The organism is Nocardia bovistercoris, assembly GCF_015674855.1.
Taxonomy (GTDB): domain Bacteria; phylum Actinomycetota; class Actinomycetes; order Mycobacteriales; family Mycobacteriaceae; genus Nocardia; species Nocardia bovistercoris.
Window position 1 is genome coordinate 402,924 of sequence record NZ_JADMLG010000002.1, and the last position, 115,343, is coordinate 518,266.

Here is a 115,343-nt window from a genome sequence, read left to right on the forward strand (position 1 = left end):
TGGATGGCGGCGAGATCTATGAAACCGTGTTCGGGGAGCATGCGCGGCGGCGCCAGCGGGACGAGGACGTGGACCAGCAGGGCGGCACCGGTCGCGGCGACCATGACATTGCGCGTCCACCGGTAGTGGTGCGGGCGGAAGGTCCACAGCCACAGCAGGACCGCGACGGCGACGGTGAAATGTGCGGTGGCGTAATAGAAGTTGGCCGAGACGGCGAGCCATTGGTGGTCGACGAACAGTGACTGCACCGCGGTTTCGGAGCGCAGTCCGAGACCGTGTTCGAGGTCGAGGACTCCTTCGGCGTTGTCGAAGGCGCGCCCGGTCTCGTCGGCGGTGAGCAGGCGACCCGCGCGGTAGCAGAAATAGAGCACGGTGATGAGGGCGAGTTGTCGCACCGCTTCGCCGCCTCGACCGTGCAGCGCCTCCCGCAATACCGCGAGGAACCCACCCGTCGGATATCGCGAACTCGCCTCGGTCCCGCCGAACCCCACCGCCACCATGCCGCGGTCTCCTTCACCATCTAGCCACCACCCCCGGGTTAACCGGAGCGACAATCTCCGTTTAACCTAGCAATACCCGGCGGACGCCTTCAGCAGTGTGTGACCTAGGAGACAGAAGATCCGGCATCCACGCGCGGCGCGGCTCCCGCATGCCTCGATCTCCCTGACAAGGCAGAGCGGCAACAGATTTCCCCGCCGATGCGCCTGCTCCGAGACGCGCGAAGGCCCGGTGGGCATGCACCGCCCACCGGGCCTTCCGCGCCGAACCTACAAATCCGCGATGGCCGCGAGCGGCGGTGTCCTTGCCGCTCGCACACCGGGCCACACCGCGGCCAGCACGCCGACCACCGCCGAGGCGATCAACACCGACACCAGCTGCGTCCACGGGATGGTGATCTGATCGATGCCGAAATCGCGCAGGGTGCGCAGGAATCCGATGCCGAGTCCGATGCCGAGCAGCACGCCGACTATGGCGCCGAAGATCGCGATCAGCATCGATTCCAGGTAGATGGTGCGTCGCACCTGGTGTCGCAGGGTGCCGACCGCGCGCAGCATCCCTATCTCGCGGCGCCGTTCCACCACCGACAGCGCGAGGGTGTTGATGATGCCGAGGATGGCGATCACCACCGCGAGCGCGAGCAGCCCGTACAGGATGGCGAGCAGGGTGTTGATCTGCTGACCTTGCGCGCCTTTGAACTCCTCGCGGTCCTGTACCTGGACCACGGCGAACTGATCGGTCGCCTTCTCCAGGTCGGTGCGCATGGCGGTGAGATCGGATCCTGGCCTCGCCTTCACCAGCACGTAGAAGTTGTTCTGGAAGGCCACCGGCGTGACCTCCTGGAACACCTGCGGCGACAGCACCATGGCCCCGAGCAGCGGCGACTTCTTGAAGATGCCCGCGACCGTCACCGGAACCTTCTGGTTCTTGTCCAGCGTGGTGAGCTCGACCCGCTGCCCGGCCTTCCAGCCGCGGTCGGCGGCTTCGCCGTCCGCGACCAGGATGTCGTGTTCACCGAGAGTGCCTGTGCCGCTGACGATCTCGTAGTTCAGCACACCGTCCATCGTTCGATCCGGGGAGATCCCCGCCAACTGATCGTCGCCGACCCGCACCGCCGCGCCGCGGAATCCGACCGCCTCGGCGACCGAGGGCACACTTTGGCGGACCGCGTCCGGCACGCCGAGCGGAAGTCCGATGAGCTGGGACTGCTGCGGACCCGACAGCACGTAGTCGGCGTTGACCCCCTTGTCGACGAGCACACCGATACTGGTCTTGGCCGACGCGCCGAGTATGCCGATCGCCGAGACCAGCATGAGACCGAGCGTCAGCGCGAAGGCCGTGGCGGCGGTGCGGCGCGGATTGCGCACCGCGTTGTTGCGCGCCATCCGCCCGATCGCGCCGAACGGGCGGACCAGCACACCGAGCGTGCCGACCACCGGACGCGACAGCGCGGGCGAGGCCAACAGCACGGCGAAAATGAGCGCGAGCGCGCCGACGCCGACCGTCGCGGCGGCATTGCCGCCGGTGGACCGGGCGCCGAGCACCACGAGTACCGCACCGGCCACGCCGAGCACCACGCCGACCACCGTGCGCGTCCGCAGCGACTCGCCCGTGGAGGCGAACTCTTCCCGCATGGCCTCGACCGGCGGGATCTTCGCCGCCCGGCGCGCCGGCGCGTAGGCGCTGACCACCGTGACCAGCAGGCCGACGGCCAGCCCGACCAGGATCGTGCGCGGCAGCACCGTCATCGAACCGGTCGGCAGACCCAGATCGAAGGCGTTCAGCAGCGAGGACAGACCGAAGGCGAGTCCGACGCCTGCCACGAGTCCGATGACGCTGCCGATGAACCCGATGACCAGCGCCTCGGCGACCACGGTGTTGCCGACCTGGCGTCTGCTCGCGCCGACCGCGCGCAGCAGGGCGAGTTCGCGCAGCCGCTGGGCCACGATCATCGAGAAGGTGTTGTAGATGATGAAGGTGCCGACGATCAGGGCGATGGCGCCGAACGCGAGCAGGAAGTAGTTGATGAAATTCAGGGCTTCGGAGACCTGGGATTTCAGATCGGCGCGCACCTGCTCGCCGTTCTGCACCTTGAAGCCCTTCAGGTCGGCGGCGATCCGGTCGCGCAGTTCGTCGGCGGAGAAGCCGGGCGCGGCCGCGATGTCCACGTAGGCCACGTGATAGCCGTCGGTGAACAACTGCCTGGCCTGGGCATCCTCGAAGAGCAGACCGACGAAACCGCCGGTGTCGGAAGGCACCTTGTAGATGCCGGTGACCGTCACCTCGATGGTCGGATTCTGCTGGGTGCTGCGCGAGGGGATGAGGACCTTGGTCCGGTCGCCCACCTTCAGGCCCGCGCGTTCGGCGCCGCCCGCGTTGATGGCGACCTGCCCGGATTGTGCGGGCGGCGCGCCCTCGACGAACTCCTTCGGCTCGGCGATGGCCCGCTCCGGCGGCAGATAGGAGTCGCCCCAGCTCGGCGCGCCGCCGGTCTGCACCGGTTTGCCTTCCTGATTCAGCAGCACCAGCGGACCGTTGACGCCAGGCGCGACGGCGCGCACACCCTCGGTCCTGCTGATCTGGTCGACGGCGGCGAGTGGGACGCCGAAGGATTGCTGACCCTCGGGACTCACCCGGACGTCGACGCCCTTGGCCTCGTTCTCGAAGATCCCGTCGAAGGTGCGCTGCAAGGTGTCGGTGAAGACGAAGGACCCGGCGATGAAGGCGGTGCCGAGCACCACCGACAGCAGGGTGAGCGCCAAGCGGACCTTGTGCGCGGCGAGGTTGCGCAAGGCGACCTTGCGCATCGGACTGCCCGCCATCACACCTGCTCCAGCGACTTCATGCGGTCGAGCACCGAATCGGCGGTGGGATCGCGCAGTTCGGAGACGATACGGCCGTCGGCGAGGAAGACCACCCGGTCGGCGAAGGAGGCCGCGTGCGGTTCGTGGGTGACGATCACGACGGTCTGCCTGAACTCGTTCACCGCGGCGCGCAGGATCGACAGCACTTCCTCGGAGGCGCGCGAATCCAGGTTGCCGGTCGGCTCGTCGCCGAAGATGATCTCCGGTTTGCCCGCGAGCGCCCGCGCACAGGCCACACGCTGCTGCTGGCCGCCGGACAGTTCGCTGGGACGATGCCCGAGCCGGTCGGTCAGGCCGAGGCGGGTGATCACCGTGTCGAGCCATTCCTTGTCGGCTTTGCGGCCCGCGATATCCAGGGGCAGGGTGATGTTCTCCAGGGCGGTCAGCGTCGGGACCAGGTTGAACGCCTGGAATACGAAGCCGATCCGGTCCCGCCGCAACCGCGTCATCTGTTTGTCGCTGAGATTCGTCAGATCGGTGTCACCGATGCGGACGGCGCCGGAGGTGGCGCTGTCCAGTCCGGCCAGGCAGTGCATGAGGGTCGACTTGCCCGAGCCGGACGGACCCATGATCGCGGTGAACTCCCCCGCCGCGAACTCCGCCGAGACCTTGTCGAGCGCGGTGACCTTCGTATCTCCCGATCCGTAAATCTTGCTCACGTCGATGGCGCGGGCGGCGACATCGGTCGGAACCACCGGTTCGGCGAGGTCTGTACCCACTACGTGCGAAGTCATGCCTTCCAGTCTTACGGGCCGCGCGGCGCGACGCCATCGGGGATCCCCCCGAGTCCGCTGGTCGTACCGGCCGGTCGGGCTGTATCGAGCGCTTGTTCGGGCAAATCGCTCGCGATCGACCATCCGGTAGGTTGGGCTCCGGATCACGGGGATCCGGAATTGGCAGGTAGAGACGAGTGAGCATTCGCAATATTCCGCTGCGCACCCTGTCCGGCGACACGGCCACCCTGGCCGACCTGGTCGGCGACAAGGTGGTACTGCTGGTCAACGTGGCCTCGAAATGCGGTCTGACACCTCAGTATTCGGGCCTGGTCGAATTGCAGCAGACCTACGGGCCCAAGGGGTTCAGTGTGGTCGGCGTGCCGTGTAACCAGTTCATGGGTCAGGAACCCGGCACCGCCGAGGAGATCCAGGAATTCTGCGCCACCAACTACGGCGTCGACTTCCCGCTGCTGGAGAAGACCGACGTCAACGGCGACAACCGGCACCCGCTGTACCGGGAACTGGTCGAAACCCCCGACGCCGAGGGCGCGGCGGGCGACATCCAGTGGAATTTCGAGAAATTCCTGATCGACCGTTCCGGTGCAGTCGCCGGACGGTTCCGTCCGCGTACCGAACCCGGTGCGCCCGAACTGCGCTCCGCTGTCGAGGGACTGCTATAGACCGAGACCGCGCACGACTCGGCCCGACCGGAACACCGTTCCGATCGGGCCGAATTCGTTGCACCTCGGCGTTCTACCTCAGTTGAGCGGAGCCGAACGCCACCAGCGCAGCACCTCGTCGATGGTGCCGACGATGCCGTCGGTGTACATGAGGAACTGGCTGCGATCGTTGTCGCCGGTGAAGACGGTGACCATCTTCGGGCCGCTGTTCTCGAACTTGTAGTTCGTGTAGGACTTGCCGCCATTGCTGTCGGTCGACTTCACCGCGTTGCTCGGCAGCTTGCTCAGCGCCGACTGCACATCGGCGGGCGTGCGATAGACGTAGAAGGTGTAGAACGGGTCGTCGTTGCCGCCGCCGCCGAAGCAGTCCCACTGGTAGACCCAGTTGCTGAAATCGGGCGTGCCCGAAGTCGGGGTCGACGGTGAACTCGAGCTGTAGGCGCCGCAGGTCGCGCCGTTGTAGCCGGTGTCGCCGGACTTGTTGGCCGGCACCATGCGCGGGAATTCCTTGCTGATGGCGTCCGCGTCCGGCGTCACGGTGCCGGAATTACTCGGCGTCGCGCCCGAGGACGGCCTGCTCGTGCCCGCCGCCGTCGTGGTCGGAGTGTCGGAATTGTCGCTCGCGACCGCCCCGATGATGCCGATGACGACCACGATCAACACCACCGCCGCCACCGCGATCCCGATGATCAGGCCCGTATTGGACTTGCGCGGCGGCTGCGGCGCACCCCGGTACTGGCCGCCCGCCGCATTCGGCGGACCGGGAGGCTGCTGGCCGAAACCGTGGGTCTGTTGATTGCCGTAGGTCTGCTGATTCCCGTAAGTCGGCTGATTCCCGTAGGTGCCCTGGTTTCCGTACGTGCCCTGATTACCGTAGGTCTGCCCACCGTAGGGCGCGGTCGGATTCGGCTGCTGATACGCCGTCGGCCCGGTGGACTGCGGGGCCATCGGACTCGGACCCGACTGGTGCGGCGCCATCGGATTGGGCGCCGCGGTATTGGCCATCGTGGCGCCCGTCAACGGCTGCGGGCCGCTCGCCATCGGATACGGCGCGCCGGTCAGCGGATTCTGCTGACCCGTCACCGGCACCGGCGGACCCGTCACCGGCCTGCCGACCAGCGGCATCGCGGGCGCGCTCGGACTGGCGAGCGCCTGCGCCGCCGCGGCCGCGAACTCCGAACACGAACCGAAACGATCCTCGGGACGCTTCGCCATCGCCTTGGCCAGCACCCCGTCCAGCGCGTAGGACAGGCCGGGACGCACACTGCTCAACGCGGGCGGCGGCGACTGCAGATGGCCCTGGATCACCTGCGCCGGATTCGTGGCCGCGAACGGGCCGGTGCCGGTGAACAGCCAGAACAGCGAACAGGCCAGCGAATACTGGTCCGAACGGTGGTCGAGCGACGCGCCCGTGAGCTGTTCGGGCGAGGCGTAGGCCAGCGTGGCGGTGAAGGTGCCGGTCTGGGTGAGATGGCCGGTGTCGTCGCGCAGCCGGGCGATGCCGAAATCGGTGAGGTAGACGCGCTCACCGCGACCGCCGCCGGAACGGGCCAGCAGGATATTGGCCGGCTTCACATCGCGATGCAACACACCCATGCCGTGCGCGTAGTCGAGCGCGTCGGCGGTCTCCTTGACGATCTGGACCGCGCGCTCGGGCGGCAGCGTCTCCGGATCCACCGACGCGGCGTCGATACCGTCGATGAACTGCATCGAAATCCACAGCTGCTCGTCGTCGAGACCGCGGTCGTAGACGGTGACGATATTCGGGTGATCGAGCCGGGCGACCAGATCCGCCTCCCGTTCGAACCGCGCCCGCACCTCCTTGTCGAAGAACATCTCCCGGTTCAACAGCTTGAGCGCGGTCATCCGCGGCAGGCGCGGATGTTTCGCCAGGTACACCGAACCCATGCCACCGCGGCCCAACTGCCGATCGATGACATAGCCGGCGAACACGTCACCGTTGGCCAGCATGGTCTGCTCCACTTCCCGCCGTCACCGGGACCCACCGGCGATCAGGCGTACAGCATAAGAACGCGTTCGAGCAACGCCCGACCACGGAAAACATCGAAACCATAGCAGTAGTCGCATGCTCCGTTCGTGCGGTCACGCGACGTCGAGACCCGACACGCTACGGCGGCGGACGCGGATCGTCGTCGGCCCGCCCACCCGGCGCCGCACCACCCGGCGGCGGAACCCGACGAACCCTGCGATCCGGCAGCGCGATCGCCACCGGTCGCCGCCCCGCCTTGGCCCGCGGCCCCGATTCGGCCGCGTTCGAATCCCGGCGCGTCGCTTCGACATCGGAATCCGCGCGGGCCGCATCGGACTCCGCCGACCCGCCGCGCACCGTCTCCTCGGCCTCCGCCGCCTCCCGGCTCACCTCCGACCGCTTCCCTTCGGCCCGCCGCGGAATCCGCGCGGAATCCGGACGCGCGGGCACCGTCGGCCCCGCCACCGACGCGATTTCGGTCTCACCGTCCGCACCCGCGTCCGCCGCCGTCCCCTCGCGCGCGGCCGGGGTATCGGAATGTGAGCCCGCCTGCGCCCGACGCGAAGCCGCACCGCCGTGCGCGCCGCCACCTGCCCGCGCCGCGTCACCGCGCCCGCCCGCATTCGTCGCGCCGCTACCGCCGTGCGAAGCCGGACGCCGATCGTCGGTCCCGCCACGAATGGTCGGCGCGGCCGCGTCACCCGATTCGGCCTCGTTCCCACTCCGATCCGCGGCACCCGCGTGCTGCGAGCCGGGCGCCCGAACATCGGAACTCGGCCCGACGACACCGCGCGAACCTGTCCCGAACGCCGACGGTGACACCGCGCCGCGAGTGCGGGGCGCGGCGTCACCCTTGTCGGCTTCGGACGCACGTCGACCAGCCGCACCTACGTCGCGGGAACCAGACGCTCGCGCATCGGAACGCGGCACGTCGCCGTCGTGCGAATCCGTGCCGAAGGCCGACGACGGCACCGCACCGCGCGAGCCGGGTGCGCGCGGACCGCGAGTATGGGGCGCGGCACCGTGCGAATCCGCCTCGGGCGCATGCGCGGCAGCCCCACCGACGGCGCCGCGCGAATCCGCCCCTGATGCGTGCGCGTCGGGAGCGACGGGAGTCGCTGGACCGTGTGTGGGAGGTGAACTCGGACCGTACCCATGGGGGCCGCGGGCTTTCGGACCGACGACACCGGGCGCGTCGGGAGCGACGACGGGATGCGACGTTCCGCTCACCGCGCGCGGTGCGGCTTGCGGGTGTCGCGGCGTGGAACCGTAGGGCACCGGTGCTCCTCTATGTCCCGGCGAAGCACTGTGCGCCTGCGGACCGTTCCGTCCAGGCGAACCGCCCTGCCCCGACGGACCGTTCGGTCCCGATGGGCCACTCCGCCCCGGCGAACCGCCCTGTGCATGCTGACCACTCTGCCGAGGCGAGCCGCCCCCGGGCGAATCATTCTGCCCAGGCAAGCCGCCCTGCCCGGGTGCGCCGCCCTGCCCGGGCATGCCGTCCTGCCCAGGTGCGCCACCATGTCCGGGCAGGTCACCTGCTCCAGGTGGACCTGCATGGCCGGGCACGGGCGGAGGAACGGTGCCGTGCCGGGTTCTGCTCGGGTAGCGGGGCTGCGGAGGTGGGGGCGGCACGACGCCGTGTGCGGCTCCGCTGGCGTACGGGTTGTTCGAGGCCGGTGGACCGGGCTGGGGTGGGCGGGCGTTGGTCGGCGGGACCTGACCGGGGTACGGGGTCGCGGGGCGTTGGCCGCGCGGGGGTGCGGATTGTCTGCGAGGTTGTTCGGGGTAGCCGGGCGGCACCGCGCCGGTGGGCGGCATATTCGGCGCGGGCGGCTGCACCGGGCCGCGCGGCATGGAGGTGCGCGGGTTCGCCGGGGCGACCGGTGGGCGGTGATTCGGGTAGCCGGTGTGCGGTACGCCCTGCGGGTATCCGGGGCCGTACGGGTACGGACCCTGCGGGCGCGGGGCCTGGACCTGCGGGCGTGGCGCGGTGGGCGGACGCTGCGGTCCGGTGGGGGTCAGTGCGCGGCGGGCGGCGAGCGCGAATTCGGTGCAACTGTCGAACCGGTCCTCGGGACGCTTCGACAACGCCTTCGCCATCACCGCGTCGAAGGCGGGTGGGATGCCCGCGCGCAGCGGACGCAGCGGAGGCACCTGCCCGTACAGGTGTCCGTTCATGACCGAGGCCGGACTGGCGCCGTTGAACGGCGGCGCCCCCGTGAGCATCCAGAACAGCGTGCAGGCCAGGGAGTACTGATCACAGCGGTGGTCGAGTGAACTGCCGCTCAACTGTTCCGGTGAGGCGTAGGCCAGAGTCGCGGTGATGGTGCCCGCCGACCCGAGCGTGGTGTCGGCATCCCGCATTCCCGCGATGCCGAAATCGGTGAGCAGCACCCGTTCCGGCTGGCCGATGGGAGCCTTCGCCAACAGGATGTTCGCGGGCTTCACGTCCCGATGCAGCACCCCGTTGGCGTGCGCGAAATCCAGGGCGGCGCCCGTCTCGCCGATGATCTGCACGGCCCGCCACGGGGCGAGCACATTCACATCCACGCTGGCCGCGTCCGAACCCGCGATGAACTGCATCGAGATCCACAGCTGTTCGTCCTCGGCGCCGCGGTCGTACACCGTGACGATGTTCGGGTGGTCGAGTTGCGCGACGAGGTCGGCCTCCCGCTCGAACCGGGCTCTGATCTCCGTATCCCCGTACAGATCACGCTCGAGCAGCTTCAAGGCGGTCAATCTGGGCAGACGCGGATGTTGAGCCAGATACACGGTGCCCATGCCGCCTTGACCGAGGACGCGCTTGATCAGGTATCCGGCGAACGTCTCGCCAGTCTGCAACACGGTGGAGTTCACCCCCCTCGAGGGTCGAGCGCGTGGATCCTACCGATGTATCTCGCGAACCCACGTGTACGCAACATTTCATTATCCATCCGATGGTCGGACCGACACTACGCAACCGGTCCTTACGCCTCGCTTGCGACGTGTCAGCGGCCGGCTACGCTGATTCGCATGCGCATAGGAGCTCACGTTCGGCTCGACAGTGATCCGATCGGTTTCGGCGAGAAGCTCGGCGCCGACCTGGTCCAATTGTTCGTGGTCGACCCCCAGTCCTGGGACAAGCCCGCCCCGCACCCGCGGACCGACGAGATCCTCGCCAGTCCCATCGACGTAGTGGTTCATTCCTCCTACCAAATCAACGTCGCGAGTCTGAACAACCGGCTCCGAATGCCCTCCCGTAACGCGGTGGCCCAGCAGGCGAAGGCGGCGGCCGACCTCGGCGCCTTCGGCTTGGTGGTGCACGGGGGACATGTCCGGTCCGATGCCGAGATCGAGGACGGCATTGTGAACTGGCGCAAATTGTTCGAGCGCCAGCGGGACAAGGGGGGTTTCGCGGTGCCGATTCTGATCGAGAACACGGCGGGCGGCAATCACGCCATGGCGAGGCGTTTCGACATGATCGCCCGTTTGTGGGATGCGGTGGGCGAGTTCGGCGCGGGGTTCTGTCTCGACACCTGTCACGCCTGGGCGGGCGGCGAGGATCTGGTCGGGGTCGTGGAGCGGGTGCAGGCCATCACGGGGCGGATCGATCTGGTGCACTTGAATTCCTCGCGCGACGAATTCGACTCCGGTGCGGACCGGCACGCCAATTTCGCGGACGGGACGATCGATCCGCAACTGCTGGCCGAGGTGTGCCGCACCGCAGGCGCGCCGGTGATATTGGAGACGCCCGCCGACGGGCTCGCCGAGGATCTGGCGTATCTGCGCGAGCATGTCGGCTGAGCGAAAGCGCGACGCGTTTGCGATCAGCGGGACGTAAACCCTGGTCACGGTACCGGTTCCGGTGGTCTGCTCGAGCGTGACAGCCCGTTCCAGCAGCGAAGGTGATCCCCATGACGGTCGACCACGCCCCCGCAACCACCGTGACCAAACTCGGCTCCCGTATCGGGGCGAGGATCGATGACGTCCGCCTCGGCGGTGATCTGGATCCCGCGACGGTCGCGACGATTCGCGCGGCGCTGCTCGAACACAAGGTGATCTTCTTCCGCGGTCAGGATCATCTGACCGAGGACGGGCAGGACGAGTTCGCTCGGCTGCTCGGGACGCCGACGACCCCGCATCCGACGGTCACCTCGCACGGTGTGAAGTCGCTGGCGATCGATTCGGAGAACGGGCGCGCGAACAGCTGGCATACCGATGTCACGTTCGTGGACCGGATTCCGAAGGCGTCGATCCTGCGCGCGGAGCGGCTACCGGCGTACGGCGGTTCCACGACGTGGGCTTCGACGGTGGCGGCCTACGAGTCGCTGCCGGAGCCCCTGAAGGTGCTCGCGGAGAATCTGCGGGCGGTGCACACCAATGTGTACGACTATGTGGCGGCGCACGAGAGCGGCCAGGACGAGGCGGGTGCGTCGGCTTATCGGGCGGAGTTCCGTTCCACCGTGTACGAGACCGAGCATCCGGTGGTGCGGGTGCATCCCGAGACCGGTGAGCGCGCGCTGCTGGTCGGGCATTTCGTGAAGCATTTCGTTGGTGTGTCGAGCTCCGAGTCGCAGGCCTTGTTCCGCTTGTTCCAGGATCGGGTGACTCGACTGGAGAACACCACGCGCTGGAACTGGGCGCCGGGCGATGTGGCCGTCTGGGACAACCGCGCCACCCAGCATTACGCGATCGACGACTACGACGGTCAGGCCCGTCGGCTGACCCGCATCACGCTGGCGGGCGATATCCCGGTGGGTGTCGACGGCAGGCCGAGCACGGTGCTGAAGGGCGACGCGGCGCACTTCTCGATCGTCGAGGACGTGCGCGCCGCGGCTTGACCTGGCGGGCGCCGCGGTCCATACGGGCCGCGGAGCCGACGGGCATCGCGGCATACCGTACGGACGAGGCGCGCGCCGCCGCCGGGAACCGGATAGTCCACACTGGACCGCATGAGTATTCGCCCGTTGGACGGAGTTCGCGTCCTCGAGCTCGGCAATTACATCGCGGCGCCGACCGCCGGACGCATTCTCGGGGATTTCGGCGCCGAAGTGATCAAGGTGGAGCGGCCGAAGGCGGGCGACGAGCTCCGCAACTGGCGTCTCTACGGCGGTGACACATCGATGCTGTTCCGCACGGTGAACCGGAACAAGAAGTCGATCACCCTCGATCTGCGTTCCGAGCAGGGCCGCGACATCGTGCTCGACCTGGTGCGGCACTGCGATGTGCTGTTGGAGAATTTCCGGCCGGGCATGTTGGAGAAGTGGGGTCTCGGCCCCGATGCGTTGAACGCGGTCAACCCGAAGCTGGTCATCACCAGGATCTCGGCCTACGGCCAGACGGGCCCGCTGGCGCGGCGTCCCGGCTTCGCGGCGGTCGCGGAGGCGGTCGGCGGGTTGCGTGAGCTGGTCGGCGACCCGGATCGTCCGCCGGTGCGGGTCGGGGTGTCGATCGGCGATTCCATCGCGGGCATCTACGCGGCGTTCGGCACGGTGATGGCGTTGTTCCAGCGCGAGCGCGCCGCGGGCGAGCCGGTAGCGCTGGCGGAGCGGGTCATGGATGTGGCGTTGAGCGAGTCGATCCTCTCGGTGATGGAGTCGCTGGTTCCCGACTATCTCGCCTACGGCATCACCCGTGAGCGGGTCGGCGGGCGGATGGAGGGCATCGCGCCGAGCAACGCCTATCCGTGCGCGGACGGGTCGAGTGTCATCATCGGCGGCAACGGCGACGCCATCTTCCAGCGCTACATGACCGTCATCGAGCGGCCCGACCTGGCGGCCGATCCCGATCTGCGGGACAACGCGGGTCGTTGGCGTCATCGCGAACGGCTGGACGCGGCGATCGCGGAGTGGACGAAGGTCCGCACCAGGGCCGAGGCGCTGGCGGTTCTGGAGGACGCGGGCATTCCGTGCGGCCCGATCTACACCGCGGCCGATATCGTCGCCGACGAGCAGTACCGGGCGCGGGACATGATCCAGCCCTTCTCCGTCGACGTGGGCGAACCGGAACCCAAGGTGGTCGGCTTTCCCGGCATCGTGCCGGTGATCGGCGCGGCTTCGCTGCCGATCCGCTCCGTCGGACCCGATCTCGGCGAACACACCCGCGAGGTGCTGTCGGAACTGCTCGGCATGTCCGAGACCGCGATCGACGCGGTGGGCACCGCGTGACCCGGCGGCCGGAACTGCGCCGACCGCAGGGGCGGGGCGGCTGGGATCCGCGTTCCCCGTCGCCGCGTCGACCGACCGTGCACCCGAATCCGGCGGGCACCAATCGCAAGGCGTGGGCGGGCGTGATGTGCGTGCCCAAGCAGGCGCGGGAGGAGAAATGACGGTGCTGCGCGATGTCACCCTGCGCGACGGCCTGCAATTGACAGGCAAGACGCTGCCGGTGGAACGCAAGGTCGAGGTGGTCCGCACGCTGCTCGCGCTCGGCGTTCCCGAGCTGGAGATCGGTTCGATGGCGCGCCCGGATCTGGTGCCGCCGATGGCGAACACCCTGGAACTGATCGAGGCGCTGACGCCGGAGGAGTTGCGACGCTGCTGGGTGTGGGTGGCCACGCCGCGGCACGTGGAGAAGGCCGCGGCGGCGGGTGTGCGCAATTTCCAGTACTGCCTTTCGGTGTCGGACGCGCACAACCGGGCCAATATCGGTCGCGACGCCGAGACCAGCGTGGCGGCCATGCCGGACGCGATCCGGCTGGCCGAACAGGCGGGCGGCGCGATTCAGCTGTGTCTGGCGACCAGCTTCACCTGTCCGTTCGACGGACCGGTCGACCCGGGCCGGGTGTTGGCGATCGCGGCGGACCCGCGCACCGACGGCGCGGCCGACATCGTGCTCGCCGACACGCTCGGTCAGGCCCATCCCGCGCAGGTCGGCGCGCTGATCTCGGCCGTGGCGGCGAACACGCCGCGGCGGCGCATCGTGTTCCACGGCCACGACACCTGGGGTATGGGGGTCGCGAACACGCTGGCCGCGATCGCGGCGGGCGCGTCGGTGGTCGACGGTTCGCTCGGCGGGCTCGGCGGCTGCCCGTTCGCGCCGGGCGCGAGCGGCAACACCTCCAGCGAGGACATCCTGTTCGCCACCAGGCCCGCGTGGTTCACCCCGGCGGTGCTGGCCGAGATGGTCGGGCTCACCGAGGGGTTGCTCGCCGAACTCGGCGAACCCAATCGGTCACGCGCCGCCGAGGGCGCGCGTTCGGAGGCCGAGGCGTTCGAATGGGTGGCGCGGCGCGCGGTCGCCGATCAGTCGAAGACGTAGTGCGGGAATTCGCCGACGGGTCGGAAGCCGATGTCGCGGTAGATCTTGTTGGAGGTCGGATTCGCTTTGTCCGCGAACAGGCAGACCGCGAGTCCTCGGGTGCGCAGGGTGTGGGAGACGTGGGCGCTGACCGCCGAGGCGTAGCCGTTGCCGCGCTCGGCGGGCGGGGTGTAGACGGGTCCGACGCGGGCCACGCCGTAGGCCGGAATCTGGTGTGCGGCAAGGCTGACCGGCTCGCCGTCGCGTTCCCACAGCCACCAGCGGCCCGCGGCGATGCGGCGGCGCATGGCCACCGCGTCCCATCCGATATCGGGAATGCCTGCTTCGACCCGCATGGCGCGCGTCCAGTCCACGCACACGTCGCGATCGGATTCCGTTGCGCGACGGGGCGTTCCCGCGACGTCGGGTGATTCGAGGGCGTCGAGCCGATACAGCACGTTGACGAAGGACACCCGGTGCGGGACTCCGACCACCGCGCTCCAGCGCGCCGCGAACCGGGACGCGATCCCGTCGGCGCCTTCGACGCCGCCCGCGCCGGGCACTACTTCGGCCAGCGCCCGCACCGCGGGATCGAAACCGTCGGTGGGCAATTCGCTCACGTAGATCTCGCGGCCGCCGACGCGGGTGACCACACCGCGCAGCGTGTCACCGTCGTATGCGGTGAGGAAGTACGCGTCCGGTGAATTATCCAGGCCGCCGGTGCGATTGGCGATGATCGTGGCGAGCACGGTGTACCGCAGCGGATCTCGACGCAGGAAGGCCTTGGCACGTCGTTCGAAGTCGGCGACATCGCCGGTGATCGTGATCCGCATACGACCAGAGTATGCGTGGGCGCGACGCGCGGACAGCCATTTTTCCCGGGTGAACCGCCTGTCAGGCGAACTGTTCGCCGGGTGGACCGCCTCGCCGAATGCGCTGCGCGGGAGGCGGTTCCGGTTCAGTCCTGGTCCGCTTGCTCCGGTTCGTCCGCCGCCGTCTCTGCGTCGACCGCCGCGGCCTCGGTGTCGGTCCGCAGCTTGAGCAGGACGAGTCCCGCCGTACAGGCCAGGATCAGTCCGACGACGGTGACTTCCACGTGCAGTCCGGCGATGCCGAGGACCGCCGCGACGATGCCGCCGACGAAGAAGAACCATGCCGCGACCTTCGACAGGATCGAGGACAGAGTGCGCCTCGGTGGTGTCGACTCGCCACTCGCGGCCGGTATTCCGGCCTGCCCCTCGGCCTGCGCCTCGGCTGCCGAGGCATCCGAGCGCGGCGGGGATGTCGAGTAAGCTCCCATCATCTACTCCTCGATGACGCCGATCAGAGTCTCGCCGTCACGCGACCGGGGCAGCGCGTCTCTTTCACGGCATCTCTACATCGTGGTACTGGCGTCTCGTGCGTAACTCCGACCACACACGCTACGACCCCGACTTTGCATTCTGCGCGACACGTGCCCGCGACACGCCGATGTGACCAATTCGATATCTGAATCATCCCTGTTTAGGACGGTTGGGGCGCGCCTTTCCGGACGTGCGCACCACCCGCCCGCCTGGCTAGCTCACCGGACCTGCACTAGGGTGAGGCGACTTGAAATCCACAGGGAATACACAGGGAGTGTCCCCGGCATGATGAGTAAGAAGGCCAAGATCGCGGGGCCCGCGATAGCGGTTGGCGCCGTATCCGCCGGTCTCGTGCTCATCGGCGCCTGCGGAATCGGCCACCACGACATCTACGTGCCGCCGCCCCCGCTCGAAGCCGGTCCGGCCGCGGTCGTGGAAAACGTGCGCGACGGCACCGGCGTCACCACGCCCAAGGTCGTGATCCCGCCCTCCCCGAGCTGGCAGATCGCCCCCGCGGGCCCGCCGCGCCGACCGGCCAACTACACCCCGCCCTCCTCGACCTCCCCCGAATCGGAGACCGAGCCCTCGGAGACCTCGACGCGGCCGACGCGCACCACCAACCCGCGTCCCGGCGAACGCGACCCGCGCACCGGCGAGGAACCGACCACGAGCACCCGCACCCTGTCCATCGAGCCGACCACCGTCGCGGCCGAGGAACCCCCGCCCCCGCACACCGCCGAGGCCGATCGCGCCCCGCGCGAGGGCGAAGCGCTGTCGTCCGAAGCGGCCGAACAGCTGCCGGAGATCGTCGAGCCGCCGCAGCCGGTGGTCACCGCCGAACTCGCGCAGACGACAGAGGCGCACGCGGCGCCCGAAGGGACCGATGCCGGTGGCACCGCCTTCGAATCCGGCACACCAGCCCTGCCCGGCACGACGACCCAACCGGACGCGGCAACCTCGACGGCCGAATTGGGCGCCCCAGCCCGGCCGACTACGGCGGCCCAGCTCGACGCCCATGCCACGGACGTTCCGCGCCCGAGCAGCCTCGCCGTGACCCCGACCAGTGGAGTCGAGTCGCCGGTCAACGGCACTTCGAGGGCAACCCGCCCCGGCGCGACGGAGCCCGCTGCGCGCTAGCGGTATCGAGTGTGGAGGTGTCCCTGCGCGATGGCGGTCCCGCGTGGCACCGGAGTCTCCGAGCACGCACCGGCCTGCCTGGCACAGAAGATCGCGGACATGCGCCGCACCGTGACACCGACCACCGGGCTCGCGCCATTCAACGGTCCCCGGCCGAGTCACGCGGCAGCCGAACGAGCACGACGGACCCGTCCCCGAAATTACGCTCCGGCAATCGTTCGCGATCACCTCGCCGACGTGACTCGACCGCATCCACTCCACGCCGCCTCGGCGACACCATGATCCGACGCCGCCGAGTCCGCACCGCGCATCCCGTGCGGGTGATCCCTCCGATCGATGTGCGAGGGACCACCTGCGCGGTCGGTCGAATTACAGTTCGGGCAGTTCGTAGTCTCCGACCTGGGCGGCGAGTACCGCGAGGTGGTCGAGTCCGCCGCCGAGGGTGCGTTCGATGGCGGTGAGTCGCGCCACGTAGTGCCCGACCGGGTATTCGGCGGTCACGCCGATGCCGCCGTGCATCTGGATGGCCTCCTGACCGACGTGGCGGGCGGCGCGGCCGACCTGGAGTCGGGCGCGCGAGGTCACCACCGGGTCGACCGAGCCGTCGGCCAACGCGGCAGTCGCGTACAGGCTGGAGCTGCGGGCGAGTTCGAGGGAGACGTACATGTTCGCCGCGCGTTGGGTCAGCGTCTGGAACTTCGACAACGTCACACCGAACTGCTTGCGCGCCTTCAGATAGTCGGTGGTGAGCCGCAGTGCCTCTTCCATCGCGCCGATCTGCTCCGCGCACAGCAGCGCGTGCGCGCTCGCCAGCGCCGCCGCCACCGCGCCCGATGCGTCGGAATCGGCGCCGAGGAGTTCGGCGGGGGCGTTGTCGAGGTCGATCTGCGCGGCGCGCGAACCGTCCACGGTGCGGTAGGAGCGCCTGCCGACCCCGGTTCCGTTCGGCGACACCAGGAACAGTCCGATACCGCCGCCCGGCAGCGTGGCGCTGACGATCAGGTCGTCGGCGGCGTCACCGTGCGCGACCGGGTTCTTGGTGCCGGTGAGGGTGTAGGAGCCCGCGGTCGCGGTGGCGGCGGTGGCGAGTTCGGTGGCGGGCCAGCGCACCCCGGGTTCGGCGTGCGCGAAGGCGAGCAGCTTCGCTCCCCCGACCACGTCGGGCAGGATGCGGCCGCGCTGCTCCTCGGAGCCTGCGAGCGCGACCAGCGCGCCGGGGACATACACCGCGTCCACGATCGGTTCCGGCGCGAGCCGACGCCCGACCTCCTCGAGCACGACCATGGCTTCGACCGGTCCGGCGCCGACGCCGCCGTCGGATTCGGCGAAGGGCAGTCCGAGGATGCCGAGATCGGCGAGTTGCTTCCAGACGTCGCGGCTCCAGCCGAGTTCGGTGTCGGTCACCCGGAGTCTGGTCTCCGGGTCGTAGGTGCGGGCGAGCAGGTCGCGGACGGTGTCGCGCAGCATGACCTGTTCATCGGTGAGTTCGAAATCCATGGTGGCGCCTCACAATCCGAGGATCGTGGAGGCGATGATGGTGCGCTGCACCTCGCTGGAGCCTCCGTAGATGGTGGTCTTGCGGTAGTTCAGGTAGGTCGGGCCGCTGCGCTGCGCCCAGCCGGGCGAGGCGATGCCTTCCGCGTCGACCGGGATGGCGTCCTGGCCCGCGATGTCGAGCAGCAGTTCGGTGGCGGCCTGCTGCAGTTCCGAGCCGCGCAGTTTCAGCACCGATGAGGCCGGATTCGGTTCGCCTTCCACGGAATTGGACACCACGCGCAGCTGGGTCAGCTCGAGGGCGAGCAGTTCGTTCTCCAGTTCGGCGACGCGCGCCGCGAACAGCGGGTCCTCGAGCAGGGTGCCGGATCCGGAGCGGATGGTGCGCGCGTACTCCTTGGCGACGCCGATCCTGACCTTGGTGCGGCCGACGCCGGTGATGCCGGTGCGCTCGTTGCCGAGCAGGAATTTCGCGTAGGTCCAGCCCGCGTTCTCCACACCGACCAGCTGATCGGCGGGGACCCGGACGTTCTCGAAGAAGACCTCGTTGACCTCGTAGCCGCCGTCGATCAGTTTGATCGGACGGATGGTGACGCCGGGGCTCTTCACGTCGAACAGCAGGAAGGAGATGCCCGCCTGCTTCTTGGGCGCGTTCGGATCGGTGCGGACCAGGCAGAAGATCCAGTCCGCGTACTGCGCCAGCGTGGTCCAGATCTTCTGGCCGTTGACGATGTAGGAGTCACCGTCGCGGACCGCGGTGGTGCGCAGCGAGGCGAGGTCGGAGCCCGCGTCGGGTTCGGAGAAGCCCTGGCACCACCAGATGTCCAGCGACGCCGTTGGCGGCAGGAACCGCTTCTTGAGCTCTTCGGAGCCGAAGTGGGCGATGACCGGGCCGACCATCTGCGCGTTGAAGGTCAGCGGCTCGGGCACCGAGGCCAGCTGCATCTCGTCCTGCCAGATGTGGCGCTGCATGGGCGTCCAGTCCTTGCCGCCCCACTCGACGGGCCAGTTCGGGACGGCGATGCCGCGCTCGTTCAGGGTCTTGTGTGCCGTGACGATCTGGTCGCGGGTCAGCTCGTGACCGTATTTGACGCGCTCACGGATTTCGGCGGGGATCTCGGACCGGTAGAAATGGCGCAATTCGTCACGAAAGGCGATCTCATCCGGGGACAGGGATATTTTCATACACAACTCCCATGGTGTCTCGTACGTCCGAGTCGAACCTTACTCCTCGGTAATCTCCCACTGTCGGCGGGATCACACACGAGAACGCGGGAATCTCAGCAAACTTGCAGCGATCGCCGGGCGACTGCCTCGGCGCACACCACGGCGAACTGGTACCTTGCTGCCGTGGGGCCGCGAAACCCACGCTCGCAGTCATAGGGAGTCATCTGGTGAACGGCAGGACCTTCGCACGCGCCGCCGCGGCGATCACCGCATTCGGACTCGGCGCGGTCCTCACATTCGGCGCCGCCACCGCCGAACCCACGGACATCGTCGAAGCCGCCCTTGTCGAGCTCACCGCCAAGGCGGGCGAAGACACCGCCGCGCAGGCGGGCGTCGGCGCGCTGCGGGAGTACACCGGACTCGTCGACATCGCCGAATTGCGCCACATCGCAGCCAATTTCGTGCCCTTCGCCTACGCGGCGCCGACCTTCGGCTGCGGCAGCAACGGTCCGATCACCACCATCATCGCCGCGGGCACCACCGAGGGCGCCAACCGCAACCAGGGCGTCAACCCCGTACCCGGCAGCCTGCGTTTCAGCGCGACACCCGCGCACACCGGCGCGCCGCTGAATTCCGGACTCGTCGTGGCCTGGGTCAACATCAACAACGGCCGCAGCGGGCTCGACACCCTCGACGACCGCACCGAAGTCGGGCTGCCCACCCTGTCGAGGACCGTCGACCCCGGCACCGGCACCGTGCTCGCGGTCATGTGGGGCGTCATCAACTACCCCTTCGCCAACTGCGTGATGACGCCGACCGTCGGCACCTTCGTGGTTCCCGAACTCCCCGCCGCGCCACCCGCGCCCGCGCCGCCGCCCCCCGCGGCCCAGGACGTTCCCGCACCCACGATTCCCGGCTTCCCCCCGCCGCCCGCCGCAGGCTGAGAATTCGCCCCGGCGCGGATGTCGGTGGCGCGGGATAGGCTGCCGGAGTTCACGACCGGAGGTCATCACCGTGCTCGACGCCGACGATGTGCGCCGCATCGCGCTGTCCTTTCCCGAGACCGGGGAGAAGGAACGCTGGAACCATCCCACCTTCGACGTGGCGGGCAAGATGTTCGTCACCGTCCCCGACGATCAGAGTTCGTTCGCCGTACGCTGCCCGCGCTTCGAACGCGAGGAACTGATCGCCGCCGAGCCGGACAAGTTCTGGGTGCCGTCGCACGAGTCGTCCTCGGCGTGGGTGCGGGTGCGACTCGGGGCGCTCGAGGACGCGGGCGAATTGCGCGACATCCTGTTCGATTCATGGAGCCAGGCCGCGCCGAGCAGACTCACCGAGGAATCCTGAGAACCGGGCGCCTCAGGACCGGCAACGACTTCAAACGGCGGACGACCCGGCCCGGCGGATCGCCCCATTCAGCGGCAGGCTCGACCAGTGGATGGCCACGGCCAGTGAACCGCCGGAGTCAGTAGTCGGCCCGGCCAGCGGACGGCCACGACCAGCGGACCGCCCGAGTCAGTAGTCGGCCAGAGTCAGCGGTCGGACAGAGTCAGCGGTTGGACAGTGGGTCACGCCAGGTGTCCGCGCGTGCGCTGCCGAAGTTCGCGTCGGTCACGTAATGCCACTCGTAGCAATCCAATTCGTGGGTGATCCGGTGCGCGACGCCGAAATCCTCGGGGCGTGACAGCACGGCCTCGCGCAGTGCGCCGTCAACGGCGGCCCGCAATTCGAGTACGAAGCGGCGGCGGCCCGAAGGCGACAGCGCCCACAGCAGTTCCACCGCGGCGCGCACGCCGCGCAGCACCATCGCCGCCGTGCCCTGATCGGCCCCGTTCATGACCCCACCTCCGCGAAATTCGGCGACGACCCGGGCACACCCCCGTGTCGTTGCAACATGCAACTAGAACGTAGGCGGTTCAGTTGCGTTTTGCAACGGCTATTCTGGACGCGATGAGACACGACGATCTGCTGGCGAGTAACTGCGCCATCGAACGTTCCGGCGCGATCCTCGGCGAACGCTGGGTGATCGCCATCCTGCGCGCCGCCTACCTGCGGGCCCGCACCTTCGAGGACTACCAGCGCCGCACCGGCATCGCCCGCAACATCCTCACCGACCGCCTCAACCGCCTGGTCGACTTCGGCATCATGGAACGCCGCGAATACGCCTCCGGCCCGACCCGCACCCTGCACGAATACCGCCTCACCCCCGCGGGCATCGACCTGTACCCCGTGATAGCGGCCATCCTCGCCTGGGGCGAAAAACACACCGGCCTCGTCAACGGCGCCCCCACCCACCTCCTACACCGCACCTGCGGCAACATCACCCACGCCAAGGTCGTCTGCGAGTGCTGCGGCGAGGACCTCGAACCCCACGACGTCGAGGTCAGACCCGGTCCGGGAGCCGACAACCCCGCCCCACCCTGGACCCCGATCCGCACCGTCCCCGACTGAAGTCCGCCACCGGACAAAAAGGCGAGCCCGCGGTCGGTCCGAATTCTCTCCCCATCGAGCGGATCGCGTGAAGGATCGGGCTCGCGCGGCTCCGACGTTCAGGAATTGCCGCTCTCGGCGCACGCCGAACAGAGCTGTGGCCGAACACGTGCCGATGGCATCCGCATCGTCGCGAAGCAGTGGCTTCGATGAACGCTGTCGGCCTCAGGCCCGAAGTGGCTTCAGCTTGCCAGGATTACGCGGAGTACGGGGCCGCGTTCGGTGCCGACGAGGAGGTCCGATGGGTGGCCGGGGGTGGCTGCGACCGAGGTCAGGGGTTCGGTGGTGAGGATGGTGCAGGTGGTGTGGATGGTCGGGTCTATTCGGGTGAGGGTTCCGGAGAGGGTTGCGACGTAGAGGGTTCCCGAGTCGTCGATGATCAGGTCGTCGGTGAAATCAGGGACGCCGGGGATGCGGGAGGGGATGTCGGCGAGGATGGTGCGCTGGTCCGGGGCGGCGGTCGGGAAGCTCAGCACCCGGCCCAGCGGTGCGGCGTTGGTGGTGAGGTAGACGGTGTGGTCGCGGATCGCGATTCCGTTGGCGCCGGGGATCGCGGCGCGGGCGGACCAGTCGCGGTCTATGACGCCGTCGCGGGTGGTTCGGAGCACGCCGGTGTTGGTGGCGATGTAGAGGGTGCCGTCGGTGTCGAAGGCGGCGCCGTTGGGCATGGTTGTCAGGCCGGAGACCACCACCTCTGGGTGCGGCTGGGCGGCGGCGGGGTCGAAGCGGAGGATGCCGCCGGGGCGTAGCGCGCTGGTGGGGGCGTCGCCGTAGACCACATACAGCAGGCCGTCGGGTCCGAGGCGGACGGCGCCGGGGAATTCGACCGGCACGGCGCCGGTGGACGCGCCGGTGCGGTCGTAGCGGCGTACCTCGTTGCGGTACAGCCGGGAAACCCACAGGTCGCCCGCGGCGTCGAAGCCGACGTTCTCCGACCAGTCCACGATCGGGATGTCGGCGGGCAGCGCGGTCTCGACACGAGCGGGGACGCAACCGGCCACCGCGTCGGCACGCGCGGCGGGCTCGGCGTTCGCGGCGGGCAACGCACCGCACACGCAGGCGGCGAGCACGGCGAGCACCGAGGTGACGCGCGTCGTGAGCGTCAATCCGACGCGCTTCGTGAGCACCGGCCCGACACGCGCCGCCATCCCGACGCGAACGGCGGGCACACCGACGCGCCCCGACGGGTGACGTGGTCGACGGATACCCATGTCCGGCTCCTTTGCGGTGGCGGTTCGGCGCTGGTCACACCTCCCGAGGTCCGGGCAGTGTAGCCGGTTCCGTACGGAATGGGTGAAGTCCCATGACAAGCCCGATCTTTGGCACTATCGTTCAATGCTCTTCTTCGACGGCGCGCGCGGCCGGATGCATTATCGGCGGTGGCCGGTCGACAACCCGATCGCGGTGGCGGTGCTGCTGCCGGGCATGGGCCAGCACAGCGGCCATTACCACCGGCTCGCCAGAACCCTGCGCGGCATCGATACCGAGATGTGGGCGCTCGACACGGCGGGCCACGGGCTCAGCGAGGGCGATCCCGAACATCCCGGTTCGCTGGCCGAGCTGGTCGCCGACGCGACCATGCTGGTCGAGTCGGTGCGCACGGAACTGCCGCACCGCCCGCTGGTGCTGATGGGGCATTCGCTGGGGGCGGTGACCGCGCTCGCCATGCTCGGTGCGGCGGCGCCGGACCCGGCGAGCGCCGCCGATATGGCCAAGGTGGAGGCCGACTGGCCGGTGACGCCGAGCGTGCCCGCCGACGCGCTCACCGGACTCGTGCTGTCGGGTGTGCCGAAACGTGCTCTGGGCGGCGGGGTTCCCGGCGCGCTCGGCACGCCGCTGCCTCGGGACCTGCCGGTGCTCGCGGTGCACGGCGCCGAGGACAGAAGGGCGCCGATCGATGCCGTGAAGGTATGGACTGCACGCCACGAAACGGTAGATTTGCGTGAGTACGCCGATGCCGGACACGATCTGCTGCACGAGCCGGTGCACGCACGGGTCGCCGGGGACATCGCGGACTGGTTGCGTGGCGTCGTCGTGGGGTTGGCACGACAGCGCTGAGACACGGCTGAGGCACGAAATCGGCGGGAACGCCGCGAGTCCGGCCACGACGAGGAAGGGGGACCGCGGTGCGATCGGATGTGACGGCGCTGAACCGGGCGGTCGACGATGGGCAGCTGTGGATCGACGGCGTGCTCGTCGCCGACGGCGCCCACGAGCGCTGCGCCCGCCGCTACGAGCGGCTCGCCGAGGAGATCGACGCCCAGGTCGAGGCTTTGGGCGCGGCGGGTTCGGTTCCCGGTTTCGGCGGATTCGCCTCGGGCGCGGCGCTACGCGGCGGATTCGAGGCCAAGGCCGAGGACGCGGTGTCGCGGCTGCGCGCCTACGCCGATTCGGCGCGCGCCCTCGCGCAGACCTTCCGTTCGGCGGCTGCCGCGTACTCCCGCGCCGACAGCGAGCTCGCCGACGCGGTGAGCCGACTCGAGGGGGCCGACCGTGCGTGAGATCCCCAAGGCGGCCCAACGCGCGCCGCACACCCGCACCGATCCCGACTACGCTCCCGAAGTCGAGGTCTTCGACAATCTGACCCATCGCGAAATCCACAATGGCGTCCAGCAATTGGATCCCGCGGCGATCACGGCGGGCCAGCAGGTGTGGCAGGGTTCGGCCACCGGCGTCGCCGACGCGGTCGCCCAGGCGCACACCGAGATCCGTTCCCTCATCGCCGACGGCTGGCGCGGCGGCGCGGCCGAGCACGCGGCGGGCGCGGTGCGCGCCTTCGAACAGGACGGTCAGCGCCTCGCCGATGTGATGGCCACGGTGGCGCAACGTCTCGGCCAGGCGGGCGATGCCGCGGAGACGCTGCGCGCCGCGGTGGGCGCGCCGTCCGAGGATCGGCCGGATCTCGGTGCGGCACTGCTGGATCCGAGTCAGGCCACGGCGAATACCGACACCCAGAAGGCCGCCGAGAACGCCCGTCAGGACGCGGTGGCCGCGATGGACAGCATCTACACCAACGCCTTCGTCGGATCGGGTGCGGGTGTGCCCGCCTTCCCCGACATCGATCAGGGCGCGGCGGCAGCGTCCCCCACCGTCGCGGCCACGCTCACCGCACCGACGAGCACTCTTTCGGCGCCGGTCACGCACGTCGCGGAAGTAGTCTCCCCGCAGCATATTTCGACTACCGCGCCGACTGCCACGACACCCGTTCGCGAGGAATCCGCCGCGCGCCCCGAGTCGACATCGACCCGAACCGCACCGGCCGCCGCGTTCTCGACGACGCACGTCGGCACGCCGATCACCACCGAGACCACCGCACCCGCCGCCGCGCCGACCGTGCCGACCGCCGCCCAGCCCGCACCTGCGGCGCCCGCACCGACCGTGGATCGCCCGGTGACCGGCACGCTCGCCGCGAGCGCACCGGTCACCGCCGCGTCGATGGCGGCGCCGACCGTGCCGGGCGGCGGCTCCCAACACCACTCGAGCAACGACGACGACCGCAAACGCGAGGACCGACGCCGCGACACCACCGGCGACGCGGTCAGCGGTGCGGGCGCGGGCGCGTTCGGCGGACTCATGGGCGGCGCGCTCGCCGCCGCCGACACCGCACGCCCCGGTTCCGGTATCGGCGCGCCGCCCGCCACTCGTCCGACCCGCGCCGACGAGGACGACGACGACGACCTGGACTGGTTCGACGACGACGATCTGACCTTCCTCGAACCGGCCGACGAACCGGGTGAACTGATCGGCGCCATGGATCCGACGACGCCGCCGGTGGTCGGAGAGTGGACCGACCTGGAGTGAACTGGACGCTGACCCCGGACCAGTTCGCCATGGCCTGGGAGCGCGTCGACGGCGATCGCATCCCGTATCCGCTCGCCGTCCGCGCCTCGGCTCGCGACACCGCGCAGCGCGCCGCCCGGCTGCCCGAGCTGATCGCGTGGTGCGATCGGGTGCTCGACGCCGACCTGGAGGCGGCGCTGCGGGTGCTGGCCCGGCCCACGGTGCGACTCGAGGTCTACGGCGAGTGCGCGGACACACCGGAGAGCTTCCCGACGCCCGACGAAATCCATTCCACCGCACAAGTTCTCGGCGCCGAACCGACCTACGGGACGATCGGCGCGACCGCTCAGGCGAACCCCGCGGCGAACACCCCGGCGCCGCCCGGGCTCGACGCACGCGCACGCGACGGGCGCACGCCGAGCAGGCAGCAGCGGTTCGCGGCGATCGCCTACGACCACGAGCGCGACGCGGTCCGCGCCGAGCGACCGACCACCGACGCGAGTCCGGTCCGCGTGCTCGGCGCGGCCGCCGGCCATATCGCGGTGGTCGCCGCGCAGCAGCCCGGTTCGGCCGCGGATCGTGGCGGTGACGTCCGACTCCTCATAGGCGGGCCGAAAAGCCTTGCAGCACGCGTGATCTCGGCACTTCCCGGTAACAGCCCCGGCGGCTTGCCGAGGTTGAGCGCACCCCTGCCTCGGGTGCGCGAGGACAGCAGGGACCTGGTGACCATGCCGGTGGCGGGTCCCGCCGCACCGGCGCGCATCCGCCGTCTCTTCGGTAGGCCGCGCGCGGGCATCGGCCAGATCGTGGTGTCAACGCGCCGCCCGGACGCCGACCTGAAACCGTTCGGAGTGCTGTGCTGGATCGATGTCGCGGGCGACGGACGCTACGCCGTCCGCACCGGCGCGGATGTCGATGTCACCCCGGTGGACGCCGAGGGTTTCACCGCCCAACTGCGTCCGATGCTCAACGCGGCGGGCCGCTGCGGAGTCGACGCCGCGCGGTGGTGAGGCAGGTCACCGCAGCAGCGCGGTGACCTCCTCGTCCTCGAGCTGGTGGAAATCGCCGTAGGCCGCGCCGACCCCGCCGAGGGTTTCCGGCACCCACGGGCACACCACCTCCTCGGCCGCGCCCGCTACCCGCCGCACTGCCTCGGCCGAGGACACCGGAACGGCGACCACGATCCGCGCAGGCCCGCCGAGCCGGGCCACCCGGCACGCGACCGCCACCGTCGCACCGGTCGCCATCCCGTCGTCCACCAGCACCACGACGCGCCCTTCGAGGGGAACCGGCGCGCTCGCACCACGCCACAGCACACGCCTGCGCTCGAGTTCGACGCGTTCGTCCGCCTCGATCTCCGCGAGCCGCTCCGCCGATATCTCGCAGTGCGACACCACATCCGGGTTCAACACCCGCGCGCCGCGCTCCCCGATCGCGCCCATCGCCAACTCCGGCTGCCACGGCACGCCGAGTTTGCGGACCAGCAGAATGTCCAGATCGCCGCCGATCACCTCACGCACCGCGGCGGCCACCGGAACTCCGCCGCGCGGGAGCCCGAGCACCAGCGGCGGCGGCTCGCGCAGGTGCTCCAACCGCGCCCCCAGCACGCGACCGGCGGCGATTCGATCGGGATAGCCCATCGATTCGAACGCTACTCCGCCGCGCGCTCCACGATCGCGAATCGGCGCAATGCCAGGCTGGGGTTGGCGGCGCGCACCCGCGACAGCAGCGCCGGGTCGATCGGCGCGCTGATCACACCGGTGGCGTCGCCGAGTTCGGCCAGTACCCGGCCCGCCGGGTCGACGATCATCGACGCGCCCGCGCCGCGCGGGGCGGCCTGGTCGGCGGCGGCGACGTAGACGGTGTTCTCGATCGCGCGGGCGCGCACCAGCATCGTCCACTGGTCGACCTTGTCGGGGCCGGGTATCCACTGCGCGGGCAGCAGCAGCACCTGCGCGCCCGCGGCGGCGGCGCGCCGGAAGCCCTCGGGGAATCTGAGGTCGAAGCAGGTCTGCATGCCGAAGGTCACGCCGTCGACGGTGAACAGGGCGGGCGCTTCGATCTCACCCGCCGCGACCACGTCGGATTCCTTGTGTCCGAAGGCGTCGTAGAGGTGCACCTTGCGGTAGCGGGCGACCGGATTCCCGGCCGGGTCGTAGGCGAGCAGGGTGTTGCGGATGCGGCCCGAACCGTCACCCGCCGCTTCGACCATGCCCGCCACCACGTGGATACCGACATCGGCGGCGATGCGGGCCAGGCCGGTCGCGAACGGGCCGTCCAGCGGTTCGGCGACGGCGACGACCCGCTCGTCGAGTCTGGTCACCGCGTACATCGAATACTCTGGCGCCACCGCGACACGGGCTCCGGCGCGCGCCGCCGCGCCGACGTGCTCGCGCAGCGCCGCCAGATTCTCGGCGGGTTCGACACCCGGCGCGAACTGGATCACCGCGACGCGCACGGTATTCGGTTCCGCGGGCCGGGATGGGACCTCAGGTGGCATGAAACCCACCGTAGAGGCTCGGTGGGCGTCCGGACAGCGGACCGTTCGGTCGCACGCCTCTCGCGACGCGCACCCGTACCGGTCGCACGTGTGACGCGGGCGGTCGAAGTGGCGTGCATCTCACCGCGTGGCCCGGTGGTCGGCACGCCTACTACAAGCGGTAAAATCCTGGTCAATGAGTACCAATGAGGTCGACAGCGTTCCTGCCGACGGCGTAACCGACGACGGAGACAGACACGCCGACGGCCCGACCTTCGCCGATCTCGGAATCGATGACCGCATCCTCGCGGCCATCGCCGATGTCGGCTACGAGTCGCCGTCGCCGATCCAGGCCGCGACGATTCCGCCGCTGCTCTCCGGCGCCGACGTGGTCGGCCTCGCGCAGACCGGAACCGGCAAGACGGCGGCGTTCGCCATTCCGATCCTCATGGGTCTCGAGGTCACCGGGAAGTCGCCGCGCGCGCTGGTGCTCGCCCCGACCAGGGAGCTGGCCATCCAGGTGGCCGAGGCGTTCGGCCGCTACGCCGCGCACATTCCCGGCCTGCACGTCCTTCCGATCTACGGCGGGCAGAGCTACGGCGTCCAGCTGTCCGGGCTGCGCCGCGGCGCGCACGTGGTGGTCGGCACGCCCGGCCGCGTGATCGACCACCTGGAGAAGGGCACCCTCGACCTGTCGCAGCTGCAGTATCTGGTCCTCGACGAGGCCGACGAGATGCTGAAGATGGGCTTCCAGGAGGACGTCGAACGCATCCTCGCCGACACGCCGGGCGAGAAGCAGGTTGCGCTGTTCTCGGCCACCATGCCGCCCGCGATCCGCAAGATCTCCAAGCAGTACCTGCACGATCCGGTGGAGATCACGGTCAAGACCAAGACCACCACCAACACCAACATCAACCAGCGCTGGGTGCAGGTCTCCCACCAGCGCAAACTCGACGCGCTCACGCGCATACTCGAAGTCGAGTCCTTCGAGGCCATGATCATCTTCGTGCGCACCAAACAGGGCACAGAGGAACTGGCCGAGAAATTGCGCGCGCGGGGCTTCTCGGCGGCCGCGATCAACGGCGACATCGCGCAGAACCAGCGCGAACGCACCATCGGGCAGTTGAAGTCCGGCACGCTCGACATCCTGGTCGCCACCGACGTCGCCGCGCGCGGACTCGACGTCGACCGCATCTCGCACGTGGTCAACTACGACATCCCGCACGACACCGAGTCCTACGTGCACCGCATCGGGCGCACCGGCCGCGCGGGCCGCAGCGGTGAGGCGTTGCTGTTCGTCGCGCCGCGCGAACGGCATCTGCTGAAGGCGATCGAGCGTGCCACCCGGCATCCGCTGGCCGAGATGCAGTTGCCGAGTGTGGAAGACGTCAACGCCCAGCGCGTGGCGAAATTCGGCGACACCATCACCGAGAATCTGTCGAATCCGAATCTGTCGCTGTTCCGCAAGCTCATCGAGGACTACGAGCGCGAACACAACATCGCGCTGGTCGACATCGCCGCGGCGCTCGCGGTGGGTTCGCACGACGGCGACAACTTCTTCATGGAGCCCGAACCCCCGCCCGTCGAGCGCCCGCAGCGCGAACGGCCGCAGCGGGAGCGGCCGCCGCGCGACGACGAACGCGGCCCCTCCTTCAGCCGCGATACCGGCGCGGAACTCGCGACGTATCGGATCAGCGTCGGGAAACGGCATCGCGTGATGCCGGGCGCCATCGTCGGCGCCATCGCCAACGAGGGCGGGCTGCGACGCAGTGATTTCGGTCATATCAGCATCCGGCCGGACCACAGCCTGGTCGAACTGCCCGCCGACCTGTCCGACGAGACCTTGGAGGCGTTGCGGCGCACCAGGATCAGCGGTGTACTGATCCAGTTGCAGTTGGATCAGGGCCCGCCGCAGCATCGCTCGTTCAGCCGGGGGCCCCGCCCGGACCGCGGGTTCGCCAAACGCGGCGAACGGCGCAAGCCGCGCTCCTGACCGGGCGGGTTCATCGAGGTCAGCTGGGCTAGCTAAGGTGTTGCCGTCCGCGCTCTGATGTCCCCGCAAGACGCAGGAGGGGCCGCGTTTGTTCGTGTTCGGTGATCAGGTCGTCCGCACCGCCGCTGACCTCGTGCGCGCGGCGCGGTGTGAATTCGCACTGCTGCGCGCCCTCGACACCGAACTCGGACTCCTCGCACCCGATCCCCCGGGCGGGAAAGAGTTGTCCGCGGGCTCGGCGGCGCTGTCACCGAACGATACGGCGCTGTCCCCGGACTCGGCGGCGCCGTCGTCGAGTGAATCACGCACGGGCGGCGACGTGTTCGGGACCCGGACCGCGAGGGTGGCCTACGAAGCCGGGCCGACTACGAGCCCGGCCGAAATAGAAAATACGCGGGCGCGGCTGCGTGCTCCGGCGGGTGATCGCATCGTCTCCGTGCGATCCGTTGCCGCGGAGATGGATTCCGCGAGCCGGATCGCCGGACTCGAAGCGGCCCACGCGGAGACCGTCGCGGCGCTACGGTCGGGCGCGCCGGTCATCGAAGGCGCCACTTTCTTCGACGGATCGTTCACCTGCGCCTGCGATTTCCTGATCCGCGACGACGAGGGTCGCTACACCGCCCACGGTTTCGTGGGCGAACGGCGAGACGCGGTCGCGACGGCGCTGGAACTCGCGGCTTGCGCGGCGGCCGTCGAACGGTGCGGGGCGCCGATCGCCGATACCGTGCGAGTTCATCGGGGCGACAAGGTCTCCGATCGACCGCTGACCGCACTGATGTCGGTATACCTCGCGCGCACGCGACGCCTGGACCGCATCATCGAGGACAAACTCGGTGAACTGCTGCCGGTGCAGTGGGGCGATCCGCGTTTCCTCGCCTGCGCCCACTGCCCGACCTGCACCGCCGCCCTCACGGCCGCACGCGATCCGCTGCTGGTTGCCGGGCTCGACGATCCGGCGCGCACCCGGCTGCGCGAAGCGGGCATCACCACCATCGACCGACTGGCCCGCACCGAATCCGCGGTGCCCGGACTCGCCCCGCGCACCGTCATCGCGTTGCGGCGGCAGGCCGAGATCCAGTTGCGCGCCGAAGAATCCGCCACCCCCGTGCACACCGTGCTCGACCCCGGCGCACTCGGCGCACTCCCCCACCCCCACCAGGGTGACCTCGCCCTCACTCTGCGCCGAGCGCCCGACGGACACCAGCGCCTCACGATCGCCGCACCCGGGATATCCCTCGGCACAGTCGTTCTCGCGAACGAATCCCCCACCTCCCGCCGCGCCTTCACCGACCTGCTCGACCGACTCGTCGCACACCGCCGCGCCCACCCCGACGCGCACGTCTACTACTACGGCTCCGCCGTCCGCGACGACCTGCTGACCTGGACCGGCCGCCACGGCGCGGGCGAGGAGATCATCGACGAATCCCTGTGCGATGGCGTGCTCGTCGACCTGTACCCGATCCTGCGCGGCGCACTCGTCCTCGGCGTCCGCTCCTACGAACTGCCCGCCCTGCGGGAAATACTGATCTCCGCGAACACTTCTCGCTCGGCGCCCCCCGAGGCCGAAGTCCGACCACAGCCCGACGCGCACGCCTCCGACCACACCTCATCCACCGAAAAGCACAGCTACCGCGAACAATACAGCGATTCGACGCGCGCCGTCGAAGGCCGACGTGACCCCGACGACGTGCACCACAGTTACCCCGAGCACGACACCGACAACGCGGGCCATAGTGAAACCGATCGCCGCGAAGGCCGGCACACCGAGAACGCGCAGCACACCGGAAGTCACTCGTACCCGGCGCAACACCTCATGAGCGCACGGCCCGGCGCGAGTGATTGCGCGGCGGTGCTGCGTCTACGCGATTGGCTGTTGGATCGCGCAGACGAGCACGGTGTGGTTCCGGCGGGCGGTCTCGCGCCGTTTCCGAGCGAGCATTTCGGCGGGGCGCCGGTCTCGCGGCCCTCTTCCGTCGAAGCAGCGCTTGCCGAATTCGCCGGTGCGGCAAGCGATGTAGCTACCCCATACGGCGCGACAAGCGAGGTCCTCCGGCCGGGCGGTGGGATCGTCGGCGCGCACCCGGCGGCGTTGATGGCCGCTGCGCTGGGGTATCACCGGCGGGAGCGGAAACCGTTGTGGTGGGCGCATGCCGATCGACTCACGTATCCGGTGGACGAGTGGGTCGAGGCGCCGGGAGTGTTGGTGGCGGAGTGGGGCAGTGTCGACACCAAGTGGCATCACAGCCCGAATCGGCCGACCATGCGCCGGTATCTCACCCTGACCGGGCGCATCGGCGGCGGACGCGCAGGCGGCGCGACTCTGGCGCCGGGCACGACGGTGTATACCTTCTACGAGCAATCCGCCGATTCGGTGGGGCGACGCGCGACCGCGACGGCCACCGTGCTCGGGTGCGCGGTCGACGCGGATTTCGCCGACACGGTGCGGCTCGAGGAGTTGCTACCCGAGGGCCGCGAACCTTTCGACGAACTGCCGACGGCCATCGCGCCGGGACTGCCGCGATCCGATGCCGACGCCGAGAGCGCCGTCGAATTCGCCGCCCAGCAACTGCTTGTCGCGCTCCCGGGCATCCCGGACGCGGCGATCTTCGACATCCTGGCCCGTCGCCCGCCCCGGCTGCGCGACGGTCGATCGCTGCCGAGGGTGTTCGGCGATCACGCGGCGGCGATCACCTCGGCCGTGGAAGCGCTCGATGATTCCTATGTGGCGGTGCAGGGTCCGCCCGGCACCGGGAAGACCGCGACGGCCGCCCGCGTGATCGAACGTCTTGTCGCGCGGGACAAATGGCGGATCGGTGTGGTCGCGTTGTCGCATCCGACCATCGAGAACATTCTCGACGCGATCGTCGAGATCGGGGTGCTGCCGGAACTGGTGGCGAAGAAGGATGTCGGCGCGGTGGCGCCGGAGTGGGCCGTCATCGACGCCGACCGCTATCCCAGATTCCTCGACAATGCCGTCAACGGCTGTGTGATCGGCGGCGCCCCGGCCGATTTCGCGAACGAGGAGCTTATCCCGCGCGGCTCGCTCGACCTGCTCGTGATCGCCGACGCGGGCTATTTCCCGCTCGCGGAGTTGATCGCGGTCGCGGCCTGTGCGCGTAATCTACTGCTGTTCGGCGATCCGGCGACCACGGCGCTACGCGCCACCCATCCCGAACCGGTCGGCGCGTCGGCACTGGACATGCTGATCGGCGGCGACGGCACTTTGTCCACGGAGCGCGGCTACTTCCTCGACCGCACCTGGCGGACGCATCCGAGTATCTGCGAGCCGTTGTCGCGGCTGCGCTACGGAAATCGGTTGCACGCCAACGAGACCGTGACCCTGGCCCGCCGACTCGACCAGGTCGCGCCCGGCATCGAAACGGTACTGGTCGACCATCACGGCAACACCACCGAATCCGAGGCGGAGGCGCGCGAGGTGGTGCGACGGATCCGCACCCTGCTCGGGGCGACGTGGACGGTAGGCACCCACAGCCGCCGCCTGCACCCGCACGACATCTTCGTGGTCGCACCCTACGGTGCGCAGGTCGCGCGGATTCGTACCCTGTTGGCGCGGGCCAAGATCGAGGACGTTCTGGTCGGCACGCCGGACAGGTTCCGCGGGCGCGAAGCGGCGGTGGTCCTGGTCTCGACGGCGACCTCGACCCCCGCCGAAGCGCCCTACGGCATGTCGGCGCTGCTGGCGGGCGATCTACTCCGCGCGGCGGTATGCCGCGCCCTGTGGAAAACGGTCATCATCCGATCCACGCTGCTCACCGAATACCTACCCGCGACCGAAGCGGGCGTGGCCGAGTTGGCGGCCTTCCTCGACCTGACAACCTGATCGACTCGAGGCGTCGGCCGAGGCAACGCCCTCGTCCCGAGAGGTGGACACGGCGACGCGGATGACTGCGCTCGTATACCGGCACCGCGCCGGGCGGGCGTGGGTGGCATGGCGGCCATCGACCTCCCCGAGGTCTACGGCACGTGGGATCGAACCGAGGCGCACACTCACCGCGACAGGCGGGCGCGGCGACACAACTTCACCTGGTCGATACCGCGCGGGGCTCAGCCGAAGCAGACGCCTTCGCCGCGGTAGGTGGGCACGGTGACGCGCGTGCCGTCGGCTTCGACGAGGTGCATGCGGTCGAAGCGCTCGCACAGTTCGCCCGCCTTGGCGTGCCGGAACCACACCCGGTCGCCGATGCGAAGTTCGGCGGCGGCCGACAGCGGGGTCTGCACCTCACCGGCGCCTTCGGTGCCGATCAGCCGTAATCCGCTCGGCCACACAGGTTTCGGCACTCGCGAGGCGCCCGCGGGCCCGGAGGCGATGTAGCCGCCGGAGAAGACGGTGGCGATGGCGGAGGTCGGTTTGCGCAGGACGGAGGTGGCGAAGAACAGCGACGGGTTGGGCTCGAACGCGCGGTAGCCGTCGAAGAGGGTCGGCACGTAGAGTCCGGATCCCGCGGTGACCTCGGTCACCTCGGGCGCCGCGACGCTGACCTCGATGGAACCGGAGCCGCCGCTGTTGACGATCCGCAGCGGGCCGACCGCCGAGCGCACCGCGTCGAGCACAAGGATGCGGCGCTTGCCGATTTCGGCGGCGGACAACTTCTTGACCAGCCGGACCGCCGGATTGGTGTCGGGCAGTCCGGCGATCTGCGCTTCGTAGGTCATCACGCCGACGACGTCGAATCCGCGGTCGCGCGCGGTGCTGGCCAGCGCTTCGGCTCGGTCGGGGGTGCGGATCGGGGACCGGCGGACGCCGAGGTGCAGCGGGCCGATCCGCAGGGAGGCGTCCACGTCGAGGCAGACCTGCGGTCGCGCGCGTTCGCCGACGACGGCGCGGATCAGGGCGAGCTGGTCGGCGTCATCGATCATGAGAGTGATGGATTGCGACAGCGTCTCGTCGACGGCGAGTTCGGCGAGTGCGGACCGGTCGACGGTCGGGTAGCCGATCAGGATGTCGCGGGCGCCGCGGCGGGCCAGCCAGATGGCTTCGGGCAACGAATACGCCATGATCCCGGCGAAGCCGCCGTGCGCGGTGAGATCGGCGCCGAGCACTTCCTCGAGTACCGCGCGGCAGCGCACCGATTTACTGGCGACTCGCACCGGGGTTCCCGCGGCTCGGCGAACCAGGTCGGCGGCGTTGGCCCGCAGGGTCGGCAGGTCGAGCGCGGCCAGCGGCGGGTCGAGGTCGGCGGTGGCCGCGTGCAGTCCCGGAATCGGCGAGGTCACCGGACCCACTCAACCACCAAGTTGGTCAGACGTCCAGAACGTCGCGCGTCCAGAACCCGGTCAGTTCGCGTCGGCCGCGCGCGTCGCCAGACCGCTGACCAGGTCGTCCAGCACCACGAGCAGGGTTTCGTCGTCACAGTCGGCGAGCCAGCGCAGCACGGTGCCCTGCAGCACCGACACGGTGTAGACGGCGATCGCCTCGACCGGCTCGAGCCACTGGGTGTTCGACCGCGCGGCGCACAAGTCGAGGAAGGTCGCGATATCGGCGTCCATCTCGCGGAAGGTGACGGACGCGGCACAGTCCGGGACGCAGCCGGGTGCGCCATCCCAGCGTTCGCGTAACGACCGAACGGTATTTTCGTACGCGCGGACCTGCTTGGTCGGCGCGGCCTTCACCTCCGGCCAGTACGCGCTGACCCCGGCGTGCAACAGCACGCGCAAGGCCCGCACTCCGGCGAAATCGAGCGAAGCCGCCGCCTTCTCGACTGCTTCGCAGATCGTCGGATGCAACCGCGCCTCTGCAATCTCTCCACGTGCGCTCAACGACGACTCCCTCAACGAAAAAACTCGCGCCCGAACCGCAACGCGACTCGCTGAACATTGCGACCACTCCGGGGACCTCTTCATCGAGACCACCGGGCTGCCCGGTCCAACGTTCATCAATGGTAGAGCGTTATCAAGGTTTGAGAACGGCTTCATTGGGTAAATACCGACTTGAAGATTGTTTTGTTACCCAAACGGGACGCCTTCGCAACCCTCCGTGAACCCCGCCTCGAACCCCGTTCTGGGCGCGGTCTCCGCGATTCACACCGGAAGCACGCCCTCGAACCACTGTACGGGTAAATTCGGAACCCTCCGGTTCCGCTGTGGCGCATCCCACATTCGACCCTCGCAATACGGTCACGCGATCGTCCACCCGATGCCGGCGGAACGATACCGCGAGTTATCCACAACCGGATAGCCTGGTCCGGTGACTGTGCCGCCACCCGTAGATCAGTACTTCATCCCCGGAACCTTCAACTTCCGCGATACGGCCGGTCTGCGCACGGCCGACGGCGCGAAAGTCGCGTCCGGAATCCTCCTTCGTTCCGCCCAGCTCAGCGGACTCTCCGCCGACGGGCACGCCGTCCTGCGCGAACTCGGCGTCCGCGAGGTCTACGACCTGCGCGGACCCAGGGAAATCGAGCACATCGGACACGACAACCTGCCCGACGGCGTGCGCCTGAACGTCACGCCGTTCGACTCGCGGATGGGCGAGGCGCCCCCGCACGACGCGCAGACCTCCTTCGCCATGGCGCACATGCTCGAGGTCTACCGCTACTTCCCCGCACTGCCCGAGGCGCACGCGGCGATCACCTCGATCGCCCGCTCCATCGTCGACGGCGACGGCGCGGTGCTCGTGCACTGCGCAGCGGGCAAGGACCGCACCGGTTGGGCCGTCGCGACCCTGCTGCGCGCCGTCGACGTGACCGAGGACGAGATCCTGACCGACTTCATGCGCAGCAACGACGCGGTGCCCGCACTGCGCGCGATGATGACGGGCAAGCTGCCGGAGGGCGTCGACCTGTCCGAGGACCTGCTCGGCGTGCGGGAGGAGTACCTGCGCGTCGCGATCGCCGCGGCGCAGCAACAGCACGGCGATTTCGAGGCATACCTCGCCGCCGTCGGCATCGACGCGCAATTGCGCGCGCGACTGCGCGATCGCCTGTTGGAGTAACGGAATCCGCTGCCGGGTACGACTATTCGTCGGCGAGGCAGTGTCCGTGCCTGCGCACCAGCCCGTCGGCGTCGATGGTGACCTGATCGCCGGTGTGGAACCAGCTGCCGGTGAAGCGGTCCTCGGTGGCCTTCGGGTCGTTCCAGTACCGCCGGGTGACATTCGGGCCACGGCACAGCAATTCACCCGAACCCGCATGCGCGCTCGGCCCGAACAGTGCCAATTCGGTTCCGCCGAACGGGAATCCGAGCACCGCCGCGTCGGTGGTCGCGCCGTCGTCGACGGCGAGTCCGATACCGCTGGTCTCGGTGGCGCCCCAGACCGACCACTGCCGTGCCGCCGGGAACGCCTCGCGCAGACTCGGGCACGCGCGCGTCACCGCCGCGGGTGCGGCGGCGCGTTCGGCGTGATGTCCCGCGCTGCTCACCCGCGAGACCGCGCCGCTGTGGCGCGAGGTGAGTTCGGGCAGCAGTCCGGCGAAGATCCTCGGCGTAGCGGACACCATGTCGACCCGCTCGGCGGCGATCCCCGCCGCGAGCGCGCGGGTGTCGGGCGCGAGTACGACGGTGCCGCCGACCGCGAAAGTCGGCAGCAGTTGGTCGACGCAGCCGCTGGCGTGCGCCAACGGCAACAGCACCAGATTGCGCAGGCCGTCCTCGGGCAGGTCGAGTGCGCCGACCATGGAACGAATGGCCGACAGCAGGTTCTCGTTGGTGAGTTCGACGCCCTTGGGGCCGGTCCCCGACGCGGACCCGCTGGTGTAGCAGAGCAGGGCCAGATCGCCGAGCGCGGCGCCGTCGTCGATGTAGGCGGCGCCGTCGGGTAGCTCACCCGCGCCGTCGAGCACGAAATCGGCGCTGCTGTCGGCGATCACGCGCGCGGAGACGGCCTCTGGCATGCCGTCGTGCACGAGCACCGGCACCGCGCCGCTGAGCAGCGCCCCGAGGAACGCCTGCACCCAGCGGGCGCCGACCGGCATGTGCACGGCGACCCGGTCGCCGTAGCCGATGCCGTGTTCCTGTAGCCCGCCCGCGATGCGCGAGGCCGAATGCCACAGCTGCCGGTAGGTGAGGCGAGGCCCGCCGATCTCCACCACCGCCTCGCGCGCGGCGAACGTGTGCACGCGCAGGTCGAGCAGTTCGGTGAGGGCGGGCGTCAGATTGCCGTAGCGCAGGACGCCGTCGGCGCCTCGGGCCAGCGGGTTGTCGCACGCGGGCGGACCGGTCAGTGGGTATTCGACCAATAACTGCTGCGACATTCGTCCTCCGCGGGTGCCTCGAGCCAGCAGGCACCTGCGACTATATGATGCGGATCACAACTTCGCCGGCATAGTGGCGATACGTGTCCGTAAGGCGCGGGCCTCAGCGCCCGGAGTAGGTGGCCTTGCCCGGTCCGACCTCCAGGAAGCTGCGCACCGCGCCGCGCAGGTCTTCGGTGTCGAACAGCAGGCCCGACACCTGCGGCGTCACCGAATCGGCATGCGCCACACCGCCGGAACGCCACGCCGCGACGATCTGCTTGGTTGCGGCGTGCGCGCGGGTCGGGCCGTCGGCCAGCCTCCGCACCAGCGCCAGCGCCTCGGTGTCGACATCATCGTGCACGGCGTTGACCACACCCCAGTCCGCCATGGTCGCGGCGTCGTAGAGATCGGCGGTCATCACGAATTCCCTGGCCCGGCCCGAGCCGGCGCGCTCGGCCAGTCGCTGCGGGCCGCCCATCGACGGTGTGAGACCGACCACCGTCTCCACCAGGCCGAACTTCGCCTTCGGGGCGGCCAGGATGATGTCGCAGGCCAGCGCGATCTCGAACGCGGCGGTCAGGGTCAGCGCGTGCGCGGCGAAGACCACCGGACACGGTAGCGCCTCCAACGGATGGATGATCTGCGCGAACAACGTGCGCCACAGCTCGGCGCCCTGCTCCACCGAAAGGCCGTCGAAGACGTGCACGTCGACCCCGCCGGAGACCACCTTGCCCTCGGCGCGCAACAGCACCGCGCGCGGCGGCCGGGCGGCCAGTTCCGCGACATCGGCGACGATCGAATCGAACATCGCCTGATCGAACAGATTCAGCGGCGGATTGGCGAAGGTGAGGATCGCCACCTCCGCACCGCCGTCGGTGACTTCACGTTCCAACCGGGTGACCTTCGTTTCACTCATCCGGTCAGCCTAGATCCCCGGTCTGCGAGACTGGCACCGTGACCAAGGCGGCATCGGAAGCCGGTTCCTACGTCGAACCCGGCGAATTCAAGCGCGACACCAACTACATCACCACGCGCATCACGGCCGACGGCCGCGACGGATACCCGGTGCGGGCGGGCCGGTACCGGCTCGTCGCGGCGCGCGCGTGTCCGTGGGCCAACCGCACCCTCATCGTGCGCAGGCTGCTCGGCCTCGAGGACGCGCTCTCGCTCGGGCTGTGCGGGCCGACCCACGACAAACTCAGCTGGACCTTCGACCTCGACCCGGACGGACTCGACCCGGTGCTGCGCATTCCCCGGCTGCGCGACGCCTACCTGGCACGCTTCCCCGACTATCCGCGCGGCATCACCGTGCCCGCCATCGTCGACGTGCCGACCGGTCAGGTAGTCACCAACGACTACGCGCGCATCACCCTCGACTTCTCCACCGAATGGACCGCGTTCCACCGTGAAGGCGCGCCGCAGCTGTATCCCGAACCGCTGCGCGCGGAGATCGACGAGGTCGCGCTCGCGATCTTCCGCGACGTGAACAACGGCGTATACCGCTGCGGTTTCGCGGGCGCGCAGGACGCCTACGACGCGGCATACGACCGGCTCTTCGCCCGCCTCGACTGGCTGACCGAGCGGCTCACCACGCAGCGCTACCTCGTCGGCGACACCATCACCGAGGCCGACGTGCGGCTGTTCACCACCCTGGTCCGCTTCGACCCGGTCTACCACGGACATTTCAAGTGCAACCGCTCCAAACTCAGCGAGATGCCGGTGCTGTGGGCCTACGCGCGCGACCTGTTCCAGACCCCCGGTTTCGGCGACACCATCGACTTCGGCCAGATCAAGACCCATTACTACGCGGTGCACACCGACATCAACCCGACCAAGATCGTGCCCAAAGGCCCCGATCTGGCCGATTGGCTCACCCCGCACGGCCGCGAGGAACTCGGCGGCCGCCCCTTCGGCGACGGCACGCCGCCACCGCCGCCGCGCCCCGCCGAACAGGTTCCGCCGCTAGTCGAGGCGTAGCGCGGGTATACCCCCATCGCACGGGAACCGATCGCACGGCGCGGTCGTTGCCGTGTTGCGCCGGGCACCGCCCGGTGCCATAGAGTTCTGCTGGCGCCGGCCGAAGACCAGCGACGGCTGAGATCAAGGGGTGAGTTGCCGATGAAGAACGGCACATTGGAGAAGACCGTGGTCGCCTTGCTCGAGAACGGCTCGAAGCTACAGGCGCCCGCGGTGGCCAAATACATCGACATGATCCGTCGCTCACACCCCGACGAAACCCCCGCTCAAACCATCGCCCGGCTGGAACGGATCTACCTGCTCGCGGTCACCGGCAGCGGCACCGCGGCGGGCGCCACCGCCGCCATGCCCGGCGTCGGCACCATCGCCTCGGTGGCCACCATCACCGCCGAGACCGCGTTCTTCCTCGAGGCGTCGGCGCTCTACACCCTCGCCATCGCCGCCGTGCACGGCATCGCCCCCGAAGCCAAGGAACAGCGCCGCGCCCTCGTGATCGCCGTCGTCCTCGGCGACGCGGGCATGGATATCGTGGAGCGCTCGGTCGGACATTCGGCCAAGAACTGGGGCACGCTGCTCGCCACCCGCGTCCCCGGCCTCGCCGGGATGAACGACTCGCTGATGAAACGGTTCCTGGTGCGGTTCGTCACCAAGCGCGTCGCGCTCATGGCGGGCAAGGTGATCCCCATGGGCATCGGCGCGGTCATCGGCGGCGTCGGCAACCGCGCGCTCGGGCAGACCACCATCGCCAACGCGCACAAGGCATTCGGCCCACCGCCACCGACCTGGCCCGCGCCGCGGCATCTGGTCATCGAGGCCGATCCGCTCACCGCCATCGACCGCCCCGATCCGAAACAGCTCGACGCCGGGCGATTCGATCCGAAGCGGCGCGGCACGGGACCGCGATGAGCGCTGCGCGCCCGGCGATCGCCGTGCACGGGCTCGGCAAACGCTACGAGCTCGACACGGTGGTGGACAAGGTCGGATTCGAGGTCGCGGCGGGCACGTGCACGGCGCTGGTCGGTCCCGCGGGCGCGGGCAAATCGACCATCCTGCGGATACTGCTCGGGCTGGTGCGGCCGACCACGGGCACCGCGTCGGTGGGCGCGCCCGGCGCGGTGGCGCGGATCGGCGGCGGCGCGCCGGTCGGCGGCATGCTCACCCCGCGCGGGCTGCATCCGGCCCGATCGGCCCGCGACCACCTGACGATCTACGCGGCCGCGGCGCGCGTCCCCGAAACCCGTGTCGAGGAACTGCTCGACACGGTGGGCATGACCGAACACGCCGACCAGCGCGCCGAGGAGTTGAGCGCGGGCCAGCAGACCCGGATCGGCCTGGCCACCGCGCTGTTGGCCGATCCGCCACTGCTGATCCTCGACGAGCCGACCGACGGTCTCGAAGCCCCCGAACGCACGCGGCTGCACGATTTCCTGCGCGGCCACGTGCGGCGCGGCGGCACCGTTCTGGTGGCGAGCCGGTCGCTGGCCGCCGTGGTGCCCGCCGCAGACGATCTCGTCGTGCTCAGCGAAGGCGCGGTGGTCTACACGGGCACGCCCGCCAAACTCCGGCGCGGACATCCCGACCGGATCGTGGTGTCGGCCTCGGTGCCGGTCGCGCTGGCCACCATGCTGGCCGCGCGCGGCTACACCGACACGGTGATCCGCCCCGACGGGCGGCTCGCCATCGCGGAGGCCACCGAGACACAGATCCAGGACGCGGCGCGCGCCGCGGGCGTCCGACTCGACGCGATGACACCCGACCCGATCCACCCCGACCGCGTCCTCGCCGCCCTCACCACCCCGAGAACGGCGACCCCGCGAGGTCCCGCCTACCTGCCGCCCGCCTATCCGCAACACCCTGTCGCGCCGCTGCGGCAGCCGATGCCCTACGGGATCCAACGGTGACCACACTCCTGCCCCAGGACCTGCTCCCGGCCGTCAACTCCGAGGTGCGCAAGGCCACATCGCTGCGGTCGAATTCGCGCCTGGTGGTCGCGTTGGCGGCCGTGTCGCTGATCGCGACCAGTGTCACCGCGCTGATCTCGGGTCCGGTCGACCCGAAGGCCGACCCGGCGACCGGCGCGGCTTCGGTCGGGTTGTACCTGGCGATCGCGGTCACCGTCGTCGCGGCCGCGGTGTTCGGCGCGATCGCCGTCGGCAGTGAATTCCGGTACGAGTCGATACCGCTCACCGCGCTGTTCACCGCCGACCGCGACCGGCTCGTAGCCGCGAAATACCTGGTCACCGGGGTACTCGCGGTGGCGGGCGGCGTCGTGGTCGAACTCGTCGGCCTGGTGTGCCTGCTCGTGTTCGGGCGGGGCAAGGTCGATATCGGGCTGCGGTTGTTCGCGGTACTCGGCGGCGGACTGCTCGCGGTGCTGTGCTGGTCGCTGATCGGGGCGGGGCTGGCGCTGCTGGTCCGGCAGTCGAGCGGCACCGTGACCATGCTGATCGGCTGGCTTGTGGTCGTCGAACCGCTGATCTGGGTGGTCACCGACGCCATCGGCATCGGCGGCATCGCGGCGCTGCTCCCCGAATCGGCCACGGTCGCCACCGTCGCCGTCGACTCGTTCCCCGACAGCGGCATCCTCGCCCCGACCCCCGCGGCGATCGTGGTGCTGCTGCTGTGGACAGCGGGCATCGGCGCCGCGGGCTGGTTCACCTTCCGCACCCGCGAACTCTGACCACTGAGCTGCGGGAATAACGACATGTCACCCCCGCGTCGTAACGTCGGTGATTATGAGCGGGGGCGAGTGTAGAGAGTCCGGGCCGGATTCGGCGCGGACACCGGGGTGGATTCGCAGGCTGTGGGCCGCGTCGACGCGCTATCGAGCGACGATGGCCGCCATCGCCGCGGCGGTCGCGCTCGGCGCGTGCGTGGAGATCGCCGCGCCGCTGCTGACCAAACGCGCGGTCGACGCGGCCGGGGTCGGCGACACGGCGGTGATCGGCGTGGTCGCCGCGCTGCTCGCGGTGGTCGCGGTAGGCCGGTTCGTCGCGTCGCTGGGGCGGCGGGTGCTCGCCGGGCGCCTGTCGCTCGACGTGCAGCACACCATGCGCGTCGACCTGCTCACCTCGCTGCAACGGCTGGACGGCGCCGGTCAGGACACCATGCGCACCGGACAGGTGGTGTCGCGTTCCATCACCGACCTGCAACTGGTGCAAGCGCTGGTCTCCATGGTCCCGTGGTCGGCGCTGGCGGCCCTGCAATTCGTGCTGGCCGTCGGCGTGATGGTCTGGCTGTCACCGCCGCTCGCCGCGATCGCGCTGCTCGTGGTGCCCGCCATCGCGGTGGTGGTCTACCGCATGCGTCCGCGCCTGTACGCGGCGACTTGGTCCGCGCAGCAGCGCGCCGCCGACCTGGCCCAGCACGTCGAGGAGACGGTCACCGGAGTCAGGGTGGTGAAAGGGTTCGGGCAGGAGGCCAGGATGGTCGACATCCTGGAACGGCACAGCCGCGACCTCTACGCCGAACGCATGCGCGCCGCGGGAGTCGACGCGCGTTTCGCCCCCGTGGTCACCGCGATCCCGCAGGCGGGCATGGTCGCGGTGATCGTGGTCGGCGGACTGCTGGCCGTCAACGGAACCATCGGCCTCGGCACCTTCCTCGCCTTCGCCGCCTATGTCGCCACCATGACGGCCTCGGCGCGCACCCTCTCCGCGGTGATCATCATGAGCCAGCTGACCCGCGCCGCCGCCGAACGCGTCTACCAGGTCATCGACGCCGCCCCCGGCATCACCGACCCGCAGGCCCCCGCACCGCTGCCCGACGGCCCGCTCGGCATCGACATCCGCGACCTCACCTTCGGCTTCGCCCCTGACCAGCCCGTCCTCCGCGACCTCGACCTCACCGTGCGCCCCGGCGAAACCGTCGCGATCATCGGCCCCGCGGGCTCCGGCAAGTCCACTCTCGCCCTGCTGCTGCCCCGCTTCTACGCCCCCGACAAGGGCAGCGTCCACCTCTTCGCCGAGTCAGCGAGCGGTGCGGCCCCGGCTGTGTCGGCGCAGGTCGGCGCATTTTCCGAGGGCGACGGCGCCGCGGCACACCACCGATCGACGGTCGCCGCGACACCACTCGGTTCCGGCGCCTCGACCATCGCGGCGAGCACGGATTCGGTCGATATCGCCGAAGTGGCCTCGGACGACCTGCGGGCGGCGGTCGGGGTGGTCTTCGATGATCCGTTCCTGTTCTCCGACACCATCGCGGCCAATATCGCGCTCGGCCGTCCCGGCGCCACCGACGCCGAGATCCGCGCGGCGGCCGAACTCGCGGCGGCCGACGAATTCATCGCCGAACTGCCGGACGGCTACGACACCGTGGTCGGCGAACGCGGGCTCACCCTGTCCGGCGGGCAGCGCCAGCGCGTCGCGTTGGCGCGCACGCTGTTGGCGCGGCCGCGCATCCTCGTGCTCGACGACGCGACCTCGGCGGTGGACGCTGTCACCGAGGCCAGGATCTTCGAGCGCCTACCCGATCGCGGCCGCCGCACCACGCTCATCCTGGCGCACCGCGAATCCACCCTCGCGCAGGCCGACCGGGTGATCCGGCTGCCCGCGCCGCCCGGACCCGTCCTCCGCGCGATCACGACCGACTCCGTCGCGACGAACACCGCGCGCCCCGGCGACTGGACCGCGATCACCGGCGCGCTGGCCGAAACCCCGGAACTGCGCAGGGCTATCGAGAAACTGCCCGCCGCCACCGAACAACCCGACGGCGATCCGGCGGAAATGCGCCGCCCCGATCCCGGCTTCCGGCTCGCCTCGCTGCTGCGTCCGGTCCGGCTGCTGGTCCTGACCGTGGTCGCGCTGCTCGCCGCCGACGCGGTGCTCGGCATCGCGTTCCCGCCGCTGGTCCGTTTCGCCATCGACAGCGGCGTCGGCGACCACGACGCGAGCGTGCTCGGGTTGGCCGCCGTGATCGGCGTCGTGCTGGTGCTGTCGGGGCTGCTGGTCGGCGCGGCCACCATCGTGCTCACCGCGCGCACCGGGGAACGGGTGCTGCTCGGCCTGCGGGTGCGCAGTTACGCACACCTGCAGCGGCTCGGACTCGACTACTACGAGCGCGAACTGTCCGGCAAGATCATGACCAGGATGACCACCGACGTCGACGCGCTGTCGACCTTCCTGCAAACCGGCGTCGCCGCCACCTTGATCGGCGTGCTCACCCTGGCGGGGATCGCGGTGGCGCTGCTGGTCGTCGACCTCTCGCTGGCGGTGATCGTGCTTGCCACGCTGCCGCCGCTGGTGATCGCCACGGTGGTGTTCCGGCGCTACTCCGATATCGCGTACACGGTGTCGCGGGAACGCGTCTCCCTGGTGAACGCGCATTTCACCGAGAACGTGACCGGATTGCGCGCCGTGCAGGCCAACCGCAACGAGCCGGTCGCGGCCCGCCGCTTCGCCGAATACTCGGTGCGCTACCGGCATTCGCGAATGCGCGCGCAGTGGGCCATCGCGCTGTTCTTCGCCTTCGTGATCTCGTGGGCTGATCTGGCGCTGGCGGTGGTGGTGTTCGTCGGCGCGCGCGAGGTCGCCGCCGGGGCGACGACCGCGGGCACGCTGATCGCCTTCGTGCTCTACCTGCAGTTGTTGTTCAGCCCGATCCTCCAGTTGTCGCAGGTCTTCGACGGGTACCAGCAGGCGCGGGTCGGCCTGCGCCGCATCGCGGAACTGCTGCGCACTCCGTCCTCGATCGCCGACGACCCAGTCGACGCGGTCACCGCCGAGACCGCGCCGCGCGGCGAGGTGAAAGCCGAGAACGTCGGCTTCCGATACTCGGGCGCCCGCGATCCGGCCCTCACCGACGTGAGTTTCGACATACCCGCCGGATCCACCCTCGCACTGGTCGGCCCGACCGGTGCGGGCAAGTCGACCATCGTCAAACTCCTCGCCCGCCTCTACGACATCCCGCGCACCGAAGCGGCGGGCGACGACCGCGGTTCGGCGGGCGGCGACAGCGCCACAGACAGCGGCAGCGGGGTCGGTGATGGCGAGACAGGCAGCAGCGCGACAGCCAGCGCCACCGCGAGCGGCGGCAGCGCGAGCGGCGGCAGCGCGAGCGGCAGCGCGCCGAGTGGTAACGGCACGGCGGGCGGTGGCGGCGCTATCCGGCTCGCCGGTGTCGACATCCGCGATATCCCGTTGGTGGAGTACCGATCGCGGCTCGGCATCGTGCCGCAGGAAGCTCACCTGTTCACCGGTGACGTGGCGAGCAACATCGCATTCGGGCAACCATTCGCGAGCCCGGAACGCATAGCGGCGGCGGCCGAGGCGGTGGGCGCCGCCTCGATGATCGCCTCGTTACCGATGGGTATGGGCCAGCCGGTCGGTGAGCGCGGGCGCGGGCTCTCGGCCGGGCAGCGTCAGCTGATCGCCTTGGCGCGGGCCGAACTCGTCGATCCCGAACTGCTGTTGCTCGATGAGGCGACCGCAACACTCGACCAGGAGACCGAGGCATCGGTGCTGGTAGCGAGCCGATCGCTGGCGCGCGGCCGGACCACCGTCCTCGTCGCGCACCGGCTCGGCACAGCGGCGCGCGCCGATCGGATCGCGGTGGTCGACCACGGCCGCATCGTGGAATTCGGCGCCCACGACGAGTTGCTCGCGGCGGGCGGAACCTACGCGCGACTGTGGCTTGCCGCGGGCCCGGCCGCGCTGTGAGGCGCGCGGGTTCGGCACCGGGATGTGGTGCGGGCGACAGCGCGCGCCGTGAAAGGAATATTCTCGACTTCGTACGAGTCTGGACAGATGAGTTCAGGTGTGTGTGGCGGTGAAGACACCGCCGATTTGCTGCTGGGCCTATCCTCGATTAGGGCGCATCGGCGCGCATCCGCTGATCCCCGTGCCGGGCACGTCACAAACGTCGCAGCGCGAAGAACGAAATGAGGCGAACACCTGCTGTGAGCAGCACAACTTCCCAGTTCGGACAGAACCAGTGGCTGGTCGACGAGATGTATCAGAAGTACAAGCAGGATCCATCTTCGGTCGACGCGAGCTGGCACGAGTTCCTGGCCGACTACACACCTGAGGCGACCGGCGACAACGGTCGGCCCACGCAGGCCGCCACCGCCGTCGAGTCCGCCACCGCGCCGACTACGAACTCCAACTCCACACCGGCTGTCAAGCCCGCGCAGCCGAACAACTCGGCTCAGACCGCGAAGCCCGCGCCCACCGCCGCCAAGCCCGCGACACCCAAGCCGGCAACGCCCGAGCCCGTGACCCCCAAGCCCGCGGCCGCCCAGACTTCCGCGCCGAGCAAACCCGCCGCACCGGCGAAGGCCACCGCCCGCACCCCGCAGACCACCCCGGCGCCCACCTCGAATGCGGCGCCCACCTCCGGCGGCCCCAAGCCCGCCGACACCTCCGACGAGTCGAAGGTGCTACGCGGCGCGGCCGCGGCGGTCGCGAAGAACATGTCGGCCTCGCTGGCCATCCCGACCGCGACGAGCGTGCGCGCCATCCCGGCGAAGCTGATGATCGACAACCGCCTGGTCATCAACAACCATCTGGCCCGCACCCGCGGCGGCAAGATCTCCTTCACCCACCTGCTCGGCTACGCGATCGTGTCGGCGGTGAAGAAGTTCCCGAACATGAACCGGCACTTCGCCGAGGTCGACGGCAAGCCCAACGCGGTCACCCCCGCGCACACCAACCTCGGCCTCGCGATCGACCTGCCTGGCAAGGATGGCAACCGCTCGCTGGTCGTCGCCGCCATCAAGGGCACCGAGGACATGACCTTCGGTCAGTTCCACACCGCCTACGAGGACATCGTGCGGCGCGCACGCGACGGCAAGCTCACCGCCGAGGACTTCACCGGCGTCACCATCTCGCTCACCAATCCGGGCACCATCGGCACCGTGCATTCGGTGCCGCGCCTGATGAACGGCCAGGGCGCGATCATCGGCGCGGGCGCCATGGAGTACCCGGCCGAGTTCCAGGGCATGGCCGACGAGCGCATCGCCGACCTCGGCGTCGGCAAGTTGATGACGCTCACCTCCACCTACGACCACCGCATCATCCAGGGCGCGGAATCCGGCGACTTCCTGCGCACCATCCACAACCTGCTGATCTCCGACGAGTTCTTCGACGAGATCTTCCACGGTCTCGGCGTGCCGTACGAGCCGATCCGCTGGCGCAAGGACGTTCGCGAGCGCGGCGTCGACAAGAGCGCCCGCGTGCTCGAGATGATCGCGGCCTACCGCAACCGCGGTCACCTGATGGCCGACACCGATCCGCTGCGGCTGGTCAAGGACAAGTTCCGCAGCCATCCCGATCTCGATGTCACCCAGCACGGGCTGACCCTGTGGGATCTGGACCGCGAGTTCAATGTCGGTGGTTTCCACGGCCAGGAGCGCATGAAGCTGCGCGATGTGCTGTCGATCCTGCGCGACGCCTACTGCCGCCACGTCGGTGTGGAGTACACCCACATCCTGGAGACCGAGCAGTTGGAGTGGATGCAGGAACGGACCGAGCAGAAGCACGCGAAACCGACTGTCGCGCAGCAGAAGTACATCCTGAACAAGCTCAATGCCGCCGAGGCGTTCGAGACCTTCCTGCAGACCAAGTACGTCGGGCAGAAGCGTTTCTCGTTGGAGGGCGCCGAGGCCGTCATCCCGATGATGGACGCCGTCATCGACCAGTGCGCCGAATACGCCCTCGACGAGGTCGTCATCGGCATGCCGCACCGCGGCCGGTTGAACGTGCTGGCCAATATCGTCGGCAAGCCCTACTCGAAGATCTTCACCGAGTTCGAGGGCAATATGAATCCGGCGGCCACCCACGGCTCCGGCGACGTGAAGTACCACCTGGGCGCGCAGGGCACCTACCTGCAGATGTTCGGCGACAACGAGATCGAGGTCTCGCTGACGGCCAACCCGTCGCACCTGGAGGCGGTCGACCCGGTGCTCGAGGGGCTGGTACGCGCCAAGCAGGACCTGCTCGACAAGGGCGACGGCCCCGAGGGCTTCTCGGTGATGCCCTTGATGCTGCACGGCGACGCCGCGTTCGCGGGTCAGGGCGTGGTCGCCGAGACGCTGAACCTGTCGGGTCTGCGCGGCTACCGGGTCGGCGGCACCATCCACATCGTGGTCAACAACCAGATCGGTTTCACCACGGCCCCGGAGAACAGCCGTTCCACCGAGTACTCCACCGATATCGCGAAGTTCATCGGCGCGCCGATCTTCCACGTGAACGGCGACGATCCCGAGGCCTGCGACTGGGTGGCGCGTCTGGCGGTGGACTTCCGCCAGAAGTTCCGCAAGGACGTCGTGATCGACATGATCTGCTACCGGCGTCGCGGTCACAACGAGGGCGACGACCCCTCGATGACCCAGCCGTACATGTACGACGTCATCGACACCAAGCGTTCGGTCCGCAAGGCCTACACCGAGAGCCTGATCGGCCGCGGCGACATCTCGCTCAAAGAGGCCGAGGACGCGCTGCGCGACTACCAGGGCCAGTTGGAACGGGTCTTCAACGAGGTCCGCGAGCTGGAGAAGTACACCCCTGAGCCGTCGGAATCGGTCGAGGACGACCAGCAGGTCCCGACCACCGTGCAGACGGCCGTCGACAAGGCGCTGCTGCAGCGCATCGGCGACGCCTTCCTCAACGTGCCCGACGGTTTCAACGTGCACCCGCGCGTCAAGCCGGTGCTGGAGAAGCGCCGTGAAATGGCCTACGAGGGCAAGGTCGACTGGGCCTTCGCCGAGTTGCTCGCCTTCGGCACCCTGATCGACGAGGGCACCGCGGTGCGCCTGACCGGCCAGGACTCCCGGCGCGGCACCTTCACCCAGCGGCACTCGGTCATCATCGACCGCAAGACCGCCGAGGAGTACACGCCGCTGCACAATATCGGCAGCGCCAACCCCGGCTGGTTCGCCGTGCACGACTCGGCGCTGAGCGAATACGCCGCCGTCGGCTTCGAATACGGCTATTCGCTGGGCAATCCGGCCGCGCTGGTGCTGTGGGAGGCGCAGTTCGGCGACTTCGTCAACGGCGCGCAGTCCATCATCGACGAGTTCATCTCCTCCGGTGAGGCCAAGTGGGGGCAGCTCTCCGACGTGGTGCTGCTGCTGCCGCACGGTCACGAGGGCCAGGGGCCCGACCACACCTCGGGTCGTATCGAACGCTTCCTGCAGCTGTGCGCGGAGGGTTCGATGACGGTCGCGGTGCCGTCCACCCCGGCGAACTACTTCCACCTGCTGCGCCGCCACGCGCTCGACGGCATCCGCCGCCCGCTGATCGTCTTCACGCCGAAGTCGATGCTGCGCAACAAGGCCGTGGTGTCGGATCTGAAGGACTTCACCGAGTCCAAGTTCCGCTCGGTCTTCGACGAGCCCGCCTACGAGCAGGGTGTCGGCGACCGCACCAAGGTCAAGCGCATCCTGATGACCAGCGGCAAGCTGTACTACGAGCTGGCCGCGGAGAAGGCGAAGCAGAAGCGCGAGGATGTCGCCATCGTGCGTGTCGAGCAGCTGTACCCGCTGCCGATCCGCCGTCTCAACGAGGCGCTGGCGGGCTACCCGAACGCCGCGGAGATCTTCTGGGTCCAGGAGGAACCGGCCAACCAGGGCGCGTGGCCCTTCTTCGGCTTGAACCTGCCGGAGTACCTGCCCGCGGAACTCGGTCCGCTGCGCCGAATCTCGCGACGCGCCATGTCGGCCCCGTCCTCGGGCTCGTCGAAGGTGCACGCGGTGGAGCAGGCCGAGATCATCGAGGAAGCGTTCCGGCCCACGACCTGATCGCGACACCGACGCCGAAGCGAGCCCGCATCCACCGATGCGGGCTCGTCCCGTTTCAAGGCACACTTTGTTCTAGGAGAGGGGTTTTCGACAGTGCGGAAGACGGTGCGTTCGCTGACCGACGCGGTGGCCGACGTGGTCGCCGAGGCCATGAGCACGGCCCTGCCGCCACAGGTCCGCGACCGCGATCCGCTGATCCGACGTTCCGACCACGCGGATTACCAGGCGAATGTCGCGCTGTCGGTGGCCAAGACGATCGGGCGGCCCGCGCGTGAGATCGGCGCGCTCATCGCCGATCGGCTGGCGGCGGCGAACGAGCCGGTGATCGCGTCGAGTTCGGTGTCGGGTCCCGGTTTCGTGAACATCACGGTGCCCGACGAGGTGATCTGGCGCCATATCGCGGGCAGGCTCGGCGACGATCGGCTCGGCATCGGGATGCCGCTGGCGAGCGCGCGCATCGTGGTCGACTATTCCTCGCCGAATATCGCCAAGCAGATGCACGTCGGCCACCTGCGCACGACGGTCATCGGTGACGCGCTCGCGCGGGTGCTGTCCTTCCTCGGCGCGGACGTGATCCGCCAGAATCACCTCGGCGACTGGGGAACCCAGTTCGGGATGCTCATCCAGTACATCGATGAACACCCGCGGCAGCGTTGGCATCACGGCGAATTCGCCGACGATCCCGACGCCACGATCGGCGCGCTGGACGCGGTGTACCGGCGGGCGCGCGCCGCCTTCGACGCCGACTCCGCGTTCGCCGATCGGGCGCGGGCGCGGGTGGTGGCGCTGCAAGCGGGCGACCCGGACACGCTGCGGGTCTGGTCGGACCTGGTCGCGGAGTCGCAGCGCGCGTTCCAGAGCCTCTACGACCGGCTCGGCGTACTCCTCGACCCCGCCGACTGCGCGGGCGAGTCCACCTACAACGATCAGCTCGAGGCGGTGGTGGCCGAACTCACCGACGCCGGGATCCTGGTGCGCAGCGAGGGCGCGCTGTGCGTATTCGACCCGGATGTCACCGGACCCGACGGCGCCCCGACGCCGCTGATAGTGCGCAAAGCCGACGGCGGATACGGTTACGCCGCAACCGATCTCGCGACCATCAGGCACCGGATACGTAACCTGCGCGCCACCGCGATCCTCTACGTGGTCGACGCGCGCCAGGCCAGGCATTTCGAGATGGTGTTCGCCACCGCGCGCCGGGCGGGCTGGCTGGACGACACGGTCGAGGCCGTCCACATTCCGTTCGGCACCGTCCTCGGACCCGACGGCACACCGTTCAAGACCCGCTCGGGCGCCACGGTGCCGCTCACGGACCTGCTCGACTCCGCTGTCGAGCGGGCGCGCTCGGTGGTCGCCGACAAGGATTCCGAACTCGACGCCGCCACACTCGAAGCGGTGGCCGAGGCGGCGGGCATCGGTGCCGTGAAATACGCCGACCTGTCCGGCGCGCGGGTCAAGGATTACGTCTTCGACGTCGACCGCATGGTCGCGCTGAAAGGCGACACCGGGGTCTACCTGCAGTACGCGCACGCCCGCATCCGCTCGATCCTGCGCAATGCCGCACCCGCCGACCTGCGCACCCCGGTCGATCCCACCGTGCCCCTGTACCGCACCGAACGCGCGCTGGTGCTGCTGCTCGACGATTTCGCGCACGTACTCGGCGAGACCGCCCGCACCTACGAACCGCACCGGCTGGCCGGATACCTGTTCACCCTGGCCCGCACCTACACCGAGTTCTACGAGAACTGCCCCGTGCTCAAGGCGCCCGATCCGGCGTTGCGCGCCAACCGCCTCGCGCTGTGCAGGTTGACCGGCGACACCCTCGCGCGCGGACTGAACCTCCTCGGCATCGCCGCGCCCGAACGTCTCTGATCCGGCGGGTGATCGATTCCGTTCGAGCGGGCCGCATCTCGGGACGGTCGCCTAGTGTGGTCGGTGAAGCGCGGCGACTGCGCCGCGCGGGCCCAGTTCGAGGAGATGGTTTCGGTGGCCGAGGATCGCACGGCGGGAAAGGATCCGGCGCTGGTGGCATTCGGCCTCGGCTGGGATCCGGTGAAACGGAAACTGTTCGGCGACAAACGCGATATCGACCTGAACGCCGCCGCGCTGCTGTTCGACCGGACCGCACTCGTCGACGTCGTCTTCCACGAGCAGTTGCTGTCCAAGGACGGTTCGGTGCGGCTGCTCGGCGACAATCTCACCGGCGAGGGCGACGGCGACGACGAAATCATCAGCGTCGACCTGACCCGCGTGGCGCCCGGCGTCACCACCATCCTGTTCCTGGTCACCTCCTATTCCGGCCAGTCCTTCGACCGGATCGGCAATGCGTTCTGCCGCGTGGTCGACAGCACCACCGGCAGCGAACTCTCCCGCAAAACCCTCGCCCACGACGGCAGCACCGGTTTCATCGCCGGGAAACTCACCAGGGCGCAACAGAACTGGGCGTACGAGGTGATCGGGACACCCATCGAGGCGCAACACCCGGTCGAGGCGATCGGCGCGCTCGCCCCCTACCTCTGAACCGGGCGGCAACACCACGGCATACCGCATCGGACAACCTGCGCCGAAGCGGGCCGTCGCCGCGCGCGGAGGTGCGATCATCGGCGCTCGGGTGTCATCGGTCACGGCGTACCGGCGGCGATCACCGTGTCTTTCCGAGGATCGGATTCGGCAGAAGGGATTTCGCGTGCGGGTACTGGTCACCGGAGCGAACGGATATCTCGGCAGCGCGGTCTGTTCGGCTCTGCTCGCGGCCGATCACGACGTGATCGGCCTGGTCCGCCGCGGCCGGAACAACATTCCCGCGCACCTCCCGCTGCGCGTCGCCGACATCCTCGACCGCGTCGCCCTCACCGAAGCCCTCACCGACATCGACGCCGTCTGCCACCTGGCGGGCCTGACCCGCGCCCGCGATTCCCACGCCGAGCCACTGCGCTACTTCGAAGCGAACACCGTTGGCACCTTGAACCTGTTGCGTGCGATGGCCTCGGCCGAGGTCCGCCGTCTCGTCTTCGCCTCAACCGGCTCCATCTACGGCACCCCCGATCACGGCCCCGTCACCGAGGAAACCCCCGACGCGCCGCCGCACCCCTACGCCGCGAGTAAACACGCGGCCGAAGCCGCCATCACCGCCCAAGCCGCGACCGGCGAACTGTCCGCCACGATCCTCCGCCTGTTCAACATCGTCGGCGGCGCCCCGACCGACGACACCGGAATCCTCCCCCGTCTGCTCGCCGTGGCCGCGGGCGAGCTTCCCCGGCTCCCCATCAACGGCGACGGCTCCACCGTCCGCGACTACCTCCACATCCGCGACGCCGCCGACGCATTCCCCGCAGCCCTCCGGGTCGACCCCGGAATCTATCTCCGCTACAACATCTCTCGCGGAATCGGCGTGAGCATCAACGACCTCGTCGCGGCCACCTCCCGAGTCACCGGCCTGCCGATCCCGGTCGAACACCGCGACGCCGCCGCGGAATCCCAGCGCCTCATCGGAGACAGCGCCCGCGCCGCCCGCGAACTCGGTTGGACCGCAAGCAGCTCCTCCGGCATCGATGCGATTCTGCGCGAAGCGTGGACCGCGCGATTTCCAGAACGGCGCATGGATTCCACCGATTGACATCACCTGAACCACTTGGAGTGGTTAAGGTTTCAGTACTTCTATGTCATGGACCGGGGCGCGTTACGTCGAGCACCGGGATTCAGCGGCGGGGAATGGGTTCGAACGCGGAATCGGCGGCGCCACGGCCGGAATCCGAGGAACCCCGCCATCGCGGTTCCTGTTTGCCGACCCACAGTTCGCTCCCGAAAGGACTCGACGTGTCCCCGACCGGTTCATCCCTCCCCCGCCGCATGCTCGGCCGCCAACTCCGCGCGCTCCGCGAGAACTGCGGCATCACCATGGATTTCGCGCGCGAAACCATCGGAGTCGGGAAACAGACCCTGTGGCGGATGGAAACCGGCCAACCGATCCGCATGAATCCGGCATTCGTCGAGAAACTGTGCACGATATACGGGGCCTCCGAACAGACGACATCCCACATGCTCGGGCTGGCCGCCGAAACCGGCAACACCGGGTGGTGGCACGCTCTCGACGCCCGCACCGCGGACCAGTGCACCCTCTACCTCGGGCTCGAATCGACCGCGACACGAGTCGTCTCCTTCCAAACGACGCTACTACCAGGTCTTTTCCAGACCGACGAATACCGGCGCGCACTCATCTGGGCCGATCAGCCCCGCATGCCCGGCGCCGAAGTCGAACGACACATCGAACTCTTCGATCAGCAACGAGCACTACTGGACGCGCGCCGCACCCTCACCGTCGACGCCACAATCGACGAGTCCGCACTACGCCGCCCCGTCGGCGGCCCCGCCGTCATGGCACGCCAACTCACCCACCTCGCGAAATGCGCCGAACGAGAGAACATCTCGATACGCATAATCCCCCTGACGGCCGCAGCCCACACCGGACTCCGAGTAGGCGCCTTCATCCTCCTCGAGTTCCCACCCCGACCGACCCCCCACCTGACCGATCCTCCCGTGGTCTTCGTCCGCGGTTTCACCGGCAACCTCTACCTCGAGAAGGCCGACGAGGTACACCGATACCGGCGTGCGTACACCGACATCGAACGGTCCGCCCTCGACAAGGCCCGCAGCCGAACACTCATCCGGCGCATCGCCGCGGAATACGCACCGTAACCGCGGCTTCGGCCGGTGACCGACGGTCTGCGACCATCCGAAGCGGACCAGCGATCGCGTCTCCCGCCGGCAGGATGACCGACGTGCGCAATCCTGCCCGTGAGCATCGGCTCCGGGCGGGAGGCCACCATCCTCCACCACCGACCGCGTCCGATGTCTGGATGAACGGAACAGCCGACCAGCTGATCGTCTCCGCACATCCGGATTTCGTGGCGGCCGTCGAGCGGAATCGTACGGGGGAATCGCTGAACACCGAGTGCAGTGGGCACATTCGATCGAATCACCGGATCGGACCCGTATAGCCTCTCCGAGTGTGATCGACACCGACGAATTCGGCGAACTCGTGCTCACGATCCGCTCGGACACCGATTCCCCACAACCAACGGATGTTCGGATCGAACTGCGCGCACCGAGGATGTTCGACACATACGCCATCGACTTCGAGGTTCGGGCGGTCCATCCGTTCGCCCACGTCGAACTCGGGGTGCGCACCCTGGGAGGTGATGGACTCGCCGATTTCCTTGACGCTCTCGCCGAAGACTTCCACGGCTGGCACGGAGCGCGCACCTGGCACTCCATCGACCGCGAATTCATGCTCTCGGCCGAACATCACGGCTATGTCCACCTCCGATGGGGCCTGGCGCGACGGTACCTGCACGGCTCTCTGCTAGCTCGGGAATGGCTGTTCGAGACAACGACTCTGCACGCCGCGGGCGAGTCGATCCGAACCCTCGCCACCGACATGCGCACCTTTCTATCCGCTGCCTCCTGAGCTACGCCTGACCGCCTCGCGCAACGCACAGGTCCAGCCGGACGGGAAGTGCGCCCGGTCAGTCGTTCACGCTGTACGACACCGGCACCGGCGGCAGGAACGGGTTGCACCCGCGTACTGCCCACCGGTAGCGTTCGTAGGATCGACCAGGGGGTGGAGATGCCGGTCCGCTCCGCGTAGCCGACACCGGTGTTCGAGAGGAAGCGATGACATCGTCTTCGTGGCGTCCGGTTCTGCTCGTGATCGGCGCGGTGCTCGTGCTCGCCGGATGCGATACGTCGTCCGACACCGTCGCAACCTCGACGCCCGCCAAACCCAGCGTGGCCCCCGATGTGCCCAGCGGATTCGACCCCTGTACTGACATCCCACAAAGTGTGCTGGCCTCGGAGAAGTTGCTCGACAAGACGAAAGACGACTCCAATGCGTCGGGTGGAATCAAGTGGCGTGGATGCCTGTGGGCAAAGACCGACGGCTACGCGGTCAGCATCAGAACGACGAACATCACGATCGAAATGGTGAAGGCCAAACACTTCCCCGAAACCAACGAGTACATCATCGGGGGGCGTCAAGCCGTCACGTCACGCCAATCCGAACGCCAATCTGAGCTGGCGTGCAACTTGGATGTGAAAATGCAGGGCGGTAGCCTCGAATTCCTATTGACCAACTCGCCGAGCAATCGGCTGACCGGCAGCCGAGACTCATGTGATCTCGTCCGTGAACTCGCCGAGAAGGTTGTGCCGTCGATACCGGCAAACGCTTGACATCCGAGGGGCGGCTACCAGGGAGGGAGACCAGAAGTGGGCGATGATCAATCAGCACCGCGACGTCCTATGGCGAATATGCTCGATGCCGCGAACAACGGCCAACTCTCGATCAAGCTTACGCCCGAGGATTTCGTCTACCTCGACCGCGACTGCGAGTTCTTCAAACGCGCTATCAGAAGGATCCAGCAGATCGCGACAGAGGTCTCGCAGCAAGACCACTGGGGGCTCGGAGAAGCGAACGACGACATGGTCTCCGGACGCGCGCTGGTCGGCCGCTTCAAGGTCAAGGCCAGAGACGCACCAGACGGTAACGACGTCTTCGCGATCATGGAGCAGCACTACAGCATCATCGAAGACATCCAGGCAGTCCATCGCATGGTCCGCGACCGAATGATGCAAGCCGACAGCGCGTTCGCCGCGGAGTTCACGCGATTGAACACTGATCTTCCCGAACGCCCGCCGGTCGATATTCAGCGGTGCGGCCCCATCTTTCCTTCACAAGGGACGACGCGATGACAGGGTACGAGAAGCCGACGATTCAGGGGAACGGTGAGCATCCGCAGAGCTGGGAGCACCCGAAGATCAATGACGCGTTCTTGCCGCTCGATACCGCTGATGCTGTGAACCAGTCGGAGAAGTACTTCGACATGTCCACCATCTGGGAACAAGGTGTGGAGACGTTCGTTCGGTCGATACAGAATTCGATAGCGCAGGCTTGGTCGGGTTCGGCGGCGGAAGCTTCGAAGGCCGCTATTCAGAAGTATGTCGACAACGATGCGCGGCCGCTGACGTCGGGGCTCGAGGAATTGTCCTTTCGTGTTCGTGATGCCGCGCTGGCCATTGTGAATACCAAGAGCGCGCTGCCGGACCCGGTCGTCGTGACGTGGACTTCTTGGGCGTGGCCACCGCACCGGTGGGATATGCAGCGGGATCAGTCGGCGAAGACCGAGGAGGCTCGGACGGCGATGACACAGCATTATGTGAAGCCGTTCGGGGATCTGGATTCCAAGATTCCGGTGCTGCATGTGCCGGTGGGACCGACACAGTCGGTGGATATCCCGGTTCCGAAGGTCGAGAATCCCGGCGCGTCGGCCGGTGGCGGCGGGGCGGCGGGCGGTTCTTCCGGATCGTCCGGGTCGAATGCGCCGAGCGGGAGTGCAGCCCAGGGGGCGCAGAGTCCGGAGCAGGCGGAAACGGCGCCGAGCGCATCGGGCGAGTCGAATACGCAGGCGGCGGCGTCGAATTCGAACACCTCGAGCACGTCCACTCCTTCGTCCGCTTCGGATCCGACGAAAACCGTCCCGAGTTCCGCGGGCACATCCACCTCACCCAGCGGGGCAGGTGTTCCGGGCTCGGGCGGTTCCGGCGGGTCGGGTTCGCGTACGCCCGGTTCGGGCAGATCGGGATCGGGATCGGGTGGTTCGGGCGCGGGCGGTTCGGGTTCCGGAGGCGCACCGGGTGCTGGGCGAAGTGTGCAGGGATTGATCGGCACGGGCGGCGGCACCGGGGCATCGACCTCTACAGCGGCGGGCACGAGTTCGGGTGCACGCGGCACGGGCATGGCGGGAGCGCCGGGAGCTGCGGGGCGCGGCGGCGGGAAGGACGAGGATTCGACGCACGGCGTGCCGGATTATCTGATCACGCAAGAGAACACCGACGAGCTGCTGGGCGAGATCCCGCCGACGATCGCGGGCGGGGTCATCGGGGGCGAGCCGGACTAGTGGCCGAATGGTTGTGGGAGCCCGATGATTTCGCGGCGCTGTGGTACGGCCATGCGCACGACCGGTTCCCGAGTCCGTTGCGCTACACCAGCCGTTTCACCACTCGCGACGAGGCGCGCGCACATCGTACGGCGGTGCGGGCGCGGTATTCGGCCGCGGAGTTGGACGAGATCCGGCTCGCTACGCACACTTTGGGCACCTCGCGGGTCCGCGTCGAGATTCTCGGCGGCACGTGCAGGCACAAGCGCAGTACAGGGCGAGACGACTTGCGCGAGTACCGGATCATCGGCGCGCGCACCGATTATCACGCGGTGACGCTCATGCAGTCCGGCACCGAGCACGAGCACGGCCCGATCCGGCTCCGCCTCCTGCGCCCCGAGCAGCTGCCGACCAGGGTGGCGGCGGAGATCCCGTCGTGCGCACCGGGGAAGGCGGCCCCCGAGACCTTCCATCCCGACGATCTGGATCCGCCCCGCGACCGCTACCTGCGGGACAACGCCCGCAACACCCCGCGCGAGCGGTACCGCCGTCTGGTGGCACGTCCCGCCGACGGCGGCGGCACCGCGGTCCTGCTCACCGGCCTCCCGCACGCGCAGTCCGCCCCGAGCGAGGTGATGCAGTGGCACGACATCACCGACGACGGCCGCTACACCGAACTGCGCGGCACCCACATCACCGTGCGCCCCACGACCTTCGCCGACCTCGGCGCACACTTCACGAACTGGTTCGACAAGGCATGGCAACGCCTGCACCCGGGCGACGAATGGTGAATGCGGGCCAAAGCTGACCACCGCGTCACCCACCGCCACGGGCGAACACCCGTCCACGGCCGACCAGGACTTTCCGGCCACCCCGACCCTTCGGCGGCTCTCCGAACGACCACCGGCCAACGGTGACCATCGCCCACAGCTGCCACCGCCCTCCCCTCGAGGCCCAACGGCCACGGGCGACCGCCCGCGGCCGGCACCACCTCGGCGGGTATCGCCTCTCAGCCGATCCCCGCTTCGATACCGCTCAACGCGTCGGCGAGAGCGGGGTCGAAGGTTCGGGCGAGGGCGACCAGGGAGTCGACCAGCAGGTCGACGAGTTCGTCCCGGGATATGGGTTCCTCGCGCAACCAGGTGAGGGTGCTTTCCTCCACGAAGGCGATCCACCCGCGCATGCCGAGGAGCAGGCGGGGGCGGCGTTCGGCGGCGAGGGTGGCGGGGGCTTCGGCGAGGATGATGCCGATGATCGCTTCGCGGGTGCCGTCCACCAGGGGGACGAGGTCGGGGCTGATGCTTGTCGGTCCGCGCAACAGGGCCAGGTATGAGGTGCGGTTCTCGCAGACGTAGTCGACGTAGCGGCCGATGGAGTCGCGCAGCATGTCGAGCAGGCCGAGGGTGCGGTCGGGGATGACGCGTTCGAGCAGTTCGGCGTTGGCGTGGCCGATGACGGCGTGCTGGAAGTCCTGTTTGGTCGGGAAGTAGTGGAAAAGCAGGCCGCGCGAGATGCCCGCTTGTTCGGCGATCTCGGTGATGGAGATGTCTTCGATGGAGCGCTCGCCGAGCATTTCGACGCCGAGGGTGATCAGTTGCAGGCGACGTTCGTCCGGACTGAGCCGCACGCGTTTGGTCTCTCCCGTTCCTCTGGCCACCGGGCCATACTACTGAACGTTACTCAATAGCTGTTGACCGCCGCTCAATAAGGCTGTTGACTGACACTCAATAGGCCCGTACGCTCGGTTACATGAGTCGCAAGGTTACAGACAAAGCTGTCGCAGACCGAACCCCCCGGCACGTCCCGACGATCATCGTCGGCAGCGGGTTCGCCGGGCTCGGTCTGGCCATCCGCCTCCAGCAGCAGGGCCGCGACGACTACCTGGTGCTCGAACGCGGCGGCGATGTCGGCGGCACCTGGCGCGACAACACCTACCCGGGCGCGGCCTGCGACGTGCCTTCGCACCTGTACTCGTACTCGTTCGCGCTCAACCCGAACTGGTCGCGTTCGTTCTCCCGCCAAGGCGAGATCCAGAGCTACATCCGCGGCGTCGCCGAACGCTACGGCGTCCTCGACAAGCACCTGTTCGACTGCGATGTCACCTCGGCCAGCTGGGACGAGGAGACCGCGCGGTGGGAGATCACCTCGAGCGAGGGCGATTTCACCGCCGACACGCTGGTCTCCGCGGTCGGCGGACTGTGCGAGCCCGCCCTGCCGGATATCAAGGGCATCAACGACTTCGAGGGCGAGATCTTCCACTCGGCGCGCTGGAACCACGACGCCGACCTGAGCGGCAAGCGCGTCGCGGTGATCGGCACCGGAGCCTCGGCCATCCAGATCGTGCCCGCCATCGCGCCGAAGGTCGCCCACCTCGACGTGTACCAGCGCACCGCGCCGTGGCTGCTGCCGCGCATGGACCGCCCGTACACGCTGCCCGAACGCCTCGCCTTCCGTCACATCCCCGGCTTCCAGCGCGCCGCGCGCGCCGCCATCTACGCCGCCCGCGAAACCCAGGTGGTCGGCCTCGCCAAGGCGCCCGCGCTCATGCGCGGCTTCGAACTGCTCGCGAAAGCCAAGCTGCGCTATCAGATTCGCGATGCCGAGCTGCGCGAGAAGGTCACCCCGAACTTCCGCATCGGCTGCAAGCGGATGCTGATCTCCAACGACTACTATCCGGCGCTGAGCCGCCCGAACGTCGATGTGATCACCGACGGTATCGCCGAGATCCGCCCGAATTCGATCGTCACCAAGGACGGCGCCGAACGCGAGATCGACGTACTGATCGTCGCCACCGGATTCCACGTCACCGATTCACCGACCTACGAAACCATCACCGGCCGCGACGGCCGCACGCTGAGCGAGGTCTTCGACGAGGACGGCCAGCAGGGCTACAAGGGTTCGGCGGTGGCCAATTTCCCCAATATGTTCTTCCTGGTCGGCCCGAATGTCGGATTGGGGCACACCTCGATGGTGTTCATGATCGAATCACAGATCAACTACATCGCCGACGCCCTGTCCACGATTCGGGAACTCGGTCTGCGTACCGTTGAGGTGCGCAAGGATGCACAGAATGCCTACAACAAGGAGCTGAAGGCGAAACTGGCCAGAAGTGTGTGGAATACCGGCGGCTGCGCGAGCTGGTACGTGGACAAGCACGGCGACATCACCACGCTCTGGCCCGATTTCACCTTCGAATTCCGTAGGTTGACAAAGAAATTCGATGTCGCGGCCTACGACACGACCACGGCGCGAAGCGAGCGGAAAGTGATGGCGGCACGGTGAGTGACAACTCCTACTTCGAGGGCAAGGTCTGTGTGATCACGGGCGCGGGCTCCGGTATCGGTCGGGCGCTGGCGGAGAACCTCGCCCGGCGCGGCGCGAAACTGGCGCTGTCCGACATCGACACCGACGGGCTCGCGGAGACGGTGCGCCGTTGCGAACAGCTGGGTGCGCAGGTGAAGTCGGACCGGCTGAACGTGGCCGAGCGCGAGGCCGTGCTGCTCTACGCCGACGCCGTGAAGGCGCATTTCGGCGTGGTGCACCAGATCTACAACAACGCGGGCATCGCCTACCACGGTGACGTGGTGAAGTCCGAGTTCAAGGACATCGAACGCATCATGGATGTCGACTTCTGGGGAGTCGTCAACGGCACCAAGGCGTTCCTACCCCTACTCATGGAATCCGGCGCGGGTCACGTGGTCAATGTGTCGAGCCTGTTCGGCCTGATCGCGGTGCCGGGCCAGAGCGCCTACAACGCGGCGAAGTTCGCGGTGCGCGGATTCACCGAGGCGCTGCGTCAGGAGATGCTGGTCGGCAAGCATCCGGTCGAGGTCACCTGCGTGCATCCGGGCGGCATCAAGACGGCCGTGGCGCGCAACGCCACCTACGCCGACGATGTCGACGGCGCCAAGACCGCGAAGATGTTCGACAAGAAACTGGCCATCCACACCCCCGAGATGGCCGCGCAGACCATAACCGAGGGCGTGCGCAAGAAGCACGGCCGGGTGCTGATCGGTTGGGAGGCAAAGCTTCTCGACGCGTTCGTGCGCATCACCGCCTCCGGGTACCAGCGCCTGGCGACAGTGGCGAACCGGCGGATCTTCTCCTAGACCATGCGCGATATCGATCTTCCGCTCCCCGTCGTGCGAGCGGCGCTCGCACCCGTCTTCCGCACCGTTCTCAACCATCGGCTGTCCTGGCGGGCGCAGCGCCTGCTCTTGGATGTGACCTCGCGCGTCCAGTTGGCGCCCGGCGGCACCATCGTGCACCGGTTGCGGCTCGCGGGCCGTCCGGCCGAGCGCGTCACCGCCGCGGTCGAGGGTCGGCCGGTGTGGTCGCCGTCCACCACCGGCGCGGCGGGTGCGGTGCTGTATCTGCACGGCGGCGGGTTCACGGTCGGCTCGCCGCGCTCGCACCGGTCGCTGACGGCGCGACTGGCCCGCGACGTCGGTTGCGCGGTGTACGTGCTCGACTACCGGCTCGCGCCCGAACATCCGTTCCCGGCCGCGCTCGACGACGCCGAGAGCGCGTTCCTCGCCCTGACCGGCGAATTCGGCTACCGCCCCGAACGCATCGCGATCGCGGGCGACTCGGCGGGCGGCGGGCTGGCGCTCGCCGCCGCTCAGCGCCTGGTCGCCGAGCACGGCCACACGCCCGCCGCGCTCGGTCTCATCGCGCCGTGGGTCGATCCGAACATCCCGGCGACCCGCCCGCGCGATCTGGTCATCAGCGGGCCGTGGTCACGCTCCTGCGCGGCCGCCTACCTCGGCGGCGGTGACGGCGACGATCCCGGCTACGCACCCCTGCGCGGCGCACTGCACGGGCTGCCGCCGACCTACGTGCAGGCCGATGCGGACGAACTGCTGCACGAGCAGGGTGTCGAGCTGGTCGCGGCGCTGCGCGCGGCGGGCGTGCACGTGCGGTTCAGCGAGACGAAGGGCCTGTGGCATGTGGCCCAGTTGCAGGCGTCGTTGGTCGGTCCCGCCGCCGCAGCCCTGCGCGAGATGGCCGACTTCCTGCGCGAGGCGGTGCAGCCGGTATCCATCCGAGATCTAGGATGAGAGATAGGCCACATCCACCGGCACACTGTACCCCGGACCAGCGATTCGGACATTTTTCCGGTGGTCACACAACGACGCGGCGCGACGTGTCGTAAATTACTGGCGAGTACACCACGTGGAAGGGCAGTGATGCGCGAGTTCGAAGTTCCGGCTTCCTACACCATCCCGGAAGACGCGAACAATTCCGACAACGTCTTCCGGCACGCTGAACAGACGCCGAATACGGTGCTGTTCAACCTGGCGGAAGGCAGCGGCTGGAAAGACGTGACGGCAGCCGAGTTCGCGAAGACCGTCACCGGAGTGGCGAAAGGTCTGATCGCCGCGGGCATCGAACTCGGCGACCGGGTGGCCATCATGGCGCCCACCCGCTACGAATGGGTCGTCCTCGACTTCGCCATCTGGGCGGCGGGCGGCTGCACCGTCGCCATCTACGACAGCTCCGCCGCCGAACAGGCCAAATGGATCCTGCAGGACTCGGCGACCAAACTGCTCGTCCTCGACAACGACAAGCACCGCGCCACCATCGACGAGATCGAGCAGGGCGCGCTGCCGGATCTGGCCGAAATCCTGCAGATCGACAAGGGCGCGGTCGAGACACTGATCGAGCGCGGCGCCGCCCTCGACGACAGCGTGGTGCACGAGCGGCGCAAGCAGGTCGTCGCCTCCTCGCCCGCCACCCTCATCTACACCTCGGGCACCACCGGCCGCCCCAAGGGCGTCATGCTCTCGCACGCCAACCTGTACGCGGAGTCGAAGTCCGACCGTATCGCCCTCGGCGCCTACGTCGACGAAGGCAAGAAGACGCTGATGTTCCTGCCGCTGGCGCACGTGTTCGCGCGCGCGGTGACACTCGCCGCCTTCGACGCCAAGGTCATCCTCGCGTTCAGCTCGGACTGGACCACCCTGGTCGACCAGTTCGGCGGATACAAACCGCACTTCATCCTCGCGGTGCCGCGCGTGTTCGAGAAGGTGTTCAACGGCGCAAAGCAGAAAGCGCACGACGGCGGCAAGGGCAAGATCTTCGACGCCGCCGCGGCCACCGCCATCGAATGGAGCGAGGCGAAGGACAAGGGCGGACCGGGGCTGGTCCTCAACCTCAAGCACGCCCTGTTCGACAAGCTCGTCTACAGCAAGCTGCGCGCGGCGCTCGGCGGACAGTGCGAGGCCGCGGTGTCCGGCGGCGGGCCGCTCGGCGCGCGCCTCGGCCACTTCTTCCGCGGCGTCGGCGTCACCATCTACGAAGGCTACGGACTCACCGAATCCACCGCGGCCGTCACCGTGAACACCCCCGACCACCTTCGGGTCGGTTCGGTCGGGCGGCCCATCGAGGGGCACGCGGCCAAGATCGCCGACGACGGCGAACTGCTGCTGCGCGGCCCGGTGATCTTCGGCGGCTACTGGGGCAATGCCGAAGCCACCGACGACGCGTTCGCCGACGGCTGGTTCAAGACCGGCGACCTCGGCGCCATCGACGCCGACGGCTTCGTCACCATCACCGGGCGCAAGAAGGAGATCATCGTCACCGCGGGCGGCAAGAACGTCTCCCCCGCGCTGCTCGAGGACTCGCTGCGGGCGCATCCGCTGATCAGCCAGGTCATGGTGGTCGGTGACGGGCAGCCGTTCATCGGCGCGCTCATCACCCTCGATCCCGAAGCGCTGCCGGGCTGGAAGGAACGCAACGGCGTGGCCGAGGACACCCCGATCGAGCAGCTCATCGAGAACAAGGACCTGGTCGCCGAGATCGACGCCGCGATCGCGGAGACCAACAAGAAGGTCTCGCACGCCGAGGCCATCAAGAAAATCCGCATCCTGCCCGTCGACTGGACCCAGGAGACCGGCGAGCTGACCCCGAAGATGTCGCTCAAGCGCGCGATCGTCATGAAGCAGTACGCCACCGAGGTGGAGAAGATCTACAGCTAGTCACCTCGTCCGGAAGGCGCCGCGGGATACGCGGCGCCTTTCGCGTGCCGTGGGACCGTCAGAAATTCGTCACCGCTGCGACGGCATTCGCGGCAGTACCCTCGATGCATGTCTGAACTGCGGTTCCGGGTCGGCGCGGGCATCGTCTCGGCGGGTCTCGCGCTCGGCGCGGCCGAGGTGGTGGCTGTCATCGTCGGCGCCGACACCGCCCCGATCCAGGTGCTCGGGTCGACCGTTGTCGACCACACCCCCGATGACGTGCGCGAATGGGCCATCCAGACCTTCGGCACCGCCGACAAGACGGTGCTGTATCTGTGCATGGGCGTGGTCGCGGTGGTCTTCGCCGGATTCGTCGGCGCGCTCGAACGCACGACGCGCGCCGCGGGCTCGGCCCTGCTCGCGGCCTTCGGAATCCTCACCGCGATTCTGGCCGCACAGCGGAACGGGGTCGCGGGCGCGCTGCCGACGGTGCTCGGGGTCGGCGTCGGCATCTACGCGCTGCGGGTGCTGACCGGGCGCATCGATGAGCTCGCCGCGCGTCGCCGTCGAGACGAGCGCGAGACCGCGCCCGCTTCGACAGGTTCCGCACCCGACGCCGAGGAGCCGGTGGCCGGAGTGGAGACAGCGGCGTCGAAACCGGACACGGAACCGCCTGCCTCGACAACGCCCTCGACCGGCGCAGAACAGCCGGATTCGAACTCGCGACTACCGATTTCGACATCGCGCCCAGTGCACTCGACCGCATCGGCGTCGGTTCCCCGGCCGCACTCGGCCGCGCGAGGAGCCGGATCCGCCGACATCGTGCACGCACCTGACGAAGGCGGCACGCGGAGTCCGGTCGCGACATCCGGTCGGGGATCCGATGTCGATGACAGCCCGACCCGCACCGCGACCCCCGACCCCGATCGCCGAAAAGTGCTGCGCGGGCTGGCGATCACCGGCGGGCTCGCGGTGCTCACCGGTGCGGGCGGGCGGTGGATCGGGTCGCGGCGGGCCGACGTGTCCGCGGAGCGGGCCGCGGTGCAACTGCCGGTGCCGAGCGGGCCGCCGATTTCGCTGCCGCCGGAGGCCGATCTGCGGGTTCCGGGGCTGACGCCGTATCTCACGCCGTCGGCGGATTTCTATCGGATCGATACCGCGCTGATCGTTCCGCAGGTCTCCATCGAGGACTGGTCGCTGCGCATCCACGGCATGGTCGATCGCGAAATCGTCTTGCGCTGGGACGATCTCGCGAATCGGGAAGCGGTGGAGCGGCTGGTGACCCTGGCGTGCGTGTCCAATCCCATCGGCGGCGAACTCATCGGCAACGCGCTGTGGCGCGGCTACCGCATCGACCAGCTGCTGGCCGAGGCGGGTCCGCGCCCGGACGCGGATATGGTGCTGTCAACCAGCAAGGACGGCTGGACCGCCGGGACGCCGCTGGCCGTGCTCACCGACGGGCGTGACGCGCTGCTCGCCATCGGCATGAACGGCGAACCGCTGCCGGTGTCGCACGGATATCCGGCCCGGCTCGTGGTGCCCGGCCTCTACGGATACGTGTCGGCGACCAAATGGGTGACCGAACTCGAGGTGACCAGGTTCGATCGCGCCACCGCCTACTGGACGCGGCGCGGCTGGTCGGCCTACGGGCCGATCAAGACCGGGACCAGGATCGACACGCCGAACGGTCGCGGCCGCGTCGAGCGCGGCAAGGTCGCGGTGGCCGGGGTGGCGTGGGCGCAGCACCGCGGGATCAGCGCGGTGGAGGTGCAGATCGACAACGGGCCGTGGGAGCGCGCGCGACTGTCGGCCGACCAGTCCGTCGACACCTGGCGGCAGTGGGTCTACGACTGGAACGCCACCTCCGGGCAGCACACCGTCCGTGCCCGCGCCGTCGACGGTTCGGGCGCGGTGCAGACCGCCGATTACAGCGGTGTGCTGCCCGACGGCGCGACCGGGTATCCGGTGATCTCGGTGCGGGTCACCTGACGCGAACGCACCCCGCGGAAGTACCGCGAGGTGCGTTCTGGATGGTGCGGATCAGCGAGCGACGCTCCCCGATGGCGCAGATCGAGCCGCAGCAGTTCCGAAAGGGCGGGTCACGCCGCGTCGGTATCGACGGTGCGGGTCACGCCGGGGCAGTTCCGAAGGCCGGGTCACGCCGCGACGGCACCGACGGCGCGGGTCGAGCCGCAGCAGATCCGAAAGGGCGGGTCACGCCGCGACGGTACCGACGGCGCGGGTCGAGCCGCAGCAGTTCCGAAGGCCGAGTCACGCCGCGACGGTGTCGGCTTCGGCCTTGTCGCTCGCCGCTCGGCCGCCCGAGGCCGAGTGTCGGACGAACAGCGCCGACGCGATCACGCCGATCACCAGGATCGAGGCGGGCAGCACGGTGGCTTCGGCGAGTGCGGAGCTGAACGCGTCCTTGACGAAGTCCGGGATCGCCCCCTGTCCCGCACCGCCTTCGGCGATCTTGCCGCCGCCGAGCCCGTTCGCGCTCATCCGCGAGGCGACCAGCGCGCTGATGGCCGCGCTGCCGAGCACCGAACCGATCTGGCGGGTGGTGTTGTAGATGCCGGCACCCGCGCCCGCCAGCTGCACCGGCAGGTTGTGGGTGGCGGTGGCCGCCAGCGGCGCCCAGATGCAGGCGTTGGCGAAACCGCCGATGGCGGCCGCGATCAGGAACCACACGATCGAGGAATCCGGGCTCATCACCCCGGCGAAACAGAAGACCACCGCGGCGAAGAGGGTGAACCCGACGGTCGGCACCAGGCGGGGATGCAGCCGGTCGGCGAACCTGCCGACGAACGGCGCGAAGATTCCGGTGACGATCGCCATCGGCGCGAGGACCAGCGCGGACTTGGTCGGCGACATCTCACGCACGGCTTGCAGATAGAAGTAGATGGGCACCATCAGCGAAGTGATGGCCGCACCCATCGCGGCGATGGCGATATTCGACAGCGAGAAGTTGCGGTCGGCGAACAGTCCGAGCGGCAGCAGCGGTTCCCCGGTGTTGCGGCGCTGATTCCAGACGAACAGGCCGAGCACAACCACACCGGCCGCGATCATCAGCCAGATACCCGCCGACCAGTCGTAGCTGTTGCCCTCCTGGATCCCGAAAACCACCAGGAAAAGGCCGATTCCGCTGAGCACGATGCCGGGGATGTCGAATTTGTGCTCGTGAGTCGGCAGGCTGGGCACCAGCCACATCGCGAGCGCGAAGGCGATGATGCCGACCGGGATGTTGACGAAGAAGATCCACTCCCAGCCGAGCCCGTCGACGAGGACGCCGCCGAGGATCGGGCCGACCAGCGTCGCCAGGCCGGCGACACCGCCCCACAGGCCCATGGCCGCACCGCGCTTGTCCGGCGGGAAGGTGCGGGTGATGACCGCCATGGTCTGCGGGGTCATCAGCGCCGCGCCGAGACCCTGCACCGCGCGGGCCGCGATGAGTGTCTCGACGTTGCCGGACAGGCCGCACCACAGCGAGGCCGCGGTGAAGACGGCCAAGCCGACGAGGTAGATGTTCTTGGGGCCGAAGCGATCACCGAGCCTGCCGGTGACAAGCAGCGGCACCGCGTAGGTCAGCAGGTAGGCGCTGGTGACCCAGATGACCTTGGAGATATCGGACTGCAGATCTTCCATGATCGCCGGATTCGCGACGGCGACGATGGTCATATCCAACAGGATCATGAAGAATCCGACGACGAGCGCGACCAGCGCGAGCCACGGATTACGTTGGGTAGGCATGGATTTCGTTCCTAACTCGGAATGTCGTAGTTCTCGGCGGCGCGGTTCACAGCGGTGCCGCCCGGCGCCGGACGGGCGGAGGAACAGCCGAATCCGACTCGGCCCAAGGGTGTTCCGGTCCCGATACCCGCAGGCCGGTGAGCGGGTCGAACTCCTCCCAGTCGAGCGCACCGCTCTCCAGGTCGATCACGAATTGTTCGAGCCAGGCCACCTGGGATCCGAGGGTGGCACGCAGATACGGCACGACGACCCAGTAGCGGCGCGGCACCATGTGCGCGGCGGCCCACTCCGCCATGCGGTCGAGGTCCTCGATGTCTACGCGCAGGAATCGCAGCCGCTCCCGGAGCAGTGCCACGACATCCTCGCGCGGCAGGTTGTGGGCCTCGGCCAGCGCCAACGGGAAGATCGGATATTCGGCGTGCGGGAAACGCAACACTTCCGCGAGCCTGGCCCGCAGCGTCTCGTGTCCGCGCTCGGTGAGGCGGTAGGTGGTGCGCTCGGGACGATTACCCTCCCGATCCACCCCTTCCGCGAATACCAGTTCCTGATCGGCCAGTCGCGCGACGGTGTGATACAGCGACCCCGCACTGACCTTGACCAGCAGATCATCCCCCCGACTGAGCAGTAGTTGATACATCTCGTATGGATGCATGGGCCGCTCCTCGAGCAGCGCGAGCACCGCCACCGCCAAAGCCGTCACCTGCGGACGCTGCCCCATGCTCTCCACCTCCACGCTCACGCACGAACCCGCGCGATCGCCGGACCGAGCCACACCCGCCCCGACCTATTCCACCAGAAATACTCCACACGGAATATACGACTCGGGGCAATGCGCGAACAAGAGTGGACCCCGACGAGTCCACTGTGATGCCCACCACTCCCGATCGATATCCGCGCGGCCGCGGCGAGCCGTTTCAGGCGATCGGGCCACGACGCTCCATCCTCGACCCGGCCGAAATCCAGCACGGAAGTCATTGAAGCGACTACGAATTCACGGCGGCTACGAATTCGATCATCGTCACCGCACGGACAGCCGTGCAGGCCGCACCAGGTCAGAGAGCGTGGGCGTCGAGCCAGAGGCGGGCGGCTTCGGCGGGGGTTGCGCCGGAACGGACTCGCAGGATCATGTCCACGAGGTCGTCGGTGGTGAGTTCGCCTGCGACGTAGTTCAGTTTCTTTACGCGCTGGTCGTCGAGGAGGCCCCTGCGGAACAGGGGGACGACGTTTTGGGCGGGGACGGCGTAGTCGTCGTCGGCGAGGACGGTTAGACCGGCGTCCGCGCCGGGGGCGAGAGTCGGGGGGCCGGACAAGATGCCGACCTGGAATTCACCTGCCAGCAGGCTGTTTCGCAGAATCGCGGGGTCAGGTGTCGGCCTGCCGCCCGCGAAACCGCAACCTGCGATCTTCGCCGCGGCGCCGGGGAGGACGTCGGGGACGGGGGCCTCGGTGGCTTGCCAGGTCGAGCAATGCGGGGTCAGGTCCGTGACGGTGTGCACGCGCTCGCGGGTCGAGGTGTCGGCCGCGAGAAGTACGCGGGGACGCATGTCGGTCCACTCGGCGGGGTCGGCTACGAGTAGGCCCGGAGGTAGGGCGCGGCTCAAAGATTCGGTGACCTGGGCGGGGGTGCGTGCGGTGCTCGTCGCGTCGAGGTGGGTGAGCAGTTCGCCGCCGTGTTCGCCGACCAGTGCGATTCGCCCCTGGTCCAGTGCGGTCAGGTAGTCGGCGCGCTGCCCGAGCCCGGTGAGTACCGTGACCCGCAGGCCGGTGCGGGCCAGCGCGCCCGCGTAGACCTCGGCGAGCACAGTGGATTCGATCGAATCGCCCGCGCCGACCACGAACGCCGGATCGGCGTCATCGGAACCGCAGGATACGGCGGCGATGGCGGCCGTGACCACCAGAAACCGGGCGAGGGCCCGCTTCGACGCGGCCACGAACATGCGGGCGACACCAACTCTCGCGAGTCGAGGGAGCCGAGGGATCGGCTCGGTAGCGGGCAGTATGGACCACCAGAATGTACCGGTGGCCGACGCGCCCCTGTCGCTCGCATCACCCGGAAGGATTTTCGTGCACACCACATTCGGCTCCGATACTTTGCGGCGCTCGGCACTGCGTTTCGCGCTGCGTGTGGCGCGCATCCTTGTCACGAGCAGCGTGCTCGCCGCTGCGATGGTTCTGTCGCGGTGATTTCGGTGCGCATCTTGCGGCAATCCCCATGTGTCACCTTCATATGGTTCCGGCTTGTCGATGCCGGAGGCCGCTGAGAGACGCTTCGGAGTCTTTGGAGATCAGTCGTGATCGCAGTTACGCGACGGGGGTTTCGAGGTTGAGCTTGTGTCGAGCGATCGCGGGGAGTGAAACGGCTCGGGCCGCGCACTTGTGAGTGCGCGGCCCGAGGACGGGGTTCGGGTCAGGCGACACCTTCGGCGCGGGCGGCGGCGGCGACGGCTTCGGCGACCGCGGGGGCGACGCGGGGGTCGAGCGGGCTCGGGACGATCTTGTCGGGGCCCAGTTCGTCGGCGACGACGCCGAGGATGGCGTTCGCGGCGGCGATCTTCATGCCTTCGGTGATGCGGCGGGCGCCCGCGTCGAGGGCGCCCTTGAAGATGCCGGGGAAGGCGAGGACGTTGTTGATCTGGTTCGGGAAGTCGCTGCGGCCGGTGGCGACGATCGAGGCGTATTTGCGGGCCACGTCGGGGTGGATCTCCGGATCGGGATTCGACATGGCGAACACGATCGACTCGGGGGCCATGGACGCGATCAGCTCTTCGGCGATGACACCGGCGGACAGGCCGAGGAACACGTCGGCGCCCGCGAGCGCCTCGGCGGCGCCGCCCTGCAGGCCGCGCGGGTTGGTGCGCTGGGCCAGTTCGGCCTTCACCTCGTTGAGGTCGGCGCGCTCGCGGGCGACGATGCCGCGCGAATCGAGCACGGTGACATCGGCCACACCCGCGGCGAGCAGGATGTTGGTGCACGCGACGCCCGCCGCGCCCGCACCGGACACCACGACCTTCAGGCCGTCGATGCCGCGGCCCTGAACGCGGGCCGCGCCGTTGAGGGCGGCGAGCACGACGATGGCGGTGCCGTGCTGGTCGTCGTGCATGACCGGGCAGTCCAGCGCCTCGACGACGCGCTTCTCGATCTCGAAGCAGCGCGGGGCCGAGATGTCCTCGAGGTTGACCGCGCCGAAGCTCGGGCGCAACCGGATCAGGGTTTCGACGATCTCGTCGACGTCCTTGGTGTCGAGCACGATCGGAATGGAGTTCAGCCCGGCGAACTTCTTGAACAGCGCCGACTTGCCCTCCATGACCGGCAGCGAGGCGCGCGGTCCGATGTCGCCGAGGCCGAGCACCGCGGTGCCGTCGCTGACCACGACGACGAGCCGATCGGTCCAGGTGTACTGCTTGGCCATCGACTCGTCCTCGGCGATGGCCCGGCTGACCTGCGCGACACCGGGGGTGTAGGCGATGGACAGATCACGCTGGGTGTCCAGCGGCGCCGACAGTTCGACCGACAGTTTGCCGCCGAGGTGACCCGCGAAGATCTCCTCCGACGAGATCGAGGCGAGGGAAGCTGGATCCGCGGTGGCATTCGGTGCGTCAGTCACAGGTGACACGATTTCACTCCTGCTCGGGTCGGGATAAACCGGGGGACGGTTACCGCCGGGTATTGCGATAGTGCTCGATTCGGGCCGCTCGCCGGGTGCGCCGAGGAGTCCGAATCGTCTTCCGATCGGGGTCGGGTATCCGACGATCCGCATCGAAAATCGTGGCGCGGCGCTGATCCGCGAAGCGGAGAAGCCGGAGGGTGGTCCGGACGGAAGCTACGGGGCGACCTTCGGGGCGCGACGGTGCGTCGCGCGGCGGAGATCGGTATTCCCGAACCCGGCGGTGGCGGAGGTTGGGAATTCGCAATATTCTGCCGGCCACTGTGAAACTTGCCAACCCGCTGTGTCGAAATCGGTTGGCGTGTCATATTCGGAGGATAGGACCTCGGAATTACCCCGAGGTAAGCGGAAACTCGCACATCGGCGAACAGCTGGTGTGAGGCAGCGCAGCGAACTTCTTCCCGGATCGTGAGATCTGCGAATATTCCGTGGTCAGCGCCGGTATCAGACAACTACGGTATATCGGTCGCAATGCGACGGGGTCCGCGGACTCCCGCACGCCGATCTTTCTATCAATACCCCCTGACCGTGCCGATGCCCCAGGCTCAACCAGCGGCTCGAGCCCTCTCGGCGACACGGTCTCGATCAGCGCCACAGCCCCGATCGGGAAAGCACTCCCGATCCGCGCCGCAACCCCCGATCGGCAGCTCGGTCCCGAGAGTCAGCAACCGGTATCCGCCAACTAGACCCATCGATCACAATGCGACGGGGTCCGCGCGGATCTTTCTATCAATACCCCTGACCGTACCGATGCCTCTGGCTCAACCAGCGGCTCGAGCCCTCTCGGCGGCACGGTCTCGATCGGTGCCACTGCCTCGGATCGGCAAGGCGCTCCCGATCCGCGCCGCAACCCCCGATCGGCAGCTCGGTCCTGAGGGTCAGCAACCGGTATCCGGTAACTAGACCCATCGATCACAATGCGACCGGGTCAGCGGACTCCCGCGCGGATCTTCCCGTCAATGCCCCTGACTCCACCAACGGCCCGAGCTCCATCGGCACCACAGCCTCGATCGGCACTGCAGCCTCGATCGTCGGCACGGTCTCGATCGGCGCCGCAGCCTCGATCGGCAGCGTGGCACCAACCTGCGGCGTGGCCCCAACCTGCGCAGTTCCCTCGATCGGCAGGGCACCTCCGATCGGCGCCACAACCTCGATCGACAGCACGGCCCCACCCTGCGGCACGGCCCCAACCTGCGGCACAACCTCGGTCGACAGCGCGGCCCCAACCTGCGGCACGGCCCCAACCTGCGCAGTTCCCTCGATCGGCAGGGCACCTCCGATCGGCGCCCCAACCTCGATCGGCAACGTGGCCCCAACCTGCGGCACGGCCCCAACCTGCGGCACAGCCCCGATCTGCGGCACGACCCCGATCTGCGGCGCCCCCTCGATCGGCAGGGCACCTCCGATCGGCGCCCCAACCTCGATCGGCAACGTGGCCCCAACCTGCGGCACGGCCCCAACCTGCGGCGCCCCCTCGATCGGCACGGCACCCCCGATCGACGCCACAACCTCGATCGGCAACGTCGCCCCAACCTGCAACGTGGTCCCGATCTGCGGCGCGGTCTCGGCGGCTTCGCCTGCCACCGAGGGCGGACGGATGAGCGCCGATTCCTGTCCGGCCGGTACGCGGCCCGCCTCGGGAACGCTCACGTCTGCGGGGACGCGCGGCGGCAGCGCGAGTATCGATTCCTGTCCGGCGAGTCGACGACCCGCCGACGATAGTTCGGGTTCGTCGCCTTCGGTCTCGGCCTCGGTCCGCACCCAGACCTGGTCGAGCCCGCCCGAGCGCACGCGCACCCGCCAGTCGGCCTGTGCGCCGGGATGGTCGGTGCGCCGGTGCATCCCCCTGGTCTCGGTGCGGGCCAGCGCGCTGTATTTGGTCCAGCGCGCCACCGCAAGCAGCGCCGCGGCCTGCCTGGCGCGCAACCGGTCCGCGCCGCGCCCGCCCAGTTCGAAGAGGGCGCCAGGCCACATGGCGTCCAGTTCGGCGATGCTGTCGCGCAGGCTGCCCGCGCTGCGCCAGTAGCTGCGGCGCAACGGGAGCGTGTGTTCCTGGACGAGTCCGATGACGGCCCTCGGATCGATGCGCGCCCGATCGTGCAGTCCCGCACCGGGCACCGCGCTCACGCGCCGCGTTCCGCTGGTGCGCGCGAATCGTGCCGCCCCCGCGCCCGCCCATACACCGGACGCGAGCGCCCACGCGCCCCCTTGACCGCCGAATCCGCTCACCGCACCGGTGATCGCCTCGCGGGTGGTCACATCGCCCGCGCCGAACAGTCCGGGCACGGTGGTCGCGCAGTCCTCGGTGGCGACCCGCAGTCCGCCGGTGCCGCGCACGGTGCCTTCGAGCACCGGCCGCACCGGAATTCGCCCCGCGGGGTCGACCGCGCCCTGTCGCGACAGCCAACTCCGCATGGTGTCGGGCAGATCCTCGAGCGCGGCGAATACCCGCCTGCCCGCCGCGATGGCGGTGAATGCCTCGGCCCGATTTCCGAGCAGTTCGGCCCCTGATTCGTCGTACAAGGCGGTGAAATGCCTGCCGAGTCCGGGGGCGTAACTCGAATGCGTCACAGACGCGTGTGTATTCAGTACCGGTGCGAGTCCGTAGGCGCTGGAGAATTCCATTCCGGACAATTCCGCGCCCGCTTCGACGGCGAACAGCAGCCCGTCACCGGTATCGACATCGGTGCCCGCGCCGCCGGAAAGGAACGCGCAGCCGCCGGTCGCGACGATCACCGCGCCCGCGCGCACCGTCCACGGCCGGAACCGGTCGCGCTGGCGCAGGCCGGTGGCTCCCGCGACGACCCCGTCGGAGTCGGTGAGCAGTTGCAGCGCGGGATGGTGATCGAGGACCCGCACCCCGGCCTCGTAGAGCCGTCTTCGCATTCCGCGCAGGTAGCGCGTGCCATCGAGGTCGATGCGCAGGGACGCGGGCCGGGCGCGCAGGCGGTATCCCCAGCGGGCGAGTTCCTCGACGCGGCGGTAGGTTTCCTCGAGCATCCGGTGGATGCGGTCGGGGTCGCCGAGATCGCCGCCGTGCGCGTAGGCGCGTCGGACCGCTTCGTCGCGCAGGGGTCCGTCGGGGATGTTCCACAGTGATGTCATGCCGAAGGCGGTCGGCCCCGAGGCGCCGCATCGAGCTTTGTCGACGAGGATCACGCGCGCGCCGAGCTGGGCCGCCGAGACAGCGGACCAGGTTCCGGCAGGGCCTCCACCGATAACCAGAACATCCGTCTCATGATCGCTCACAAAGAGAAATATTCGACCACAATTCACCCGCTCGCAACTAATACGCGGTTTCAACCCCACCACTGTGTCCAGAGCAATAGTCCAGCACACACGAAAACAACCAGAGACCCGGAAAATGCGGCGAAACCGCGATGCCTATCCGCGAAAATCTGGGCCGCGATCACCGCCACCGCAGCCGCCAGATGCAGGGCGACCGATTCCCCGCCCGGTCCGGGAAATCCACGTCGACCCGCGACCACGGCCATGACGACGACCACGAGGGTGAGCACGACGACCCCGGCGGCCGCCACACCGCTCACCCACCGGACCACTCTCACCGGTTGATCACCGGTACTCCCGTGGCTTTGCCGACGATCTGCTCGAATTGCTCCGGCTCGGTGGTGAACTCACCGAGCCGGATGGTCTTGTTGGTCCCGTGATAGTCCGACGAACCGGTGGTGATCAGACCGAGTTCGGCGGCGAGTCCGGACAGCACGTCCCGGTCGGCGTCGGAATGATCGGGATGGGCGATCTCCAGTCCGCCGAGGCCGATCTCGGCCAGATCCCTGACCTCCCGCAGCGCGAGCACGCGACCACGCTTGCGGGCGCGCGCGTGCGCGAGCACACTCACCCCGCCCGCGGTCGCGATCATCTCGACCGCGTTCCGCAGCGGCGTGTCGGCCTTCTCCACGTAATACGGACCGTGCGGCGCGAGCAGTTCTTCGAAGGCCGCGCCCACGCTCGGCACCACCCCCGCCGCCACCAGCGCCCTCGCCAGATGCGGGCGTCCCGCCGACGGACCCGCCGAAGCCAGGACCGCGTCCGGGTCGACCGGAAGGCCGTCCGCGCGCATCCGCTCGGCCATGCCTCGCACCCGCTCGATCCGCTCGGCCCGCAGCCGCTCGCGTTCGCGCCCGAACACCTCGTCGCCGGGATCGAACAGATAGGCCAGCAGATGGACCGGGACCGGCAGCCCGTCCTCCCCGAGCCCGACGCACGACATCTCCATCCCGCGCACCAGCGTCAGCCCATCGGGCAGCGCCTCGACCGCCGCGTCCCAGCCCGCGGTGTTGTCGTGATCGGTGATCGCGACGACGTCCAGCCCGGTGGCCGCGGCCTTGCTCACGAGTTCGGCGGGGGTGTCGGTGCCGTCGGAGGCGGTCGAGTGGGTGTGGAGATCGATGCGCACGTGTCCAGTCTTACCGTGCGTGGCGCGGCGGCGCGTCCTCGCGGTCCGCCCGCGACCCCGCGAGTCCAGACCGCGCGGTACCGATACCGGTGGGCGCGAACGCCCGCGGCCGTAGCATCGGCATGTGCCTTCCATCCGGCCGATGCCGTCGTTCCGTGCCTCGCGCTCGGCGCGCGAACTGCCACGCGTCCCCGTGCCCACCGCGCGCGCCATCGTCGATTGCGGCGTCTACGTGCAGGGACGACGCCTGCCCGGCCGGTTCACCCACCGCGACGCGTGCGCCGAGGTGCGCAATCGCGGCGAGGGTTTCGTGTGGGTCGGCCTGCACGATCCCGACGACCGCCAGATGGGCGATATCGCCGAGACATTCGGCCTGCACGCGCTCGTCGTCGAGGACGCGGTCAAGGCCAGGCAGCGCCCCAAACTCGAACGCTACGACGACACCCTGGTGCTGGTGATGCGCACCGTCTCCTATGTCGAGCACGAACTGCACAGCGTCAGCGAGATCGTGGAGTCCGGCGAGATCATGGTGTTCTGCGCACCGGATTTCGTGGTCACCGTGCGCCACGGCGAACATTCCGGACTGGCGTCGGTGCGCAAACAGCTCGAAGCCGATCCGGCGATGCTCATGTACGGGCCCGGCGCGGTGCTGCACGCCGTCGCCGACTACGTGGTCGACACCTACATCGAGGTCGCCGCTTCGGTGGAACTCGACATCGACGCGATGGAGGAAGAGGTCTTCACGCCGCGCAGCCAGGTCGCCGTGGAATCGATCTACCAGCTCAAACGCGAGGTGGTCGAATTGCGCCGTGCGGTGACCCCGCTCGCGATACCGCTGCAACTGCTCGGGCACAAACCGGATCTGCCGCTGCCCAAGGAGATCCGGCGCTACCTGCGCGATGTCGCCGACCACCACACCGGCGTGGCCGAACGCATCGCCGACTTCGACGGCTCACTGAGCGCGCTCATCAGCGCCGCGCTGGCCAAGATCGGCGTGCAGCAGAACACCGACATGCGCAAGATCTCGGCGTATGTCGCCATCGCGGCCGTGCCGACCATGGGCGCGGGCATCTACGGCATGAACTTCGAGCACATGCCGGAACTGCGCTGGACCTACGGCTATCCGCTGGTGCTCTCGGTGATCGCGGTGGCCTGCGTCGCCTTGTTCGTGACGTTCCGACGCAACCACTGGCTCTGAACGGCCGCCCTACAGCGTCGCCGCGCCGCGCTCCGGGTCACGGATATCGATTCCGGCCTCGGCCCACGCCTCGCGCAACGCCGCCGCGCCGCGCACCCGCACCCAAGCCGCCTCGGTGGCGGTCACCGGCGTCACCGTGAGGTAGCGCACCGGGTCGGCGGGCTCGGGCAGCACGACCTCGGGGATATCGCTGTCGCCGAGCAGCACCGCCGTGAACGGGGCGCCCGAGAACAGCGGTTCGCCGAGATCGAGCAGCGCGTCGGAACGCAGCACGACACCTTCCACGGACGGTGTCGCGGCCAACACGCCGAGTCCGCGCACCAGACCCGCCGTGACCGCGACGCCGTGGCGCAGGGTGAGCACGAGCTCGGCGCGCGGCCCGCGCACCGGATCCGCCAGCGCGTCGGCCGGATCGCCCATGGGGTGGCGCGATCCGCCGAGGGTCACGTAGTGCACCAACTCGCCGTCGAGGATGCGCAGGATCTCGATGGGCTCGACGCCGAGGAAGGTCACCGAGGCCGTGTCGACCCCGGCGGCGTCGACCCCGAAATGGCCGAGGACGCCCGCGCGGACCCGGTCGAGGACGCCCACGGTCAGATCGCCAGCCTGGCGAGCAGGTCGCGCGCCTGTTCCGCCGATTTCGGATCGCAGAGCACGTCGTAGCGCCCGGCGACCAACTGCATGGTCGAGGCGAAATCGCGCTGCCCCTTGGTGGCCGCGTACGGGATCGTGGTGGTGATGACACCGAAGATGATGCCGCCGACCAGGCCGACCAGCAGCGGTCCGAAGGCGCCGCCGGTGGTGAACAGGCTCAGCAGCAAGCCGAGGAAAAGGCCGAGCCACGCGCCGCTGACCACGCCGCCGCCGATGACCTTGCCCCAGGTCAGCCGGTAGAGCACCCGCTCGACCTGCATCAGGTCGACGCCGACGATCGTCACGTCCTGCACCGGGAACTGGTTGTCGGCCAGGTAGTCGACGGCCTTCTGCGCCTCCGCGTAGGTCGGGTAGGAGCCCACCGGCCAGCCCGACGGCGGGGTTGGCAGACCCTGCCGGGCGCGATTCGAGCCTCCCAATGGATTCGTCATGGTCCCATTCTGCTATTCGGACTCGTTTCGCGGCGGGGTGAACCGCGTGGTGCGCGTCATCCCGGCCGCCCTGCCCTTGTCGGCGACGACCTGAGCCATCTTCGCACTCGCCTCGTCGATCATCTCCTCGCCCAACATCACCGCGCCGCGCGCGCCGCCCGCGACCGAGGTGTGGTAGGCGTAGGCGTCCAGGATCTCCTCGGCGCGATCGTATTCGGCTTGCCGCGGGCTGAAGATCTCGTTGGCGAGGTCGACCTGACTCGGATGCAGCACCCATTTGCCGTCGAAACCGAGCGCGGCGGTGCGGCAGGCGGCCCTGCGGAAGCCTTCCGGATCGCGCACCTGCAGGTAGGGGCCGTCGATGGCCTGTAGGCCGTTGGCGCGCGCGGCGAGCAGGATCGTCATGAGGATGTGATGGTAGGCGTCGCCGAAGTCGTAGCCCTCCGGCTGTTCACCGACCACGAGGGTGCGCATGTTGATGCTGGCCATGAAGTCGGCGGGCCCGAACACCAGGGTCTGCACGCGGGGGCTCGCGGTGGCGATCTCATCGATATTGCGCAGGCCGACGGCGTTCTCGATCTGCGGTTCGATGCCGATGCGGCCGAGTTCCAGTCCGCAGGTCTTCTCCAGTTGGGTCAGCAGCAGATCCAGGGCGCGTACCTGTCCGGCGTCGGTGACCTTCGGCAGCAGGATCGCGTCCAACGCCGCGCCCGCGCCCTCGACCACCGCGATGACATCGGCGTAGGTCCACTCCGTCGACCAGTCATTGACGCGCACCACCCGGAGTTGCGTTCCCCACCCCGAATCGTTGAGCGCGGCGACGATATTCGCGCGCGCTTGCACCTTGGCGGCGGGCGCGACGGCGTCCTCGAGATCGAGAAAGACCTCGTCGACGGGCAGAGTCTTGGCTTTCGCGATCATTTTCACGCTGCTGCCTGGGCAGGCGAGCACGGATCGGCGCGGCTTCATGAACACTCCTGTCGTCCGTGGCGCGGCGTGGACGCCCGCCGACGAACCTCTAGCCTGGCAGCATGGCAGCTACCAGGGTGTACGTCGCCAGGCTGGCAGGCCTGACGGTGCTGGGTCCGGACGGGGAGTCTATCGGCCGGATCCGCGACGTGGTCGTGGCCGTCCGATACGACCGCCAGCAGCCGCGGGTGCACGGACTGGTCGTCGAATTGCCGAGCCGCAGGCGGATATTCGTGCCGATGCTGCGGGTCACCGCGATCGAGCCGGGGGTGGTCACGTTGAATACCGGTACCGTGAGTCTGCGCCGTTTCGCGCAACGTCCAGGGGAGCTGCTCGCCCTCGCGCAGATCGTGGACTCCAATGTCATGGTCGATGATCCCGACCTGCCCGATCTGGACGATATCGAGGTCTATGTGGTCGATCTCGGCATCGAACTCACCCGGACGCGGGACTGGCGGATCTCGCGGGTCGCGGTGCGCGGGCACCGGCGCATCGGGCGAAGGCGCACCGTGCACGTGGTTGACTGGTCGCGGGTGTCGGGTCTCACACCGTACGAGAGCGGCGGGCCGAATCAGGACGTCACCACACTGCTCGAACAGTTCGAGGGCCTGCGGGCCGCCGATGTCGCGCACCTGCTGCGCGAGCTGCCGGAGAAACGCAGGCTGGAAGTGGTCGAGGCGCTCGACGACGAACGCCTGGCCGACGTGGTGCAGGAATTGCCGGAGAACGACCAGATCGATCTGCTCGGCCATCTCGAGGTCGGCCGCGCCGCCGACGTGCTGGAGGCGATGGACCCCGACGACGCCGCCGACCTGCTCGGCGAGCTGTCGACGGGGGAACGCGAATCGCTGCTGGCGCTGATGGATCCGCAGGAATCCGAACCGGTGCGCAGGCTGCTCGAATACTCCTACGACACCGCGGGCGGCCTGATGACGCCGAAACCGGTGATCCTCACGCCGTCGACCACGGTCGCCGAAGCGCTGGCGCGGGTCCGCAATCCCGACCTGACGCCCGCACTGTCGTCCATGGTCTTCGTGGTCCGCCCGCCAACGGCGACTCCGACCGGAAGATATCTCGGCTGCGTACATCTCCAGCAACTGCTGCGCGAACCTCCGGCGCATCTGGTGGGCGGCATACTCGACAGCGATCTCTCGCCATTGCGCGCCGAAGTTCCGCTGGCGGCGGTGACGCGCTATTTCGCGACATACAACCTGGTCTGCGGACCGGTGGTGGACGAGCAGGACCATCTGCTCGGCGCCGTGACCGTCGACGACGTGCTCGATCACCTGCTGCCCGAGGACTGGCGCGAACACGAACAGGCGCACGAGGGAGTGCCGGGACATGAGTGAGAAGAGTCAGGCGCGGCAGCGGCTGGAGACGCCGGTCGGGTCGCGGTTCCGGATCGACTGGGACGCCGAGGCGTTGGCGCGCAGCAGCGAGAAGGTGGCGCGCTTCCTCGGCACCGGACGTTATCTCGCGATCCAGAGCGTCGTGGTCATCGTGTGGATCGTGCTCAACATCTTCGTGGTGGCGCTGCGCTGGGACCCGTACCCGTTCATCCTGCTCAACCTCGCGTTCTCCACCCAGGCCGCCTATGCCGCGCCGCTGATCCTGCTGGCGCAGAACCGGCAGGACAACCGGGATCGGGTGGCACTGGAGGAGGATCGAACCCGTGCGGCGCAGACCAAGGCCGACACCGAATTCCTGGCCCGCGAACTCGCGGCGCTGCGACTCGCCGTCGGTGAGGTGGCGACCCGTGACTATCTGCGTCGCGAACTGGACGAGATGCGCGACGCCGTGGACCGGATCGAGGCCGCGGTGTCACCCGAGCGTGTTCACGACGTGAACAAGTCGGGTGTGAACAAGCCGGGAAAGCCCCGTCGCAAGAAATCCTCCGGCCACAAGCCCGCTACGGACTCGATATCGTTACCCGTTGTCGATGATTGACGTGAAATGCTCAACAACCACTTGACCGATCGGTAACCTGGATCTCGTTGTCCCGAGCGTGTCCGGTTCGTGATCTTCCCGGGCAGGCGCGCTCTCTCGACGTAGAGATTGGTGTGGTCGCATGCGAATATCCGCTCCGATAACCGTATCGGCCCTGGTCGTCGCGGGACTTGTCGCCACGGGGTCGACTACGAATACCACAGACGAAACGAAAGCGCCACAGGCACCCGAGGCGTTGCTCGCCGCGTCGAGTCAGTCCGGGGGCTCCAGCAACATCGCGGACAACACGGCGGAAACGCAGCTGTCTCGGACAGTCGGCCTGCTCGCGGTCACCCCCGACGCGCCGCGCAAACTCACCGCACTGACCCCGCCCGCCGACGGCGCGGCCCCGTTCGCGGGCGCGGTACCCCTTCGTGACATCGCGTTACCCGCCACGGGCGGCGCCCTCGGCATTCCCGAGATCGTGCTCGCCGCCTACCGCAACGCCGAACTCGCGATGGCCTCGCAGGCGCCCAACTGCGGCCTGACCTGGAATCTGCTCGCGGGCATCGGCCGCATCGAGTCCGCGCACGCGAGCAACGGCCGCACCGACGCCGCGGGCACCTCGGTGACCCCGATCTTCGGCCCCGCCCTCGACGGCACCCTGCCCGGCAACGAAGTCATCAAGGCGACCGACGGCGGTTACGTGCGCGCGCTCGGGCCGATGCAGTTCCTGCCGAGCACCTGGAGCCACTACGCCGCCGACGGCAACGGCGACGGAGTCGCCGACCCGCACAACGTCTTCGACGCCACCGTGGCCGCGGGCAAATACCTGTGCTCGGGCGGGCTGAACCTACGTGACCCAGCCCAAGAGCTACGCGCGGTACTGCGCTACAACAACTCGATGTCCTACGCCGCCAACGTGCTGAGCTGGTCCGCGGCCTACCGCACCGGCGGCACCCCGGCCCAGGTCAGCATCTCCCCCGATCTCATCCCGCCGGGCCAGGCCCCGATCCAAGCCGGACCCGACATGCTTGCCGTCAACACGGTCACCCCGACCACGCCGGGCGCCGCCGGTCAGCTGCCGCCCAACACCTCGACCACCGTCGCGCCCGCGACACCCACCACGCCCGCGCAGGTCATGATCAACATCCCCGGCCTGCCCCCGATTCCGTGCGGCATCTTCTGCCCGCCGCCGCCCCCGCCCGCGAATCCCTGTGCGGTGCAGACGGTTCCCGCGCCGATGCCGCGCCCCGGCGATCCCGCCCTTCCGCCCGCGGCGGCCACCCAGAACTTCGGCGCCGACAATCCGAAGCCCGAGGCGGCGAATCAGCCCGCGCCGGTCTGCGCGCCGCCCGCGGTCACCGAACAGCAGGTGCCCGCGCCGCGGTCGGTCGAGGCGCCGCCGCAGCAGCAGGCCGAACAGCCCGAGGTGGCCACCACACAGCCGCCCGAGCCGCCCGCGGCCGAGCCCGCACCGCCCGTCGCGCCGCCCGCGATCACCCTGCCGTTCAATATCGTGATCCCGCTGCCGCCCGCACCGGTGGGCTGAGCCTGCTCGGTCCGTGTCGCGAAGTTCAAACGTGACAACAGATCACGAAGGAGTAACAAAAAGATCTCGGATGCGGTAGCCTCTCCTCAAGTTCGATTTGGTTGTCAGCGGAGGAGGGCACCACACCGTGGGGCGTCACCGTAAACCTTCGTCCGGAAGTCTCGGGCGGAGTTCAGTTCTCGCGCTTTCAGGTCTTCTCCCCGCCGGACTGGTCGCCGTCGCGGGCGCCTCCGATCTCGACCCCGGAGATTTGACCGACGCGATCCAACAGACCCCCGCCGACGGGGAGACCGCGCTCGGCGCCAGGCTCGCCGCCGCGCTGGACGAAACAGCGGGCCACGTCATGGCCAAGCAGAATGTCGCCCCGCCGCCGGTCGTCAAAACCGTTGCGCTGGCCGAGAACCGGGAACGGGCCGACCTGCCCGCGGGCGCGCTCGGCATTCCCGGCGTCGCCGTCGCGGCCTATCAGAAGGCCGAGCACATCCTCGAGGCCGAGAACCCGGAGTGCAATATGCCGTGGTCGATGCTCGCGGGCATCGGCCGGGTCGAATCCACCCACGCCTTCGGCGGCAAGGCCGATGTCGACGGCAATCCGCTCAGCCCGGTCTACGGCCCGGTGCTCGACGGATCGCTCTACGGCAACCACGTCATCAGCGACACCGACGGCGGCGAACTCGACGGGCTCGGCGGCTACGACCGTGCCATCGGCCCCATGCAGTTCCTGCCCGAAACCTGGAAGCGCTACGCCGCCGACGGCAACGGCGACGGCATCGCCGATCCGCAGAACCTGTACGACGCGGCGCTCACCGCGGGCAAGTACCTGTGCAGCGGCGGCTTGAACATGCGCGACCTCGCCCAGCAGACCCGCGCCATCCTGCGCTACAACAACTCGATGGCCTACGTCGCCAACGTGATGGCCTGGGCCAACTCCTACAACTCGGGCGTCGCTCCGAAGCCCGCGGAGCTGCCCAAGATCTGACAGCACTACAGTCGAGTCATGTCAGTGGTCACGGAATCGGATGTGCGGGGCGCGCTCGCGAAGGTCGACGACCCGGAGATCCGCAAGCCGATCACCGAACTCGGCATGGTCAAGAGCATCATCATCGGTCAGGGCGGCGACGTCCACATCGAGGTGTACCTGACCACGGCGGGCTGCCCGCTGCGCACCGAGATCACCCAGCGGGTCACCAAAGCCGTCGCCGACGTGCCCGGTGTCGGCGCGGTCTCGGTGGATCTCGACGTCATGGACGACGCGCAGCGCACCGCCCTGCGCAAGCAGCTGCGCGGCGACTCCGCCGATCCGGTGATCCCCTTCGCGCAGCCCGGCTCGCTCACCCGCGTGTACGCGGTGGCCTCGGGTAAGGGCGGCGTCGGAAAGTCCAGCGTCACGGTCAATCTGGCGGCCGCGATGGCCGCGCGTGGGCTGTCGGTCGGCGTGCTCGACGCGGATATCTACGGTCACTCCATCCCGAGGATGCTCGGCTCCGACGCGCGGCCGACCCAGGTCGAGCGCATGATCATGCCGCCCGTCGCGCACGACGTGAAATTCATCTCGATCGCGCAGTTCACCCAGGGGAACACGCCGGTGGTGTGGCGCGGCCCGATGCTGCACCGCGCGCTGCAACAGTTCCTCGCCGACGTGTTCTGGGGCGATCTGGACATCCTGCTGCTCGATCTGCCGCCCGGCACCGGCGACGTGGCGATCTCCATCGCCCAGCTGATCCCGAACGCGGAGATCCTCGTCGTCACCACCCCGCAGGTGGCCGCGGCCGAGGTCGCCGAGCGCGCGGGCTCGATCGCGTTGCAGACCCGCCAGCGCATCGCGGGCGTCGTGGAGAACCAGTCCTGGATGGATCTGCCCGACGGCTCCCGGATGGAGCTCTACGGCTCGGGCGGCGGCCGGACGGTGGCCGATAGCCTCAGCCGGGCGGTCGGCGCGAGTGTCCCGCTACTCGGACAGGTCCCGATCGAAAAGGAGCTGCGCGAGGCAGGCGACGACGGCGTCCCGATCGTGCTGCGCGATCCGGAAAGCGCCTCGGCCAAGGCGCTGATCGAGATCGCCGACAAACTCGCGGTGCGCCGTCGCGGCCTCGCGGGCATGTCGCTGGGGATCGACACCACCCGCCACCTCTGAATCTCTCGGATCCGAGTCCGGCGCACCGAAGGCGCGTGCCGGGTGTCGGCGGGTGCCAATAAGCTCGTCACATGCTCACGCTGCTTGTCTACGTGCTGTTCGTCGGTCTGGTGGCCGTCGTGCTGTTCCTGCTCGCGAGTGCGGTGTTCGGGCGGGGGGAGGAATTGGGCCCGCTGCCGGAGGGCACGACGGCGACGGTGCTGCCCGCGGAAGGGATAAGCGGCGCCGATGTGCGCGCGCTGCGCTTCCAGCAGGCGGTGCGCGGCTACAAGGCGGGCGAGGTCGACTGGGTGCTCGCCCGGCTCGCCGCCCGCATCGACGAACTGCAGTCGGAGTTGGCGCAGACCCGAGGCGCGACCATCGCACGCGGCGGTTCCCCGTTCCCCGCTCAGCCGCTGCCGCCGCGTCCGGCGTGGGGCGTCACCGAGAAGGCCGCCGACGAGGTTTCCGGGCCGCTGGCCGGACTTACGGGCCCGAGGCCCGCGGTGTCCCCCGACGCTCCCGATGCCGCGCCCGAGGCTCCGAGGTGACCGCCGAACTCGCCGCCGACGGCCGTATCCGGTGCCCGTGGTCGGACGGTTCCCAGCTGTATCGCGATTACCACGACACCGAGTGGGGCCGCCCGCTGCACGGCGACGACGCGATGTTCGAACGAATGTGTCTGGAAGCATTCCAGTCGGGTCTGGCGTGGATCACCATCCTGCGTAAGCGGCCCGCGTTCCGTACCGCATTTGCGGGATTCTCCATCGAACACGTGGCCGAGTTCGGCGCCGAGGACGTGAACCGATTGCTCGCCGATACCGGCATCGTGCGAAACCGGGCGAAAATCGAGTCGGCGATCGCCAATGCCAAGGTTGCCCGCGCGCTCGACGCCGGCTTGGACGAGCTGATCTGGTCCTTCGCGCCGCCCGCACGCCCGCGACCGCGCGCGATCGGCGACGTGCCCGCGACCAGTCCCGAATCCATCGCTCTGGCAAAAGAATTGAAGAAACGCGGATTCCGGTTCATCGGACCGACCACGGCGTACGCACTCATGCAGGCAACCGGAATGGTCGATGACCATCTGATCGATTGCTGGGTGCGCCACGACGGGTGAAGTCTCGACCTAGGGATCACATTTCGAACTCAGGTATCCGTCGAGTTCGGCGATAGGGAAGAATGGTACCGGTGTAGCTTGCCAAATGCCGGTGAGCTCACTGGTTGGTGACAACTGGAGTTCCAAGAAAGTGCGCAGAAGACCGCGCAGATCTGGAGGGAGCAGAGGATGGCGGCCATGAAGCCCCGCACCGGGGACGGTCCCCTCGAGGCAACCAAAGAAGGGCGTGGAATCGTCATGCGGGTTCCACTCGAGGGTGGCGGGCGTCTGGTCGTCGAACTCACACCGGACGAGGCAGCGGCGCTCGGCGACGAATTGAAGAGTGTCACCAGCTAGTCCCACGCGTCGCGCCCGCACGGGTCGCCGCGATATCCCCGGTATTTCGGGGATCAACGGCGCTGCCCATGCACCCGGCCCTCGCTGAAGTGGCCGCCCTGCTCGCGTGCCCGGAATGCGGTCTGCCACTGGCGGCAGCCGACCGGGTACTGCGTTGCGGGCGCGGGCACAGTTTCGACGTCGCCAAACAAGGCTATGTCAGCCTCCTGACCGGCGCGTCGACCAAAATGACCGGCGACACCGCCGACATGCTCGACGCCAGGGCGGCATTCCAGGGCGCTGGGCATTTCACACCGATCGCGCTGGCGTTGGTGACGGCCACCGGATCACGGTTGTCGGGCGGGACCGGCGCGACGGCGGAGGGCCTCGCGGTCGAGGGTCGGACTGCGCCCGCCGACGCCACGTTCGCCGAGACGAGCGCGGTACTCGAGATCGGGGCGGGCACCGGCTACTACCTGGCCCACCTGCTCGACGCTGTACCTTCGGCGCTCGGCATCGCGCTCGATGTGTCCAAACCCGCGGCGCGCCGGTGCGCACGCGCCCACCCGCGCGCCGCGTCGGTGCTCGCCGACGCATGGCGCGGGCTGCCGATCGGCGACGGCCGCCTCGACGCCGTGCTCGCCGTCTTCGCCCCGCGCAATCCCGCCGAGGTCGCCAGGGTGCTGCGCGCGGACGGCCGCTTCGTCGTCGCCGGCCCGACCCCGCGCCACCTCGCCGAATTGGTCGGCCCGCTGGACATGGTCACCGTCGACCCGGACAAGGACCGCAGACTGGGCGAGGCCGTGGCGGGGCACTTCGAACAGCTCGACCGCACGGTGGTGGAGTACTCGATGGCGTTGTCGCACTCCGATATCGCCCACGTCGTCGGCATGGGCCCCTCCGCGTTCCACGCGGGTGATCGCATGCGGCAAGCCATAGCCGCGCTTCCGGAGAGCGTCGAAGTCACCGCGTCCGTGATCGCCTCCACCTTCCGACCCGTGCCGCGCTGAAATCCGGGAGCACTGACCGCGGAGCCGGTGCTACCGACCTGAGCACACCCACACCGATGTACGCCGCAGGCGACGTAGCCCGCTCAGTACTTGCGGACCCGGTCGTACACCTCGATCGTGCGGGCGGCGATGGCGGCCCAGTCGAATTCCGCGATGGCTCTTTCCCGCCCGGCGGCGCCGAACCGGTCGGCCCCGGCGGGGTCGGCGGCGACCTCGTTGACGGCGTCGGCCAAGTCGCGTTCGTAGTCCTCGGCGGCGCTCGGGTCGTAGTGGACCAGGCGGCCGGTCTCGCCGTCGCGGACGACCTCGGGGATGCCGCCGACGTCGGAGGCGACCACGGCGGTGCCGCAGGCCATGGCCTCCAGGTTGACGATGCCGAGCGGTTCGTACACCGAGGGGCAGATGAAAACCGTGGCGGCCGCGAGAATCTGCCGGATCTGCTCGGTGGGCAGCATCTCCCGCACCCAGAACACGTTGCCTCGGCCCTGCCGCAGTTCCTCGACGGCGGCGGCCGTCTCCACCTCGAGTTCCCTGGTGTCGGGCGCGCCCGCGCACAGGATCAGCTGGATGTCGGGGTCGAATCGGCGCGCCGCGGCGAGCAGGTGCCCGACCCCCTTCTGCCGGGTGATCCGGCCGACGAAGGCCGCGACGGGCAGATCGGGGCGGACGCCGAGTTCGGTCAGGACCGGCCTGGCCTCCGGTTCGGCCGCCCCCGGATGCCACAGGGTCGCGTCGATCCCGTTGTGCACCACGTGCACCCGGTCCGGGTCGAGGGCCGGGTAGGCGTCGAGCACGTCGTGGCGCATGCCTTCACTGACCGCGATCACCGCGTCGGCGTGTTCCACGGCGTTGCGCTCGGACCAGGACGACAGCCGGTAGCCGCCGCCGAGCTGTTCGGCCTTCCACGGCCGCCGCGGTTCCAGCGAATGCGCGGTGAGCACATGCGGAATGCCGTACAGGGTGGCCGCGAGATGGCCCGCGAACCCGGTGTACCAGGTGTGCGAATGCACCACGTCGACGTGTCCCGCTGCATCGGCCATCCGCAGCTGCGCCGACATCATCTGCAGCGCCGCGTTGGCCGCGTAGAGCATCGGATCCGGCTGATGCACCACCGCGTCGGTGCGCGGAACGCCCATGCAGTGCACGGTGACCTCGGCGAGCTGCCGCAGGCGCGTCACCAACTGCGTGACATGCACCCCGGCCCCGCCGTACACCTCGGGGGGATATTCGCGGGTCAGCATCGCCACCCGGAGGCGCTCGTGCGCCCCGTCCTGGTGCGCGCCACCGGGTGTGCTGTGCGCGATCTCGTCGCGACTTGGCTCGGCCGCACCGGATCCCGCCGCCGAGCGCCCGCCGTCCGTGCCGAAACTCACGGCTTCAAAGTAGACGCTCGGGTCCGCAGGGGCCACTCACACCCGCACTTCACGGTAGTTTGGCACGTGTGAGGAGCCAGCCGCACGTACTCGGGATCGTGCTCGCCGGTGGCGAGGGCAAGCGCCTGTTTCCGCTCACGGCGGATCGTGCGAAGCCAGCGGTGCCCTTCGGGGGCGCATACCGCTTGATCGATTTCGTCTTGAGCAACTTGGTGAACGCGGGCTATCTCCGGCTGTGCGTGCTCACCCAGTACAAGTCGCATTCCCTGGACAGACATATCTCCCAGACCTGGCGCCTGTCGGGTTTCGCGGGTGAGTACATCACCCCGGTGCCCGCACAGCAGCGACTCGGCCCGCGCTGGTACACCGGCAGCGCCGACGCGATCATGCAGTCGCTGAACCTGATCTACGACGAGGACCCCGAGTACATCGTGGTGTTCGGCGCCGATCACGTGTACCGCATGGATCCGGAGCAGATGGTCTCGCGCCACATCGAATCCGGCGCGGGCGTCACGGTGGCGGGCATCAGGGTGCCGCGCAGCGAGGCGAGCGCCTTCGGCTGCATCGATTCCGACGACGACGGCCGGATCACCCAGTTCCTGGAGAAGCCCGCGCACCCGCCGGGCACGCCGGACGACCCGAACGTCACCTTCGCTTCGATGGGCAACTACGTGTTCACCACGAAGGTGCTCGTGGAGTCGATCCGCGCCGACGCCGAGAACTCCGATTCCGACCACGACATGGGCGGCGACATCATTCCCGCGCTGGTGGCCGCCGGTCAGGCCGCGGTCTACGACTTCGCCGACAACGAGGTGCCCGGCGCCACCGAACGCGATCGCGGGTACTGGCGCGACGTGGGCACCATCGACGCGTTCTACGAGGCCCATATGGACCTGGTCTCGGTGCATCCGGTCTTCAACCTCTACAACCGGCGCTGGCCGATCCGCGGCGCCGCCGAGAACCTGCCGCCCGCCAAATTCGCGCAGGGCGGGCTCGCCCAGGAGTCCATCGTCGGCGCGGGCAGCATCCTTTCGGCGGCGACGGTGCGCAATTCGGTGCTGAGTTCGAACGTGGTGATCGATGACGGCGCCACGGTCGAGGGCAGCGTGCTGATGCCAGGGGTGCGGATCGGGCGCGGCGCAGTGGTGCGGCGCGCCATCCTCGACAAGAACGTGGTGGTCGCCGATGGCGAGATCATCGGCGTCGATCTCGAGCGCGACCGGCAACGTTTCGCGGTCAGCAACGGCGGTGTGGTGACCGTCGGGAAGGGTGTTTGGGTCTGATCCCGAGTTCGCGATCGAAGGCGGCGACGTCGGGTCAGGGCTGGGACTGGATCGTCGGCCTCGGGCAGAACGGTTCGCACGGGCCCGGGGTGCGCGGCGTCGTCGGGCGGTCCCGGTCACCGAAGTCGGCGGTGCTGACCAGGATCATGGCGACCACGGCGACCAGCACGATGAGCACGAACACGACACTGGCGCCCGCCCACTCCTCGCGGTCGTTCTCGTTGTCGTTGCGGAACATCGCCGTACACCCTTCACCATCGCGACCTCGTCGGCGGTGCGCCGCCACGAACTCTCGGCGGCTCGCCGCGGCGACCGCCGACGTAGGTGTCCCGAGGGCCGCGAGCCCTACGGCGCGGGTTGTGCCGCGCCGCAGAACGGTTCACAGGTACCCGACGGCGGCGGCGCCTTCGGCGGACCGGTGTCGAAATCGGCATTGCTGACCAATAGGAGCACGATCAGCGCCACCGCGATCACGGCGCCGAAAACGACCGATATCACCATCATCCAGTCCGGTGCCGAACGTTCGCTGACGATGATGCCGACGTGTGCGGTCTCGGCGACCTCGGAACTACGTTGCCAGAACATTGTCATACCTCTGCGTCTCGATGTGGCTGTCGCATACCCGTCGCGACCGCCTCGACGCGGGTGACACGCCTATGGGCTCGAGCACACCGGTCGGATCAGCCTCGGGAGGCGCAGAGCAGTCCGTCGCCGACGGGGATGAGGACGCTGGTCAATTCGGGGTCCTCGGCGATGGCCCTGGTGGCCGCGCGCACGGCCTGGGTGGCCGGATCGCGCTGGGACGGGTCGGGCACGCGCCCGCCGAGTAGTGCGTTGTGCAGCAGGATCGCACCGCCCGCGCGGAGTAATCGCACCGCTTGCGCCACGTACTGGGGGTGTTCGAGCGGTGCGGCATCGATGAAGACGAGGTCGTAGGCGCCGTCGGCGAGGCGGGGCAGGACGTCGAGCGCCCTGCCGTTGATGAGCCGGGTGCGGGCGGGCGGGATATCGGCGGCGCGGAAGGCGTCCTTGGCGGCGCGCTGGAGTTCGGGCTCGGAATCGATGGTGGTCAGCGTGCCGTCCTCACGCATTCCGTCGAGCAGCCACAGTCCGCTGATGCCGGCACCGGTGCCGACCTCGACGACCGCGCGAGCGTCCAGCAACTGGGCGTACATGCTCAGCAGTGCCCCGACCGACGGCGGCACCGGCGCCGCGCCCAGTTCGGTGGCCCGTTCGCGCGCGCTGACGAGGATCTCGTCCTCCACGACGGATTCTTCCACGTAGGAGAGATTTCGCTCCAGGTTCGATGCCACCGTATGAGGCTAGCTGTCCGCGCCTCGTACGCACCCGCTACCGACCGAGACAGTGGACTGTGGCGTCGCACAACGGGGGCTCGCGCAATTTCTCAGGTGTCCCTCAGGGTCTCCACACCCCTGGCATATCGGGACAAGAAAGAGTATGGACACGCAGGACCATACGACCGTGATACGCGGGACCGGGGAACAACGACATACATGTTGTCGGTTGTATCCGTACGTGGCGGCCCGAGACCCGGACCGCCGTGACCGTTCCGAGCTGTTTACGGTCCCGAGTAGGAGGTAGCCCCATCCACATGGTCAAAGGTTCCTTTGCGACATTACCGGGGCAGGCCGCGGAGGGGGAAACCGGTGCCGTGCCGGAATCCCGGCCCGCCGAGTCCACCGAATACGCCACGCTGCCCGAGCGCGTCCCCGCCTTCGAAGACGGCGACCTCATCTCCGCCGAGTCCACCCCCACCGACTCCGCCCCCACCGATTCCGAGGAACTGACCGGCACCGCCGCCTTCGACGCGACCGGCGACCGCACCGCCATGCCGTCCTGGGACGAGTTGGTGCGCGAGCACGCCGACCGCGTGTACCGACTCGCCTACCGCCTCTCCGGTGACGCGCAGGACGCCGAGGATCTCACCCAGGAGACCTTCATCCGCGTCTTCCGCTCGCTGTCGAACTACCAGCCGGGCACCTTCGAGGGCTGGCTGCACCGCATCACCACCAACCTGTTCCTCGACATGGTGCGCAGGCGCAACCGGATCAGGATGGAGGCGCTGCCGGAGGACTACGAGCGGGTGCCTGCCGACGGCCCAACGCCCGAGGACGCCTACCACGACGCCCGCCTCGATCCCGACCTGCAATCCGCACTCGACTCGTTGGCGCCGGAATTCCGCGCCGCCGTCGTACTGTGTGACATCGAGGGCCTGTCCTACGAGGAGATCGGCGCGACGCTCGGGGTCAAACTCGGCACCGTGCGCAGTCGCATCCATCGTGGGCGTCAGGCACTGCGCGACTACCTTGCGCATAATGGATCACAGCAGCGGTTCGCCGCTGACGCGAATTTCGGGTGATACCACCGTCCCCGTGGCGGTCGGCGGCGCCCGTTCGGGTGGATGATGTCGGTCGTCGGAAGGGTGAGCACCGCATGAGTGGCGAGTCCAGCACGTCCGGTCGTTCGCCGCGGTTCCGTCCCACCGAGCATCTGGCCAGTGAGGCCGTCGCCGCGTATGTGGACGGGGAGCTGCGGATGAACGCCTACCTTCGTGCCGCCCAACATCTTTCCCTCTGCCCCGAATGCGCGGCGGAGGTCGACGCGCAGCAGCAGGCGCGTATCGCGTTGCGCCAGTCCGGTCAGGTGTCGATTCCCACCGGCCTGCACGACAGCCTCACCCGCATCCCGCTGGCCGAGTTGCCCGGCGCGGGCACCGAGTTGCCCGGGCGCGCCCCGCACGCGAACCCACGCAACGAGGCCGTTCTCGGATTTCTGACCGATTCGTTCACCGCGACCCGGTGGACCATGTGGTGGCGCAAGTAGAGTTCAGCGCGTGACCACCGAATCACCGAACACCGGACCTGTGTCTGACGCGCCCGCCGTGTCCGATATGCCCGCAGCGGGCGACACCCCCGATTCGGCGGCCAACGGGGGAAATCTGAGACCGTCGGACGCGCCCGTACTCGGGCCGCGCCCGGTCTATCGCCCCGAGGTCGATCCGCATACCGCCACCGCCTTCGGCCGTCCCGCGGGCCAGACCGGTTCCTTCGACGCGCGCCCCGCCTCGCGCGCCGGTTCCGGCATCGCACCGCTCGGCCCGGAGTCGCAGCAGCGCCCGCCGGACGCGGTGCTCGCCGAGGCGTTCGGCCGTCCCGCCGGTTCCACCGAACTGCTCCAGCGCGATCCCGACGCCGAGGATGCCGCCGCCGCGATCGCGGGTCCGCCCGATCCGTGGCGCGATCCGAATTCCGCCGCGCGGCTCGGCGCGCCCGCGGTGGCGACGCCGGTCGCGCAACCGCTGCCGCAGTCGCGCAAGCTCACCGCGCGCGAAGTGCTCTTCGGTACGCGGGTGGCGCCCAAGGCGCTGGCCGTGCTGGCCGCGGTGGCGTTGGCCATCGGCCTGATCGGCGGTCTGGTCGGCAGGCTCACCGCGGAGGCGACGACCACGCTCACCTCACGCAAGGTCACCTTGCAGCAGTCCGGCGACACCGAGCGCCCGCACGGGCTGATCTCACAGGTCGCCAATGCCGTACTGCCGTCGGTGGTTTCGATCCGGGTCACAGTCGGCGAGAGCGGCGCGACCGGTTCCGGCGTCGTCATCGACGGCACGGGCTACGTGGTGACCAACAATCACGTGGTCTCGATGGCCGCGCAGGACAAGAGCGGCAAGGCCGCGATCCAGGTGACCTTCTCCGACGGCTCCCGCGTGCCCGCCAATATCGTGGGCCGCGACCCGAAGACCGATCTCGCGGTGCTCAAGGTCGATGTGAAGAACCTCACGGTCGCGAAGTTGGGCAAGTCCGCCGACGTCCAGGTCGGCGACGACGTGCTCGCCATCGGCTCACCGCTCGGACTGAGCAAGACCGTCACCTCCGGCATCGTCAGCGCGCTGCACCGCCCGGTGAAGTTGCAGGGCGAGGGCAGCGACACCAACGCGGTGATCGACGCGGTGCAGACCGACGCCTCCATCAATCCGGGTAATTCCGGTGGCGCGCTGGTGGATATGGAAGGCCGGGTCATCGGCATCAACACCGCGATCCGCAGCGAGACCGGCGGTTCGGTGGGTCTCGGCTTCGCCATCCCGGTCGACGTGATGACCGAGGTCGCGCAGACATTGATCCGCGACGGCCAGATGCACCATCCGACCATAGGTCTGAGCGTGCGCACCAAGACCGTCGCGAACGAGGTCATGAGCGGCGCGGTGGTGGCCGATGTGCGCGACGGTGGACCCGCGGCGCGGGCGGGCATCGTCGAAGGCGACATCATCGTCCAGATCGGGGATCGCCCGGTGACCAGTTCGGAGGAGTTCACCGTCGCCGAGCAGTTGCAGGACATCGGCAAGTCGGTGACGGTGCAGGTGATCCGGGACGGCCGCCGCGTCGACATCCCGGTGACCTTCGAATCCGACTGAGCCCATCGGCAATCCAGCAGCGATCCGACCGCGAATTGTCGGCGGACCGGAAGCGCCCGCGCGGGTGCGGAACTCGACCCGCGCGTCGGCGTGGCTTTCCCGGTGGTCGGCGGCGTGCTCACCGGCTGTCACCGAAAGCGGAGGCCGAGAAGTCCCGGCTCGGCTGCGGTAGCCTGGTCTGGTGTTCAGCAATGTCGGTTGGAGCGAGATGATGATCTTGCTCGTGGCCGCCCTCGTCATTCTCGGCCCGGAGCGGCTGCCGGGAGCCGTGCGCTGGACCACGCGCAGTCTGCGTCAGGTGCGCGACTACGCGAGCGGGGCAACGGCGCAGTTGAAGCAGGATCTCGGCCCCGAATTCGAGGAGCTGCGCAAGCCTCTGGCCGACCTCAACGAGCTGCGCACCATGTCGCCGCGCACGGTGCTCACCAAACATCTGCTCAACGGTGACGATTCGGTGTTCCGCGAGCTCGACAAGGCGCTGCCGGCCAAGGAGGACCTGTTCGGCACGGCGAGCGGCATGCCGGACTATCCGATGCCGAAGCTCGAGAAGCCGCTGGAACGCAACGAGCGCCCGCCGATCGATACCGACGCAACCTGAGGCGGTCCCGGCCTTTCCGACCGGGTGCGAGACGGCCGAATCGAGCCCGGAAAACACCACTGAGAAGCGCGGACAGCCGAAACAGACTGGGCTGTCGAAAAGTTCACGGTGTCAAGTAGGCTAGACCCCTGACGGTGTCCAGCTGTCTAGACTTCGCACATGTCGGCCGATGACGTGGCGCGAGTCTTCGCGATCGAGGACAAAGTCGAAAGACTCAAAGCGGCCACCGACGGGGTGGCGGCGGCGCAACAGACGATCAATGAACTAACCCGGATCCGCAGGGCGGTCATCAGGGAACTACACGCCGAGGGCTGGACCTTCGCCAGAATCGGCGCCGCCGCGGGGCTCTCCCGCGCGCGCATCCATCAGGTGAGCACCCAGGGCCCGGCACCCGAAGGGCTGTTCTTCGGGCACGGCACCCTGACGGTGCTGGTACCGGAGATCCGCGCCGGGCGCATACTCGGCGCACCCGACCCGAACGCGGGCACCCGGCTGGTCGAGCTGCTGCGCGAGCTCGGCTTCACCGCGACCGTGGAAACCTTCCTGCCAGGGCGGCCCATCGACCTGAACCGCGACGGCCTCATCGCCGTCGGCGGGCCGGAACTGTCGCCGAGCCTGCGCCAGCTCATCGCCGCCGATCCTCGGCTGCGGCGCGCGGTGACCAGGGCGGGCGACGCGCGGCGCGGGATCGAGGACAGGGCGGCCCGGCGCGTCTACCGGCCCGGCGGCCCCGAACCGCACGACATCGCCTACCTGGCCCGGCTGCCGCGCCCCGACGGGCGCGGCACCTGTCTGCTCATCGACGGACTGCACCCGCCGGGTTCGCTCGGGGCCATCCGACTGCTCGCGACCCGGTTGGCCACGCTGCACGAACGCGCGGCCAACCACCTGTTCTCGGTGCTCATCGCGGTCCGCTACGACCGCGCCACCGGCGAGCCCGTCGACGCGGACCTGTTGACCCCGGTATACCGCCACGATTCGAGCGATACGCGCTCGGCGGCGCCGCGCACCCGACGCTGAACCGGTCGGTCGGGTGCCGAATCCCGCCGCGCGCCAAGGCGATAGCCCTCTCGCTCCGCGCTATGCGAGAGGGTAGCCAGCTCTCCCGATACACCGAGTTCACCCCGCTACGGATGTACCGAAACCTCGATGTGGTGCAGTTCACTACCTCCCGCCGCGCCGCCTGTTTGCGACTGCGTATAGATTGCTAGTTGATAACTATTGGCGTGAGCAAGTGTGCGCGCGGCGGATCGGACCGCTGCCGCACTGTCCGACAACCCTCTCGGGAGGCCGTTGTGAACCTCGTCGTCGTCATCGGTGTTGTCCTCTTCATCGCGGGCGTCGCGGTCGTCGTCGCGGGCTTCCTGCGCCGCTCCGGGGCGAATCACCACCTGACCGTGGCCGATATCCAGGCCAGACTGGCCAGCGAGGAGGATCTCGACACGATCACCGATCGCGCCGTCGGCCGTACGTCCGCCTCGCTACGCGGGCCGCGGCCGGTTACGCGGCCCGGAGCAGGCATATCCCGCCCCGCTATTTCCTGAGCTCATCGCGATATTCCGGGTCGTCACGATGCCGGTGGGTCGTCATGGTCCGCTGAGTAGCCGCAGCCTTCCGTGGCCTCGCGGCCAGGGCACCGCGATTTCGCGGGCACCGCGACTTCGGGCCGTACGGGGCGCCGTGACTTGTCCGGCACTCGCGAATCAGACGCCACGCCGAATGTCGCCCTGCTAGCTACGCTCGAGGTGTCGGCGATACCGGATGTGCCGCCGATCCCGTGCGTGGGGACGCGGTCGAACGAGGAGCGGTGTGGTGCGCGAGCTGCTCGATCAGCTCATGACTTTGATCACGAACGAACCGGTCGCTCTGGCCCGAGTGGTCGAAACGACCGGCGCCGGACCGCGCCTGCCCGGCGCCGCCATGATCGTGACGAACTCCGGGACCGTCCTCGGATCACTGTCGGGCGGATGCGTCGAGGCGGCGGTCATCGAATCGGCGCGCACCGCACTCGCGGAAGCAGGCGCCACCCTCGACCGATTCGATGACACGGGCGAGGACGAATTCGCGATCGGCCTCCCCTGCGGCGGCGAGATGACGGTCTTCGTAGAACGCGTCGACCGCGCACACCTACCCCTGCTCCACGAGTTGCGCGACACCGTCGCATCGGGACACCCCATCGCCCTCGCGACCACACTGACCGAACGCCCCGACTGGACGCTGCTGCGCCCCGGCGAGGACGTGCCGTGGCACGGCGTCGACCGCGACGCCCGCGCCCTGCTGCGCGCCGGGCGCAGCGGACTGGTCGGAGGTGGACTCGCGGCTGATCCTGTCGGCAGCGGGCCCTTCGGCGGGGTCCCGGCCGGTGAACCCGGCACCGATGAACCGGTCGATCGCCTCTTCGGCGGCGGACTGATCAGCAATGGACCTTTCGGCGAGCAGGCCGAGCGACCGCGTCCGCTGACGTTCGTGCACTCCTTCGCCACACCGCCGAGGATGATCCTCACCGGCGCCAACGACTTCGTCCGCGCGCTGAGCCGGACGGGCGGCGACCTCGGCTACCGGGTCACGGTGGTCGATGCCCGCGCGACCTTCGCGACTCGAGCCCGCTTCCCCGCCGCTCACCAGGTGGTCGTGGACTGGCCGCACCGCTATTTCGAAGCCGAGCTGGCCGAAGGCAGGCTGGATTCGCGGACCGTGGTGTGCGTGATGTCACACGACGACAAGTTCGACGTGCCGATGCTCGCGGCCGCACTGCCTCGCGACCTGACCTTCGTCGGCGCCATCGGCTCCCGCCGCACCCACGCCGCACGCCTCGCGCTCCTACGCGCCGCCGGTGTCGGGGAAGACGCACTGCGCCGCCTCCGCAGCCCACTCGGCCTCGACCTCAACGCACGCACCCCCGAGGAGACCGCGATATCCATCGCGGCGCACATCCTCGCGGTCCGCGACGGAGGTTCGGGCCGTCCGCTCGAACACCTCGAAGGCCCGATCCACCGCTGAGAGGCCTGACCGTCCACGGACGGCGCCTGATCTATCGCCGGAGCGGACGATCCGCCATCGAAGACCCGACCCGCGGTCGAGTGCCCGACGCACCGCTGAGATCGCGGGTCGCGGAGAGGCGACGGCGGGCGGTTCGATGCGCACCCGAATCCGGTTGGCGTGCGTGTCGGTACAGTCGTGCACATGTTCAGCTCCACCGCCGTGCCCCTTCCCACGTTGTGCGGCAAACCGGTGGCGACGGACCGGGCACTGGTGATGGCGATCGTGAACCGCACGCCCGACTCCTTCTACGACCGCGGCGCGACCTTCGGCGATTCGGCGGCGATGGACGCGGTGGCGCGGGCGGTGGACGAGGGCACGGATCTGGTCGACATCGGCGGGGTCAAGGCCGGGCCGGGCGATCACGTCGACGCCGCCGAGGAGTCGCGGCGGGTGCTGCCGTTCGTCGCGGCCATTCGGGAGAAGTATCCGGACCTGCTGATCAGCATCGATACGTGGCGGTCCGAGGTGGCGCGGGCCGCGGTCGCGGCGGGCGCCGACCTGATCAACGACACGTGGGCGGGCGCGGATCCCGAGCTGGTCCCGGTGGCCGCGGAACTCGGCGCGGGGATCGTGTGCAGTCACACCGGTGGCGCGATACCGCGCACGCGCCCGCATCGGGTCCGCTACGCCGATGTGGTGGCGGAGGTGACCGAGACGGTGGTGCGCGCCGCCGAGCGGGCGCGGGCGGCGGGTGTGCGCGCCGATTCGATCCTGATCGACCCGACGCACGACTTCGGCAAGAACACCTACCACGGACTCGCCCTGTTGCGCGGAGTCGACGTTCTTGTAAATACCGGATGGCCGGTGCTGATGGCACTGAGCAACAAGGATTTCATCGGGGAGACTTTAGGTGTCGATCTGTCCGAACGGTTGGAGGGCACGTTGGCGGCGACAGCGTGGTCGGCCGCGGCGGGAGCCCGTGTTTTCCGAGTTCACGAAGTCGCCGCGACCCGGCGGGTGGTGGACATGATCGCCGCGATCCAGGGCATCCGGCCCCCCGCACGAACTCTGCGAGGTCTGGTATGAGCATCCACCGCGAACCCGCGTGGGCGACCACGAATACCTTCGACAATCCCGATTGGACGGTGGACGAACTCGTCGCCGCCAAGAACGGGCGCACCGTCTCGGTGGTGCTGCCCGCGCTCGACGAGGAACGCACCGTCGGCGATGTGGTGGCCAGCATCCGGCCGCTGCTCGGCACACTGGTGGACGAACTGGTCGTGCTCGACTCCGGTTCCACCGACGCCACCGCCGAACGCGCCGCCGCGGCGGGCGCCGAGGTCTTCAGCCGCGAACAGGCCGTGCCCGAACTCGAGCCCGCGCCGGGCAAGGGCGAGGTGCTGTGGCGTTCGCTGGCGGTGACCAGCGGCGACCTGATCGCCTTCGTCGATTCCGATCTCATCGATCCCGATCCGGCCTTCGTGCCGAAACTGCTCGGCCCGCTGCTGACGGTCGAGAACATGCACCTGGTGAAGGCGTACTACCGGCGTCCGCTGCGCCAGGGCGATTCGGTGGACGCGCACGGCGGCGGCCGGGTCACCGAACTGGTCGCGCGCCCGCTGCTCGCCGCGCTGCGCCCGGAGCTGTGTCACGTCCTGCAACCGCTCGGCGGCGAATACGCGGGCACGAGAGAACTGCTGACGTCGGTGCCGTTCGCCCCCGGCTACGGCGTCGAGATCGGCCTGCTGCTCGACACCTACGACCGTCTCGGCCTCGACGCCATCGGCCAGGTGAACCTCGGAGTGCGCACCCACCGCAACCGCCCGCTGGCCGACTTGGGCGTCATGAGCCGCCAGATCCTCGGCACGGTACTCGGCCGCAGCGGCGTCCATGACTCGGGCGCGGCACTGACCCAGTTCCCCCTGATCGGCGACGCGTTCACCGCGCACAGCACCGAAGTGTCGCTCTCCGACCGCCCACCGATGAACACCCTGCGCCCGACCCGCGTAGCCGCCTGAACGCACGAGCGGGTCGACGCGACGACGTGCCCGAAGCCGCACGCGTCCGTCGACCTCGAGCGCTCGTGACCACGACCGGTTGCCCATCGGCGGCCCCGCTTCGAGCAGGCGTCGGCCCGGCAATCGAGCATCAGCCCATCGCGACGCCGCGCGATCCTCAGCCCTTCGGCAGGCGTGCGGCCGCCACGTCGGCGGGATAGCCGTCGTAGGCAGGTACATAGCCTTCGGCGCGACCTTTCAGCACGTAAAGGGTGCTCGTGTCGTCGGTTTCGTATCCCTGCTTGCGCAGTTCGACCTTGCGGCTCTTGAAGGTCGAGGTCTGTTCGAGTGCGTCGACCACCCGGACGAACAGCGGTACGGCATACGAGGGCAGCCGGTCGTAGGCGGCGCCCGCGAGCGCCTTGCCGTCGAATTCGACACCGTCACGCAGGGTCACCGCTGCCATGCCCGCTTTGCCATCGGCGCCGGGGATTTCGACGCCGAACACGACGGCGTGCTCGATGGCCCGGTCGCCGGTGAGCGCGCCCTCGACTTCGGTGGTCGCGACGTTCTCGCCCTTCCAGCGGAAGGTGTCGCCGAGCCGGTCGACGAAGGCGATATGCCACCAGCCTTGGTCGCGGACCAGATCGCCGGTGTCGAACCAGGTGTCGCCCGCGCGGAACGCGTCGCGCACCAGTTTGGATTCGGTGGCCTCGGCGTCGGTGTAGCCGTCGAAGGGTTGACGGCCGGTGACCTTCGCGAGCAGCAGTCCGACGCCACCGGGCCGGACGCGCCGCACCCGGCCGTTCGAATCGCGTGCGGCGCGGCCGGTTTCGTCGTCGTACTCGACTATCGCGTAGGGCAGCGGGCCGAATCCGGCGGTGCGGTCGAGTCCGAACGCGTTGACGAAGGCGACGGGCGCTTCGCTGGCGCCGTAGAACTCGACGACCCGGCCGATGCCGAAGCGTTCGGTGAACTCGTCCCACAGTTCCGGGCGCAGCCCGTTGCCGACCGCCAACCGGACCCGATGCGCGCGATCGGTCGGCTTCGGCGGCTGGTTCAGCAGGTAGCGGCACAGTTCGCCGATGTAGATGAAGGCGGTGGCGCGTTCGCGGACGATCTCGTCCCAGAATCCCGAGGCGGAGAACTTGCGTCCGAGGGCGTAGGTCGCGCCGCTCGCGAGCACCGCGGACAGCGCGACCGTGAGCGCGTTGTTGTGGTACAGCGGCAGGCAGCAATACATGGTGTCGTTGCCGCGCAGGCGAATTCCGAGTCCGCCGAGCCCGGACATGCTCTTGGCCCAGCGCTGGTGGGTCATGACGCTGGCCTTCGGCATGCCGGTGGTGCCCGAGGTGAAGATCAGGAAAGCGCGTTCGCCCGCTGTGATCTCGGCGCAGACCGGCGGATCGGTGTCGTCGGCGTCGGCGGCCGCGGCGACCAACTCGTCGGTGTAGAGGACATCGGACAGCGGTCGCGGCAGCGACCGCAGTGCGTCCTCGCATTCCTCGCCGACCACGTTGAGCACGCTGTCCAACAACCCGAAACTGTGCGCGAGCACCTGATCGCGCTGATTGTGGTTGACGAGCCCCACCGTCGCGCCCAGTTTCACGATCGCCAAAGTCGCCCAGAGGGTTTCGGGACGGTTGGCGGCCAGCACGCCGACCACGTCGCCACGCCGAACCCCGCGCTCGGCAAGCACGTGCGCGAACCGGTTCACCTCGGCATTGGCCCGCGCGTAGGTGTAGGTGCTGCCTTCGAAACGCAGGAACAGTCGGTGCGGATGTCGGTGGGCGTTGCGCTGGAAGAAGAGTCCGATCGAGGCGCGGTCACCGGAGCCGATCAGCATTCCGAGCGCGTTGCGCAGCATCACCGGCGCGTCGAGCGCCATACCTGGCAGCGCCTTCACGATATCGAACAGGCCGACGGTGTCGGCTTTCTCGGAACTCACCGCGCTCGATTCTCCACGCCCGCGGCGGCGGCCAGAGTCGTGAAGGCCGAGGCCAGATCGGTGACCACGGTGATGCGTTCGCGCGCGTGCCGCGACACGAACCCGCGCCGCGACAATTCGTCGACCCACTCCAGCAGACCGGTGTAGAAACCGTCCTGATCCAGCAGCACCACCGGTTTGTCGTGTTGACCGAGATAGCCGCCGGTCCAGGTCTCGAAGAACTCCTCGAGCGTGCCGATGCCGCCGGGCAGGGTCAGGAAGGCGTCGGCGCGATCCTCCATGATCTGTTTGCGCTGGCGCATCGTGTCGGTGACGATCAACTCGTCGGAGTGCACGTCGGCTTCTTCCCTGTGCACCAGGTGTTTCGGGATAACACCGACGGTGCGCGCGCCGCCCGCCCGCGCCGCGGTGGCGACCGCGCCCATCATCGACACGTGACCGCCGCCGGACACCAGACTCCAACCGCGCCTGGCGATTTCGGTGCCGGTGCGGGCCGCGAGCGCGATATGCGCCTGCTCGGCGGTGCTCGCCGAGCAGTACACGCAGAGGGCGAATCCCCTCACCACTGGTCCTCCGTGCCGAGCGCGTCGCGCGCGCCGCCGGATTCGACCGCGGCCGTGACGATCTCGACGATCTCCTCGACACTGTCGGTGACGTGCAGCAGATTCAGGTCTCCCGGCGAGATCTTGCCCGAGGCGCCGAGCGAGTCGCGCAGCCAATCCACAAGTCCGGCCCAATATCTCGTGCCGAACAGGATGATCGGGAAGCGGGTGATCTTGCGGGTCTGCACCAGGGTGAGCGCTTCGAACAGTTCGTCGAGGGTGCCGAATCCGCCGGGGAGACAGACGAATGCCTGCGAATACTTCACGAACATGGTCTTGCGCGCGAAGAAGTACCTGAAATTGATGCCGAGGTCGACCCAGTCGTTGAGGCTCTGCTCGAACGGCAATTCGATGCCGAGTCCGATCGAATAGCCGCCCGCCTCGGACGCCCCGCGGTTGACCGCCTCCATCGCGCCGGGACCGCCGCCGGTGATCACCGCGAATCCGGATCGCGCCAGCGCCGCGCCGATGGCGCGACCCGCCTCGTACTCCGGATGTTCGACCGGTGTGCGCGCGGAACCGAAGACCGCCACCGCGCGCGGCACCTCGGCCAGCGCGCCGAAGCCCTCGACGAACTCGGCCTGGATGCGCAGCACCCGCCAGGGATCGGTGTGCACCCAGTCGCTCGGCTCGTGCCGGTCGAGCAGATTCTGGTCGGCGGTGCCCAGTCCGTCCTTGCGGTCGCGGCGGAACATGATCGGTCCGCGATATTTGGGAGTCGACTTCCGCGAGCTGGCAACCTCGGGGTCGGCGGCGTCGGTAGACATGATCTCCACGCTACCGGGAGCTCCATTGCCGGGGACCGTCCGAGGGGCCAACGCCGGGCGTATTCGCGGCAACACGGCGGGCGCTGGAACGGTTTCAGCGGCCCCCGGTCAGATACGACCGCAACATCGCGGTGACCGCGGTGATCTGGGCCGTCGGTACGTGCTCGTCGCGCTTGTGGGCGAGATTCGGATCGCCGGGGCCGAGGTTCACCGCCGGTATGCCGCGCGCGGCGAAGCGCGACACGTCGGTCCAGCCGTATTTCGCCCGCACACCGCCGCCGCCGTTGGCGCGCACCGAGGCCACGAGATCCGCGGCGGCGGGCGCGGTCAGGCCGGGCAGCGCGCCCGGCGCGGAATCGGTGATCTCGAAGTCCACATCGAGTCCGGCGAATACCGAGCGAACGTGGTCGACGGCCTGATCCACCGAACGGTCGGGGGCGAAACGGAAATTCACATCCACCTCTGCCGCGTCGGGGATCACGTTTCCCGCGACACCGCCGGACACCCGCACCGCCGACAGGCCCTCGCGGTAGCCGCAGCCGTCGATGTCGACCTCGCGCGCCCGGTACTCCGACAGCCGCGCCAGCACCGGCGCCAAGCGGTGAACGGCGTTGTCGCCCAGCCACGACCGGGCCGAATGCGCCCTGACGCCCTTCGTGGTCAATCGCACGCGCAGCGTGCCCTGGCAGCCCGCCTCGATCCAGCCGCCCGACGGCTCACCCAAGATCGCCACGTCACCGGCGAGCCATTCCGGGCGTTCCCGTTCGATCCGGCCGAGTCCGTTGTACTTCGCGGCGATCTCCTCGCCGTCGTAGAAGATCAGCGTGAGATCGCACACGGGCTCGGCGACGGTGGCCGCCAGGTGCAGGAAGACCGCGTCGCCGGATTTCATGTCGACCGTGCCGCAGCCGTACATCACCTCGGCGCCGTCGGCGGCGACCGCCATGCGGCTCGGCACATTGTCGGCGATCGGCACGGTGTCGAGGTGACCGGCGAGGATCACGCGGGTCGGCAGGCCGCGGTCGGTGCGCGCCAGCACCACATTGCCGTCCCTGACCACCTCGAAACCGGTGGTCTGGGTGCGCAGCGCCGCTTCCACGACATCGGTGACGGCCGCCTCGTCGAGCGAGACGCTCGGAATGTCCACCAGTGCGGCGGTCAGGGCGATGGGGTCCTCGCGCAGGTCGATGCTCACCCTGTCACCCTACGGAGGCGCGGTCGGCATCGCGGCATGCGCCGTACTGTGACGCGTTAGCCGCGAGGTGGCCGCACCACACGCGGCGCCGGGTCGGTAACCTCTGTCGACGTGAGCATCAAGGGAGCAGCAGCAGTCGGTATCGCCAACGTCACCGCGGACGGCACCGTCCTCGACACCTGGTACCCGAATCCGGTGCTGGGGGAATTCGACACCACCGGCACCGAGCGACTCGGCGAGATCCCCGAGGAGTTCGCGGCGCTGGTCGGCCCCGACGCGGCGCGCGGCGTCGAGGTGATCGCGGTGCGCACCGAGATCGCCGACCTGTCGAAGGCCCCGGTCGACGCGCACGACGTGTACCTGCGCCTGCATCTGCTCTCGCACCGGCTGGTCCGCCCGCACGAGGTCAGCCTCGACGGACAGTTCGGGCTGCTCAGCAATGTGGTGTGGACCAATCACGGCCCGGCCGCGGTCGAAGGTTTCGAGCAGACCCGCGCGAAGCTGCGGGCGCGCGGGCCGGTCACCGTCTACAGCATCGACAAGTTCCCCCGCATGGTCGACTACGTGGTCCCCACCGGCGTGCGCATCGGCGACGCCGACCGGGTCCGGCTCGGCGCGCACCTGGCCTCCGGCACCACCGTCATGCACGAGGGATTCGTGAACTTCAACGCGGGCACCCTCGGCAACTCCATGATCGAAGGCCGCATCTCGGCAGGCGTCGTGGTCGGCGACGGATCCGATATCGGCGGCGGCTCCTCGACCATGGGCACGCTGTCCGGCGGCGGCACCACCGTGATCTCCATCGGCGAGCGCTCGTTGGTCGGCGCGAACGCAGGCATCGGCATTCCACTGGGCGACGACTGCGTGGTCGAGGCCGGTCTCTACGTCACCGCGGGCACCAAGGTGCGCACCCCCGACGGCACGGTGGTCAAGGCGGCCGAACTCGCGGGCCAGGACAACCTGCTGTTCCGCCGCAATTCCACGACGGGTGCGGTCGAGGTCGTCGCGCGCAAGGGCACCGGCATCGAACTCAACGCCGCGTTGCACGCCAACGACTGATACCGCCGAAGAAGCGATTCCGCTCAGCCGAGCAGTTTCTTCTGCACCTTGCCCATGGCGTTGCGCGGCAGCGCGGGGACCACGCGGACCTCGCGCGGCCGCTTGTGCACCGAGAGTTGCCGCGCCACGTGGTCGATGAGTTCGGCGCCGAACCCTTCGGACACCTCGCCGCGTGCCACGACGAAAGCGACGATGCGCTGACCGAGGTCGTCGTCGGGCAGTCCGACCACGGCGACTTCGGCGACCCCGGGGTGGCCGAGCAGCGCCGTCTCGACCTCGCCCGCGCCGACGCGGTAACCGCCGGATTTGATCAGGTCGACCGATTCGCGCCCGACGATCCGGTGGAATCCGGCGGCGTCGATCGCGGCCACGTCGCCGGTGCGGAACCAGCCGTCCTCGGTCCAGCTCGCGGCGGTCGCCTCGGGCCGATTCAAGTAGCCGTCGAACACCATGGGCCCGGTGACCTGGAGCCCGCCGATGCTCTCACCGTCGTGCGGCACCGGTTCGCCGGATTCGTCGCGCAACCGAGTGCGCACGCCCCGCACCGGCGTGCCGACCCAGCCGGGCCTGCGTTCGCCGTCGGCGCGGGTGGACAGCGTGATCATGGTCTCGCTCATGCCGTAGCGCTCGACCGGAGCCTGCCCGGTGAGTTCGCGCAGTTTCTCGAAGACCGGAACCGGCAGCGGCGCACTGCCCGACACCAGTAGCCGCGCCTTCGACAGCGCACGCGCGGACTCCGGATCCTCCACCACGCGTGACCACACCGTCGGCACCCCGAAATACAGCGTGCCCTCGGCTTGCGCGTAGGCACGCGGCGTGGGTTTGCCGGTGTGCACGAGCCTGCTGCCCACCCGCAGCGGACCGAGCAGGCCGAGGATCAGCCCGTGCACGTGGAACAGCGGAAGTCCGTGCACCAGAGTATCTTTCGCGGTCCATGACCACGCGTCGGCGAGCGCGTCCAAGCCCGCCGCGATGGCGCCGCGCGACAGCACGACCCCTTTGGGCGGGCCGGTGGTGCCGGAGGTGTAGAGCACGAAAGCCGGTGCGGCGGCGTCCGGTTCGGGATAGGTGTGCCAGGACCGCGCGTGCTTGCGCACCGGGACCACCGGCAGCGCCGCACCGTCGGGCGCGGGCCCGAGCCAGGCTTGCGCACCGGAGTCGGCGAGGATGTGCTCGAGTTCGGCGGCGCCCGAATCCGGCGGCACCGGAACCACTGTCACCCCCGCGATCAGACACCCCACCACCGCGAGCACCGTGGAAACGGTCGGCGCGGCGAGCACCGCGACCCGCTCCGCGCGCGCGACGCGTTCGGCGACCGAGGTGGCCGCGCCGAGCAGATCACCGCGCGAAAGCGCGACCCCCTCGACGGTGACGGCATCGGGCAGGTCGTCCCCCGCGGCGACGGCGAGCGGATTGAGGGATCGCAGCAGCGGCGACGGACCGTACGGCATTCGCCCACGCTACTTCCCCGCGCCACGCACCCCGTTCACGGGTCGCCCACGCACCGCCCGTTCGGCTCGTCGCCCATCCATCGAACCGAGATGCAGGCCCATTGACCGAACCCGTACCGCGCCACCGAACCGAGTTTGCGCTAATCGGTCGGACCGAGGTCGCGCTGGCCGGTCGAACCGAAGTCACACCCCACCAACCGAACACACGCCGCTGCCGACCAGCCGGCAGGGGCGATATCACGCCGCGAACCGAATCCGTTTCGCGCTCGCCGACCGGGCCGCAGTCGCGTCCCTCAACCGAACCGGCGCAGAGATCGCCGCACGAGTGCCGGGTCCGCGGCGGGAACGCCGGTTGACACCTCATAGAGACAGTGAGACGGTTAGTGCATATCCTTCTCAGAGACGAGAAACGGGGATCGATGATGACCAGCCCAGCGCGTACAACCGCGGCCGCCGAGCAGTTCGACGCCGGAGCGCACATGGACGGGTCGGCGCCCTTCTTCGGCGCCGCCGCGAACATCATCATGCAGCTCAGCGCGCCGCCGGTGGGGCACGGGGTCGTGGAGAGTCCGGTGGAGAGCGGCAATCTGATGCTGCATCCGATCAAGCGGACCCGAACCACCCTCACCTACCTCGCCGTCGCCATGCTCGGAAACGACGCGGACCGCGCGGCGTATCGCGCGGCCGTCGACACCGCGCACCGGTCGGTGCGCTCGGGACCGTCGAGTCCGGTGAAATACAACGCCTTCGATCCGAAACTGCAACTGTGGGTGGCGGCCTGCCTCTACTGGGGCGCGCGCGACCTGCACGAACGCATGCACGGACCGACGGACCCCGCCACCGCCGACGCCTTCTACCGCTACGCCGAACGCCTCGGCAGCACCCTCCAGATGCCCCCGTCCATGTGGCCCGCCGACCGCGCCGCCTTCGACCGCTACTGGACCGAGCACATCGCCGAGGTCAGAATCGACCCGCCGGTGCGGGCGATGCTCGACGACATCGTCGACCTGAAGATGTTCCCGTGGCCGGTGCGGGCGAGCCTCGCCCCGTTCCACCGCTGGATCACCGCGGGTATGCTGCCCGAGCCGTTGCGCGCCCAGATGGGCATGAGCTGGAGCGAGCGCGACGACCGCATGCTGGCCCGACTGCTCACCACCGTCGGCAGCGTCGAAGCGCGCCTGCCGAAGCAGCTGCGAAGCCTGCCTTCCTACGCCCTGCTCTGGGACATGCGCCTACGACGACGACTCGGCCTGCGCATGGTCTAGATCATCCCCGGCTGGATCACGCGGAAGGAGACGACGATGTGGTCGCGGGCGAAGCGCCGGATCGCGTCGTCGTCGCCGAGCGGGATGACGGTCTGCGGCGTGAGGGCGAGGGAGACGGCGGTGCGGGCGATCATTTCGGCGAGCGGTTCGGGATCGTAGGCGGGTAGTTTGCCTTCGCGCTGCAGTCGGGTCACGAATTCGGCCAGGTAGTCGCGGCCCAGTTCGATGATGGGCGCGCCGCGGGTGGTGAGGAACGGCAGCACCAGTTCGGGTTCGGTGGCGAGCAGCCGGTGCACGAGTTCGTTGCCGCGCAAGCCGTTGATGAAGGCGGCGAACAGTTCGACGATCTGATCCTGGGCGGTGGCGTCGCGATCGACCTGGCGTTGCAGTACGGCGTCGACCTCGTCGATGAAATCGCGGGTCTGGCGCAGCGCGACGGCCTGGATGAGATCGGATTTGCTCGCGAAACGGCGGTAGAGGGTGGCCAGCGACAGCCCGCAGCGGCGCGCGACCTCGACCATGCTGGTGCGTTTGATGCCGAAGTCGAGAAAGGCGAGCAGCGCGGCGTCGAGGACGCGCGACTGGTGCCGATCGGCGGTGTTCGCGCTGCGTACCAGCGGCAGCAGCTTCGTCAGCCTGGACATATCTCCGACCCCGTCCACTCGAGCAGCGAAACGATGATGCAGTAAGCATCGCATAGCTTCACTGTCCGCCGGGATCCGCCCGCTTGACGACCCGACGACACGATGAGAGTGTTTGTTGTAAACCTTCTCAAATTTCGTCATCACCGACGCACGAAAGACGAGGTCCGATGACAGTGCCACTTCGCGCGACGACGCCCGAGGATGCGTCACCCAGCGCGGCAACATCGAAAACGGCGCTCGGAACCTGCCGCTACGGAACCGTCGACGACTTCGCCGTGGACGAATTCTGGACCGGAGTCGCCGCCTTCCTCGGCGGCACCGCCAACGTCATCATGCAGCTGAGCCTGCGCCCGGTCGCCTACGGCGTGATGGAGAGCCCCGTCGAATCCGGCCGCATCACCGAACACCCGTGGAAGCGGCTGCGCACGACCCTCACCTACCTCTCCGTCGCGATGATGGGCACCGAACGGGACAAGAAGGTCTACACCGACGCCGTCAACGGCTCGCACCGGCAGGTGCGCTCCACCGCCGACAGCCCGGTCGAATACAACGCCTTCGACCCGCGCCTGCAACTGTGGGTGGCCGCCTGCCTCTACTGGGGCATCATCGACCTCGAGGAACGGCTGAACGGGCCGATGGACGAGGCCACCCAGGATGTCTTCTACCAGTACTCCCACCGCCTCGGCACCACCTTGCAGATGCGACGCGACATGTGGCCCGCCGACCGCGCCGCCTTCGCGGAGTACTGGAACGCCGAGCTCGCCACAAAATACATCGATGACCGCACCAGGGAGTTCTTCTACGACCTCATCGACCTGAAGATGGTCGCCAAGCCGCTGCGGATCTTCGCCCCGGTACAGCGCTTCTTCGTGACCGGCCTGCTGCCGCGCCCGCTGCGCGAGCAGATGAGGCTGGACTGGACACCGTGGAACGACCAGGTCATGAACGTGATGCTGCGGGCGACCGGCGCGATGTACCGGCTACTTCCCAAGCACGCCAGACTCTTTCCCTTCAACGCCTTCCTGTGGGATATGCGCGCGCGTCACCTGCTCGGCAAGCCGCTGGTCTGATCACCCGCGATTGACCAGCGCGCGCAGGAAGAACGTCAGGTTGGCCGGCCGCTCGGCCAACCTGCGGGTCAGATAGCCGTACCACTCCTCGCCGTAGGGGATGTAGACCCGCATCCCGTACCCGGCGTCGGTCAGGCGCCGCTGTTCGGCGTCACGCACGCCGAACAGCATCTGATATTCGAAAGCGTGAGCGGCGCGGCCGGATTCGACGGCCATGGCCTCGGCCGCCACGATCGCCACCGGATCGTGGGAGGCCACCATCGGATAGCCCTGTCCGCGCATCAACGTCTCCAGGCAACGCAGATACGAGTCGGTGACCTCGCGCGCGTGCTGGAACGCGACCCGCTGCGGCTCCCGGTAGGCGCCCTTGCACAGCCGCACCCGAGACCCGGGACCGGCGAACTCGGCGCAGTCGGCCTCGGTGCGTCGCAGATACGCCTGCAGCACCGTGCCGAGCCACGGGAATTCCGGGCGCAGCGCGCGCACCGTCGCCAAGGTGGCGTCGGTGGTGGTGTGATCCTCCGCGTCGACGGTCACCCACACCCCGGCCGCAGCCGCCGCGACACACAGCGCGCGCAGATTCTCGGTGGCGACCGCAGGACCCGCAACGGGCAGCGCCTGCCCGAGCGCCGACAACTTCACCGACACCTCCACCGGCGCGGCCTCGGTCCCGGCGAGCCCGGGACGCGGCAACGCGGCCAGATCCTTTATCAGCGAGAGATATTCGGCCACCGTGGCATCCGCATGCGCCCGGTCGGTGGTGTTCTCACCGAGGAAGTCGACGCTGATCATGCGACCGGAACCGAGCAGTTCCTCGGCCACCGGCGACAGCTGCGACCGGTCCTCCCCCGCCACGAACCGGCGCACGATATCGGCCGTGACCGGCGTCCCGGTGAGCACCCGCTTCATGCGCGGCGACCCGGCGGCGGCGAGTATCACCGGCCGCAGCGGATTCACCATCTGACCTGCTTCGATGCGCGCACGTCCGCCTCGCTCACGTGTCCATGTGGGGGTATCGGTGGTCGACCGGCGGCACGAAGGTCTCCTTGATGGTGCGCGGCGCCACCCAGCGCAGCAGGTTCAGCGGCGAGCCCGCCTTGTCGTCGGTGCCGGAGGCGCGCGCGCCGCCGAAAGGCTGCTGACCGACCACCGCGCCGGTCGGCTTGTCGTTGACGTAGAAGTTGCCCGCCGCGAAACGCAGTGCGGCACTTGCCTGTTCGACGGCGTGGCGATCCTGGGCGAAAACGGCGCCGGTGAGCCCGTACGGCGCGGCCGACTCCACCTCGGCCAGCATCGCGGCGTAGGAACCGGGTTCGGCGTCGTCGTAGACGTGGATCGACAGGATCGGGCCGAAATACTCGGTGGTGAACGACTGGTCGCGCGGATCGTCGACGAGCAGCACGGTCGGTCGCACGAACCAGCCTTCGGCATCGTCGTAGGCGCCGCCCACCGGAATGGTGATGCCCGCGTCGCGTGCGCGTTCGATGGCGGCCACGTTCTTGTCGTAGGCGCGCCGGTCGATGAGCGCGCCGCCGAAATTCGACAGGTCCGCGATATCGCCGTATGCCAGATGCGCTGTCGTGTCCAGGAATTCGTCACCGATGACCCGCCAGACCGAGCGCGCGACATAGGCGCGCGAAGCCGCCGAACACTTCTGCCCCTGATACTCGTAGGCGCCGCGGATCAGCGCGGTGCGCAAAGCGTCGGGATCGGCGGACGGGTGTGCGACGATGAAATCCTTGCCGCCGGTCTCCCCCACCAGCCTCGGATAGCCGTGGTAGCGGCCGATATTCGCGCCGACCTGCTGCCACAGGTACTGGAAGGTGGCGGTGGAGCCGGTGAAGTGGATGCCCGCCAGCCGCGGGTCGGCGAGCGCCACCTCGGAAACCGCGACGCCGTCACCGGTCACCATATTGATCACACCGGGCGGCAGACCCGCCGCCTCCAGCAACCGCACGGTGTAGAACGCCGCGAGAGTCTGGGTCGGCGACGGTTTCCACACCACCGTATTGCCCATCAGGGCGGGCGCGGTCGGCAGATTGCCCGCGATCGCGGTGAAGTTGAACGGCGTGATCGCGTAGACGAAACCCTCCAGTGGGCGATAGTCCATGCGATTCCACACGCCAGGACTCGACTGCGGCTGCTGCGCCAGGATGTCACGGGCGAAGGCCACATTGAACCGCCAGAAATCGACCAGCTCGCACGGCGCGTCGACCTCGGCCTGAATCGCCGACTTGGACTGCCCGAGCATGGTCGCGGCGGCCAGCGTCTCCCGCCACGGACCGGCCAGCAGGTCGGCGGCGCGCAACAGGATCGCGGCGCGTTCGTCGAAGGGCAGCGCGCGCCAACCGGGAGCGGCCGCCTGAGCCGCCTCGATCGCGCCGCGCGCTTCGGAATGAGTGGTATCGGTGTAGGTCCCCAGAACATGGCTGTGCCGGTGCGGAGCGACGATATCGTGCCGCTCACCGATCCCAGGCCGATGCTTCCCGCCGATGACCAGCGGGACATCGACGGATTCGGCGGAGATGCGGTCGAGCTCGGCGAGCAGCAGTTCGCGCTCCCGGCTGCCGGGCGCATACGTGTGCACCGGCTCGTTCGCCGGGGTGGGGACAACCGTGACAGCGTCCATACCCCAGGCTAGCTCCGCGCACCGCCCGCGTCTCGGCGATGAGGCAGCGTGTCGATGGCGACCGCGTGTCAGAACGGGGCCTGCCGCCACCACTCGTCGCGCGTCTGTTCGAAGGTGTGGCCGGGCCAGGAGACCTCGACCAGGACCTCGCTCAGACCCGGTGCGATCCAGGCATGGGTGGCCAGGGTGAACGGTGCGTCGGCAGCCGTCGGCCGGTAGAGCAGCAGGTCGCCGGTCTTGGAGAAGTCGCGTTCCCCGACCCGCGAAGCATGAGCGTCGAGATACGCCTCGACTTCGTTGAAATGGCTGTACTCGGTGAACCACACGGTCACACCGTCGGGATCGGTGCAGATGATCTGCTTCAGCGGAATCGGGTCACCCGCCTGCGCGACCACCGTGCCCGCGGCCGAGCAGCGCGCGCCGCGCCACCCGGCGCCTGCCGGATCGGACGGGATGATCTGCGGAAAACGCACCGCTATCGAGTGCTGCGCGCCCCACGGCGGCGCTGACCTCGGCGGCGGTTTGCGGACGAACTTCCAGTAGACACCGGCTACCCCGACAAGACCGACCGCGAGCACGGCCAGCACAAGCAACAGCACCGAGAAGGTCCGCCACCCCGAGGAGACCTGCCGCGAACGGGCGACGTGCGGCGCCCCGACGGGTCGGGCGGGCGGCGGTGCGGGAAAGCGCGGCATCGCGTGCGATGGCGGCGTGTATGCCGATTCCACCCTGGTGGGCGGCGGCGGTGCGACACCGGCAGGAGCGGTGGTGTGTGGTGCACGCGCGGGGGCCGATGCGGAGCTGGAAGCCGGCGAATTCCAGCCGTGCGCGACATTCTCGCCGACCTCCGCATCTGCGCCGAGGCGAGTACTTCCGGCAGGCCCGGTAATCCCGAGTCCCACGCTTCCCGTCGGCTCCGGAAGTCCGCCAGGCCCGACGCGACCGTTCCCGCTGCGCTCCCTGGCTGTATCGAGCCCCACTGTGCCCCCGAGCCCGGTGTGCGCACCGAAGCCTGTGCTGTCGCTCAGGGCCGCCTTCGCGGCAGCCGCGAATTCGAGGCAGCTCTCGAACCGCTGCTCAGGCTGCTTGCCCATGGCTCGGGCGATCACCGCGTCGATCGCGGGCGGCAGGTACGGCACCCGTGCGGTGACGTTGGGCACCGGGTTGGTGAGGTGGGCGGCCACCACCGCGCCTGGATTGGTCGCGGTGAACGGTGCGGAGCCGGTGAGCAGGGTGAACAGGGTGCAGCCGAGTGCGTACTGGTCGGCGCGGTGGTCGACCGGTTC

The 115,343-nt window shown here is 68.9% G+C and carries 101 protein-coding genes and 1 pseudogene (2 of these 102 cut by a window edge); 60 read left to right on the forward strand and 42 right to left on the reverse strand.

The features are described 5' to 3' along the window. The 3 genes from IT779_RS05860 to IT779_RS05870 form a co-directional block, all read right to left on the reverse strand. Positions 1-500: the 5' portion of a phosphatase PAP2 family protein gene (locus tag IT779_RS05860; RefSeq protein ID WP_196148131.1), read on the reverse strand. Its footprint begins 319 nt before the window's first position; the window shows 500 of its 819 coding nt (coding positions 1-500); it begins with the start codon at positions 498-500; its stop codon lies beyond the left edge, outside the window. A 267-nt stretch (positions 501-767) separates the two neighbouring features. Continuing rightward, positions 768-3,320, reverse strand: a complete 2,553-nt coding sequence (locus IT779_RS05865; RefSeq protein ID WP_196148132.1) for an ABC transporter permease — start codon at positions 3,318-3,320, stop codon at positions 768-770. Beyond that, positions 3,320-4,096, reverse strand: a complete 777-nt coding sequence (locus IT779_RS05870) for an ABC transporter ATP-binding protein (protein ID WP_196148133.1) — start codon at positions 4,094-4,096, stop codon at positions 3,320-3,322. Before IT779_RS05870 ends, IT779_RS05865 begins: the two co-directional genes overlap by 1 nt. A 176-nt stretch (positions 4,097-4,272) precedes the next feature. Between IT779_RS05870 and IT779_RS05875 the strand changes: the two genes are divergently transcribed. Then, on the forward strand, positions 4,273-4,758 hold the full coding sequence (locus IT779_RS05875) for a glutathione peroxidase (protein WP_196148134.1): 486 nt from the start codon (positions 4,273-4,275) through the stop codon (positions 4,756-4,758). A gap of 78 nt (positions 4,759-4,836) precedes the next feature. Here IT779_RS05875 and IT779_RS05880 read toward each other — a convergent pair whose 3' ends face one another. After that, complete coding sequence (locus IT779_RS05880) at positions 4,837-6,729, reverse strand: serine/threonine protein kinase (RefSeq protein ID WP_196148135.1); 1,893 nt, start codon at positions 6,727-6,729, stop codon at positions 4,837-4,839. 157 nt (positions 6,730-6,886) lie between these two features. After that, positions 6,887-9,607, reverse strand: a complete 2,721-nt coding sequence (locus IT779_RS38695) for a serine/threonine protein kinase (RefSeq protein ID WP_408637725.1) — start codon at positions 9,605-9,607, stop codon at positions 6,887-6,889. A gap of 156 nt (positions 9,608-9,763) precedes the next feature. Here IT779_RS38695 and IT779_RS05890 point away from each other — a divergent pair, with 156 nt between their 5' ends. The 5 genes from IT779_RS05890 to IT779_RS05910 all read left to right on the forward strand — a co-directional run bounded on the left by IT779_RS05890 (position 9,764) and on the right by IT779_RS05910 (position 13,990). Next, positions 9,764-10,534 carry a deoxyribonuclease IV gene (locus tag IT779_RS05890; RefSeq protein ID WP_196148136.1) on the forward strand — a complete coding sequence of 257 codons (771 nt, stop codon included), beginning with the start codon at positions 9,764-9,766 and terminating at the stop codon, positions 10,532-10,534. Between the two features lie 110 nt (positions 10,535-10,644). Then, on the forward strand, positions 10,645-11,571 hold the full coding sequence (locus IT779_RS05895) for a TauD/TfdA dioxygenase family protein (protein ID WP_196148137.1): 927 nt from the start codon (positions 10,645-10,647) through the stop codon (positions 11,569-11,571). Between the two features lie 111 nt (positions 11,572-11,682). Beyond that, positions 11,683-12,897 carry a CaiB/BaiF CoA transferase family protein gene (locus tag IT779_RS05900; RefSeq protein WP_196148138.1) on the forward strand — a complete coding sequence of 405 codons (1,215 nt, stop codon included), beginning with the start codon at positions 11,683-11,685 and terminating at the stop codon, positions 12,895-12,897. Continuing rightward, positions 12,894-13,058 carry a hypothetical protein gene (locus IT779_RS05905; RefSeq protein WP_196148139.1) on the forward strand — a complete coding sequence of 55 codons (165 nt, stop codon included), beginning with the start codon at positions 12,894-12,896 and terminating at the stop codon, positions 13,056-13,058. The genes IT779_RS05900 and IT779_RS05905 overlap by 4 nt, the downstream gene beginning before the upstream one ends. Beyond that, positions 13,055-13,990, forward strand: a complete 936-nt coding sequence (locus tag IT779_RS05910) for a beta/alpha barrel domain-containing protein (protein WP_196148140.1) — start codon at positions 13,055-13,057, stop codon at positions 13,988-13,990. Before IT779_RS05905 ends, IT779_RS05910 begins: the two co-directional genes overlap by 4 nt. On the opposite strand, the gene IT779_RS05915 is transcribed toward IT779_RS05910, so the two are convergent. Further along, entirely contained in the window at positions 13,975-14,802 is an 828-nt protein-coding gene (locus IT779_RS05915; protein WP_196148141.1) for a GNAT family N-acetyltransferase, read from the reverse strand. The genes IT779_RS05910 and IT779_RS05915 overlap by 16 nt on opposite strands. Positions 14,803-14,927: 125 nt before the next feature. After that, positions 14,928-15,269, reverse strand: a complete 342-nt coding sequence (locus IT779_RS05920) for a hypothetical protein (RefSeq protein WP_232541468.1) — start codon at positions 15,267-15,269, stop codon at positions 14,928-14,930. 328 nt (positions 15,270-15,597) lie between these two features. Between IT779_RS05920 and IT779_RS05925 the strand changes: the two genes are divergently transcribed. After that, on the forward strand, positions 15,598-16,449 hold the full coding sequence (locus IT779_RS05925) for a hypothetical protein (protein ID WP_196148142.1): 852 nt from the start codon (positions 15,598-15,600) through the stop codon (positions 16,447-16,449). Positions 16,450-16,818: 369 nt separating this feature from the next. Here IT779_RS05925 and IT779_RS05930 read toward each other — a convergent pair whose 3' ends face one another. Together IT779_RS05930 and IT779_RS05935 are read right to left on the reverse strand one after the other, a co-directional pair. After that, complete coding sequence (locus IT779_RS05930; protein WP_196148143.1) at positions 16,819-17,946, reverse strand: acyl-CoA dehydrogenase family protein; 1,128 nt, start codon at positions 17,944-17,946, stop codon at positions 16,819-16,821. Positions 17,947-17,955: 9 nt separating this feature from the next. Next, positions 17,956-19,128, reverse strand: a complete 1,173-nt coding sequence (locus IT779_RS05935) for an acyl-CoA dehydrogenase family protein (protein WP_196148144.1) — start codon at positions 19,126-19,128, stop codon at positions 17,956-17,958. A 209-nt stretch (positions 19,129-19,337) separates the two neighbouring features. Here IT779_RS05935 and IT779_RS05940 point away from each other — a divergent pair, with 209 nt between their 5' ends. Then, positions 19,338-20,054, forward strand: a complete 717-nt coding sequence (locus IT779_RS05940; protein WP_196148145.1) for a hypothetical protein — start codon at positions 19,338-19,340, stop codon at positions 20,052-20,054. Between the two features lie 70 nt (positions 20,055-20,124). Continuing rightward, entirely contained in the window at positions 20,125-20,457 is a 333-nt protein-coding gene (locus tag IT779_RS05945) for an MmcQ/YjbR family DNA-binding protein (protein WP_196148146.1), read from the forward strand. A 202-nt stretch (positions 20,458-20,659) separates the two neighbouring features. Here IT779_RS05945 and IT779_RS05950 read toward each other — a convergent pair whose 3' ends face one another. Next, positions 20,660-20,947: a hypothetical protein gene (locus tag IT779_RS05950; protein WP_196148147.1), complete on the reverse strand. Its 288-nt coding sequence runs from the start codon at positions 20,945-20,947 to the stop codon at positions 20,660-20,662. A 113-nt stretch (positions 20,948-21,060) separates the two neighbouring features. On the opposite strand from IT779_RS05950, the gene IT779_RS05955 reads away from it, so the two are divergent. Then, positions 21,061-21,561, forward strand: a complete 501-nt coding sequence (locus IT779_RS05955; RefSeq protein ID WP_196148148.1) for a winged helix-turn-helix transcriptional regulator — start codon at positions 21,061-21,063, stop codon at positions 21,559-21,561. 221 nt (positions 21,562-21,782) lie between these two features. Here IT779_RS05955 and IT779_RS05960 read toward each other — a convergent pair whose 3' ends face one another. After that, entirely contained in the window at positions 21,783-22,811 is a 1,029-nt protein-coding gene (locus IT779_RS05960) for an SMP-30/gluconolactonase/LRE family protein (RefSeq protein ID WP_196148149.1), read from the reverse strand. Between the two features lie 124 nt (positions 22,812-22,935). Between IT779_RS05960 and IT779_RS05965 the strand changes: the two genes are divergently transcribed. The 4 genes from IT779_RS05965 to IT779_RS05985 all read left to right on the forward strand — a co-directional run bounded on the left by IT779_RS05965 (position 22,936) and on the right by IT779_RS05985 (position 26,390). After that, on the forward strand, positions 22,936-23,658 hold the full coding sequence (locus tag IT779_RS05965; protein WP_196148150.1) for an alpha/beta hydrolase: 723 nt from the start codon (positions 22,936-22,938) through the stop codon (positions 23,656-23,658). A 68-nt stretch (positions 23,659-23,726) separates the two neighbouring features. Further along, positions 23,727-24,101 carry a type VII secretion target gene (locus tag IT779_RS05970; RefSeq protein WP_196148151.1) on the forward strand — a complete coding sequence of 125 codons (375 nt, stop codon included), beginning with the start codon at positions 23,727-23,729 and terminating at the stop codon, positions 24,099-24,101. Continuing rightward, positions 24,094-25,401 (forward strand): PPE domain-containing protein, encoded by a 1,308-nt coding sequence (locus tag IT779_RS05975; protein WP_196148152.1) that lies wholly within the window; start codon positions 24,094-24,096, stop codon positions 25,399-25,401. The genes IT779_RS05970 and IT779_RS05975 overlap by 8 nt, the downstream gene beginning before the upstream one ends. Further along, on the forward strand, positions 25,398-26,390 hold the full coding sequence (locus IT779_RS05985; RefSeq protein WP_332838677.1) for an ESX secretion-associated protein EspG: 993 nt from the start codon (positions 25,398-25,400) through the stop codon (positions 26,388-26,390). The genes IT779_RS05975 and IT779_RS05985 overlap by 4 nt, the downstream gene beginning before the upstream one ends. Before the next feature lie 6 nt (positions 26,391-26,396). On the opposite strand, the gene IT779_RS05990 is transcribed toward IT779_RS05985, so the two are convergent. Next, complete coding sequence (locus tag IT779_RS05990; protein WP_196148153.1) at positions 26,397-27,020, reverse strand: phosphoribosyltransferase; 624 nt, start codon at positions 27,018-27,020, stop codon at positions 26,397-26,399. Positions 27,021-27,031: 11 nt separating this feature from the next. Next, entirely contained in the window at positions 27,032-27,880 is an 849-nt protein-coding gene (locus IT779_RS05995) for a carbon-nitrogen hydrolase family protein (protein ID WP_196148154.1), read from the reverse strand. A gap of 175 nt (positions 27,881-28,055) precedes the next feature. Between IT779_RS05995 and IT779_RS06000 the strand changes: the two genes are divergently transcribed. Together IT779_RS06000 and IT779_RS06005 are read left to right on the forward strand one after the other, a co-directional pair. Beyond that, a complete protein-coding gene (locus tag IT779_RS06000) occupies positions 28,056-29,852 on the forward strand; it encodes a DEAD/DEAH box helicase (RefSeq protein WP_196148155.1) in 1,797 nt (598 codons plus the stop codon). 94 nt (positions 29,853-29,946) lie between these two features. Continuing rightward, complete coding sequence (locus IT779_RS06005) at positions 29,947-33,693, forward strand: bifunctional RecB family nuclease/DEAD/DEAH box helicase (RefSeq protein WP_332838709.1); 3,747 nt, start codon at positions 29,947-29,949, stop codon at positions 33,691-33,693. A gap of 224 nt (positions 33,694-33,917) precedes the next feature. On the opposite strand, the gene IT779_RS06010 is transcribed toward IT779_RS06005, so the two are convergent. Beyond that, positions 33,918-35,087, reverse strand: a complete 1,170-nt coding sequence (locus tag IT779_RS06010) for an amino acid deaminase/aldolase (RefSeq protein ID WP_196148156.1) — start codon at positions 35,085-35,087, stop codon at positions 33,918-33,920. A gap of 60 nt (positions 35,088-35,147) precedes the next feature. Then, positions 35,148-35,630, reverse strand: a complete 483-nt coding sequence (locus IT779_RS06015) for a TetR family transcriptional regulator (protein WP_232541470.1) — start codon at positions 35,628-35,630, stop codon at positions 35,148-35,150. Between the two features lie 427 nt (positions 35,631-36,057). Here IT779_RS06015 and IT779_RS06020 point away from each other — a divergent pair, with 427 nt between their 5' ends. After that, positions 36,058-36,804, forward strand: coding sequence for a tyrosine-protein phosphatase (locus IT779_RS06020; RefSeq protein WP_196148157.1), 747 nt, complete (start codon positions 36,058-36,060; stop codon positions 36,802-36,804). Between the two features lie 22 nt (positions 36,805-36,826). Here IT779_RS06020 and IT779_RS06025 read toward each other — a convergent pair whose 3' ends face one another. Both IT779_RS06025 and IT779_RS06030 read right to left on the reverse strand, forming a co-directional pair. Then, positions 36,827-38,062, reverse strand: coding sequence for a class I adenylate-forming enzyme family protein (locus IT779_RS06025; RefSeq protein ID WP_196148158.1), 1,236 nt, complete (start codon positions 38,060-38,062; stop codon positions 36,827-36,829). A 103-nt stretch (positions 38,063-38,165) separates the two neighbouring features. Beyond that, positions 38,166-38,960 (reverse strand): enoyl-CoA hydratase/isomerase family protein, encoded by a 795-nt coding sequence (locus tag IT779_RS06030; RefSeq protein WP_196148159.1) that lies wholly within the window; start codon positions 38,958-38,960, stop codon positions 38,166-38,168. Positions 38,961-38,998: 38 nt separating this feature from the next. On the opposite strand from IT779_RS06030, the gene IT779_RS06035 reads away from it, so the two are divergent. The 13 genes from IT779_RS06035 to IT779_RS06095 all read left to right on the forward strand — a co-directional run bounded on the left by IT779_RS06035 (position 38,999) and on the right by IT779_RS06095 (position 57,503). After that, positions 38,999-40,021: a glutathione S-transferase family protein gene (locus IT779_RS06035; protein WP_196148160.1), complete on the forward strand. Its 1,023-nt coding sequence runs from the start codon at positions 38,999-39,001 to the stop codon at positions 40,019-40,021. Between the two features lie 141 nt (positions 40,022-40,162). Next, on the forward strand, positions 40,163-40,927 hold the full coding sequence (locus IT779_RS06040; RefSeq protein ID WP_196148161.1) for a hypothetical protein: 765 nt from the start codon (positions 40,163-40,165) through the stop codon (positions 40,925-40,927). Next, entirely contained in the window at positions 40,924-41,922 is a 999-nt protein-coding gene (locus tag IT779_RS06045; protein ID WP_196148162.1) for an ABC transporter ATP-binding protein, read from the forward strand. Before IT779_RS06040 ends, IT779_RS06045 begins: the two co-directional genes overlap by 4 nt. Beyond that, the gene (locus IT779_RS06050) at positions 41,919-42,701 is read left to right on the forward strand and encodes an ABC transporter permease (protein ID WP_196148163.1); all 783 of its coding nucleotides are present in this window, start codon (positions 41,919-41,921) and stop codon (positions 42,699-42,701) included. Before IT779_RS06045 ends, IT779_RS06050 begins: the two co-directional genes overlap by 4 nt. A 154-nt stretch (positions 42,702-42,855) precedes the next feature. Next, a complete protein-coding gene (locus tag IT779_RS06055; protein ID WP_232541471.1) occupies positions 42,856-46,677 on the forward strand; it encodes an ABC transporter ATP-binding protein in 3,822 nt (1,273 codons plus the stop codon). A gap of 221 nt (positions 46,678-46,898) precedes the next feature. Next, positions 46,899-50,756, forward strand: a complete 3,858-nt coding sequence (locus tag IT779_RS06060) for a multifunctional oxoglutarate decarboxylase/oxoglutarate dehydrogenase thiamine pyrophosphate-binding subunit/dihydrolipoyllysine-residue succinyltransferase subunit (protein ID WP_196148165.1) — start codon at positions 46,899-46,901, stop codon at positions 50,754-50,756. A gap of 93 nt (positions 50,757-50,849) precedes the next feature. After that, positions 50,850-52,628: an arginine--tRNA ligase gene (argS, locus tag IT779_RS06065; RefSeq protein WP_332838678.1), complete on the forward strand. Its 1,779-nt coding sequence runs from the start codon at positions 50,850-50,852 to the stop codon at positions 52,626-52,628. A gap of 63 nt (positions 52,629-52,691) precedes the next feature. Beyond that, positions 52,692-53,276 (forward strand): TerD family protein, encoded by a 585-nt coding sequence (locus tag IT779_RS06070; protein ID WP_332838679.1) that lies wholly within the window; start codon positions 52,692-52,694, stop codon positions 53,274-53,276. A 166-nt stretch (positions 53,277-53,442) separates the two neighbouring features. Continuing rightward, the gene (locus IT779_RS06075; protein WP_196148166.1) at positions 53,443-54,372 is read left to right on the forward strand and encodes an NAD-dependent epimerase/dehydratase family protein; all 930 of its coding nucleotides are present in this window, start codon (positions 53,443-53,445) and stop codon (positions 54,370-54,372) included. 200 nt (positions 54,373-54,572) lie between these two features. Then, positions 54,573-55,451 (forward strand): helix-turn-helix domain-containing protein, encoded by an 879-nt coding sequence (locus IT779_RS06080; RefSeq protein WP_196148167.1) that lies wholly within the window; start codon positions 54,573-54,575, stop codon positions 55,449-55,451. Between the two features lie 313 nt (positions 55,452-55,764). Further along, positions 55,765-56,223, forward strand: a complete 459-nt coding sequence (locus IT779_RS38440; protein ID WP_198428206.1) for a DUF6228 family protein — start codon at positions 55,765-55,767, stop codon at positions 56,221-56,223. Between the two features lie 206 nt (positions 56,224-56,429). Further along, positions 56,430-56,984 (forward strand): DUF3558 domain-containing protein, encoded by a 555-nt coding sequence (locus IT779_RS06090; RefSeq protein WP_196148168.1) that lies wholly within the window; start codon positions 56,430-56,432, stop codon positions 56,982-56,984. Positions 56,985-57,062: 78 nt separating this feature from the next. Then, positions 57,063-57,503, forward strand: coding sequence for a hypothetical protein (locus tag IT779_RS06095; RefSeq protein WP_232541472.1), 441 nt, complete (start codon positions 57,063-57,065; stop codon positions 57,501-57,503). A gap of 460 nt (positions 57,504-57,963) precedes the next feature. On the opposite strand, the gene IT779_RS37485 is transcribed toward IT779_RS06095, so the two are convergent. Next, positions 57,964-58,548 carry a hypothetical protein gene (locus IT779_RS37485; RefSeq protein WP_232541473.1) on the reverse strand — a complete coding sequence of 195 codons (585 nt, stop codon included), beginning with the start codon at positions 58,546-58,548 and terminating at the stop codon, positions 57,964-57,966. A 159-nt stretch (positions 58,549-58,707) separates the two neighbouring features. On the opposite strand from IT779_RS37485, the gene IT779_RS06105 reads away from it, so the two are divergent. Continuing rightward, the gene (locus tag IT779_RS06105) at positions 58,708-59,478 is read left to right on the forward strand and encodes an ESX secretion-associated protein EspG (protein WP_196148170.1); all 771 of its coding nucleotides are present in this window, start codon (positions 58,708-58,710) and stop codon (positions 59,476-59,478) included. 218 nt (positions 59,479-59,696) lie between these two features. Here IT779_RS06105 and IT779_RS06110 read toward each other — a convergent pair whose 3' ends face one another. Next, positions 59,697-60,344 carry a TetR/AcrR family transcriptional regulator gene (locus IT779_RS06110; protein WP_196148171.1) on the reverse strand — a complete coding sequence of 216 codons (648 nt, stop codon included), beginning with the start codon at positions 60,342-60,344 and terminating at the stop codon, positions 59,697-59,699. 92 nt (positions 60,345-60,436) lie between these two features. Here IT779_RS06110 and IT779_RS06115 point away from each other — a divergent pair, with 92 nt between their 5' ends. From IT779_RS06115 to IT779_RS06135, 5 genes are all read left to right on the forward strand, one after another. Next, positions 60,437-61,969 carry a flavin-containing monooxygenase gene (locus IT779_RS06115; RefSeq protein WP_196148172.1) on the forward strand — a complete coding sequence of 511 codons (1,533 nt, stop codon included), beginning with the start codon at positions 60,437-60,439 and terminating at the stop codon, positions 61,967-61,969. Next, complete coding sequence (locus IT779_RS06120; protein WP_196148173.1) at positions 61,966-62,796, forward strand: SDR family NAD(P)-dependent oxidoreductase; 831 nt, start codon at positions 61,966-61,968, stop codon at positions 62,794-62,796. The genes IT779_RS06115 and IT779_RS06120 overlap by 4 nt, the downstream gene beginning before the upstream one ends. 3 nt (positions 62,797-62,799) lie before the next feature. After that, complete coding sequence (locus tag IT779_RS06125; protein ID WP_196148174.1) at positions 62,800-63,747, forward strand: alpha/beta hydrolase; 948 nt, start codon at positions 62,800-62,802, stop codon at positions 63,745-63,747. Positions 63,748-63,876: 129 nt separating this feature from the next. Then, complete coding sequence (locus tag IT779_RS06130) at positions 63,877-65,667, forward strand: AMP-dependent synthetase/ligase (RefSeq protein ID WP_196148175.1); 1,791 nt, start codon at positions 63,877-63,879, stop codon at positions 65,665-65,667. 108 nt (positions 65,668-65,775) lie between these two features. Beyond that, on the forward strand, positions 65,776-67,635 hold the full coding sequence (locus IT779_RS06135; protein WP_196148176.1) for a molybdopterin-dependent oxidoreductase: 1,860 nt from the start codon (positions 65,776-65,778) through the stop codon (positions 67,633-67,635). A gap of 282 nt (positions 67,636-67,917) precedes the next feature. On the opposite strand, the gene IT779_RS06140 is transcribed toward IT779_RS06135, so the two are convergent. From IT779_RS06140 to IT779_RS06150, 3 genes are all read right to left on the reverse strand, one after another. Beyond that, positions 67,918-69,396, reverse strand: a complete 1,479-nt coding sequence (locus tag IT779_RS06140) for a DHA2 family efflux MFS transporter permease subunit (protein ID WP_196148177.1) — start codon at positions 69,394-69,396, stop codon at positions 67,918-67,920. 46 nt (positions 69,397-69,442) lie between these two features. Continuing rightward, positions 69,443-70,135, reverse strand: a complete 693-nt coding sequence (locus IT779_RS06145; RefSeq protein WP_332838680.1) for a PadR family transcriptional regulator — start codon at positions 70,133-70,135, stop codon at positions 69,443-69,445. Between the two features lie 313 nt (positions 70,136-70,448). Further along, a complete protein-coding gene (locus IT779_RS06150) occupies positions 70,449-71,333 on the reverse strand; it encodes a glycine betaine ABC transporter substrate-binding protein (protein ID WP_196148178.1) in 885 nt (294 codons plus the stop codon). Between the two features lie 82 nt (positions 71,334-71,415). Here IT779_RS06150 and IT779_RS06155 point away from each other — a divergent pair, with 82 nt between their 5' ends. Next, a complete protein-coding gene (locus IT779_RS06155; protein ID WP_196148179.1) occupies positions 71,416-71,580 on the forward strand; it encodes a hypothetical protein in 165 nt (54 codons plus the stop codon). 223 nt (positions 71,581-71,803) lie between these two features. On the opposite strand, the gene IT779_RS06160 is transcribed toward IT779_RS06155, so the two are convergent. From IT779_RS06160 to IT779_RS06175, 4 genes are all read right to left on the reverse strand, one after another. Further along, positions 71,804-73,009 (reverse strand): NAD(P)-dependent malic enzyme, encoded by a 1,206-nt coding sequence (locus tag IT779_RS06160; protein WP_408637726.1) that lies wholly within the window; start codon positions 73,007-73,009, stop codon positions 71,804-71,806. A 963-nt stretch (positions 73,010-73,972) separates the two neighbouring features. After that, on the reverse strand, positions 73,973-76,309 hold the full coding sequence (locus IT779_RS38700) for an FAD-dependent oxidoreductase (RefSeq protein WP_332838681.1): 2,337 nt from the start codon (positions 76,307-76,309) through the stop codon (positions 73,973-73,975). A gap of 50 nt (positions 76,310-76,359) precedes the next feature. Then, on the reverse strand, positions 76,360-76,608 hold the full coding sequence (locus tag IT779_RS06170) for a hypothetical protein (protein ID WP_332838682.1): 249 nt from the start codon (positions 76,606-76,608) through the stop codon (positions 76,360-76,362). A 14-nt stretch (positions 76,609-76,622) separates the two neighbouring features. Beyond that, positions 76,623-77,477: a PHP domain-containing protein gene (locus IT779_RS06175; protein WP_196148182.1), complete on the reverse strand. Its 855-nt coding sequence runs from the start codon at positions 77,475-77,477 to the stop codon at positions 76,623-76,625. Between the two features lie 124 nt (positions 77,478-77,601). Between IT779_RS06175 and IT779_RS06180 the strand changes: the two genes are divergently transcribed. Beyond that, positions 77,602-78,675, forward strand: coding sequence for a magnesium and cobalt transport protein CorA (locus IT779_RS06180; RefSeq protein WP_408637727.1), 1,074 nt, complete (start codon positions 77,602-77,604; stop codon positions 78,673-78,675). Positions 78,676-78,684: 9 nt separating this feature from the next. Here IT779_RS06180 and IT779_RS06185 read toward each other — a convergent pair whose 3' ends face one another. Genes IT779_RS06185 through IT779_RS06195 form a run of 3 tightly spaced genes read right to left on the reverse strand, consistent with a single transcriptional unit; the run spans position 78,685 to position 80,729 of the window. Beyond that, positions 78,685-79,266 (reverse strand): suppressor of fused domain protein, encoded by a 582-nt coding sequence (locus IT779_RS06185; RefSeq protein WP_196148183.1) that lies wholly within the window; start codon positions 79,264-79,266, stop codon positions 78,685-78,687. A 2-nt stretch (positions 79,267-79,268) separates the two neighbouring features. Next, the gene (locus tag IT779_RS06190; protein WP_040709651.1) at positions 79,269-79,760 is read right to left on the reverse strand and encodes a general stress protein; all 492 of its coding nucleotides are present in this window, start codon (positions 79,758-79,760) and stop codon (positions 79,269-79,271) included. A 12-nt stretch (positions 79,761-79,772) separates the two neighbouring features. Continuing rightward, positions 79,773-80,729: an HpcH/HpaI aldolase/citrate lyase family protein gene (locus IT779_RS06195; RefSeq protein WP_196148184.1), complete on the reverse strand. Its 957-nt coding sequence runs from the start codon at positions 80,727-80,729 to the stop codon at positions 79,773-79,775. A 62-nt stretch (positions 80,730-80,791) separates the two neighbouring features. On the opposite strand from IT779_RS06195, the gene IT779_RS06200 reads away from it, so the two are divergent. From IT779_RS06200 to IT779_RS06240, 9 genes and pseudogenes are all read left to right on the forward strand, one after another. Beyond that, positions 80,792-82,078, forward strand: a complete 1,287-nt coding sequence (locus IT779_RS06200; protein ID WP_196148185.1) for a magnesium transporter MgtE N-terminal domain-containing protein — start codon at positions 80,792-80,794, stop codon at positions 82,076-82,078. Beyond that, a complete protein-coding gene (locus tag IT779_RS06205; protein WP_196148186.1) occupies positions 82,071-82,676 on the forward strand; it encodes a DUF1003 domain-containing protein in 606 nt (201 codons plus the stop codon). The genes IT779_RS06200 and IT779_RS06205 overlap by 8 nt, the downstream gene beginning before the upstream one ends. A gap of 121 nt (positions 82,677-82,797) precedes the next feature. Then, complete coding sequence (locus IT779_RS06210) at positions 82,798-84,207, forward strand: lytic transglycosylase domain-containing protein (protein WP_196148187.1); 1,410 nt, start codon at positions 82,798-82,800, stop codon at positions 84,205-84,207. A 127-nt stretch (positions 84,208-84,334) separates the two neighbouring features. Continuing rightward, positions 84,335-85,186, forward strand: a complete 852-nt coding sequence (locus tag IT779_RS06215) for a lytic transglycosylase domain-containing protein (protein WP_196148188.1) — start codon at positions 84,335-84,337, stop codon at positions 85,184-85,186. A gap of 18 nt (positions 85,187-85,204) precedes the next feature. After that, positions 85,205-86,341, forward strand: coding sequence for an Mrp/NBP35 family ATP-binding protein (locus IT779_RS06220; RefSeq protein WP_196148189.1), 1,137 nt, complete (start codon positions 85,205-85,207; stop codon positions 86,339-86,341). A gap of 71 nt (positions 86,342-86,412) precedes the next feature. Beyond that, positions 86,413-86,691, forward strand: a pseudogene (locus tag IT779_RS37495) (DivIVA domain-containing protein); the annotation flags it as partial. 176 nt (positions 86,692-86,867) lie between these two features. Then, complete coding sequence (locus IT779_RS06230; protein WP_196148191.1) at positions 86,868-87,437, forward strand: DNA-3-methyladenine glycosylase I; 570 nt, start codon at positions 86,868-86,870, stop codon at positions 87,435-87,437. 168 nt (positions 87,438-87,605) lie between these two features. Beyond that, positions 87,606-87,773, forward strand: coding sequence for a DUF3117 domain-containing protein (locus IT779_RS06235; RefSeq protein WP_011211259.1), 168 nt, complete (start codon positions 87,606-87,608; stop codon positions 87,771-87,773). Positions 87,774-87,841: 68 nt separating this feature from the next. Beyond that, complete coding sequence (locus tag IT779_RS06240) at positions 87,842-88,762, forward strand: putative RNA methyltransferase (RefSeq protein WP_196148192.1); 921 nt, start codon at positions 87,842-87,844, stop codon at positions 88,760-88,762. Between the two features lie 83 nt (positions 88,763-88,845). Here the strand turns inward: IT779_RS06240 and glgA are convergent, their stop codons facing one another. Next, entirely contained in the window at positions 88,846-90,003 is a 1,158-nt protein-coding gene (gene glgA, locus IT779_RS06245) for a glycogen synthase (protein ID WP_196148542.1), read from the reverse strand. Positions 90,004-90,203: 200 nt separating this feature from the next. On the opposite strand from glgA, the gene glgC reads away from it, so the two are divergent. Beyond that, complete coding sequence (gene glgC, locus IT779_RS06250; RefSeq protein WP_196148193.1) at positions 90,204-91,418, forward strand: glucose-1-phosphate adenylyltransferase; 1,215 nt, start codon at positions 90,204-90,206, stop codon at positions 91,416-91,418. Between the two features lie 34 nt (positions 91,419-91,452). Here glgC and IT779_RS06255 read toward each other — a convergent pair whose 3' ends face one another. The 3 genes from IT779_RS06255 to IT779_RS06265 all read right to left on the reverse strand — a co-directional run bounded on the left by IT779_RS06255 (position 91,453) and on the right by IT779_RS06265 (position 92,731). Further along, entirely contained in the window at positions 91,453-91,656 is a 204-nt protein-coding gene (locus tag IT779_RS06255; RefSeq protein ID WP_196148194.1) for a hypothetical protein, read from the reverse strand. A gap of 107 nt (positions 91,657-91,763) precedes the next feature. Beyond that, on the reverse strand, positions 91,764-92,003 hold the full coding sequence (locus tag IT779_RS06260; protein WP_196148593.1) for a hypothetical protein: 240 nt from the start codon (positions 92,001-92,003) through the stop codon (positions 91,764-91,766). Between the two features lie 95 nt (positions 92,004-92,098). Beyond that, positions 92,099-92,731, reverse strand: coding sequence for an O-methyltransferase (locus tag IT779_RS06265; protein ID WP_196148195.1), 633 nt, complete (start codon positions 92,729-92,731; stop codon positions 92,099-92,101). Between the two features lie 440 nt (positions 92,732-93,171). On the opposite strand from IT779_RS06265, the gene sigE reads away from it, so the two are divergent. The 9 genes from sigE to IT779_RS06310 all read left to right on the forward strand — a co-directional run bounded on the left by sigE (position 93,172) and on the right by IT779_RS06310 (position 101,448). Then, entirely contained in the window at positions 93,172-93,798 is a 627-nt protein-coding gene (gene sigE / locus IT779_RS06270) for an RNA polymerase sigma factor SigE (RefSeq protein WP_196148543.1), read from the forward strand. A 74-nt stretch (positions 93,799-93,872) separates the two neighbouring features. Further along, the gene (locus tag IT779_RS06275) at positions 93,873-94,262 is read left to right on the forward strand and encodes a hypothetical protein (RefSeq protein ID WP_196148196.1); all 390 of its coding nucleotides are present in this window, start codon (positions 93,873-93,875) and stop codon (positions 94,260-94,262) included. A 10-nt stretch (positions 94,263-94,272) separates the two neighbouring features. Next, a complete protein-coding gene (locus IT779_RS06280) occupies positions 94,273-95,850 on the forward strand; it encodes a S1C family serine protease (RefSeq protein ID WP_408637728.1) in 1,578 nt (525 codons plus the stop codon). 181 nt (positions 95,851-96,031) lie between these two features. Further along, a complete protein-coding gene (tatB, locus tag IT779_RS06285; RefSeq protein ID WP_196148197.1) occupies positions 96,032-96,448 on the forward strand; it encodes a Sec-independent protein translocase protein TatB in 417 nt (138 codons plus the stop codon). A 159-nt stretch (positions 96,449-96,607) separates the two neighbouring features. Then, positions 96,608-97,468: a hypothetical protein gene (locus IT779_RS06290; RefSeq protein WP_196148198.1), complete on the forward strand. Its 861-nt coding sequence runs from the start codon at positions 96,608-96,610 to the stop codon at positions 97,466-97,468. Between the two features lie 275 nt (positions 97,469-97,743). Further along, positions 97,744-97,992 carry a hypothetical protein gene (locus IT779_RS06295; RefSeq protein WP_196148199.1) on the forward strand — a complete coding sequence of 83 codons (249 nt, stop codon included), beginning with the start codon at positions 97,744-97,746 and terminating at the stop codon, positions 97,990-97,992. A gap of 277 nt (positions 97,993-98,269) precedes the next feature. After that, positions 98,270-99,448: an XdhC family protein gene (locus tag IT779_RS06300; protein WP_408637735.1), complete on the forward strand. Its 1,179-nt coding sequence runs from the start codon at positions 98,270-98,272 to the stop codon at positions 99,446-99,448. Between the two features lie 183 nt (positions 99,449-99,631). Next, positions 99,632-100,516, forward strand: a complete 885-nt coding sequence (gene folP, locus IT779_RS06305) for a dihydropteroate synthase (protein ID WP_196148200.1) — start codon at positions 99,632-99,634, stop codon at positions 100,514-100,516. Further along, a complete protein-coding gene (locus IT779_RS06310; RefSeq protein WP_196148201.1) occupies positions 100,513-101,448 on the forward strand; it encodes a glucosyl-3-phosphoglycerate synthase in 936 nt (311 codons plus the stop codon). Before folP ends, IT779_RS06310 begins: the two co-directional genes overlap by 4 nt. A 157-nt stretch (positions 101,449-101,605) precedes the next feature. Here IT779_RS06310 and IT779_RS06315 read toward each other — a convergent pair whose 3' ends face one another. From IT779_RS06315 to dapE, 4 genes are all read right to left on the reverse strand, one after another. Further along, positions 101,606-103,375 carry a long-chain-acyl-CoA synthetase gene (locus tag IT779_RS06315; protein ID WP_196148202.1) on the reverse strand — a complete coding sequence of 590 codons (1,770 nt, stop codon included), beginning with the start codon at positions 103,373-103,375 and terminating at the stop codon, positions 101,606-101,608. Beyond that, positions 103,372-103,938, reverse strand: coding sequence for an LOG family protein (locus IT779_RS06320; protein WP_408637729.1), 567 nt, complete (start codon positions 103,936-103,938; stop codon positions 103,372-103,374). Before IT779_RS06320 ends, IT779_RS06315 begins: the two co-directional genes overlap by 4 nt. Continuing rightward, positions 103,935-104,744: an LOG family protein gene (locus tag IT779_RS06325; RefSeq protein WP_196148204.1), complete on the reverse strand. Its 810-nt coding sequence runs from the start codon at positions 104,742-104,744 to the stop codon at positions 103,935-103,937. The genes IT779_RS06320 and IT779_RS06325 overlap by 4 nt, the downstream gene beginning before the upstream one ends. Before the next feature lie 94 nt (positions 104,745-104,838). Continuing rightward, positions 104,839-105,939: a succinyl-diaminopimelate desuccinylase gene (gene dapE / locus IT779_RS06330; RefSeq protein WP_196148205.1), complete on the reverse strand. Its 1,101-nt coding sequence runs from the start codon at positions 105,937-105,939 to the stop codon at positions 104,839-104,841. 111 nt (positions 105,940-106,050) lie between these two features. Here dapE and dapD point away from each other — a divergent pair, with 111 nt between their 5' ends. Further along, positions 106,051-106,998 carry a 2,3,4,5-tetrahydropyridine-2,6-dicarboxylate N-succinyltransferase gene (gene dapD, locus IT779_RS06335; RefSeq protein WP_196148206.1) on the forward strand — a complete coding sequence of 316 codons (948 nt, stop codon included), beginning with the start codon at positions 106,051-106,053 and terminating at the stop codon, positions 106,996-106,998. A gap of 23 nt (positions 106,999-107,021) precedes the next feature. Here dapD and IT779_RS06340 read toward each other — a convergent pair whose 3' ends face one another. After that, positions 107,022-108,449 (reverse strand): acyl-CoA synthetase, encoded by a 1,428-nt coding sequence (locus IT779_RS06340; RefSeq protein WP_196148207.1) that lies wholly within the window; start codon positions 108,447-108,449, stop codon positions 107,022-107,024. 422 nt (positions 108,450-108,871) lie between these two features. On the opposite strand from IT779_RS06340, the gene IT779_RS06345 reads away from it, so the two are divergent. Beyond that, complete coding sequence (locus IT779_RS06345) at positions 108,872-109,714, forward strand: oxygenase MpaB family protein (protein ID WP_196148208.1); 843 nt, start codon at positions 108,872-108,874, stop codon at positions 109,712-109,714. Here IT779_RS06345 and IT779_RS06350 read toward each other — a convergent pair. Continuing rightward, on the reverse strand, positions 109,711-110,358 hold the full coding sequence (locus IT779_RS06350) for a TetR/AcrR family transcriptional regulator (RefSeq protein ID WP_196148209.1): 648 nt from the start codon (positions 110,356-110,358) through the stop codon (positions 109,711-109,713). The genes IT779_RS06345 and IT779_RS06350 overlap by 4 nt on opposite strands. A 167-nt stretch (positions 110,359-110,525) precedes the next feature. Here IT779_RS06350 and IT779_RS06355 point away from each other — a divergent pair, with 167 nt between their 5' ends. Then, positions 110,526-111,428, forward strand: a complete 903-nt coding sequence (locus tag IT779_RS06355; protein ID WP_196148210.1) for an oxygenase MpaB family protein — start codon at positions 110,526-110,528, stop codon at positions 111,426-111,428. Here the strand turns inward: IT779_RS06355 and IT779_RS06360 are convergent, their stop codons facing one another. The 3 genes from IT779_RS06360 to IT779_RS06370 all read right to left on the reverse strand — a co-directional run. After that, positions 111,429-112,388: a proline dehydrogenase family protein gene (locus IT779_RS06360; protein WP_196148211.1), complete on the reverse strand. Its 960-nt coding sequence runs from the start codon at positions 112,386-112,388 to the stop codon at positions 111,429-111,431. A gap of 34 nt (positions 112,389-112,422) precedes the next feature. Next, complete coding sequence (pruA, locus tag IT779_RS06365) at positions 112,423-114,057, reverse strand: L-glutamate gamma-semialdehyde dehydrogenase (RefSeq protein WP_196148212.1); 1,635 nt, start codon at positions 114,055-114,057, stop codon at positions 112,423-112,425. A gap of 68 nt (positions 114,058-114,125) precedes the next feature. Next, positions 114,126-115,343 carry the 3' portion of a serine/threonine-protein kinase gene (locus tag IT779_RS06370; protein ID WP_196148213.1) on the reverse strand. Its footprint extends 570 nt past the window's final position, so the window shows 1,218 of its 1,788 coding nt (coding positions 571-1,788); its start codon lies beyond the right edge, outside the window; it ends in the stop codon at positions 114,126-114,128.

What these genes read in the sequence shown, in the direction of transcription:
- IT779_RS06030 (WP_196148159.1), bottom strand. Translation starts at nt 38,960, where the DNA reads ATGAGTGAAACGAAGGTCACCCGGTTGGAACGTGAAGTCACCGACGGC.
- IT779_RS06350 (WP_196148209.1), bottom strand. Translation starts at nt 110,358, where the DNA reads ATGTCCAGGCTGACGAAGCTGCTGCCGCTGGTACGCAGCGCGAACACC.
- IT779_RS06275 (WP_196148196.1), top strand. Translation starts at nt 93,873, where the DNA reads ATGAGTGGCGAGTCCAGCACGTCCGGTCGTTCGCCGCGGTTCCGTCCC.
- IT779_RS06240 (WP_196148192.1), top strand. Translation starts at nt 87,842, where the DNA reads ATGCACCCGGCCCTCGCTGAAGTGGCCGCCCTGCTCGCGTGCCCGGAA.
- IT779_RS06200 (WP_196148185.1), top strand. Translation starts at nt 80,792, where the DNA reads ATGGCAGCTACCAGGGTGTACGTCGCCAGGCTGGCAGGCCTGACGGTG.
- IT779_RS06115 (WP_196148172.1), top strand. Translation starts at nt 60,437, where the DNA reads ATGAGTCGCAAGGTTACAGACAAAGCTGTCGCAGACCGAACCCCCCGG.
- IT779_RS06090 (WP_196148168.1), top strand. Translation starts at nt 56,430, where the DNA reads ATGACATCGTCTTCGTGGCGTCCGGTTCTGCTCGTGATCGGCGCGGTG.
- IT779_RS05925 (WP_196148142.1), top strand. Translation starts at nt 15,598, where the DNA reads ATGATGAGTAAGAAGGCCAAGATCGCGGGGCCCGCGATAGCGGTTGGC.
- IT779_RS06025 (WP_196148158.1), bottom strand. Translation starts at nt 38,062, where the DNA reads ATGTCGCAGCAGTTATTGGTCGAATACCCACTGACCGGTCCGCCCGCG.
- IT779_RS05950 (WP_196148147.1), bottom strand. Translation starts at nt 20,947, where the DNA reads ATGAACGGGGCCGATCAGGGCACGGCGGCGATGGTGCTGCGCGGCGTG.
- IT779_RS05915 (WP_196148141.1), bottom strand. Translation starts at nt 14,802, where the DNA reads ATGCGGATCACGATCACCGGCGATGTCGCCGACTTCGAACGACGTGCC.
- folP (WP_196148200.1), top strand. Translation starts at nt 99,632, where the DNA reads ATGTTCAGCTCCACCGCCGTGCCCCTTCCCACGTTGTGCGGCAAACCG.
- IT779_RS05880 (WP_196148135.1), bottom strand. Translation starts at nt 6,729, where the DNA reads ATGCTGGCCAACGGTGACGTGTTCGCCGGCTATGTCATCGATCGGCAG.
- IT779_RS05965 (WP_196148150.1), top strand. Translation starts at nt 22,936, where the DNA reads ATGCTCTTCTTCGACGGCGCGCGCGGCCGGATGCATTATCGGCGGTGG.
- IT779_RS37485 (WP_232541473.1), bottom strand. Translation starts at nt 58,548, where the DNA reads ATGCCCGTGCCGCGTGCACCCGAACTCGTGCCCGCCGCTGTAGAGGTC.
- IT779_RS05935 (WP_196148144.1), bottom strand. Translation starts at nt 19,128, where the DNA reads ATGAAAATATCCCTGTCCCCGGATGAGATCGCCTTTCGTGACGAATTG.
- IT779_RS06040 (WP_196148161.1), top strand. Translation starts at nt 40,163, where the DNA reads ATGAAGAACGGCACATTGGAGAAGACCGTGGTCGCCTTGCTCGAGAAC.
- IT779_RS05990 (WP_196148153.1), bottom strand. Translation starts at nt 27,020, where the DNA reads ATGGGCTATCCCGATCGAATCGCCGCCGGTCGCGTGCTGGGGGCGCGG.
- IT779_RS06195 (WP_196148184.1), bottom strand. Translation starts at nt 80,729, where the DNA reads ATGAAGCCGCGCCGATCCGTGCTCGCCTGCCCAGGCAGCAGCGTGAAA.
- IT779_RS05870 (WP_196148133.1), bottom strand. Translation starts at nt 4,096, where the DNA reads ATGACTTCGCACGTAGTGGGTACAGACCTCGCCGAACCGGTGGTTCCG.
- IT779_RS05900 (WP_196148138.1), top strand. Translation starts at nt 11,683, where the DNA reads ATGAGTATTCGCCCGTTGGACGGAGTTCGCGTCCTCGAGCTCGGCAAT.
- IT779_RS06255 (WP_196148194.1), bottom strand. Translation starts at nt 91,656, where the DNA reads ATGTTCCGCAACGACAACGAGAACGACCGCGAGGAGTGGGCGGGCGCC.
- IT779_RS06290 (WP_196148198.1), top strand. Translation starts at nt 96,608, where the DNA reads ATGTCGGCCGATGACGTGGCGCGAGTCTTCGCGATCGAGGACAAAGTC.
- IT779_RS05910 (WP_196148140.1), top strand. Translation starts at nt 13,055, where the DNA reads ATGACGGTGCTGCGCGATGTCACCCTGCGCGACGGCCTGCAATTGACA.
- IT779_RS06095 (WP_232541472.1), top strand. Translation starts at nt 57,063, where the DNA reads ATGCTCGATGCCGCGAACAACGGCCAACTCTCGATCAAGCTTACGCCC.
- IT779_RS06045 (WP_196148162.1), top strand. Translation starts at nt 40,924, where the DNA reads ATGAGCGCTGCGCGCCCGGCGATCGCCGTGCACGGGCTCGGCAAACGC.
- IT779_RS06325 (WP_196148204.1), bottom strand. Translation starts at nt 104,744, where the DNA reads ATGTCTACCGACGCCGCCGACCCCGAGGTTGCCAGCTCGCGGAAGTCG.
- IT779_RS06125 (WP_196148174.1), top strand. Translation starts at nt 62,800, where the DNA reads ATGCGCGATATCGATCTTCCGCTCCCCGTCGTGCGAGCGGCGCTCGCA.
- IT779_RS06345 (WP_196148208.1), top strand. Translation starts at nt 108,872, where the DNA reads ATGACCAGCCCAGCGCGTACAACCGCGGCCGCCGAGCAGTTCGACGCC.
- IT779_RS06140 (WP_196148177.1), bottom strand. Translation starts at nt 69,396, where the DNA reads ATGCCTACCCAACGTAATCCGTGGCTCGCGCTGGTCGCGCTCGTCGTC.
- IT779_RS05895 (WP_196148137.1), top strand. Translation starts at nt 10,645, where the DNA reads ATGACGGTCGACCACGCCCCCGCAACCACCGTGACCAAACTCGGCTCC.
- IT779_RS06135 (WP_196148176.1), top strand. Translation starts at nt 65,776, where the DNA reads ATGTCTGAACTGCGGTTCCGGGTCGGCGCGGGCATCGTCTCGGCGGGT.
- IT779_RS05865 (WP_196148132.1), bottom strand. Translation starts at nt 3,320, where the DNA reads ATGGCGGGCAGTCCGATGCGCAAGGTCGCCTTGCGCAACCTCGCCGCG.
- IT779_RS05995 (WP_196148154.1), bottom strand. Translation starts at nt 27,880, where the DNA reads ATGCCACCTGAGGTCCCATCCCGGCCCGCGGAACCGAATACCGTGCGC.
- IT779_RS06150 (WP_196148178.1), bottom strand. Translation starts at nt 71,333, where the DNA reads ATGTTCGTGGCCGCGTCGAAGCGGGCCCTCGCCCGGTTTCTGGTGGTC.
- IT779_RS06260 (WP_196148593.1), bottom strand. Translation starts at nt 92,003, where the DNA reads ATGTTCTGGCAACGTAGTTCCGAGGTCGCCGAGACCGCACACGTCGGC.
- IT779_RS05955 (WP_196148148.1), top strand. Translation starts at nt 21,061, where the DNA reads ATGAGACACGACGATCTGCTGGCGAGTAACTGCGCCATCGAACGTTCC.
- IT779_RS05920 (WP_232541468.1), bottom strand. Translation starts at nt 15,269, where the DNA reads ATGGGAGCTTACTCGACATCCCCGCCGCGCTCGGATGCCTCGGCAGCC.
- IT779_RS06340 (WP_196148207.1), bottom strand. Translation starts at nt 108,449, where the DNA reads ATGCCGTACGGTCCGTCGCCGCTGCTGCGATCCCTCAATCCGCTCGCC.
- IT779_RS06190 (WP_040709651.1), bottom strand. Translation starts at nt 79,760, where the DNA reads ATGACGAATCCATTGGGAGGCTCGAATCGCGCCCGGCAGGGTCTGCCA.
- IT779_RS05890 (WP_196148136.1), top strand. Translation starts at nt 9,764, where the DNA reads ATGCGCATAGGAGCTCACGTTCGGCTCGACAGTGATCCGATCGGTTTC.
- glgA (WP_196148542.1), bottom strand. Translation starts at nt 90,003, where the DNA reads ATGCTGACCCGCGAATATCCCCCCGAGGTGTACGGCGGGGCCGGGGTG.
- IT779_RS06130 (WP_196148175.1), top strand. Translation starts at nt 63,877, where the DNA reads ATGCGCGAGTTCGAAGTTCCGGCTTCCTACACCATCCCGGAAGACGCG.
- IT779_RS06060 (WP_196148165.1), top strand. Translation starts at nt 46,899, where the DNA reads ATGAGGCGAACACCTGCTGTGAGCAGCACAACTTCCCAGTTCGGACAG.
- IT779_RS05930 (WP_196148143.1), bottom strand. Translation starts at nt 17,946, where the DNA reads ATGGATTTCGAACTCACCGATGAACAGGTCATGCTGCGCGACACCGTC.
- pruA (WP_196148212.1), bottom strand. Translation starts at nt 114,057, where the DNA reads ATGGACGCTGTCACGGTTGTCCCCACCCCGGCGAACGAGCCGGTGCAC.
- IT779_RS06355 (WP_196148210.1), top strand. Translation starts at nt 110,526, where the DNA reads ATGACAGTGCCACTTCGCGCGACGACGCCCGAGGATGCGTCACCCAGC.
- IT779_RS06000 (WP_196148155.1), top strand. Translation starts at nt 28,056, where the DNA reads ATGAGTACCAATGAGGTCGACAGCGTTCCTGCCGACGGCGTAACCGAC.
- IT779_RS06360 (WP_196148211.1), bottom strand. Translation starts at nt 112,388, where the DNA reads ATGGTGAATCCGCTGCGGCCGGTGATACTCGCCGCCGCCGGGTCGCCG.
- IT779_RS05960 (WP_196148149.1), bottom strand. Translation starts at nt 22,811, where the DNA reads ATGGGTATCCGTCGACCACGTCACCCGTCGGGGCGCGTCGGTGTGCCC.
- IT779_RS06205 (WP_196148186.1), top strand. Translation starts at nt 82,071, where the DNA reads ATGAGTGAGAAGAGTCAGGCGCGGCAGCGGCTGGAGACGCCGGTCGGG.
- IT779_RS06310 (WP_196148201.1), top strand. Translation starts at nt 100,513, where the DNA reads ATGAGCATCCACCGCGAACCCGCGTGGGCGACCACGAATACCTTCGAC.
- IT779_RS06220 (WP_196148189.1), top strand. Translation starts at nt 85,205, where the DNA reads ATGTCAGTGGTCACGGAATCGGATGTGCGGGGCGCGCTCGCGAAGGTC.
- IT779_RS06210 (WP_196148187.1), top strand. Translation starts at nt 82,798, where the DNA reads ATGCGAATATCCGCTCCGATAACCGTATCGGCCCTGGTCGTCGCGGGA.
- IT779_RS06055 (WP_232541471.1), top strand. Translation starts at nt 42,856, where the DNA reads ATGGCCGCCATCGCCGCGGCGGTCGCGCTCGGCGCGTGCGTGGAGATC.
- IT779_RS06235 (WP_011211259.1), top strand. Translation starts at nt 87,606, where the DNA reads ATGGCGGCCATGAAGCCCCGCACCGGGGACGGTCCCCTCGAGGCAACC.